Origin of the sequence: Variovorax sp. EBFNA2, assembly GCF_033802765.1 — a bacterium.
Taxonomy (GTDB): Bacteria; Pseudomonadota; Gammaproteobacteria; order Burkholderiales; family Burkholderiaceae_C; genus Variovorax; species Variovorax paradoxus_H.
This window is the reverse complement of record NZ_CP138496.1, coordinates 422,264-537,606: the sequence shown is the minus strand read 5'-3', so window position 1 is coordinate 537,606 and position 115,343 is coordinate 422,264. Positions and strand designations below refer to the sequence as shown.

The window sequence follows — 115,343 nt, the reverse complement described above, 5'->3', positions numbered from 1 at the left end:
CGGGTCGGCGTGTCGGCTCACCACCGGCAGGCCGAGCGCAAGCAGCTGCGAGATGAGCCGGCGCTTGGCCATCTCGAGCTTGCACCACAGCTCGCCGTTGGCCGCCACCGACAGGTCGGGAATGGTGCGCGTGACGCTGCACGACAGGCAGTAGCCCGGCGCATGGCCCTGCGTGTCGGGCGGAATGGTTTCGCCTTCGCGCGGCGTTGCCACCATCCAGTTGCAGGCGGCCGGCGTCATGAGGTTGGCGCAGCGGCGGTAGGTGGGGCCGTGCGGGTCGCCGAAGACGGTGAAGGTGTCGGGCAAGACGCCCTCGCCTTCGGCCGGCGCCAGCGGCACCACGCCGAGCCGGTCGATCACGTAGCCCAGCGGCGTGAGGCAGGCCAGGCATTTGCTGTTGCGCAGGAACACCGGGCGCCCGCACTGGCAGCGGTAGGCGCGGCTGACGGTGGGTGCGGCGAGTTCGGCACCGAGCGCGGGAGCGGCATCGGGCGTGGCGGGGTCGGCCGGTTCATGGGCGGGTTCTTGGATCGACGGATTCATGGCTTGTTTGTTCTTTTGATGACGGCTTGACGCACGGGGGACAGCCGCCGCATTGTGCGACCCGCGCATGTGGCGTCGGCCGCGCAAACACCGATATGCTTGTAGGACGACGGACCCGCGACCGTCCCTGCGCCGCCCCATGACCTCCCCCCACACACCCGACACGCCGCCCTCCATGGGCGTTCTTCGCGCCCGCTACGGCGAGCGCTACCGCTGGTACCTGCTGCTGTCGGTCATGGTCGGCACGATGGCGTCGATCATGTCCTCGACCATCGTCAACGTGGCGATCCCCGACATGAGCCACCACTTCGCGCTGGGCCAGGAGCGCGCGCAGTGGGTGAGCTCGGGCTTCATGGTGGCGATGACGGTGTCGATGCTCACCACGCCGTGGCTGCTGTCGCGCTACGGCTACCGGCGCACCTACGTCGGCACGATGCTGTTGCTGCTGGCCGGCGGCATCGTCGGCGGGCTGGCCAACCACTACCCGCTGGTGCTGATGGCGCGTGTGGCCGAGGGGCTGGCGGCGGGCGTGGTGCAGCCCATTCCGGCCATCATCATCCTGCGCGCCTTCGAGCCGCACGAGCAGGGGCGCGCCAGCGGCATCTTCGGCATGGGCGTGGTGCTGGCGCCGGCCATCGGGCCGAGCATCGGCGGCGTGCTGGTCGACCTGTTCGGCTGGCGCTCGATCTTCTTCATGGTGGTGCCCTTTTGCCTGGCCTCGATCTGGCTGGCCTACAAGTTCGTGCCCAAGACCGCGCCCGGCGGCGTGGCCGCGGCGCGCGGCAGCGGGCTCGATGCGCGGGGGCTGGCGCTGGGCACCGTGGGCACGCTGTGCCTGCTGAACGGGCTGGTCGAACTGCGCGGCGATTCGCCGCTGCAGGCCGCGCTGCTGCTGGCCGGTGCGCTCATCGCCTTTGCCGCCTTCGTCTGGTGGCAGCGCCGGCTCATGGCCTCGGGCGGCGAGCCGCTCATGAACCTCGCGCTGTTTCGCTACCGCCAGTTCGCCATGGGCAGCCTGGTCGCCTTCATCTACGGCACCGCGCTGTTCGGTTCGACCTACCTGCTGCCGGTGTACATGCAGGTGGGGCTGCACCTGTCGGCCTCGCACGTGGGCACGACCCTGCTGCCGGCCGGCATCGTGCTGGCCTTCACCATCGCGGGCGTGGGCCGGCTGGCCGACAAGCAACCGACCTGGCTGCTGGTGAGCATCGGCCTGGCGCTGCTGGCGGTGTCGTTCGCGCTCATGGCCGTGCTGCGGCTGGACAGCCCGCTGTGGTTGCTGGTGGTGTTCGCGATCGTCGGGCGCATCGGGCTGGGCTTCATCCTGCCCTCGCTCAACCTCGGGTCGATGCGCCCGCTGGCCAAGCCGCTCATTCCGCAGGGCGCCAGCGCGATCAGCTTCGTGCGCATGCTCGGCGGCGCGGTCGGCGTGAGCCTGTGCGCCATCATTCTCGAATGGCGCCTGGCCGCGCACGGCGACTCGCTCGCCAACCCGGTGAGCACCCCGGCCCGGCTGGCCGCCTTCGACGAGGTGTTCCTGATGCTGGCCGGCCTGTGCGCGCTGGCCGTCTGCGCGGCCTGGCAGCTGCGCGAGAAACCCGACGAGGACGCGGCGCAACACACGGGGTAAACCCCGGCGGCGCAAGAAGCCGCTTTCGCTTTCAATTGTTATCAGTTGTATCTAAAAGCGGAATCGGTTCCATGCATCGCAGACGTTTTCTCGCCGCCTCGGCCGCGGCGACGGCCGGCCTCGGCCCCCTCTTCTCCCTGTCTTCCAGCGCCTTGGCCGCCGAGAACGGCGTCAGCGACGGCGAGATCGTGCTCGGCCACACCGGCATCCTGAGCGGGCCGCTGGGCGCGCCGATCAAGGTCGTGATGGCCGGCGCCGGGCTGGCCTTCGACGCGGTCAATGCGCAGGGCGGGCTCGCGGGCCGCAAGCTCAAGCTGGTCTCGCTCGACGACGAACTCAAGCCCGAGAAGGCCGTTGCCAACTACGAGAAGCTGCTCGCCGAGCACCGCGCCTTCGCCTTCTTCGGCTGCGTGGGCTCGGGCACCACGGCCGCCGCGGCCAAGGTGCTGGGCCAGAGCGGCGCGCCGATGGTCGGCGGCTACGCGGTGTCGGACTCGGCGCGCGAGAAGGTCGCGGGCGCGGGCTACTTCGTGCGCGCCACCTTCGCGCGCGAAGCGCAGGCGCTGGTGCAGCACCTGACGACCATCGGCGTCTCGCGCATCGCCGTCGCCTACCTGGACAACCCCGGCGGCGCCGAAGTGGCGCGGCTGGTCGAGGCGGCGCTCGACACACTCAAGCTCAAGCCCGTGGCCGCGGTGCCGGTGAAGGGCGATGGCACGACCAACGAGGCCGCGGGCAAGGCGCTGGCCGACAGCCAGGCGCAGGCCGTGCTCATGTACCTGGGCGGCGGCATCGGCGGCGAGGTCATGAAGAGCGCCTGGAGCGCCGGCGGTCGCCAGATGTTCTACGGCATGTCGATCGTGCCGGGCGACGTCACCGCCAGGCTCGTCGGCGACAAGACCAGCGGCCTGGCCATCTCGCAGATCGTGCCCTACCCCTGGAGCGAGGTCGACGCCACCGCGCGCGAGTACCGCCAGCTGGCCGAGCGCGCCAAGGTCGACATCGGCTACCTCAGCTACGAAGGCTATGTGAACGCGCTCGTGATGATCGAAGCCCTGCGCCGCACCGGCCGCGACCTCACACGCGCGAAGCTGCACGCCACGCTGAAGGCGATGAAGCTGCGCATCGGCAACATGGAGATCGACTTCACCGGCGCAAGCAACACGGGCTCGCGCTTCATCGAGATGGTGCGGGTGACGAAGGAAGGGCGGTTCTTGCGATAGGCGGCAGCTCGAACAGGTTGGCGTACCGGGAACTGCTTGCGCAAACCGGCGAGCCTTGCGGCTCCCTGCCCGAGCCGCCAAAAAAATGGAGGCATGAACGACAAACCCGGGTCTGCTCACAACCCCAGCTGCGTGAGCGCCCAGGCCACCGTGCCCAGCTGCATCACGTTGAGCACCATCCCCGCGATGTGCAGCTTGCGGAACTGCACGATCGACGTGCCCGTTGTCGGGATCGTGTGGCGCAGCAGGTCCAGGAGCGCAACGACGATGGGAAGCATCTGGGAACCCTCCGCGGCGCGCAAGCATACGCCCGGGCGGGCGTCGTGGCATGTACATCGCGCACCGCCGTCGACAGCCAGCAGCTCAGGTTCAGGCCGTGACTCGCCAGGCACTGCCAATGTCGATGTGGTCCGGTGCCAGGTTCGCACGGCACCGCTCCCAGGCTGCGGTGAATCCTTGTTCAAGATGGCGGGTGTACTGCCCCGTGTCGAACAGCCTGCAGGTGTCGCGCGCCGCAGCCAACTCGGCCCGCAACGCGGCGAGGCGCGATGGGTCCGTGGCAAGGGCCAGGGCCAGCGCCTCATAGGCGGACGGCGAATGCGTGATCAGCTGCGGAAATCCCGCTGCAGTGAGCAGGCTGCCCGCCACCCGGCCCGCGAAGGTGGAGCCTGCACACGTCACCAGCGGCACACCTGCCCAGAGTGCGTCGCTGGCCGTCGTGTGCGCGTTGTAGGGCAGGTTGTCCAGGCAAAGATCGGCCAGTTGCAACCGCCGCAGGTGTGTCTCTTGTTCAACCCAAGGCGCAAAAACCAGCCGCCCTGGATCGACGCCGTGTTCACGGGCCCATGAGCGCAGGTTGTCGTTGCAGGGATCCGAGCCACTCCTGAGCCAGAAAACGCTGTTGTCGACCTGATTCAACAGACGGGCCCAGATGCCAAAGAACTGGGCGTTGAGCTTCTGGCTGCCATTGAAGTTGCAGAAGACAAAGGCACCTTCCGGCAGGCCAACGGCGGTGCGCGACATGGGCCCGGAAATCATCGTGCGACGCGAGTCGTTGGGCTGGTAGCTGTGGGGCATGCAGATGATCTTCTCGCTGAAGTCTTCGCGCGCTGCCTCGGAAACCAGGAACGCGTCGGCCACCAGATAGTCGATGAACGGCGCACCGAGCGTGCCTGGAAAGCACAGGTAGCTGATCTGAACTGGCGCGGGCCGCAAGGCCAGCACCGCTGGTCGTGCACCGTAGGTATAGCCACCAAGGTCCACCAGGATGTCGATCTCCAGATCGACGATGGCCTGCGCCACTTCCATGTCCGACAGCTCATGCGCATCGATGAAACGGTCGAACGCACGCTCGAGACGCTGGCGCATGGCGCTGCCGTCGCTCTTTCGCAGGGAGATCGCAGTGATCTCGAAGCGCTCGCGGTCATGTCGCTCGAACACTTCGGCAACGAGGTAAGAGGTCGCATGCTTTCCGAAATCGGCAGACATGTAAGCCAAGCGTATACGTCCCTCCCTTTTTCGCTCACGGGCATGCAGCGGCTTGGGCGCCATTGGATAGAGGCTTGCCGCATGGCGCCTCCCTGCCTGCAATTGCTCTTTCGGCGTCGAGGGGAGATTCAGAAGCGCAAAGGGCTCGACGCACGCCCATCCCTGGCGAATTTCATCGCGCACCAGCGCCACCTGTTCATCGAGACCCTGCCAGTCGGCGATGGCCGCCTTGGCGTAGCAAAGCCCACCGCGGGCGAATGCGAAGTTCGCTTCGCCGGGATGGTCTCGCAAGGTGCGCTCGTACAGGTCGATCGCGTCGGAGAAACGGCGTGCCTGGCACAGCGCCGTACCGTAATTCATGATCAACGCAGGGTGCGACTTTCGCAGTGCCATGGCGCGCTCGTAGCACGCCAACTCCTGCTCGTACAGCCGCAGTTTTCCACAGGCCGCACCGCGATTCAGATGGGCTTCGAACGCATCCGGCCGCAAGTGCACCGCGCGTTCGAAATGCGTGAGGGCCTCCGTGGTTCTCCCGGTAGCGAGCAGTGCGAGCCCCAAATCATGTGCGGCCTCGAAGACCTCGGGATTGCGCAAGAGAACCTGGCCAAAGGCCTCTGCCGCGGCCCTGTGCTGATCGGAGCGAAGCAAGGCGACACCAAGGTAGTACCAGGTCTCCAGGCATCCCGGCTCGTACTGCAACGAGTTCCGCAACTGCTCCACGGCCTTTCCGAAATCCTGTTGATTGCCCGCGATGAAGCCAAGCAGCCGATGCGCGGCCCCCATGCTTCGACCGGCCTGCACCAGTCCCTCCAGGACCTTTCGTGCATTGCAATACTGTCCCCTCTGGAAGAGCAACTCTGCTGACCGAACGCTCATGTCATGGCCTCGTCTTCTCCTTCGTTCCTCGCAAGGATCGGGAGACTAGGGCACAACTTCGAATTCGGCAATCGCCCCTCGTGGGCAAGCCGCGCATGGCCGAGCCTGAAGCCGTTCGGCCGCGCAAGCCAGCGGGAACTGCGCCTGCTGGCGCGACGCGTCGCAGCACTGAAACGGCTGCCGGCCAAGGGGAATCCCTCAGTCCCCAGCGCGCTGTTTTTGCCGTTTTTTGATAACCGCTTGCGGACGCGGTCGCTATCGTCGATCGCCATATGTCCACCACCCTGCCGCCCTTGCCGCCCTTGCCGAGCGCCCGCGCGCTCGCCGCCGCCCTGCAACGCCGCGAGCTCTCGTGCCGCGAACTGATGCAGACCTGCCTCGCGCGCATCGACCGCCTCAACCCGCGGGTCAATGCGCTGGTCTCGCTGCAAGCGCCCGAGGAGATGCTGCGCCAGGCCGATGCCTGCGATGCACAGCTGGCGCGCGGCGACGCGGTGGGCCGGCTGCACGGCTTCCCGATGGCGCCGAAGGATTTCGCCGCCACTGCCGGGCTGCCCACCACCATGGGCAGCCCGGTGTTCGCGAAGCAGGTGACGCCGCACGACGCGATCATGGTCGAGCGGCTGCGCCGCGCCGGCGCGCTCTTCGTGGGGCGCAGCAACACGCCCGAGTTCGGCCTGGGCTCGCACACCTACAACACGGTGTTCGGCACCACGCGCAACGCATGGAACCTCGACCACGCGGCCGGCGGCAGCAGCGGCGGCGCCGCGGTGGCGCTCGCGCTGCACATGCTGCCGGTGGCCGACGGCAGCGACATGATGGGCTCGCTGCGCAATCCCGCGGCCTGGAACCACGTCTACGGCCTGCGCCCGTCGCTGGGGCGCGTGCCCTTCGGGCCCGGGCCGGAGCTGTTCTTCCAGCAGCTGGGCTGCGAAGGGCCGATGGGCCGCACGCCCGAGGACGTGGCCTGGCTGCTGTCGGTGCAGGCCGGCTACGACGCGCGCTCGCCGCTGAGCCTGGCGGGTGACGGCGAGGCCTTCGCGCAGCCGCTCGATGCGGAACTGCGCGGCCAGCGCATCGCGTGGCTCGGCGACCTCGGCGGCCACCTGCCGATGGACCCGGGCGTGATGGCGCTGTGCGAATCGGCGCTGCGGCATTTCGACACGCTGGGCTGCAGCGTGGCGCCTGCCGTGCCCAGCTTCGACTTCGATGCGCTGTGGACCGCGTGGCTGCGCCTGCGCGGCTTCATCGTGGCCGGCGCGCTGCGCGGGCTGCATGCCGACCCGGCCACGCGCGCGCAGCTCAAGCCCGAGGCCTGCTGGGAGATCGAGCAGGGCGAGCGCCTGAGCGCCGCCGCGCTGCACGAAGCCGCTGTCACGCGCACGCAGTGGCATGCCGCGCTGCTGCAGCTCTTCGAACGCTTCGACTTCCTGGTGCTGCCGGCCGCGCAGGTGTTCCCGTTGCCGGTCGACGTGCACTGGCCGCGCGAGGTCGGCGGCCGCGCCATGGACACCTACCACCGCTGGATGGAAGTGACGATCGGCCCTTCGCTCGCCGGCCTGCCCGCGATGGCGATCCCGGCCGGCTTCTCGCAAGCCGACGGCACGCGCGGCCTGCCGGGCCTGCCTATGGGCCTGCAGCTCATCGGCCGCCCCGGCGCCGACCTCGACGTGCTGCGCATGGCGCACGGCTGGCACCAGGCCGTGCCGTTCGCGAACGCGCAATCACCACTGTTGCTGCAGCCGTAGCAACAACAAGCCCCCCTGTTTCCGTACTCCCACACATCACACACAACCCGAGGAGAGAACCCATGCGCAGACGTTCGTTGATGGCTGCCGGCCTGGCCGCCTTCGCCCTGCCCGCCCTGGCCCAAGGCCTGGCGGGCAAGACCCTGAACCTCATCGTGCCCTACCCCGCGGGCGGCGGCTCCGACATCAACGCGCGCCTGGCCGCGCCTGAGCTGTCGCGGCTGCTGGGCCAACCGGCCATCGTCGACAACGTGCCCGGCGCGAGCGGCTCGCTCGGCGTGATGAAGGCGGCCAACGCCCCGGCCGACGGCTCGGCGCTGCTGCTGGGGTCGCCGATGGAGCTGATGCTCACGCCGCTCACGCTCAGCAGCGCGCGCTACAAGGCCGAAGACTTCCGGCCCATCGGCGTGATGGCCGTCACGTCGATGGTGCTGCTGGCGCGCAAGGACCTGGGCGCGGGCAGCGTCGACGAACTCATCGCGCTGCTGCGCCGCCCGGGCACCAAGGAGTTGAGCTACGGCAGCATCGGCCCCGGCTCGCTCTACCACCTGCTGGGCGAACGCTTCATGCAGCAGACGGGCACCAAGATGCTGCACGTGCCCTACAAGGGCTTCGCGCCGCTGGTGAACGACCTGCTGGGCGGGCAAATCGATCTGGTGTTTGCGCCGCTGGCCGGCAACGTGCCCGACCTGCTGGACGCCGGCAAGATCAAGGCGCTGGGCATCGCGACCTCGGCGCCGCACGAGCGCTTCACGGCCATTGCGCTCATCCGCAACAGCAAGGGCCTGGACGACTTCGTCTACAGCCTGTGGGCGGGAATCCAGGTGTCGCACCGCGTGCCCGAGGAGGCGCAGCAGCGGCTGCACACGGCTTTCAACCAGATGATGCGCAAGCCCGAGTTGCGCCGCGCGCTGGAACTCGGCGGCGCCAAGGTGGCGCCCGAACAGTCGCTGGCCGAACTGCGCCGCGACTACCAGGCCGACATGGAGCGCTACCGCGCCATCGCCAAGTCCGTCCAACTTCGTCCGGAGTAAAGAGAGATGAACGACATGAAGACCACGGCCTTCTTTCACGACGAGCGCACCTTCTGGCACGTGCCCGGCGGGCTGCATGCCCTGTTCCTGCCGGTGGGCGGCTGGGTGCAGCCCATGGCCGGCAGCGGCATGGCCGAGTCGCCCGATTCCAAGCGCCGCATCAAGTCGCTGATGGACGTGTCGGGCCTGACCGCGCAACTCGATGTGTCGAGCGCGCCGATGGCCAGCGAAGAAGATTTGCAGCGCGTGCATCCCGCCAGCTACCTGCAGCAGTTCAAGGCCGCGAGCGACGCCGGCGGCGGCGACCTCGGCGAGTTCGCGCCCTTCGGCCCGGGCAGTTACGAGATCGCGAAGCTCTCCACCGGCCTGGCCATTGCCGCGATGGACAGCGTGCTGCAGGGCCGTCACCGCAACGCGTTCGCGCTCACGCGCCCGCCGGGCCACCACTGCCTGCGCGAGCACAGCATGGGCTTCTGCCTGTTCAACAACATCGCGGTCGCCATCGAGACCATGAAGGCGCGCCACGGCGTGGGCCGCGTGGCCGTGATCGACTGGGACGTGCACCACGGCAACGGCACGCAGCAGATCTTCTACGACCGCCCCGACGTGCTCACGCTCTCGCTGCACCAGGAGCACTGCTTCCCGCCCGGCTACAGCGGCGCCGAAGACCGCGGCGAGGGCGCGGGGCTGGGCTTCAACGTCAACATCCCGCTGCAGCCCGGCGGCGGGCACGCGGCGTACATGCACGCCTTCGAGCGCATCGTGACGCCGGTGATCGACCGCTACCGGCCCGAGCTGATCGTGGTGGCGAGCGGGCTGGACGCCAACGGCGTCGATCCGCTGGCGCGCATGCAGCTGCACTCCGAATCGTTCCGCCAGATGATGCGGCAGGTCAACGCGCTGGCCGCGAAGCACTGCGACGGGCGCGTGGTGGTGGTGCACGAAGGCGGCTACGCGGAAGCCTGCGTGCCCTTCTGCGGACTCGCGGTGGTCGAAGAACTGTCGGGTCACCGCACCGAGGTGGAAGACCCGTTCGGCGAGCTCCTCGGGCTGCAGCAGCCGTCGGCGCGCTTCGATGCGTTCCAGCGTGAACTGATCGACGAGATGGCGGCGTTGCACGGACTCTGAGCCGACCGGCGCATGGACTAAGCTCGCCGGCGACGGCCCCTGCAGGGCCGCGCTTGCTGCTTCACCGTCCATGCCCCGTTTCATCACCCGCCGCGCCGTCGTCGTTCTCGCTGCCCTTGTCCTCGTCGCCCTGCTCGGCCTGTGGGGCGCGAGCCGCTTCAATGTCAACCCGACGCACGCACCCGGCGAGGTGATCGACCAGTTCGAGGGTGTGCCGGTGTACTTCAACGGCGCCATCAACCACGTCGACGGCCGCAGCCTCGCGCCCGACGGCTACAACATCGGCCTGCGCTGGCAGTGCGTGGAGTTCGTCAAGCGCTACTACTACGAGCGGCACCAGCACCGCATGCCCGAGGCGCGCGGCCATGCCAAGGCTTTCTTCGATGCGGCCGTGCCAGACGGCGCGCTGAACACGGCGCGCAACCTGGTCCAGCACCGCAACGGCGGCGCGAGTGCGCCGGCCGTGGGCGACATCGTGGTGTTCGCGCCGTGGCTCTTCAATCCCTACGGCCACGTGGCGATCGTGTCGCGCCTGGACGCCGATGCGGTTGAGATCGTGCAGCAGAACCCCGGACCCTTCGGCACCTCGCGCGAGCGCCTGCCGCTGGCGCTCACCCCCGACGGGCGCACGCAGCTGGGCACCGAACGCGTACTGGGCTGGCTGCGGCTGCCCGCCGCCGTCTCCTCCTCATCCTGAATCGCGGTCTAATCACAGCCATGTGCCAATTGCTAGGGATGAACTGCAACACGCCGACCGACGTGACCTTCAGCTTCACGGGGTTCGCGCAGCGCGGTGGCCGCACCGACCACCATGCCGACGGCTGGGGCATCGCGTTCTTCGAGGACCGCGGGCTGCGCCACTTCGTCGATCACCAGCCGGCCTGCGAATCGCCGGTGGCCGAGCTGATCCGGCGCTACCCGATTCAAAGCCGCAACGTCATCGCGCACATCCGCAAGGCGACGCAGGGCGAAGTGAATCTGCAGAACTGCCACCCGTTCGTGCGCGAGCTGTGGGGCCGCTACTGGGTGTTCGCCCACAACGGCGACCTGAAGGACTTTCGCCCGCGCCTGCACGGCAATTTCCATCCGGTGGGCAACACCGACAGCGAACACGCCTTCTGCTGGATCATGCAGGAGCTGGCCAAGTCGCACGCGGGCGTGCCCAGCGTCGAGGAGCTCACGCTCACGCTGCGCGAACTGGCGCCGCAGCTCGCGGCCCACGGCACCTTCAACTTCATGCTGTCGAACGGACAGGCGCTGTGGGCGCATGCCTCCACGAACCTCTGGTACGTGGAACGCCGCCACCCCTTCGTGACGGCGCAGCTCTCGGACGAAGACCTGGAGATCGACTTCGCCGAGCACACCACGCCCACAGACCGCGTGGCCGTGGTGGTGACGGCGCCGCTCACCACCAACGAGACCTGGACGCCCTTCACCTCGGGCGAGTTGCATGTGTTCGTGGACGGCCAGCGGATGCCGCGCTGAGGCGAAAAACTCAGTCTTTTGACTGACACTTTTTTGCAACAGTGCAAGAAAGTACCGGCCAGTAAGTGCAAACTATGAACAATAACTGTTCTCATTTGCTAACGGCCGCTCTTTCATGCCCGCCTCTCCTTTCTTCCTCCGCCCGACCGTGGCCGCCTCGCTGCTGGCCCTTCACGCCTTGACGGCCCTGGCGCAAACGCCCCCGGCCGAAACTGCAGCCCCTGCCAGCGGCACGCTGAGCACCGTCACCGTCGAAGCCAGCGCCGACGCCTCGGCCGAAGGCCTGACCAAGCCCTTCGCGGGCAGGCAGGTGGCGCGCGGCGGGCGCGTGGGCATCCTGGGCAACCAGGACATGATGAGCACGCCGTTCTCGAGCACCAACTACACCAACGAGCTGATCCAGGACCAGCAGGCCAAGAGCGTGGCCGACGTGCTGCTCAACGACCCATCGGTGCGCCAGGCGCGCGGCTTCGGCAACTTCCAGGAGCTGTACGTGGTGCGCGGCTTTCCCGTGTACTCGGACGACGTGGCCTACAACGGCCTGTACGGCATGCTGCCGCGCCAGTACATCGCCTCTGAATTCTTCGAGCGCGTGGAAGTGTTCCGCGGCGCCAACTCCTTCCTGAACGGCGCCGCGCCCGGCGGCAGCGGCATCGGCGGCGCGATCAACCTGCTGCCCAAGCGCGCGCCCAACGAGCCGCTCACGCGCGTCGGATTCGGCGTGCAGACCGGCGGCCAGGGCTACGTGAACCTCGACCTCGCGCGCCGCTTCGGCCCCGACGACAGCCTGGGCGTGCGCGTGAATGCGGCGCGCCGGGAAGGCGGCACCGGCGTGCACAAGGAAAGCCAGCAGCTCAGCGCCTTCGCCGTCGGCCTCGACTGGCGCAACCGCAACGTGCGCCTGTCGGCCGACTTCGGCTATCAGGACTACGACCTGAAGGACGGCCGCCCGAGCCTCACGCCCTCGTCGGCGCTGCCGATTCCGCGCGCGCCCGACGCCAGCACCAACTTTGCGCAGCCCTGGAGCTACTCGACGGAAAAGGACAAGTTCGCCACCTTCCGCGGCGAAGTCGACATCACCGACAACATCACAGCCTGGGCCGCCGGCGGCGTGCGCCGCAGCGACGAAGACAACGTGCTGGCGAACCCGACCCTGAACGACGTGTTCGGCAACACCAGCGGCACGCGTTTCAGCAACACGCGCAAGGACCGCATCGGCACCGCCGAACTCGGCGTGCGCGGCACCTTTGCCACCGGCCCCGTGAAGCACACGGTGGTGGCCTCGGCCGCCACGTACAGCAACGACCGCGACAACGCCTACACGATCTCGCGCGGCAGCCTGCGCAACAACATCTACGCGCCGTACGCGTCGCCCTACCCGGTCGCCAACAACTTCACCGGCAACACGCTGGAAGACCCGCGCCTGACCGACAAGATCGACACCTCGAGCGTCGCCATTGCCGACACCATGTCGTTCATGGACGACCGCCTGCTGGTCACGCTCGGCGTGCGCCGCCAGACCATCGAGCAGACCAGCTTCGCCTACACCACGCTCAAGCAGTCGAGCACCTACGACAAGAGCAAGACCACGCCGGTGGCCGGCGTCGTGTTCAAGATCACGCCGACCGTGTCGGCCTACGCCAACTACATCGAAGCGCTCGTCAAGGGCAACGTGGCGCCCGGCACGGTGAACAACCGCCCGGTCACCAATGCCGGCGAGGTGTTTGCGCCGTACCAGGCCAAGCAGAAGGAAGTGGGCGTCAAGTACGACGGCGGCTCGCTGGGCGCGAGCGCCGCGTTCTTCACCACCGACCAGCCGGTCTACCAGTACGCGGGCCAGACCTACGGCCTGTACGGCAAGCAGCGCAACCAGGGCCTGGAGTTCTCGGTGTTCGGCCAGCCGGCCAAGGGCCTGCGCCTGCTCGGCGGCCTGACGCTGCTCGACGCCAAGCAGAAGAACACGCAAGGCGGCGCCACCGATGGCCGCACGGCCATCGGCGTGGCCAAGCAGCAGGCCAACCTCGGCGCCGAGTGGGACGTGCCGGGCGTGCGCAACCTGTCGCTGAACGCGCGCCTGCTGTACACGTCCAAGCAGTACGCCAACGCCGCCAACACGCAGCAGATCCCGGGCTGGACGCGCTTCGACATCGGCGCGCGCTACCTGGTCGACCTGGGCAACGGCCGCGCGCTCACGCTGCGCGCGCGCATCGACAACCTGTTCAACAAGTCGTACTGGGCGTCGGTGGGTGGCACGCAGGGCTCCAACTACCTGACGCTCGGCGCGCCGCGCACTTTCTCCGTGAGCGGCACCATCGACTTCTGACGCGATGCGCGCCATTGCGACCGCCATCCACCGCTGGGCGGGCCTGGCGGTTGCGCTGTTTCTTGTCGTCTCGGGCCTGACCGGCGCCGTCATCTCGTGGGACCACGAGATCGACGGCTGGCTCAACCGCAAGCTGTACGACACCACGGCGCGCGGCCCGTTCAAGGACCCGTTCGACCTGGCCGCCGCGGTCGAGGCGCACGACCCGCGCGCGCGGGTCGCGTACATGCCGCTGGGTTTCGAGGAAGGCCACGCGGCCGGCTACTTCGTGCAGCCGCGCACCGACCCGGCCACCGGCAAGCCCTTCAAGCTGGGCTACAACCAGGTGTTCGTCGATCCGGTCACGGCCGAGGTGCGCGGCCGGCGCGACTCCACGGCGATCTCGCTCAAGCCCGAGACGCTGATGCCGTTTTTGCGCAAGCTGCACTACATGCTGCACGTGCCGGCGATGTGGGGCACCGACCGCATCGGCTGGTGGATCATGGGCACGGTGGCGCTCGTGTGGCTGCTCGACAGCTTCGTCGCGCTCTACCTCACGATGCCGCGGCGCCTGCGCAAGGCGGTGCACCCGACGCATCGTCCTGCGGGTGCCTGGTGGCAACGCTGGAAGCCTTCGTGGACCGTGCGCTGGGCGGCCGGCGGCTACAAGCTCAACTTCGACCTGCACCGCGCGGGCGGGCTGTGGATCTGGGGGCTGATCATCGTCGTGGCCTTCACCTCGTTCTCGCTGAACCTCTACAAGGAGGTGTTCCACCCGATGCTCTCGCTGGTCTCGAAGACCACGCCGGGCCCGTCGGCGCTGGTGCCGCTCGCGCCGCTGGGCACGCGCATCGAACCCACCATCGGCTTCCGCGACATCGTGGCGCAGGCCGATGCCGAAGCGCGGCGCCTCGGCTGGACGACGCCGCTGGGCGGCGCGTTCTACAACGCACGCGGCGGCTTCTACAACGTCTCGTTCTTCGACCACGCCACGCACGACGACAGCGACGGCATGGGCCTGTCGAACCTCTATCTGGACGGGCGCGACGGCCACGTCATCGGGAGCAACCGCCCGTGGCACGGCACGGCGGCCGATGTGTTCGCCCAGTTGCAATTGCCGCTGCACGGCGGGCGCATCCTGGGTTTGCCGGGCCGCATCCTGATGTCGGCGCTGGGGCTGGTGGTGGCGATGCTGTCGATCACCGGCATCGTCATCTGGGCGCGCAAGCTGCGCTCACGTCGCCTGCAGGCGCGGCGCGAGCGCGAGGCGCGCACCGCGGCCGCGGGGCTCAGGCAGGACGCAGCGCTTTCTCCAGCGCGTCGATGAACATCTTCGGCACGTCGAAGCCGGTCTGCTCGGTGATCTCCTGAAAGCAGGTCGGGCTGGTCACGTTGATCTCGGTGACCGAGTCGCCGATGACGTCGAGCCCGATCAGCAGCAGCCCGCGCGGCGCGAGCACCTTGCCGATGGCCTCGGCGATCTCGCGGTTGCGCGCCGTGAGCGGCTGGGCCACGCCCTTGCCGCCGGCCGCGAGGTTGCCGCGCACCTCGGTGCCCTGCGGAATGCGCGCCAGCACGAAGGGCGCCGGCTCGCCCGCGATGATCAGGATGCGCTTGTCGCCCTGCGTCACCTCGGGCACGAAGCGCTGCACCATGATGGTTTCGGCGCCGTCCTTGTTGAGCGTCTCGACGATGGAGCCGAGGTTCAGCGCATCCTGCTTGACGCGGAAGATGCCCATGCCGCCCATGCCGTCGAGTGGCTTCAGGATGATGTCGCCGTGCTCCGCATGGAAGTCGCGCACGGCCTGCGCGCTGCGCGTGACCAGCGTGGGCGTGACGAACTGCGGAAACTCCATGATCGCGAGCTTCTCGGGATGGTCGCGCAGCGCACGCGGCGAGTTGACCACCTGCGCGCCTTCGCGCTCGGCCTGCTGCAGCAGGTGCGTCGAGTAGATGTACTCGGCGTCGAAGGGCGGATCCTTGCGCATGAGCACGGCGTCAAAGTCTTTCAGCGCCTTCGACTCGATGATGTCAACGTGGTACCAGTCTTTTGCGTCGCCCGTGAGCGTGATCTGCTGCACCACGGCCGAGACGAGGCCGCCCGAGGTCCACTGGATGTCCTGCGGCAGGCAGGCCGCGATGCGGTGGCCGCGGCGCTGGGCCTCGCGCATCATCGAGAAGGTCGTGTCCTTGTAGATCTTGAACTGATCGAGCGGATCGGCGACGAAGAGGATGTTTTTCATCAGGCGTTCTTTCCGGCGCCGGGAACGGCGGCTGTGGAGGGGGTTTCTGGCGGCATGTTGCCGGAAGCGGCGATGTCCTTGTCGGCCGGGGCCTTTTCAGCGGGCACCTGCGCGCGTGCGCGGCCGAGCTGCTGCACCGCCAGCGCCACCGCACCGGCCACCACGCCCCAGAAGGCGGAGCCGATGCCGGCGAGCGTCACGCCCGAGAGCGTGACCAGGAAGGTGATGAGCGCGGCCTCTCGGTGCGCCTCGTCGCGCACCGCCGCGGCCAGCCCGCCGCCGATGGTGCCCAGCAGCGCCAGCCCGGCGATGGCCGCGACCAACTCTTTCGGAAAGGCCGTCAGCAGGCCCGTGACGGCCGCACCGAACAGGCCGATCACCACGTAGAGGGCACCGCAGCTCACGGCCGCCGTGTAGCGCCGCGCCGGGTCTTCGTGCGCCTCGCGGCCCATGCACATGGCGGCCGTGATCGCGCTGAGGTTGAGCGCAAAGGCACCGAAGGGCGCGAGCACCAGCGTCGCGAGGCCGCTGATCGTGATGAGCTTGCTGACCGGCAGATCGCTGAAGCCGCTGGCGCGGATCGCCGCCACGCCGGGCAGGTTCTGCGAGGCCATCGTCACGACGAACAGCGGCAGCGCCAGGCTCACGATCGCCTGCCAGGTGAACACCGGCGCCGTGAACACCGGCCAGGTGAGCGAGAACTGCACAGCCGACCATGCCAGCTCGCCGCGCGCGGCCGTGAAGGCGATGGCCACCAGGAGCGTGAGCGGCACCGCGTAGCGCGGCAGCAGTCGCTTGCCGACAAGGTAGGTGGCGAGCATCAGCAGCACCAGCGGCAGCGCGGTCTGCGCCGCCGTGAAAGCCGACATGCCGAAGCGCGCAAGCACGCCGGCCAGCAGTGCCGAGGCGATGGCCATCGGGATCTTGTTCATCACGCGTTCGAACCAGCCGGTGGCGCCCGCGAGCACGATCAGCACCGCGCTCACGATGAAGGCGCCCACCGCCTCGCCCATGCCGTAGCCCGTGCCGGCCACGGCCAGCACGGCCGCACCGGGGGTGCTCCAGGCAATCATGACGGGCTTGCGCCACCACAGCGAAGGCAGCGCCGAAGCGAGCCCCATGCCGATGCCCAGCGCCCACATCCACGAGGCCGTCATCTCCGGCGTGGCGCCGAAGGCCTGGGCGGCCTGGAACACGATGGCCACCGAACTCGTGAAACCCACGAGCACGGCGACGAAGCCCGCGGTGAAGGCCGAAAGGCTCAGGTCCTTGAAGAATCGCATGGCGCGATTTTGCCGGGGCACGCGGTGTGGCGCCGCGTGCCTCAGATCTCGATCTTCGAACCCAGTTCGACCACCGCGTTATTGGGCAGCCCCAGGAAGGCCGCCGCACCGCTCGCGTTGTGGTGCATCTGCGCGAACAGCTTCTCGCGCCACGGCGCCATGCCGCTGCCCAGCGTGGGAATCACGACGTCGCGCGAGAGGAAGTAGCTGGTCGTCATCGGCTCGAGCTGGCAGCCGCGCATGCGCGCGTTGTCGAGCGCGCGCGGCAGGTCGATGTCGTTCTTGAAGCCGTAGTGCACGATCACCTGCCAGCAGTGGTTGCCCAGCGCATCGATCTCGATGCGCTTGTCCATCGGAATCCAGGGCACCTCGTGGTTGCGCACGGTGACGAACATGTTCTGCTCGTGCAGCACCTTGTTGTGCTTGAGGTTGTGCAGCAATGCGTTGGGCACCACGCCCGGTTCGGCCGTGAGGAACACGGCCGTGCCGTCGACGCGCGCGGGCGGGCTCATGAACACCGAACCGAGGAACGACTTCAGGTCGATCGCGTCGGCGTGCTGCGCCTCGCCCATGAGGCGGCGGCCTTCCTTCCAGGTGATCATCAGCGTGAACACCGCGCCGCCGATCAGCAGCGGGAACCAGCCGCCTTCGAACAGCTTGAGCAGGTTCGAGGCGAAGAACAGGAAGTCGACCACGAAGAAGATCGCGGTCGCGCCGATGCACAGCGCCAGCGGCAGCTTCCACGCGTAGCGGATCACGAAGAAGGTGAGGATCGTGGTGATCAGCATGTCGGTGGTCACGGCAATGCCGTAGGCCGCGGCCAGGCTGCTCGAGGTGCGGAACATCACGACCGCCAGCACGATGGCGACGAACAGGCCCCAGTTGACCAGCGGAATGTAGATCTGACCGGCCGTGCGCACGCTGGTGTGCTCGATGTTCAGGCGCGGCAGGTAGCCCAGCTGGATCACCTGGCGCGTGACGCTGAAGGCGCCGGTGATGAGCGCCTGCGAGGCGATCACCGTGGACAGCGTGGCCAGCAGCACCAGCGGAATGAGCGCCCATTCAGGCGCCATCATGAAGAACGGGTTCTTCACGGCCTCGGGGTTCTCCAGCAGCAGCGCGCCCTGGCCCAGGTAGTTGAGCGTAAGCGCCGGCATGACGACCGAGAACCACGCGATGCGGATCGGCTTCTTGCCGAAGTGGCCCAGGTCGGCGTACAGCGCTTCGGCGCCGGTCACGCACAGCACCATGGCGCCCAGCAGGATGAAGCTGGTGCCCGGGTTGTCCCAGATGAACTTCAGCGCGAACCAGGGGTTCAGCGCCTTGATGATTTCGGGGTGGTGCGCGATCTGCCACACGCCCAGCACGGCGATGGCCGCAAACCACGCCAGCGTGATCGGGCCGAAGAACTTGCCGATGCCCGCGGTGCCGCGCTTTTGCACCGCGAACAGGCAGAACAGCACGACCAGCGTGATCGGGATCACGTAGTGCTTGAAGTGCGGCGACACCACCTCCAGGCCCTCGACCGCCGACAGCACCGAGATGGCCGGCGTGATGACGCCGTCGCCGTAGAAGAGCGAAGTGCCGAAGATGCCGACGATCAGCAGCAGCTGGCGCAGCCTCGGCTTGTCGGTCACGGCCTGGGAGGCCAGCGCGAGCATCGCGACCAGGCCGCCCTCGCCTTCGTTGTCGGCGCGCAGCACGAGCACGACGTACTTGATCGACACGATGACCGTGAGGGTCCAGAAGAACATCGACAGGATGCCGTAGACGTTCTCGACGGTGAACGGCACATGGCCGTGACCGAAGACTTCCTTGACCGCATAGAGAACGCTGGTGCCGATGTCGCCGTAGACGACGCCGATGGCGCCGACGATGAGGCCGGCAGAGATGTTTTTGGGGGCTGACACGAGGTCGATGGGAAAAGGGCGGCTCGCAGTGATCGACGCGTCAGTCACGCCGGGATGCCGCGGCCGCGCCGCGCATCCCTCCGCCCTTTGGGTTCCTTTGCTGTGGGGCTGCTATTTTGCCGCTGCCCGCCCGCGCCGCAACCCGCCTTGGCCGCTCATTCGTAGATTTCGGCGTCCGGATCGGTCGCTTCCATCTCGTAGCTGGCCGCGACCATGGCCAGACGGCCCACCACGCCATACATGTAAAAACGATTGGGGGCGCTGGCACCGGGCTTGGCGCCCGGCTGCGGCAGCTGCGCACTTTCCGAGAAGGCCAGCGGCACGTAGCTGGCGCCCGGCTGCTTGAGGTTCTCGTCGGCGGCGCGCTCGGCGTGCACGCGGTAGAAGCCGCCCACCACGTAGCGGTCCATCATGTAGACCACCGGCTCGGCCACGCCGTTGTGCACGCGCTCGTTGGTGAGCACGCCTTCCTGCACGATCAGCTCGGTGGGCTCGCGCAGGTCGCGCCCGGCGCTGGTCTTCGCGGGCGACGAGGTGGCGGTGCGCGACTTGCCGATGAGCGCCTCGACCTCTTTCGCGTCGCGCACGGTCACGACGCCGGGGCTGCCGCTGCCGCTGTGGCCGCCCTTGACGACCACGAACGGCTTCTCGTTGATGCCGTATTCCTTGTACTTGCGGCGCACCTTGGTGAGCACCGCGTCGACATGGCTGGTGAGCACGTCGATGCCGCGACCCTCGGCCACGTCGACGCCTTCGGCGCGCGCGTAGATCGGGTTGATGAGCCACGGATCGATGCCCAGCAGCTTGCCGAAGCGCTTGCACAGCTCTTCATAGCTGTGCAAATGGTTGCTCTTGCGGCGCACCGACCAGCCCGCGTGCAGCGGCGGCAGCAGGTATTGCTCGTGCAGGTCTTCGAGGATGCCGGGCGTTCCTGCCGAAAGCTCGTTGTTCAGGAGAATTGTGCAGGGATCGAAGTTCTTCAGGCCCAGGCGGCGCTTGGAACGCACCACCGGCTCGAGCGTCACGGTCTCGCCGTTGGGCAACTCGATCTTCTTGGGCGACTTGATGGCCGGATCGACGGAGCCGATGCGCACATTGAGGCCCGCCATGTGGAAGATGCGCACCAGTTGCGCGATGTTGGCGAGATAAAAGGTGTTTTTCGAGTGATTTTCAGGAATGACGAGCAGGTTGCGCGCCTCCGGGCAGATCTTCTCGATGGCCGCCTGCGCGGCCTGCACCGCCAGCGGCAGCATTTCCTTGGTGAGGTTGTTCCAGCCGCCGGGGAACAGGTTGGTGTCGACCGGGGCGAGCTTGAAGCCCGCGTTGCGGATGTCGACGGCGCTGTAGAACGGCGGCGTGTGCTCCATCCACTCGAGGCGAAACCAGCGCTCGATGGCGGGCGTCGAGTCGAGCACCCGCTGCTCCAGTTCGTTGATCGGGCCGGTCAGGGCAGTGACGAGATGCGGAACCATGCAGCGGCCTTGTTGGTTTTGTGCTTAAAGGTGGAGTGGAATTGTAGGATTTGGGGATGGCCGCCCCGATGACAAGCAGCCAACGAGAACAAAGCACCCCAATCCACAACACACGTTGCAAGAACACCGCGGCACGGACCTCGCCGCGCCGCCGGCCCGATGGCCCCAGCCTTTTCGGACCCGACTAGCTGCGAACTTCGCCCTGCCCCAGCACCACGTACTTGAGCGAGGTCAGGCCTTCGATGCCGACCGGACCGCGCGCGTGGAACTTGTCGGTGCTGATGCCGATTTCGGCGCCCAGCCCGTACTCGAATCCGTCTGCGAAGCGCGTGCTCGCATTCACCATCACGCTGGCCGAATCGACCTCGCGCAAGAAGCGCTGGGCGTTGATATGGTCGCGCGTGACGATGGCGTCGGTGTGGTGGCTCGAGTAGCGATTGATGTGCGCAATGGCCTCGTCGACCCCCGACACCACCTTCACGCTGATGACGGCGGCCAGGTATTCCTCGGACCAGTCGGACTCGACGGCATCAAGGATCTTCGCCTGCGGATGGTGCGCCTCGCTGGCGCGCAAGATGGCGGCGGCGGCCGGGTCGCAGCGCATTTCGACGCCCTTGGCGGCGAAGACGGCGGCAATCTCGGGCAGGAAGTGGTCGGCCACCGCGGCCGACACCAGCAGGCCTTCGGCGGCGTTGCAGGGGCTGTACTTCTGGGTCTTGGCGTTGTCGACGATGCGCAGCGCCATGTCGAACTCGGCGGTGTCGTCCACGTACACGTGGCAGTTGCCGTCCAGGTGCTTGATGACGGGCACCTTGGCGTCGCGGCTGATGCGCTCGATGAGGCCCTTGCCGCCGCGCGGAATGATCACGTCGACGAATTCGGGCATGGCGATGAGCTGGCCCACGGCTTCGCGGTCGGTGGTCTGCACCAGCTGCACCGCCTCGACCGGCAGGCCGGCTTCGGCCAGCGCCTCGGACACCAGCAGCGCCAGCGCCTTGTTCGACTCGATGGCCTCGGAGCCGCCGCGCAGGATGGCGGCGTTGCCCGACTTGATCGCGAGGCTTGCGGCCTCGATCGTCACGTTGGGGCGGCTCTCGTAGATCATGCCGAAGACGCCGATCGGCACGCGCATCTGGCCCACGCGGATGCCGCTGGGCTGCTGCTTCATGCCGATGATTTCGCCGATCACGTCGGCCATGCCGGCCAGCTGCTCGCAGCCTTCGGCCACGGTGTCGAGGACCTTGGGCGTGAGCTTGAGCCGGTCGACCATCGGGGCCGACAGGCCGGCGGCCGTGGCGCGCTCCAGGTCCTTCTGGTTGGCAGCAGCCAGCTCGGGGCCGACTTCGCGCAGGCGCCGGGCCAGCGCCTTCAGTGCTCTGTTTTTGGTAGCTGCATCCGCACGGGCCATGAGGAATGCAGCGGCTTTGGCTTGCAGACCGAGGGTCTGCATGTGCTCGCTGACGTTGAACGCGTTCATAGCCCGCATTTTCCAGCATTTGGAATCTCCCCCAGGCTTCGCGCACTTCGTGTCGCTTCTCCAACCCCCTCGCCGGGGGCAACACCAGCGGCCCGGCAAAGCCGGTTCCGCGGTGTTCGCTGGAAAAAGCCCGGGTCAGGCGCGACGTGGCGCCGAGGCCGTGCTGCAGGCGCGGCACAGCATCAGCGCCAGCCGCTGCAGCGCCTGCCAGCCGCTGGCGGGCCAGTCGGGCTGCTTCAGGCCCTTGCAGATGCCGTCGACCAGGTGGGCCGCGCGCAGCAGGCGGGTCAGCATGCGGTCGTCCAGGCGCGGCAGCACGCGTTCGAAGGCGCGCTCGCGCGGGCCCCAGATGCGGTTCTCGCGCAGCGCCATCGGCAGCGGGCGGCCGGCGGCCATGGCGTCCTTCACGCGCTTGAGGGCGCGGATGTCCTCGGCGATCGTGTAGTGCACCAGCACCTCGGCCTCGCCCTCGGCCTGCAGGCCGTCGAGCATGCGCGCCACGCGCTGCGGGTTGCCGGCCAGCACGGCCTCGGAGAGCTTGAACACGTCGTAGCGCGCCACGTTGTTGACGGCGCCCTCGACCTGCTCCCAGCTCAGCTCGCCGGCCGGGTGCAGCAGCGCAAGCTTCTGGATTTCCTGGTGCGCGGCGAGCAGGTTGCCTTCGACGCGGTCGGCAAAGAACTGCAGCGTGCGCTGGCCTTCGTCGCCGGGCATCACGCGCTGGTTCTGCAACCCGAGGCGCTGCGCGATCCATTGCGGCAGCGCGGCGCGTTCGATCGGGTCGACCTGGAGGCTCACGCCGTTGTTCTCGAGCGCCGAGAACCACGCGCCCGTGCGCGTGGCCTTGTCCAGGCGCGGCAGCATCACCAGCGTGAGCGTGCTGTCGTTGCCCGGCGCCGCTTCGGCCAGCTGCTGCAGCGCGACGCTGCCGTCCTTGCCGGGCTTGCCCGACGGAATGCGGATCTCGACGATCTGCTTGTCGGCGAACAGCGAGAGCGAGCCCCCGGCCGCGAGCACCGCGCTCCAGTCGAAGTGCGCGCCGGCCACGGTGTACGAGCTGCGCTCGGTGTGGCCCTGGGCGCGCGCGGCGGCGCGGATGGCGTCGGCCGCCTCCTGCGCGAGCAACGGCTCGTCGCCGTGGATCGTATAAAGCGGCTTCAGGCCCTTTTGCAGGTGGGCGCCGAGCTGGGCACTGGCAAGTTGCATTGAAAGAACGGAAGCGAGGCTTACAGGGACTGCACCGCCGCCAGCCGGCGCATCAACTGCTGCGCGATGTCGGCCTGCATGTCGCGGTACAGCAGATCGGCCTCGCTCTCCTTGGCCAGCGCATTGGTTTCGTTGAAGCTCAGGTCGCGCGTCTGCGAGACCTCGGAGGCGGCCAGCAATTCCTTGCCGCCCGGTGTTCGCAGGCTGAAGCGGGCGCGCAGGCGCAACTGCACCTCGCGCACCAGACCGGCGGAATTGGTCGAGATGACGAACCGGTCGCGGTCCTCGCCCAGCACGACGAGCACGGCGTCGGCGGTACCCGCCTCTTCCTTGGGCACCAGCCGCACGTTGCCGGCCGCGCGCAGCTCGCGCCGCAGCTGGTTGATGAGCGCCGTATTGCCTTCGAGCGACAGCGTCTTGAACGCGAAGGTCGGCGCCTGGCGCAGTGCGAAGCCGCAGCCGGACAGCACCAGCGAAGCGCCTGCGACGCCGAGGCCCAGGAGAAAGCCGCGGCGCGGCTGCGAGGCATTGCGAATGTTCATGCGTCTGTCGTTTCCGTCGTTCTGCAGAGTCTGTGTCAGATGACCACGTTGACCAGGCGCCCGGGCACCACGATCACGCGCTTGGGCGGCGCGCCTTCGGCGAAGTTGACGAAGTCGTCGCAGGCCAGCGCCAGCCGCTCGATCTCGTCCTTCGAGGCACCGGCGGGCACCAGCAGCTTGCCGCGCAGCTTGCCGTTGACCTGCAGCATGAGTTCGACCTCGTCCTGCGCCAGCGCGGCCACGTCGACCACGGGCCAGGGCGCGTCGAGCAGGTCGCCCGATGCCTTGTCGTAGCCGAGCTGCTGCCACAGCTGGTGCGCGATGTGCGGCGTGGCCGGGTACAGGCAGCGCAGCAGGATGCCGAAGCCCTCGCGCGCGGCGGCCGCGTCGCCCGCGCTGCCATCGGGCTTGAAGCCTTCGAGCGCATTGAGCAGCTTCATCGTGCCCGACACCACCGTGTTGTATTGCATGCGCTGGTAGTCGTAGTCGATCTGGCGCAGCACGGTGTGCACCTCGCGGCGCAACGCCTGGGCGGGCTTGCCGAAGCTCTGGCCGGCGAGCGCCACGGGCGCCACGTCGGCCTGGGCCACGCCGTAGTTCCACACGCGGCGCAGGAAGCGGTAGCTGCCTTCGACGGCCGCGTCGTTCCACTCGAGCGTGGCTTCGGGCGGCGCGGTGAACATGGTGTACAGGCGCGCGGTGTCGGCGCCGTACTTCTCGATGAGGTCCTGCGGGTCGACGCCGTTGCGCTCGCTCTTGCCCATCTTGCCCACGCCGCCGTACTCGACCTTCGTGCCGTCGGCCAGCGTGCCGCCGGTGATGCGGCCCTGTGCGTCGAGCACCGCCGTGACTTCGAGCGGCGGGAAGTAGTCCTTGCCGCCCTTCTCGTTACGCGAGTAGAAGATGTGGTTGAGCACCATGCCCTGCGTGAGCAGCTTGGCGAAGGGCTCGTCGGCCTTCACGAGGCCCAGGTCGCGCATGACCTTGGTCCAGAAGCGCGCGTACAGCAGGTGCAGGATCGCGTGCTCGATGCCGCCGATGTACTGGTCCATCGGCATCCAGTAGTCGGCGCCCTCGGCGACCATGGCCTGGTCGTTCTTGGGGTCGCAGTAGCGCATGAAGTACCACGACGAATCGACGAAGGTGTCCATCGTGTCGGTCTCGCGCCGCGCGGCCTTGCCGCACACCGGGCACACCACGCCGGCGTGGAAGCCTTCGTGCTTGGCCAGCGGGTTGCCCGAGCCGTCGGGCACGCAGTCGGTCGGCAGCACCACGGGCAGGTCCTTCTCGGGGACCGGCACCGCGCCGTGTTCGTCGCAATGGATGATCGGGATCGGCGTGCCCCAGTAGCGCTGGCGGCTCACGCCCCAGTCGCGCAGGCGCCAGGTGGTCTGCAGCTCGCCCAGGCCCTTCTGGCCCAGCGCATGCGCCACGGCGGCCACGGCCTCCTTGTAGGTCATGCCGCTGAAGTTGTCGGAGTTGATGGTCACGCCGCGCTGCTTGTCGCCGTACCAGTCCTGCCACTTGTGATAGTCGAAGTGCGGTTCGTCGTCGACCAGCACGACCTGGATGATCTCGATGCCGTACTTGTTGGCGAAGGCAAAGTCGCGTTCGTCGTGCGCGGGCACGCCCATCACAGCGCCGTCGCCGTAGTTGATGAGCACGTAGTTGCCGACCCACACCGGCACCTGTTCGTCGGTGATCGGGTGCGTCACGGTCAGGCCCGTGGGCACGCCCTTCTTCTCCTGCGTGGCCAGCTCGGCTTCGGTGGTGCCGCCGCCCTTGCATTCTTCGATGAAGGCCGCGACCTTCGGATCGAGCGTGGCGGCATGCGCCGCCAGCGGATGCTCGGGCGCGACGGCGCAGAAGGTGACGCCCATGATGGTGTCGGCACGCGTGGTGAACACGTACATGCGGCCATCTTGAATGAGCTTGCCGCTCGCATCCTTGATGTCATGCGTGAAGGCGAAGCGCAGGCCCTCGCTCTTGCCGATCCAGTTTTCCTGCATCAGCTTGACGCGCTCGGGCCAGCCCGGCAGCTTGTGCTGGGTGTGCTCGAGCAGTTCTTCGGCGTAGTCGCTGATCTTCAGGTAGTAGCCGGGGATCTCGCGACGCTCGACGGTGGCGCCGGTGCGCCAGCCCTTGCCGTCGATCACCTGCTCGTTGGCCAGCACGGTCTGGTCGACCGGGTCCCAGTTGACGACCTGGGTCTTGCGGTAGGCAATGCCCTTTTCGAGCATCTTCAGGAACAGCCACTGGTTCCACTTGTAGTAGCTCGGATCGCAGGTGGCGATCTCGCGGCTCCAGTCGATCGCCAGGCCCATGGCCTGGAGCTGGCCCTTCATGTAGGCGATGTTCTCGTAGGTCCACTTGGCCGGCGGCACGCCGTTCTTGAGCGCCGCGTTCTCGGCCGGCAGGCCGAAGGCGTCCCAGCCCATGGGCATCAGCACGTTGTAGCCGCTCATGCGCAGGTAGCGCGTGAGCATGTCGTTGATCGTGTAGTTGCGCACGTGGCCCATGTGCAGCTTGCCGCTGGGGTACGGCAGCATCGAACAGGCGTAGTACTTCTTGCGACCCGCGTCCTCGGTGACACGGTAGACATCGGCGGCGCGCCATTGCGCCTGGGCAGCGGACTCGACGTCGCTGGGTTTGTAGCTGGGGTTCATGACATCTCGGCAGGGCCCGGCTCGACGGCGGCCGGGAAGGCGGATTATCGCGCCGCGCGTGATCGCCCCCGGCCCCGTGCCGGAATCAGGCCCTTTCCTGCGGCGGCGGGGCGGGCGTCCACTCGTCGCCGAACAGTTCCGGCTCGCTGTAGGCCTCCAGATTCGCCCAGTGGTGGGCCGCATCTTCCCGGTAGAACAGGCTGGCGAGCCCCGACGCCAAGCGCCGCGCGCCGTCGCTGATGGCCGGAATGTCGCCCGACACCGTGCCGTGCGACAGCGCCGCCGGGTAGCAGAAGCAGTGGATGCGATCCAGCCCCGGGCAGGCGCCGGGCGCGTTTTCCTGGAATTCGAAGGCCGGCCCGAGGTCGGGCGAATCGGTCAGTTCGCGGTCTTCGTCACCGGGCGCGGGCGTGAAACGGTCTTTCCAGGTGCGAATGTGGGCGGCAATGCCCGCGAATTCAGGGCGGGCGGCCCAGTCGACCTGGAAACCGGTCGACACAATTAAAAAGTCGAATTCAAAGTCGCCCTTGGGCGTGGTCACGCGCAGCGCCTCGCCCTGCGGCGCCACGGCCAGGATCGGGCAGCCGAAGTTGAAAAAGGCATTGGCGTGCCGCGACACTCGCAGCGTGCTGCCATGCGGCGGCGGCACGTTCAGCACGTTGATGTAGTGGCGAATGCGCCATTTGAGCTCGTCGGGCAGGTCGTAATGCCCCTGCGTGAGCCCCGGCACGCCGGCGCCCTTGCCCTTGTTGACGCGCGGCAGGTCGGGCCGGCGGATCAGCAGTTCGACGCTGTGCGCGCCGGCTTCGAGCGCCGTGGCGGCGCTGTCCATGGCCGAGGAGCCCGCGCCGACCACGCCCACGCGCAGGCCCTTGAGGCGGCCGTAGTCCATCTCGTCGGAGGAATGCGCCCACCTGGCGCGCGGCAGGCCGTCCACGAACGCGGGCACGGCCGGGCCGCCGAGGCCGTCGCGGCCGGTGGCCAGCACGACGCGGCGCGCCAGCACGCGGCGTTCGCCGTCGGGCGTGCGCAGGTCCAGGCGCACGGCGCTGGTGTCGGGCAGCGGCTGCAGGCCGGTGACGGCGGTGTCGTTGCGCACGTCCACGCCCATCACGCGGCGGTACCAGACCAGGTAGTCCATCCACTGCAGGCGCGGGATCTTGTCCATCGCGGCCCAGGCCTCGGTGCCGAACTGGGCCTCGAACCAGGCACGGAAGGTCAGCGAGGGCAGCCCCAGCGCAGGGCCCGTGAGTTCCTTGGGCGAGCGCAGGGTTTCCATGCGCGCCGTGGTGGCCCAGGGGCCTTCGCGGCCGGCCGGCGCGCGATCGAAGATCACGGCACGGATGCCCTGCTGCGCCAGCGCGCCCGCCGCGGCCAGCCCGGCCTGGCCGCCACCGATGATGGCCACGTCGAGCACGGGCTCGCCGTCGATCTGGCGCGGCGGCACCCAGGCGCGGGCGGGCCAGCCGAGGTAGTCGAGGTCCTGGGCGAGCCGGCGTTCGAGCGCAGCGAGGCCGATGGGTCGGGCGGAAGGAGCGGAGGGGGAGAAAGCGGTGTCGTCGGTGGTCATCGGTCGGGGGCGGGACGGCAGCGTCCCGCCCTCCTGAATTTACCCACTTCTTGCGCGGCGGCTGTCCGCATCAGCGTACTGCTGGCCCGGATTTCGCGTGCCACAATGAATTTCGACCACAGGGGCAGGCATGAGCGGCAGCAACAGCGAATGGTGGCGGGGCGCAGTGATCTACCAGATCTACCCGCGCAGCTTCATGGACAGCAACGGCGACGGCGTCGGCGACCTGCCCGGCATCACGTCGAAGCTCGACCACGTCGCCAGCCTCGGCGTCGACGCGGTCTGGGTCTCGCCCTTCTTCCGCTCCCCCATGAAAGACTTCGGCTACGACGTGGCCGACTACCGCGCGGTCGATCCGCTGTTCGGCACGCTGACCGACTTCGACGCCATGCGCGCACGCATGCACGCGCTGGGGCTGAAGCTCATCATCGACCAGGTGCTTTCGCACACGTCCGACCAGCACGCCTGGTTCGTCGAAAGCCGCAGCTCGCGCGACAACCCCAAGGCCGATTGGTACGTCTGGGCCGACCCCAAGCCCGACGGCACGCCGCCCACCAACTGGCTCTCGGTCTTCGGCGGCTCGGCCTGGCAGTGGGACTCGCGTCGGCGGCAGTACTACCTGCACAGCTTTCTCACCGAGCAGCCCGATCTCAACTTCCATTGCGCCGAGGTGCAGGACGCCCTGCTCGGTGAGGTGCGCTTCTGGTGCGAGCGCGGCGTGGACGGCTTCCGCTTCGACGCCTGCAACCACCAGTTCCACGACGCGCTGCTGCGCGACAACCCGCCGGCCACGAGCGCGTCGATCGACGAGGTCAGCACCGTGCGCGCCGACAACCCGTATGCGATGCAGCAGCACCTGTACGACAAGAGCCAGCAGGAGAACCTCGTGTTCCTCGAGCGCCTGCGCCAGCTGCTCGACGGCTACGGCGCGGTCGCGCTGGGCGAGGTCGGCGACGAGAACGCGCCGCCCGTCATGGCGCAGTACACCGAGCTCGGCAAGCGCCTGCACCTGGCCTACAGCTTCAGCCTGCTCACGGCCGACCACAGCCCGAAGCATTTGCGCCATCAGGTCGAGACGCTCGACGCCGCGCTCGCGCCCACGGGCGGCTGGGGCTGCTGGGCGGTGTCGAACCACGACGTGCCGCGCGTCGCCACGCGCTGGAGCGACGGCGCCGCGCCCGACACGCGCCGCAACCGGCTCTGGCTGGCGCTGCTGCTCGCGCTGCGCGGCAGCGCCAGCCTCTACCAAGGCGAAGAACTGGGCCTGCCCGAGGCCGACGTGCCCTTCGAGCTGCTGCAAGACCCCTACGGCCGCGCCTTCTGGCCCGAGTTCAAGGGCCGCGACGGTTGCCGCACGCCGATGCCCTGGACCGCCGACGCACCGAACGCAGGCTTCAGCACCGGCACGCCCTGGCTGCCGGTGGACAGCGCGCACCTGCCGCTGGCGGTCGCGCAACAGGAGAACGCCCCCGACTCGATGCTGGCCTTCAGCCGCGCGCTGCTGCACTGGCGCCGCACGCAGCCGCTGCTGCGCACGGGTGCGCTGGCGTTTGTCGATGCACCCGAGCCGCTGCTGCACCTCGTGCGAAGCGAGGGCGATGCGGTGCTGCATGCGATCTTCAACACGGGGAGCGAACCGGTGTCGATCCCGTTGCCCGGCCTGTGGGTGCCGCTGACCGGGCACCCGCTCGCATCGACCGCGACCGTCACCACCGATCCCCCCTCATCAAAGCCCCTGCTGACACTGGCGCCATATGGCGTGTGCTTCGGCATGCCCGCCGCAGCAGGAGGACGCTGAACCCCATGCCCCCTTCTTCTCCTTCTTTCCTCAAGCCGGCCGACATCCACGCGCTGATGCGCGCCGAACACGGCGACCCATTCGCCGTGCTCGGCCCCCACGAGGCGGCCGAAGGGCTCGAGGTGCGCGCGCTGATGCCCGGCGCGCGGCAGGTGGCCGTGGTGCATTCACGCACCGGCTGGCCGCTGTCGATCCTCGCGCGGCATGAAGGCACCGACCTGTTCAGCGGCCTCGTGCCGGCGGCCGAGGCGCGCATGGGCTATTCGTTCCAGGTCGACTGGGACGCGGGCCATGCCACGCGGCTCGAAGACCCCTATCGCTTTCCTTTCGTGCTCGGCGAGACCGACGTGTGGCTGCTGGCCGAGGGCACGCACCTGCGGCCGTGGGAGCGGCTGGGCGCGCACCTGCGCGAGATCGACGGCGTGAAGGGCGTGGCCTTTGCCGTGTGGGCGCCGAATGCGCGGCGCGTGTCGGTGGTGGGCGACTTCAACAACTGGGACGGCCGTCGCCACATGATGCGGCTGCGTCGCGAATGCGGCGTGTGGGAAATCTTCGCGCCGCACGTCGCCGTGGGCGACAGCTACGAATTCGAGATTCTGTCGGCGCAGGGCGAGGTGCTGCGCAAGGCCGACCCCTTCGCGTTCTCGTCGCAGCTGCGGCCCGGCACCGCCTGCGTCGTGGCACCGCTGCCCGCGCCGGTGCCGATGCCCGCCGGTCGCGCCGAGGCCAATGCGCACGGGGCACCGATCAGCATCTACGAAGTGCACCTGGGTTCATGGCGCCGCAAGCACCACGGCCAGGAATGGCTGGACTACCGCGAGCTGGCCGACACGCTCGTGCCCTATGTGCGCGACCTGGGCTTCACGCACATCGAACTGCTGCCCATCACCGAGCACCCCTTCGACGGCTCGTGGGGCTACCAGCCGATCGGCCTCTATGCGCCGACCTCGCGTTTCGGCACACCCGGCGACTTCCGCCGTTTCGTCGAAGCCGCGCATGCCGCGGGGCTGGGCGTGATCCTCGACTGGGTGCCCGCGCACTTTCCGACCGATGCGCACGGCTTGGGCAACTTCGACGGCACCGCGCTGTACGAGTACGCCGATCCGCGCGAGGGTTTTCACAACGACTGGCAGACGCTGATCTTCAACTACGCCCGCACGGAGGTGCGCAACTACCTCGTCGGCAACGCGCTGTACTGGCTGGAGCGCTACGGCGTGGACGGCCTGCGCGTGGATGCGGTGGCGTCGATGCTGTACCGCGACTACAGCCGCAAGGCCGGCGAGTGGGTGCCGAATGCGCAGGGCGGACGCGAGAACCTGGAGGCCATCGATTTCCTGCGCCGCATGAACCGCGTGGTGGGCGTGGAGCGTCCGGGCGCGGTGACGATCGCCGAGGAGTCGACGAGCTTTCCTGGTGTGACGCGACCGCCGGAAGACGGCGGGCTGGGGTTTCACTACAAGTGGAACATGGGGTGGATGAACGACACGCTGGCGTATGCCGGGACCGATCCGGTCTATCGCAAGCACCATCACCAGCAGGTCACGTTCGGGCTGATGTACGCGCACAGCGAGAACTTCGTGTTGCCGCTGTCGCATGACGAAGTGGTGCATGGGAAGGGGTCGATGATCGGGCGCATGCCGGGGGATGAATGGCAGAAGTTCGCGGGGTTGCGCAACCTGTATGGGTACCTCTGGGGTTATCCGGGGAAGAAGTTGCTGTTCATGGGGGGGGAGTTTGCGCAGTACGCAGAGTGGAATGCGGATCGCGGGTTGGACTGGCATTTGCTGGAGCATGCGGCGCATCAAGGGGTGCGGCGGTTGGTGCGCGATCTGAATAACGTGTATCGGCACTTTCCTGCTTTGCATGAACTGGATCACGAGGGTTCTGGGTTCGAGTGGCTCGTGCATGACGATGTGGCGCAGTCGGTGTTTGCGTTTGTTCGTCGGGCGCGGGACGGGGCGTTTGTTTTAGTGGCTTGCAACTTCACGCCTGTGGTTCGGGAGGGGTATCGGCTTGGCGTTCCTGTCGCGGGGGCTTATCGCGAAATCATCAATACCGATGGTTCGGTGTATGGCGGTAGCGGCGTGGGGAACGGGGTGGTTGAGAGTTCTTCTGTGGCTTGGCATGGGAAGGGCGACTCGATCGTGATCCGCGTGCCGCCACTCGCTACTTTGATGTGGGTGTTGGCTTGAAACGCTCTGGGCTTTTTTGCTTTCCGAGGCCGGGTCTCGCCCCGGCGGGCGACCTACTTTTCTTTGCTTCGCCAAAGAAAAGTAGGCAAAAGAAAGGCGACCCTGCTGTCTGCGTCCCTCCGCTTCGCTGCGGGCAACCTGCGGTGCTCGCATTTCGCGGGGTCTCGCCCAAACTCGCTTCGCTCAAACAAGGGCGAGCCCTGATCCGCGAAACGCTGCGCTCCTCGGCGCATACAGAAGGGCTTGGGGATCCAGCAGGCCTTCGCTTTGCTCGGCCAGTCCACGGGCCTTCGCTTCGCTCGGCGGGGATGGGCGCCGGGGGGCTTGAAGACATGCCGGGCTTCGCTTCGCCGTTTGACTGGCTCCCTCTCCCTCTGGGAGAGGGTGGGGGTGAGGGCCGACGGCACGGAAACATCGCCTGGCCCGCACAAAGGCCGATGCCCTCCCCCGCTCCCTCTCCCCAAGGGGAGAGGGAGCCAGTCCGGCCGCCGAACAAAGCAGCGGCCCAAAAACCACAACAAAGCCGAGCGAAGCAAAGGCCCGATTGCAAGCCGAGCAAAGCGATGGCCCGTTCGGTGCCCACCCCCTCTGTATGCGCCGAGGAGCGCAGCGTTTCGCGGATCAGGGCTCGCAGCTGTTTGAGCGCAGCGAGTTCTGCGAGACCCCGCGAAACGCGAGCACCGCAGGTTGCCCGCAGCGAAGCGGAGGGACGCAGACAGTGGGGTCGCCTTTTCTTTGCTTACTTTCTTTTGGCGAAGCAAAAGAAAGTAAGTCGCCCGCCGGGGCGAGTCCCGGCCTCGGGAAACAAACGCTCAGGAGCACAAGCAACATGCTGAGCCCAGGCCATCCCCTCCCCTTAGGCGCAACGCCATCACCACAAGGCGTCAACTTCGCAATCGCAGCCCCATCAGCAAGCAAAGTAGAACTCTGCCTCTTCGACAACACAGGCCAGAGCGAACAGCAACGTTTAGCGCTCCCAGAATGCACAGACGGCATCTGGCACGGCCTGCTCCCCAACGCAAGACCCGGCCTGATCTACGGCTACCGAGTCCACGGCCCCTGGGCCCCCGCAGAAGGACAGCGCTTCAACCCCGCCAAGCTCCTCCTGGACCCCTACGCCCGAGAAATCCTCGGCCACTACAACGGCAGCGACCTCTTCCTGGGCCACGCCCCCACAAACCCAACCCAACGCGACATCCGAGACAACGCCCCCATCGCACTCAAAGCCCGCGTCACAGCCCCCAACAACACCCCCCAAACAACAGGCCGCCCCCACATCCCCCCCACCGACCGCGTCCTCTACGAGTTGCACATCCGCAGCCTCACCCACCAACACCCAGGCGTACCAGAACCCTTGCGCGGCACCTACGCAGGGCTAGCCGAACCCGCCGTCCTCGACCACCTGCAACGCCTGGGCGTCACCACCCTCAGCCTCATGCCCGTGCAGCACCGCGCCGACGAACCGCGCCTGCTCGCCCAAGGCCTGACCAACCACTGGGGCTACAACACCATCGGCTGGTTCGCCCCCGAGGCGCGCTTCTGGAGCGGCCGCCCCGGCACCACGCCCGCGAGCGAGTTCCGCGCGATGGCCGATGCGGTGCATGCGCGCGGCATGGAACTGGTGATCGACGTGGTCTACAACCACAGCGCCGAGAGCGACGAGCTCGGCCCGACGCTCTCGCTGCGCGGCATCGACAACGCCCTGTACTACCACCTGCGCGCCGACGACCGCGCGCTGTACGAGAACTGGGCCGGCACCGGCAACTGCCTCAACCTCGGCGAACCGCGCGTGCTGCAACTCGTGATGGACAGCCTGCGCTTCTGGGCCTGCGAGATGGGCGTCGACGGCTTCCGCTTCGACCTTGCGCCCGTGCTGGGCCGCGACGCACAGCGCGGCTTCGATGCACGCGCGCCCTTCTTCGCGGCCATCGCGCAAGACCCGGTGCTGTCGCGCACGCTGCGCATCGCCGAGCCCTGGGACATCGGCCCCGGCGGCTACCGGCTCGGCGAGTTCCCGCCGGGCTGGCTCGAATGGAACGACCGCTTCCGCGACACGCAACGCGGCTTCTGGCTGCGCCAGGGGCGCGAGGGCGCCACGGGTTTGGGCGACTTCGCGCACCGCTTCACCGCCTCCAGCGCGAGCTTCGCGCACGATGGCCGCGCACCGACCGCGAGTGTCAACTTCATCACCGCACACGACGGCTTCACGCTGCGCGATCTCGTGAGCTACGAGGCGCGCCACAACCTCGCCAACGGCGAAGACAACCGCGACGGCCACGCGCACAACCTGAGCACCAACTGCGGCGTCGAAGGCCCGAGCGACGACCCCGCCGTGCGCGCGATGCGTGCCCGCCTGCAACGCACGCTGCTCGCCTCGCTGCTGCTGTCGCAGGGCACGCCGATGCTGCTGGCCGGCGACGAACTCGGCCACAGCCAGAACGGCAACAACAACGCCTACTGCCAGGACAACGAGACCACCTGGCTCGGCTGGATCGGCTGGATCGGCCTGTCGGACCCGGCCAGCGAACGCGCGCGCCTCACGGCTTTCGTCGCGCGGCTCACCGCCCTGCGGCGCGAGGCGCCGGTGCTGCGCAGCGCGCGCTGGTGGCCGGCCGAGCCACCGGCCGGCGCCCCACCGGGCCTGCGCTGGCTGCGTCCCGACGGCCAGCCGATGGCACCGGCCGACTGGCACGCGGGCACGGCCCTTGCGATCCTGTTCGGGCATGCCGAGAACGCCTGGCTGGTGCTGGTGAATGCGGGCCCGAGCCCCGCCACCTTCACGCTGCCGGACGGCGACTGGCACTGCTGCCTTGCGACCGACGCCGAAGACGCCGACGATCTGCGCACCGCCCCCCGCCCGCTGGAACGCGTGGTGGAGGTTCCGGTTTCGAGCCTCTGGCTTGCAAGAACGTAGGAGCCAAGCTCACAGCACAGTGCCAGACTCGCTGCGGACACTCTGACGACGAACGAACAACGAACGACTGAACGAACGGAGACACAGATGGACAAGCTCAACACCCAGGGCACCCCGGCCACGCAGCCGCCCCTGCAGGCCCATCAACTGGTCCGCCGCACCATCGCACTGGTGCTGGCCGGCGGCCGGGGCTCCCGCCTCAAGCAGCTCACCGACCGCCGCGCCAAGCCGGCCGTGTACTTCGGCGGCAAGTTCCGCATCATCGACTTCGCACTGTCCAACTGCCTGAACTCCGGCATCCGGCGCATGGCGGTGGTCACGCAGTACAAGTCGCACTCGCTCATGCGCCACCTGCAGCGCGGCTGGAGTTTCTTGCGTGCCGAACTCAACGAGATGGTCGACGTGCTGCCCGCGCAGCAGCGCATGGGCGACGAGCACTGGTACCGCGGCACGGCCGACGCAGTGTTCCAGAACCTGGACATCATCAGCACCCGCTCCACGCCGCACGACTACGTGGTGGTGCTGGCCGGCGACCACATCTACAAGATGGACTACTCCGTCATGCTCAAGGACCACGCCGAGCGCGGACTGGGCTGCACCGTCGGCTGCATCGAGGTGCCGCGCATGGAGGCCACGGCCTTCGGCGTGATGGCGGTGGACGACGGCCGGCAGATCACCAGCTTCCTCGAGAAGCCGGCCGATCCGCCCGCCATGCCGGGCCACCCCGACATGGCACTGGCCAGCATGGGCATCTACATCTTCGACTCGGCCTACCTGTACCGGCTGCTCGAGGAAGACAACGCCAACCCCGATTCGAGCCACGACTTCGGCAAGGACATCATCCCGCGCGCCGTGGCCGAGGGGCGCGCGCTGGCGCATCCGTTCAGCATGTCGTGCGTCACGCGCGCCTCGCGCGGGCCCGACGCCAAGGCCTACTGGCGCGACGTGGGCACGATTGATGCATTCTGGGCAGCCAACCTCGACCTGGCCTCGATCACCCCGGAGCTCGACATCTATGACACGGACTGGCCCATCTGGACCTACCAGCGGCAGCTGCCGCCGGCCAAGTTCGTGCTCGACCGCGAGGGCAAGCACGGCATGACGGTCAACACCATCGTCTCGGGCGGCTGCATCGTCTCGGGCTCGAAGATCAGCAGCGCGGTGCTGTTCTCGGGCGTGCGCATCCACTCCTTCTGCGAGATCAACGAAGCCGTGCTGCTGCCCGACGTCGAAGTGGGCCGCGGCTGCCGGCTCAACCGCGTGGTGATCGACCGCGGCTGCGTGATCCCCGACGAAACGGTGATCGGCGAAGACGCCGAAGCCGATGCCGCGCGCTTCGAGCGCACGGAAACAGGCGTGGTGCTGGTCACGCGCGAAATGCTGCACCGGCTGGCGCCCGACCCCGTGCCCGCCGCCGTTCAATAACCGAAGCACCATGCGCATCCTCCAGGTCAGCGCCGAGCTGTTTCCCCTCCTCAAGACCGGCGGCCTGGCGGACATCGCCGGCGCCCTGCCCCTGGCGCTCATGGCCGCAGGGCAGGACGCGCGCGCGCTGCTGCCGGGCTTTCCCGCCATCGTGGCCGGCGTGCGCGACCTGGCGCCTGTGGCCGAATTCACCGCGCCCTGGGGCGAGCGCTTCGGCCTGCGCGCCGGGCATGTCGCCATTGCCGGCGCACCGCCGCTTCTCACCTACGTGATCGACGCGCCCGCGCTCTACGACCGGCCCGGCAATCCGTACGAAGACACCACGCGCCAGCCCTACAGCGACAACCACCGGCGCTTCGCGCTGCTGGGCTGGGCGGCGGCGCAGCTCGCGCAGGGGGTCGACCCCGGCTGGCGGCCCGACGTCGTGCATGCGCACGACTGGCACGCAGCGCTCGCGCCCGCCTACCTGGCCTTCGCGCGGCGCGCGGGCGACCCGCGCACGGGCACCGTGTTCACCGTGCACAACCTTGCCTACCAGGGCCTGTTCGCGCCGAAGCACTTCGCCGAACTCGGCCTGCCTCCGTCGGCCTTCCACATGAACGGGCTGGAGTACCACGGCCAGGTCTCCTTCATGAAGGGCGGCCTGTGCTTCGCCGACCAGCTCACGACCGTGAGCCCGACCTACGCGCTCGAGATCCAGACGCCCGAGCAGGGCTGCGGCCTCGACGGCCTGCTGCGCCAGCGCAGCAACGTGCTCAGCGGCATCCTCAACGCAGTGGACGACCAGGTCTGGAACCCATCGACCGACGCCGCGCTGGTGCAGGGCTACCAGACACCCGAAGGCCGCCACATGGCGGGCAAGGCGCGTTGCAAGTCGGTGCTGCAGCGCCAGCTGGGGCTGGCCGAACGCCCCGACGCGCCGCTGTTCATCGTGGTCAGCCGGCTCACCGAGCAGAAGGGCCTGCACCTCGTGCTCGGCGGTCTCGACACGCTGCTCGCCCAAGGCGGCCAGCTCGCGCTGCTGGGCAGCGGCGAAGGCTGGCTCGAAGATGCGTTCCGCCAGCGCGCGGCAGCATCGCCCGAATCGGTGAGCGTCACCATCGGCTACGACGAGGCGCTCGCGCACCAGCTCTTCGGCGCGGGCGACGTGACGCTCGTGCCCTCGCTGTTCGAGCCCTGCGGCCTCACGCAGATGTACGGCCTGAAGTACGGCAGCCTGCCGCTGGTGCGCCGCGTGGGCGGGCTGGCCGACACGGTGATCGACTGCACGCTGGAAGACATGGCCAGCGGCGCGGCCACCGGCTTCGTGTTCGACCGCTTCGACGACGCCGACTACGACCGCGCCCTGCGCCGCGCCTTCGCACTCTACGAACGCACTGCCGACTGGCGCCGCGTGCGCGGCAACGCCATGCGGCGCCCGGCCGACTGGGGCACGGCGGCCGCGCAGTACATCGATGTCTATCAACGGGCGTTGGCCTGAACGGTCGCGCCACACCCCACAACCCACCCGAGAACGCCCCCCATGACGATCAAGGACTTCGCCTACGACCACCCCGACCGCGACGTTGCCGCCTTCAAGCGCGCAGTGGCCAACAAGCTGATCTACGCCGTCGGCAAGGACCCCGTGGCCGCCAGCCCCGACGACTGGCTGCACGCCACCGCACTGGCGGTGCGCGACCAGCTCGTCGAACGCTGGATGACGACCACGCGCGCCAACTACGCGCAGGACCTCAAGCGCGTGTACTACCTGTCAATGGAGTTCCTCATCGGGCGCACCTTCACCAACGCGCTGCTCGCCGTCGACCTGTACGGCATCGTGCGCGAGGCGCTGGCCGACTTCGGCGTCGACATGGCCGCGCTGGCCGAGCGCGAGCCCGATGCGGCGCTCGGCAACGGCGGCCTGGGGCGGCTCGCGGCCTGCTTTCTCGATTCGATGGCCACGCTCGGCGTGCCCGGCATGGGCTACGGCATCCGCTACGAATACGGCATGTTCCGCCAGCAGATCGTCGACGGCCAGCAGGTCGAAACGCCCGACTACTGGCTCACGCGCGGCAACCCGTGGGAGTTCCAGCGGCCCGAGGTGAACTACCGCGTGCGCTTCGGCGGCCGCGTGCAAAAACGCGAAGGCACCAATGCTCCCTACGGCGCGGCCGACTGGGTCGACACGCACGACGTGCGCGCCGTGGCCTACGACACGATCATTCCCGGCTACGGCACGCAGGCCACCAACACCTTGCGGCTGTGGTCGGCGCGCGCCACCGAAGAGATCGACCTGTCGGCCTTCAACCGCGGCAACTACATGCAGGCGGTGGAGAGCAAGAACCACTCCGAGAACGTGTCGCGCGTGCTCTACCCCGACGACTCCACGCCCTCGGGCCGCGAGCTGCGGTTGCACCAGGAATACTTTTTCTGCAGCGCCAGCGTGCAAGACTTGTTGCGCCGCTACCTGCGCAACCACACGAGCTTCGACCAGCTGTCGGACAAGGTCAGCATCCACCTGAATGACACGCACCCGGTGCTCGCCGTGCCCGAGCTCATGCGCCTGCTGCTCGACGAACACGGCCTCGCGTGGGACGTGGCCTGGGCCCACACGCAGAAGGTGTTCAGCTACACCAACCACACGCTGATGCACGAGGCATTGGAGACCTGGCCGGTCGAGATGCTGGGCCGCATCCTGCCGCGGCACCTGCAGATCATCTACGACATCAACGCGAAATTTCTCGCCACGGTGACGCAGAAGGTCGGCAACGACGTCGAACTGATGCGCCGGCTGTCGCTGGTCGACGAAGCGGGCGAGCGGCGCGTGCGCATGGCGTATGTGGCGGTGCTGGCGAGCCACTCGATCAACGGCGTGTCGGGGCTGCACTCGGAGCTGATGAAGCAGTCGATCTTTTCCGACTTTGCCAAGATCTTTCCCGAGCGCTTCAACAACAAGACCAACGGCGTCACGCCGCGCCGCTGGCTCGCGCAGGCCAACCCGCCGCTGGCCGGCCTGCTCGACCAGCGCATCGGCAAGGGCTGGCGGCGCGACCTGTCGCAGCTCGAAGCGTTGCGGCCCATGGTCGCGCAGCCCGCCTTCGTGCGCGCCTTTCGCCATGCCAAACGCGAGAACAAGCTGCGGCTGGCCAACTGGGTCGAGCAGCACCTGAAGCTCGACCTGGACACCGACGCGATGTTCGACGTGCAGGTCAAGCGCATCCACGAATACAAGCGGCAGCTGCTCAACGTGCTGCACGTGATTGCGCGGTATCACCGCATCCTCGATGCGCAGGCCAGCGGTGCGCCGGTCGACATCGTGCCCCGCGTGGTCGTGTTCGCGGGCAAGGCAGCCTCGGCCTATGCAATGGCCAAGCAGGTGATCCGCCTCATCAACGACGTGGCGGCCACCGTGAACGCCGACGCGCGCGTGGGCAAGCTGCTGAAGGTAGTGTTCCTGCCGAACTACAGCGTGAGCCTGGCCGAGATCATCATGCCGGCAGCCGACCTGTCGGAGCAGATTTCCACTGCGGGCACGGAAGCTTCAGGCACCGGCAACATGAAGTTCGCGCTCAACGGCGCGCTCACCATCGGCACGCTCGACGGCGCCAACGTCGAGATGCGCGAGAACGTCGGCCCCGAGAACATCTTCATCTTCGGCCACACCACGCCCGAGGTGGCCGACATCCGCGCCCGCGGCTACCAGCCGCGCGAGATCTACGAAGAAAATGCCGAACTCAAGCGCGTGCTCGACGCCATCCGCGACGGCGCGTTCTCCCCGGGCGAGCCCGCGCGCTACCAGGGCATCTACGACGCGCTCGTGAACTGGGGCGACCACTACCTGCTGCTGGCCGACTACGCGAGCTACGTGGCCAAGCAGGCCGAGGTCGATGCGCTGTACCGCGACGCGGAGGCGTGGACGCGCATGGCGATCCTCAATGTGGCGGGCATGGGCGCGTTCTCGTCGGACCGGACGATCGCGGAGTACGCGCATGAGATCTGGCATACGAAGCCGGTCGTGCTGAGCTGAACTGACTCGAGCCTTCGGTATTTCTCCCTCCCCCGCTGGGGGAGGGTTGGGGTGGGGGCACGACGGCAGTCAATGAAGCACTGCGCCGAATCGGATGCCGCTGTGCCCCCATCCCAACCTTCCCCCAAAGGGGGAAGGAGCAAAACCGGACTCAGCGCGGTTTTGCTGGCTCAGCCTCGGTCACGAACCCGATCCGGCTCAACCCCGCCTTGTTCGCAATCCCCATCAGCGCCACCACCTTGCCATATGGCACGGTCTGGTCGGCGCGCAATTGCACTTCGGTGTCCTTGCTGTCGGCGGCAGCTTTTTCGAGCTGAGCCGTCAGCTCTTCGTCGGTCACGGGCTTGTCGTTGAAGAAAGTCTTGCCCGACGCATCGACCGACAGGCTCACGAACTTGGGCGTGTCGTTGGGCTGGCCCGCGTCGGTCTGCGGCAGGTCGAGCTTGATCGAGCTGGCCATCAGCGGCGCGGTGATGATGAAGATCACCAGCAGCACCAGCATCACGTCGACCAGCGGCGTGACGTTGATGTCGGACAGCGGCCGCTGCCCGCCCGCGCCCACGGCCCGCCCGCCGCCTGCGGCGCTGCTGCCTAGCGATGTGCGTCCGAAGGCCATGGTGTGTGTGCAGCTCTCTAAACCGGCATCGGCCGCGCAGGCGGCGGTGCGGCGGGCTTCGGCGCTTCGCCGAAGCTGCCGAGCAGGTCGTGCGCAAAGCCTTCGAGCTCGGCCTCGACGCGGCCCACGACGCGGCCGAACACGTTGTAGGCCAGCACGGCCGGAATGGCGACGGCGAGGCCGAAGGCCGTCATCACGAGCGCCTCGCCGACCGGGCCGGCCACCTTGTCGATGGTGAAGCCGCCGGTCTGGCCCGCGATGCCCGCGAGCGCGCCGTAGATGCCCCAGACGGTGCCGAGCAGGCCGACGAAGGGCGCGGTGGCGCCCACGGTGGCCAGCAGGATCTGCCCGGCCTGCAGGCGCCGCAGCGCGCCGTGCAGCGCGCCACGCAGCACGCGCGTGAGGCGCTGGTTGCGATCGACCGTGGCGCCCAGCGTGCCGCCGGGGGCTTCGGCGGCGGCCTGGCGCAGCGCGGCCACGGCGGGCCGCACGAGTTCGGCGCGGTCGAAGGCCTGGAGCTTCTGCTCGGCCTCGGCCAGGGTGGCCGATTGCCAGAACGCCGCGATGCTGCGCAGCACGTCGCGCGTGCCGCCGCGCAGCAACCAGGCTTTCCAGAGGATCACAACCCAGCTGGCGATCGACATCGCGAGCAGCAGCGCGGCCACCGAACGGCTGACGCCGTCACCGTGGGTCAGCAGTTCGAGCACGCTCATTCGCGTCGTCCTTTGTGGTTCGCGACGTTTAGCGCAGGCCGAGTACGTCGAACATGTCGAACAGGCCGTTGCGCTGGCCGCCCAGGAAGCGCACCGCACGCAGCGCGCCCTGCGCGTAGGTCACGCGGCTGGACGACTTGTGGGAAATTTCGATGCGCTCGCCGATGCCGGCGAACAGCACGGTGTGGTCGCCCACGATGTCGCCGCCGCGGATGGTGGCAAAGCCGATGGTCGACGGGTCGCGTTCGCCCGTGATGCCTTCGCGGCCGTACACGGCGCAGTCCTTGAGGTCGCGGCCCAGCGCGTCGGCGATCACTTCGCCCATCTTGAGCGCGGTGCCCGAGGGGGCGTCGACCTTGAAGCGGTGGTGGGCCTCGACGATCTCGATGTCGTAGCCGGTGGCCATCGCGCGGGCGGCCATGTCGAGCAGCTTGAGCGTGACGTTGACGCCCACGCTCATGTTGGGCGCCAACATGATGGCGATGTCTTTCGCGATCTCGGCGATCTCGGCCTTCTGCGCGTCGCTGAAGCCGGTGGTGCCGATCACGGCCTGCACGCCCAGCTCGCGGCACACGGCCAGGTGCGCCATGGTGCCTTCGGGGCGGGTGAAGTCGATGAGCACCTGCGCATCTTGCAGCCCGGTGCGCAGGTCGGCCACGATGGGCACGCCGCTGGTGAAGCCCAGGAAGGCCGCGGCATCGGCGCCGAGGGCGGCGCTGCCTGCGATGTCGAGCGCGCCGGCCAGGCGGCAGTCGGGCGCGTTGCGCACGGCTTCGATCAGCATGTGGCCCATGCGGCCCGAGGCGCCGGCAATCGCGACCCGGCGCAGCGCGGGAGCGGAGGAAGAAGAAACGGAAGTGGGGGTGGTGGTCGGTTCAGTCACGGCGATTCAGTCTTTGAAAAGTCCCTACGGGAGCCATGGACACCGACGCAAGCCAACCACCGGTCCGGCGGGCACCGCCCGCAGGAGGGGTGGCCGCCGCCGGAGCCCTGCCGCGCACGCTCAGCGCGCGGCTTCGAGCGGGGGGTAGGCGGCCGGCAGCGCAGGCACGGGGGCCGCCGGGGTGCCGGTGGTGTCGGCTTTCTTTTCGCCCTTGGGCGCGTATTTCTTGAGCTCGTCTTCGGTGGCCTCGAGCTGCGGCACCTTGCCGGTCTTGCGGCGGGTGTCGAGCGTGGCAACGAACTCTTCTTCGCTGGGCATCTCGTCGCCCTGGAAGCGGTCCATGAGTTCACCGTTGAAGAACACGGTCAGGCGGCGCTCCTGCGGATCGACGCCCTGGCGGCGGATCGTGAAGACGTAGTCCCAGCGGTTGGCGTGGAAGACGTCGTTCAGCAGCGAGGTGCCGAGGATCTCGCGCACCTGTTGGCGCGACATGCCGGGCTTGAGCGCCGCGACCTGTTCCTTCGACACGAAATTGCCCTGCACCACTTCGACTTTGTAGGGAGTGACGGCAGACAGCGCGCCACGCGTGCGTTCGCTGAAACCGCTGCAGGCACCGAGGGCGAGCGTCGCCGCAATGGCAGCAACCAGCAACCAGGGCCGGCGTTGGAGGATGGCAGGCATGGGAGAAGAGGGGGTAGCGATATGATCGAACATTGTAGCGGCCGAGCCTGAAGGCCCGGCCTCAGCCCAGGGCGCAGGAACCATCATGGCCAACATCGACGAACTCAAGAACACCGGCCTCAAGGCCACCTTGCCGCGGTTGAAGATCCTCGAGATCTTCCAGACCGGCAGCCAGCGGCACATGACAGCGGAAGACGTCTTTCGCGTGCTGCTCAACGAACACTCCGACATCGGACTGGCCACCGTGTACCGCGTGCTGACGCAGTTCGAGCAGGCCGGCATCCTGGAGCGCAGCCACTTCGAAAGCGGCAAGGCGGTCTACGAGCTGAACGAAGGCACCCACCACGACCACCTGATCTGCACCTCGTGCGGCAAGGTCGAGGAGTTCTACGACGCCGAGATCGAGCGCCGTCAGCAGATGATCGCCAAGGACAAGGGCTGGATCCTGCAGGACCACGCCATGTCGCTGTACGGCCTGTGCGGCGATTGCGTCAAGAAGCGCTGACGCTGAAGACCTGCTGAAGCAGACAGCGGCCCTTCCAGCCCTTCAGCTGGAAGGGCTTTTTTCTTTGCTCAGTCCGGATCGCGCCCGCTCTCCATCGCCTTGTGGTGACGCGCCACGAAGTCGGCGTAGGTGTCGATGCCGCGCAGCTGCAGGATCGAATTGCGCACCGCGGCTTCCACCAGCACGGCGATGTTGCGCCCTGCCACCACCTGGATGATGACCTTGCGCACCGGAATGCCCAGCACGTCCTGCGTGAGCGGCGCCGAGGGCATGCGCTCGTAGTCGCGCTCGAAGCTGTCGCGCCGCACGAGGTGCACGATGAGCTTCAGGCGCATCTTCCGGCGCACCGCCGTCTCGCCGAAGATCGCGCGGATGTCCAAGAGGCCGATGCCGCGCACTTCCAGCAGGTTCAGCAGCAGGTCGGGGCAGCGCCCCTCGATGGTGTTCTGGTTGATGCGGTACAGGTCGACCGCGTCGTCGGCCACGAGGCCGTTGCCGCGCGAGATCAGCTCCAGGCCGAGCTCGCTCTTTCCGAGCCCCGACTCGCCCGTGATCATCACGCCCATGCCCAGGATGTCCATGAACACGCCGTGCATCGAGGTGCGCTCGGCGAAGTGCTTGGACAGGTAGGCGCGCAGCAGGTCGATCACGAAGGCCGACGATTCGCGCGTGGCAAAGAGCGGCAGCTGCGCGCGCTCGCAGATCGACAGCAACTCGTCGGGCGCGGCCTGGCCGTCGGCCAGCACCAGCATCGGCGGCTCCAGCGTGACGATGCGCCCGATGCGGCGCACGCAGTCTTCCTTGCTGCCGCGTGTGAGGTAGGCCACCTCGCGCGCACCCAGGATCTGCACGCGGTACGGGTGGATGTAGTTCAGATAGCCGACCAGGTCGGCCGCCGACTGCGCGCGGCTGATGACGTCGGGGTCGAACTGGCGCTCCGAGGCGCCGAGCCCCGCGAGCCATTCCCAGCGGAGCGATCCGCGGAACTCCTCGAACATGGCATCGGCGCTGATGACGGTCGGCTTCATGCGTGCGGCGGCCGGCGCGGGACGCCGGCATTCTGGTCAGGATGGAGGGAGAGAAAGCGTCGCCGCAGCTTATCAGCAGCGGCCCGCCCGGCGCGTGCGCTCAGGCGACCTGGGTCGATTGCCAGCCGGCAATGAGGCCGTGCAGCGCGGCGGCGTCGGTGCTGGACTTGATCTGCTCGCGCAGGCCTGCGTCGCTCAGCAGCTCGGCAATTTCAGACAGGATTTCGAGGTGCTTCTGCGTGGCCGCTTCGGGCACCAGCAGGAAGATCAGCAGCGCCACGGGCTGCTCGTCGGGGGCGTCGAAGCCGATGGGATTCGCCAGCTGGAACACCGCGGCCATCGGCGCCTTGAGGCCCTTGATGCGGCCATGCGGAATGGCAACGCCATGGCCCAGACCGGTGGAGCCGAGACGCTCGCGCGCAAACAGGCTGTCGGTGATCAGGGCGCGTCCCAGGCCATGAAGGCTTTCGAACAGAAGGCCAGCTTCTTCGAAAGCACGTTTCTTGCTGGTGGCGTCAACGCTCACGAGCACTTGAGCGGGCGGCAGGATGGACGCGAGGCGATTCATGGTGGGGTCAGAGCGGGGGCGATTATGCACCTCCTTGGTAAAAACCCCCAGTCCCCCTAATTACTTTCGTCTACATGTGTTGCCGTGAGGCGTCGCTTCCCCTGTAAGCCTTTGCAAAGCCCCACCAATGTGCTCGGACAAACAAAAGGCCGCCCGAAGGCGGCCTGCGATGCGGGGCGCGGGGCCCGGACTTACATCACGCGCTTGGGCGCCACGTGATGGTGGTCCTGCAGGCGATCCTTGTGGCGGACCACCTGGCGGTCGAGCTTGTCGACCAGTTCATCGACCGCGGCGTACAGATCAGCGTGGCTCGATTCCGCGAACATGTCATTGCCCTTGACGTGAATGTTGCACTCCGCCCTTTGGCGGCGTTCCTTTTCCTTCTGCTTTTCCACCGTGAGGATCACCTTGACATCGACCACCTGGTCGAAATGTCGCGTGATCCGGTCCAGCTTGCTCGTGACGTAGGTGCGCAAGGCAGGTGTGACGTCGAGGTGATGACCGCTGATCGTCAAATTCATGAATGACCTCCTGAGAATTGACGGTTGGGGAAATGACCGCGCTCCAGGATGAAGCGTGGCCGGCGAAACAGGTGAGGTTGGGAGAGAGGGAGAAGAAGAGAGAGAGAGAGATCGAGAAAGGGGGCGGTCGGATTCACTATGCCCAAGCTGTCACGGTATTGCAATACCGGGGCTTGCCCGAGTGACGGGCCGGTGTATTGCATGCGCTGATCTGCTATTGATTCCATAGCTACCCACGCGCAGGGGCATGCAGTTGCGGCACATTGGAAGCAAGTGTTTCCACGCACCACATGCAGTGACCCTCCCGGCCAAAGGGCCGGCCCGTTCAGCGCCAGGCGGCGCGCATGCGGTTGCGCAGGTCGATCACCGCGGCCGGCGGCGGCACGGCGGGCGGCAGCACCGGCGGCGGCGGCCAGGTCTGCAGATCGAAGCCCGCGAGGTCGGACTCGCTGATGAAGCGGGTGCGGTTGGCGTACAGGTGCCGGTCGCCGCGCGCCGCCTGCTGCGTGATGTGGAAGCGCTGCGGCATCACCAGGTGCAGGTGGTCGCGGGCCCGCGTCATCGCCACGTAGAGCAGGCGCCGCTCTTCTTCCAGCTCGTGCGCGCCCTGCGCCACGTCGGCCGGCATGCAGCCGTCGACCACGTTGATCACATGCACCGAGTTCCACTCCTGGCCCTTGGCCGAATGGATGGTCGACAGGATCAGGTAGTCCTCGTCGAGCAGCGGCGGGCCGGGCCGGTCGCTCGTGGCTTCGGGCGGATCGAGCGTGAGCTCGGTGAGGAAGCGTTCGCGCGAGCCATAGCCGCCCGCCAGCCGCGCCAGCTGCTCGACGTCGGCGCGCCGCACGCCCGAGGTGTCTTCGTACAGCCGCTCCAGGTGCGGCTGGTACCACTGCATCGCGACCTCCACGTCGGCCGGCCACTTCAGCGACGGTTCGCGCAAGGCGGCATAGGCCTGGGCGAAGTCGGCCCACTGTTCACGCGCGGCGGACGGCGGCACGAAGTCGCGCACGGCCGCGGCCGGGTCGGCCGCCTGGTCCATCGCGTCGAGCAGGCGCGTGCCCGTGGCCGGGCCCACGCCGGGAATGAGCTGCGTGACGCGAAAGCCCGCCATGCGTCCGCGCGGGTTCTGTGCGAAACGCAGCACGGCGAGCAGGTCCTTCACGTGCGAGGCCTCGAGGAACTTGAGCCCGCCGAACTTCACGAACGGGATGTTGCGCCGCGCCAGCTCCAGTTCGAGCGCCGCGCTGTGCGACGAGGTGCGAAACAGCACCGCCTGCGACTTCAGCGCGAGCCCGCCCTCGCGGTGCGCCAGGACCTTGTCGGCCACCCAGCGCGCCTGCCCGGCCTCGTCGGGCACGAGCACCAGCACCGGCTTGCCGGCCGAGGGCTTGTCGGTCCACAGCGTCTTGGCGTGTCGCTCGGCGGCCTGCGCGATGACGCGGTTCGACACGTCGAGGATCGGCTGCGTCGAGCGGTAGTTGCGCTCCAGCGTGACGATGCGCGCCTCTTGCGAGAACTGCGAGGGAAAGTCGAGGATGTTGCGCACCGTGGCGCCGCGGAACGAGTAGATCGACTGCGCGTCGTCGCCCACCACCGTCACGCCGCGCCCGTCGGGCTTCATGGCCCGCAGGATCGCGGCCTGCAGCAGGTTGGTGTCCTGGTACTCGTCGACCAGCACATGGTCGAAGCGCGCGCCGACGTGCGCAGCCAGCGCGGGCTCGGCGACCATTTCGGCCCAGTAGAGCAGCAGGTCGTCGTAGTCGAGCACGTTCTGCTGCTGCTTGGCCTCGACGTAGGCGCCGAAGAGCGTCTTGAGCTGGGACTCCCACTCGGCGCACCAGGGAAAGCTGTCTTTCAGCACCTCGGCCAGCGGCGCGCGCGTGTTCACGCAACGCGAGTAGATCGACAGGCAGGTGCCCTTGCGCGGAAAACGGTTGACCGTGGACGACAGGCCCAACTCGTGCCGCACCAGCCCCATGAGGTCTTCGGCGTCGCCGCGGTCGTGGATGGTGAAGTTTTCGTCGAGCCCGATCTGCGCGGCGTACTCGCGCAGCAGCCGCGCGCCGATGCCGTGGAAGGTGCCGGCCCACGGCAGCGCGGGCGGGCGCTCCGACTTCAGGCCCAGCACGCGCGCCAGCACCTGGCCCGCGCGGCGCTCCATTTCCTGCGCGGCGCGGCGCGAGAAGGTGAGCAGCAGCAGCCGCTGCGGATCGACCCCGCCCGCGATCAGGTGCGCCACCCGGTGCGCCAGCGTGCTGGTCTTGCCCGAGCCCGCGCCGGCGATCACGAGCAGCGGCCGGTGGTCTTCGCCGAGCGCGGCGCCCACGCCGTGCTCGACCGCCGCGCGCTGGTCGTCGTTGAGCGCGGCGAGCGCCGCGGCCAGGCGCTCGGCTTGCGTCTTGGGTGCTGTGGAAACAATGGGGGGCGCAGCGGTCTGCATGGGCACGACTTTACTGTATGTCCGTCCAGTCCGAGTGCCTTGCCGCCCAATGGCCAATGACATAATCGCGCCTCGCTGCAACCGGAGACTCCCCATGGAAACCGCCCCGTCTCGGCAGCTTTCAACTCCCTTGCGACGCCGCGCATGATGTACTGACGCCGGGTCCGCGGGAATTGAAAGCGCCCCTCCCTCGCCCATCGTTCAGTCATTCCCGGGAGTGAGCCCATGCTCAATATCTTTACGCTCGCCAACGGCCGCCTCGTCCAGGAAGAGATCGAGTCGCTCGAAGAGCTCTCCAAGTTCCAGCCGATCTGGGTCGACCTCGAGTCGCCCACGCTCGAAGAAAAGCGCTGGATCAAGCAGTACTACGGCCTCTCCATTCCCGAAGACGCGATGGACGAGGACATCGAGGAATCCGCCCGCTTCTACGAGGAAGACAACGGCGAGCTGCACATCCGCTCCGACTTCCTGATCGACGACGACGAAGACCCGCGCACCGTGCGCGTCGCCTTCATCCTCAACCAGCACAACACCGACCTGCGCAGCCGCGGCGTGCTGTTCTCGATCCACGACGAAGACGTGCCCGTGTTCCGCCTGCTGCGCATGCGCGCACGCCGCGCACCGGGGCTGATCGAAGACGCGAAGGAAGTGATGCTCAAGCTCTTCGACGCCGACGCCGAATACTCGGCCGACACGCTGGAGAACATCTACGACGAGCTCGAAGTCGCCGGCAAGAAGGTGCTCTCGGGCAACGTCAGCGACGAGCTGGCCGGCGAGGTGCTGGGCGCCATCGCGCGGCAGGAAGACTTGAACGGCCGCATCCGCCGCAACGTGATGGACACACGCCGCGCCGTGAGCTTCATGATGCGCAGCAAGATGCTCAACGCCGAGCAATTTGAAGAAGCGCGCCAGATCCTGCGCGACATCGAATCGCTGGACAACCACACGGCCTTCCTCTTCGACAAGATCAACTTCCTGATGGATGCGACCGTCGGTTTCATCAACATCAACCAGAACAAGACCATCAAGATCTTCTCGGTGGCCAGCGTCGCGCTGCTGCCACCCACGTTGATCGCGAGCATCTACGGCATGAACTTCAAGTACATGCCCGAGCTCGACTGGCAGGTCGGCTACCCGTACGCGCTGGCGCTGATGGCAGCGAGCGCGCTGGTGCCGATGTGGTACTTCCGCCGGCGCGGCTGGCTCAAGTAACGCCGCGCATCGGGTGCTAGAGTGACTGCCGGCAGGCAGCTGCTTTGGAGAGCCCCGTGCGCAGACTTCGTTTCCTCACCAACCGCCACCGCGCGCCGTCGACGAACACCGCGCTCGGCCTGTTGCTGGCCTTCAATGCCGGCGCCGTCAATGCGGGCGGCTTCCTCGTGCTGCACATGTACACCTCGCACATGACCGGCTTCGCCTCGCAGCTGGCGGACGGCATGGTGCTGGGCAACCTCACGCTGCTGTTGAACGCGATGGGCGCGATCCTGGCGTTCGTGAGCGGCGCCGCGGTCTGCGCGGTGCTGGTGAACTGGGCACGCCAGCACCGGCTGCATGGCGTGTATGCGCTGCCGCTGCTGCTGGAGGCCGCGCTGATGTTCCCGTTCGGGCTCGCCGGCGCCATCACGCTGACCTGGGCCACGCCGTTCGCCGTGCCGCTCACGGTGCTGCTGCTGTCGTTCATCATGGGGCTGCAGAACGCCGTGGCATCGAAGACCTCGGGCGGCAGCACGCGCACCACCCACATGACCGGCAACATCACCGACGTGGGGATCGAGCTGGGCAAGATGCTCTACTGGAACCGGCGCGCGCCGTCCACGCCGCTGCCGGTGCGCCACGACCGCAGCAGGCTGCGCCGCTGCGGCGGCTTGGTCGGCATGTTCGTGCTCGGGGGCGCGGTGGGTGCGCTGGGCTTCAAGCACGTGGGCTTCATCTGCGTCGTGCCCCTGGCCGCGCTGCTGCTGGCGCTGTCGATCCCGCCGCTGCTGCGCGACCTGCCGGCGCTGCGCCGGCTCGCGCCGTAGGTGCTTCAGGCCGCGTCGCGCGGCAAGGAGGCGAGCCAGGCGTCGACGAGCGCGAGGCTGTAGCGGCTCGCCACCTCGGCCACGAAACGCGTGAAGTCGCCGTGCGCGGCATCGTCGGCGCGGTCTGAAATGGTCCGCAGTGCCGCAAAGGGCACGCCGTAGTCGTGGCAGGCCTGCGCCATCGCCGCGCCTTCCATCTCGACCGCGAGCGCATCGGGCAACGAGCGCTGCAGGGCCCCGCTCTCCGCGGTGGTCGAGACGAAGCGGTCACCGCTGATCAGCAGGCCGCGATGCACCTTCGGCGATTGCAGGCGAAATTCATCGACAGCCTTCTGCCCCACCAGGCTCACCGGATCGCGCAGCGCAGCTTCCGCCACCGCCGCCAGTGCATCGCCGATGGCCGCATCGGCCGCGAAGCGCGAGCGTCCCATCAGCGGCACCTCGTACTTCGGAAAGATCGGCGAGGCGTCCATGTCGTGCTGCAGCAGCTCGGTCGCCACGACCACGTCGCCGACATTCACGCCCGGCGCCAATCCGCCCGCCACGCCCGTGAACACGATCGCCCGCACGCCGAAGCGCTCGAGCAGCACCGTGGCCGTGACCGTCGCGGCGACCTTGCCGATGCGCGACAGCACCGCAACCACGAGCTGGCCCTGCAGGTGGCCGACCCAGAAGTCGCGGTCGGCGACGCGCACGCGCTGCTCGTCGGGCATTCGTGCGAGGAGCGCGCTCAGCTCCTCGTGCATGGCCGCCACGATGGCGATGGGCGCAACCACCACGGCTTACTTGATGTCCACGCCGTAGAAGGTGTGGCGGCCAAACGGGCTCAATTTGAAGTCGACGACTTCCTTGCGCACCGGCTTCAGCTGCACCGCGTGCGCGATGGTGAACCACGGCGCCTGCTCCTTGAAGATGACCTGCGCCTTCTTGTAGAGCGCGTCGCGATCGGCCTGCTTGACCGTGCTCTTGGCCTTCACCACGAGGTCTTCGTACGGCTGGTAGCAGAACTTCGAGATGTTGCTGCCGCTGGCCGACTTGGCCGAGGCGCAGCCCAGCAGCGTGTAGAGGAAGTTGTCCGGGTCGCCGTTGTCGCCGGTCCAGCCCAGCATGCCCATCTGGTGCTCGCCGGCCTGCAGGCGCTTGCGGTACTCGCCCCACTCGAAGCTCTTGATCTCGGCCTTGACGTTGATCTTGGCGAGGTCGGCCTGCATCAGCTCGGCGATGCGCTTGGCGTTCGGGTTGTACGGGCGCTGCACCGGCATGGCCCACAGGTCGGTGCTGAAACCATCGGGGAAGCCGGCCGTCGCCAGCAGCTTCTTCGCCGCTTCGGGGTCGTACGGATCGTCCTTGGTCGCGTCGTTGTAGGACCACAGGGTCGGCGGAATCGGGTTCTTCGCGGCCACGCCGGTCGTGAGGTACACGCCGTCGATAATGGCCTTCTTGTTGATCGCCATGTTGATGGCCTTGCGCACGCGCACGTCGTCGAAAGGCTTCTTCGTCGTGTTGTACGAGAGGTAGCCGACGTTCAGGCCCGGCTGCTCCAGCACCTGCACGTTCGGGTCCTTGCGGATCGCATCGAGGTCGGCCGGGTTCGGGTACGGCATGACGTGGCACTCGCCCTTCTGCAGCTTGGCCCAGCGCACCGACGCGTCGGGCGTGATCGCGAACACGAGGTCGTCGATCTTGGCCTTGCCGCCCCAGTACTGCGGGAAGGCCTTGAAGCGGATGATCGCGTCCTTCTGGTACTGCACGAGGTAGAACGGCCCGGTGCCGACCGGGTCCTGGTCGACCTTCTCGGGCGTGCCGGCTTTCAGCATCGCGATGGCGTATTCCTTGGACTGGATGCCCGCGTACTGCATCGCCAGGTTGGCCAGGAACGGCGCCTCGGCCTGGTTGAGCGTGATCTTCACCGTGTGGTCGTCGATGCGGTCCACCGACTTCAGCAGCTTGGGCATGCCCATGTCGTTGAAGTACGAGTGGTTCTGGCTCGTGACCTTGAAGAAGGGGTCGCTCTCCTTCCACTGGCGCTCGAGCATGAAGATGAAGTCGTCGGCGTTGAAGTCGCGCGTGGGCTTGAAGCTCTTGCTCGTGGTGTGCCACTTCACGCCCTTGCGCAGGTGGAAGGTGTACACGGTGCCGTCGGCCGAGATGTCCCATTTTTCAGCGAGTCCCGGCATGACCTTGGTGCCGCCGCGCTCGAACTCGACGATCGTGTTGTAGACCTGCGTGGTCACATCGAACGACGTGCCGGTGGTGTTCATGCCCGGATAGAAATTTTCCGGGCTTCCTTCGGAGCAGTACACCAACGTCTTGGCTGACACGGCGCCGCAGGCCAGGGTAAGGGCCGTGAGCGCTGCCGGTGCCAGGAGCGCCAGCTTTTGTGAGCGGCGCGAAACGGAGGACTGGGTCGTCATGGGGACTCCTCGAGACAGGGTTGAAAAATCGCCACTCCACTCTTCTTCAGGAAGCGGCGAGCACGGGACCATCGGCGCGCACGGCAGGCGCGCCATCGAGAAACTGTTCGGCGTAGTGGCAGGCCACCCGCCGTTCGTCGAGCGCGCGCAGCGCGGGGCGCTCCTCGCGGCAGCGCGGCTGCACGTGCGGGCAGCGCGTGCTGAAGACGCAGCCCGAGGGCGGATTCAGCGGCGACGGCAGCTCGCCCTTGAGCACGATGCGCTGGCTGCTCAGGCCCGGCGTCGAGGCCAGCAGCGCCTGCGTGTACGGATGCAACGGCCGCGCGAAGATGCGCGACTTGGGCCCGTGCTCCACCGCATGGCCCAGGTACATCACGAGCACGTCGTGCGCGATGTGGCGCACCACACCCAGGTCGTGCGAGATGAAGAGGTACGCCAGCCCCAGCTCGGCCTGCAGGTCGGCCAGCAGGTTCAGCACCTGCGCCTGGATCGACACGTCGAGCGCCGACACCGGCTCGTCGGCCACCAAGAGGCGCGGCGACAGCATGAGCGCGCGCGCAATGGCGATGCGCTGGCGCTGGCCGCCCGAGAACATGTGCGGGTAGCGGTTGGCGTACTCGGGGCGCAGGCCGACGCGGGCGAGCATCTCGCGCGCCTTGTCGGCGCGCTCCGGCTTGCTCAGCGTGGTGTTGATGGCCAGCGGATCTTCGAGCACCGCAGAAATTTTCTTGCGCGGGTTGAGCGAACCGTATGGGTTCTGGAACACCAGCTGCACGGCCTGGCGCAGCTCGCGCTTGCGCTCATGCGGCGGACTCACCGCGTCGGCGCCGATCAGCGTCAGCTGACCCGCTGTGGGCTTCTCGATCAGCGCGACCATGCGCGCGAGCGTCGACTTGCCGCAGCCCGATTCGCCCACCACCGCGAGCGTGCGCCCGCGTTCGAGGCGAAACGAGATGTCGCCCACGGCACGCAGCTGCGCCGGCGCACGGAACAGCCCGCGCCGCACGTCGTAGGTGCGCTGCAGGTTGCGCGCTTCGACCACGATCTCCGACGGTGCGTCGCTCATGGCAGCACCTCCGCGATGGCGACGCGCGGCGGATCTTGCGCGATGGCGTCTGCGCGCCCCGGCTCGCCGAGCGGAAAGTGGCAGCGCACCTCGGCGCCCTGCCACGCACGCAGCGCCGGTCGCACCTGGCAGGCGCGCTCGGTGACGTAGCCGCAGCGCGGTGCGAACAGGCAGCCCGCGGGCCGGTCGTGCACGCCGGGCACCACGCCGCTGATGGTCGCAAGCCGCCCCTCGGGCGCGGCACGCTCTGGCAGCGCCGCGAGCAAGGCCTCGGTGTAGGGGTGCTGCGGCGACGCGAACAAACGATCGACGCGCTGGTGCTCCATCACCTGCCCCGCGTACATCACGGCGATGCGCTGCGCCATCTCGCTGACCACGCCCATGTTGTGCGTGATGAGCACGAGCGCCATGCCGCGCTCCTTCTGCAGGTCGCGCAGCAGGTCGAGGATCTGCGCCTGGATGGTCACGTCGAGCGCGGTGGTCGGCTCGTCGGCGATCAGGAGGCGCGGGTTGCAGGCGATGGCCATCGCGATCATCACGCGCTGGTTCATGCCGCCCGAGAGCTGGTGCGGGAAGCTGCCCAGGCGCGACGATGCGGCGGAAATGCCCACCTGTTCGAGCAGCTCGGTGGCGCGCTTCTTCGCTTCGCGCTTGTCGAGCTTCAGGTGCAGCCGCAGCGTTTCCATGAGCTGGAAACCGATGGTGAAGCAGGGGTTGAGGCTGGTGGTCGGCTCCTGGAAGATCATCGCGACCTCCTTGCCGACCAGCGTGCGGCGCGCCTTGTCGGAGATGCCGAGCAGCTCCTTGCCCGCGAAGCGCATGTGCTCGGCGCGCACGCGGCCCGGAAAGCCGACGAGGCCCATGAGCGCCATCATCGTGACGCTCTTGCCCGAGCCGGATTCGCCGACGATGCCGAGCACCTCGCCCTCTTCGAGCGTGAGGCTCACGCCGTCGACGGCGTGCATCACGCCACCTTGCGTGGGGAACTCGACGTGCAGGTCCTTGATGTCCAGCAAAGGCATCTGTGCTTTCCTTTGCTTCAGCGCTTGAGCTTCGGGTCGAGCGCATCGCGCAAGCCGTCGCCCAACAGGTTGAAGGCCAGCACCGCCGCAAGAATCGCAAGGCCCGGGAAGGTGACGACCCACCACGCGCGCAATACGAACTCGCGCGCGTCGGCCAGCATCGTTCCCCACTCGGGCGACGGCGGCTGCGCACCGAGTCCGATGAAGCCGAGCGCCGCCGCGTCGAGGATGGCGGTCGAGACGCCGAGCGAGGCCTGCACGATCAGCGGTGCCGAACAGTTGGGCAGCACCTCGCGGAACATCAGGCGCAGCGTGCCGGCACCGCTCACGCGCGCCGCGGTCACGTAGTCGCGCGAGACCTCGGCGATGACGGTGGCGCGCGTGATGCGCACGTAGTGCGGCAGCACGACGATGGCCACGGCGAGCATCGCGTTGACGAGCCCCGGCCCGAGGATCGCGACGATCACGATGGCCATCAGCAGGCTGGGCATCGTGAGGATGATGTCCATCATCCGCATGATCGTGATCTCGAGCACGCCGCGAAAGAAGCCGGCGACGAGCCCGAGCACCACGCCCACCACCACCGACAGCGCCACCACCGCGACACCGATCGACAGCGACAGCCGCGCGCCATGCATGAGCCGCGACAGGATGTCGCGCCCGATGGCGTCGGTGCCGAGCAGGTAACTCCATGACCCGCCCTCCTGCCAGGCCGGCGGCTTGAGAAAGGCGGCGGCGTTGGTTTCGTTCGGCGCATGCGGCGCGATCCATGGAGCGAACAGCGCGACGAGCAGCAGCACCACGATGGTGACGAGGCCGATGACCGCGCCGCGGTTCGCCGAGAAGGCGGTCCAGAACTCGCGCCACGGGCCGGGAGGCGCCGCGGCCTGCGAGCCGGGGGTGACGGCGTGGGTGTTGCTCGTCATCGACTCAGTGCCTGATCCGCGGGTTGATGACGCCGTACGCGATGTCCACCAGCAGGTTGAGCAGCATCACGATGCCGCCCAGCAGCAGCATGCCGCCTTGCAGCACGGGGTAGTCGCGCCGGCCGATGGCCTCGATGAGCCACTTGCCGACACCGGGCCAGGAGAAGATGGTTTCGGTGAGGATCGCGCCGGTGAAGAGCACGCCGATCTGCAGGCCGATCACGGTCACGACGGGGATCAGCGCGTTGCGCAGCGCGTGCAGGCCCACCACGCGAAAGCGCGACAGGCCCTTGGCGCGCGCGGTGCGGATGTAGTCCTCGCCCAGCACCTCGAGCATGGCCGAGCGCGTCATGCGCGCAATCACGGCCAGCGGCACGGTGCCCAGCACGATGGCCGGAAGAATGAGGTGGTGCAGCGCCGACCAGAAAGCCTCGGTCTCGCCGGCGCGCAGTGCGTCGATCAGCAGGAAGCCGGTCTGCGGCTCGACGAAGTACTGCACCGAGATGCGGCCCGACACAGGTGTCCAGCCCAGCTGCACCGAGAAGAACAGGATGAGCAGCAGGCCCCACCAGAAGATCGGCATCGAGTAGCCGGTGAGCGATGTGGCCATCACACCGTGGTCGAAGATGGAGTTGCGCCGCACCGCCGCAACGATGCCGGCCGGCAGGCCGAGCAGCAGCGCGAAAAGAATCGCGCACACGCCGAGTTCGACCGTGGCCGGAAAGAGCGCAAGAAACTCGCTCATCACCGTGTCCTGCGTGATGAGCGACTTGCCCAGGTCGCCCTGCAGCACACGGCCGATGTAGATGCCGTATTGCACGAGCAAGGGCTTGTCCAGGCCCATGGCGGTGCGCAGCTCGGCATGGCGCGCGGGGTCGATCCCGCGCTCGCCAGCCATGGTCTCGATGGGGTCACCCGGCACCAGCCGGATGAGAAAGAAGGCCAGCAGCGTCATGCCGATGAAGGTCGGCACGAGCAAGCCTAGGCGGACATAGATGAATCTGAGCATCGACCCGCGAATATGCAAGATCGATGCCCCGGGCCCACCCGGGCGGAACCCTTACTACTTCTTGCTATCCCGCAGCTCGCGCCGCAGGATCTTGCCCACCGGGGTCTTGGGCATGTCGGTGCGGAATTCGATCACGCGCGGCTGCTTGTAGCCCGTGAGGTTGGCGCGGCAGTACTCGCGCACCTGAGCTTCGGTGAGTGCCGGGTCCTTCTTGACGATGACGAGCTTCACGGCCTCGCCGGTCTTGTCGTCGGGCACGCCGACCGCCGCGCATTCGAGCACGCCGGGCAGCATCGACACCACGTCTTCGATCTCGTTCGGGTACACGTTGAAGCCCGACACCAGAATCATGTCCTTCTTGCGGTCGACCACCTTGAAGTAGCCGCGCTCGTCGACCACGCCGATGTCGCCGCTCTTGAAGTAGCCGTCGGGCGTCATGACCTTGGCGGTCTCGTCGGGGCGCTGCCAGTAGCCGGCCATGACCTGCGGGCCCTTGATGGCGATTTCGCCGCGCTCGCCGGTCGGCACTTCGTTGCCCTCGTCGTCGAGCAGCTTGAGCCAGGTGCTCGGCAGCGGCAGGCCGATGGTGCCGGTGTAGGCGGTGCTGTTGGTCGGGTTGCAGGTGGTCGAGGGCGAGGTTTCCGAGAGGCCGTAGCCTTCGCAGATCGGGCAGCCGGTTTTCTCGAGCCAGAGCTTGGCCACCGCGGCCTGCACGGCCATGCCGCCGCCGACCGAAACCTTCAGGTTCTTCCAGTTGACGGTGTTGAAGTCGGGGTGGTTCGCCAGCCCGTTGAACAGCGTGTTGACGGCCGGGAAGCTGTGGATGGTGTGCTTCGACAGTTCTTTCAGCACGCCGGGGATGTCGCGCGGATTCGGAATGAGGATCAGCTTGCCGCCCGTGCGCATGTTCAGCATCATGCCGACCGTGAACGCGAAGATGTGATACAGCGGCAGCGCGCACACGCTGGTGGGCTGCTCGTTGGCCGGCACCTTGGCCATGACGGGCTCGTTCCAGGCTTCGGACTGCAGCACGTTGGCGATCACGTTGCGATGCAGCAGCACCGCACCCTTGGACACGCCGGTGGTGCCGCCGGTGTACTGCAGCACGGCCACGTCGTCGGGGCCGATGGCCACGGGCTTGAGCTTGCCGCTTGCGCCCTTGTCGAGCGCGTCGTTGAAGCGCACCGCGCCCGGCAGGCTGAAATGCGGTACCAGCTTCTTCACGTTGCGCACCACGTAGTTGACCAGCGCGCCCTTCAGGAAGCCGAGCCGGTCGCCCATGGAGGCCAGCACGATGTGCTTGATCGGCGTGGCCGCGATGCATTGCTGCAGCGTGGTGCCGAAGTTCTCCATGATGACGATCGCCTTGGCGCCTGAGTCCTTCAACTGGTGCTCGAGTTCGCGCGGCGTGTACAGCGGGTTCACGTTCACCAGGATCAGGCCCGCGCGCAGGATGCCGGCCACCGCAATCGGGTACTGCGGGCAGTTGGGCATCATCGCGGCGACGCGGTCGCCCTTGGCCAGGCCCAGGCCCTGCAGGTACGCGGCGAAGGCCTTGCTCTGCTTGTCGGTCTCCGCGTAGCTGACGTCCTTGCCCATGAAGCTGTAGGCCGTGCGGTCGGCGTACCTGGTGAAGCTCTCCTCCATGAGCGCCACCAGCGACGGGTACTGCGAAGCGTCGATGTCGGCGGGTACGCCTTGCGGGTAGCTGCTGAGCCAGGGGCGTTCGGTCATGGATGTGTCTCCTCGGAGTCGGATGAGTTTTTTAAAACGAAAACGGCGCACGTGAGGCGCCGCGACGATCGGGCCCGCATCGCGGGCGCGGACCTTCGGCCTATTCGATGGCCTTGCCCATATCTTCCACTACTTTTTTCGCATCGCCAAAGACCATCATGGTCTTGTCCATGTAGAAGAGTTCGTTGTCCAGGCCGGCATAACCCGCCGCCATGGAGCGCTTGTTCACGATGACGGTCTTGGCCTTGTAGGCCTCCAGGATGGGCATGCCATAGATCGGGCTGCCCTTGGTGTGCGCCGCGGGGTTCACCACGTCGTTGGCACCCAGGATGATCGCCACGTCGGCCTGGCCGAACTCGCCGTTGATGTCTTCCATCTCGAACACCTGGTCGTAGGGCACCTCGGCCTCGGCCAGCAGCACGTTCATGTGGCCGGGCATCCGCCCTGCCACCGGGTGGATGGCGTACTTGACGGTGATGCCCTTCTCGGTGAGCTTGGCCGCCAGTTCCTTCACGGCGTGCTGGGCGCGCGCCACGGCCAGGCCGTAGCCCGGCACGATGACCACGGTCTCGGCGTTGCCGAGCACGAAGGCCGCGTCGTCGGCACTGCCGGTCTTCACGGGGCGCTGCTCCTTCGCGCCGCCGGTGGCCGCGGCCGCCTCGCCGCCGAAGCCACCCAGGATCACGTTGAAGAACGAGCGGTTCATGGCCTTGCACATGATGTAGCTCAGGATCGCGCCCGACGAGCCCACCAGCGAACCGGCCACGATCAGCATCGCGTTGTTCAGGCTGAAGCCGATGCCGGCCGCCGCCCAGCCCGAGTAGCTGTTGAGCATCGACACCACCACCGGCATGTCGGCGCCGCCGATCGGGATGATGATGAGCACGCCCATCACGAAGGCCAGTGCCAGCATGGCGAAGAACGCCGGCCAGCTTTCGGTGGCCACGAACACCAGACCCAGTGCGATGGTCGCCAGGCCCAGCACCAGGTTCAGCATGTGCTGGCCCTTGAACTGCACCGGCGCGCCCTGGAACAGGCGGAACTTGTACTTGCCCGAGAGCTTGCCGAAGGCGATGACCGAGCCGCTGAAGGTGATGGCGCCGATGGCCGCCCCCAGGAACAGCTCGAGCCGGTTGCCGTAAGGAATGCCGTGGCGTACGAAGCCCTCGAAGAGCACCGCGCCGTCGGGCGTGCGCGAACCGATGACGGCCGCCACGGGCGCGGCGGTGATGCCGAAGGCCCAGGGCTCGGCCACCGCGGCCACGCCGATGAACACCGCGGCCAGGCCGATCATGCTGTGCATGAAGGCGACCAGCTCGGGCATCTTGGTCATCTCGACCTTGTTGGCCATGAAGGCGCCCAGCCCACCGCCCACCACGACGGCGGCCAGCACCCAGGCGATGCCGGTGGTGAAGTCGACGTTGAGGGCGCGCGCCTGTGCATGCACCAGCGCGATGGTGGTCAGCACGGCGATCGCCATGCCGGTCATGCCGAAGACGTTGCCGCGGATCGAGGTGGTGGGATGCGACAGGCCCTTCAGGGCCTGGATGAAGCAGACGCTGGCAACGAGGTACAGCAGCGTGACGAGGTTCATGCTCACTTGGCGGCTCCCTCAACAGCCTTGGGGGCGGCCTTCTTGTCTTTCTTCTTGAACATCTCGAGCATCCGGCGCGTGACCAGGAAGCCGCCGAAGACGTTCACCGCGGCCAGCGCCACGGCGAGCACGCCCATGGTCTTGCCCAGCGGCGTGGTGGTGAGCGCGGCGGCCAACATGGCGCCCACGATCACGATGGCCGAGATGGCATTGGTCACGGCCATGAGCGGCGTGTGCAGCGCGGGCGTGACGGTCCAGACCACGTGGTAGCCGACATAGATGGCCAGCACGAAGATGGTCAGGTTGATGACGGTGTGCGAAACGATTTCCATGGTGTTTTCTTCTCCTCGTTCGGTCTCTGTCTCTTGGTCTTGGGCTCTGTCAGAGCTTCTTGACTTCGTTGATGCGGTTGGCATCGCCAAGCAGCACCACCTTGGGCTTGTGGTCCGCGGCTTCGGCCTCGGTCATGGGGGCGTAGGTGCAGATGATGAGCAGGTCGCCCACATGCGCCTTGCGCGCCGCCGCGCCGTTGAGCGAGATGGCGCCCGATCCGCGCGCCGCCTTGATGATGTAGGTCGAGAAGCGCTCGCCGTTGTTGACGTTGTACAGCTCGATCTTTTCGTACTCGCGCATGTCGGCCGCGTCGAGCAGGTCTTCGTCGATGCCGCACGAGCCTTCGTAGTGCAGGTCGGCTTCGGTCACGGTGGCGCGATGCAGCTTCGCGCGAAGCATGGTGCGATTCATGAAAGGCAGCCTGCTCTTCTTACTTGCGCGTGACCTGGCCGTCCTGCGTGACGCGGCAGGCGGCGACGATGTCGTCCTCGAGGTCGATCTTGAGCGCGCCTTCCTTCGTGACGACGAGCTTGAGAAAGTCGAGCACGTTGCGCGCATAGAGCGCCGACGCGTCGGCCGCCACCAGCGCCGCGAGGTTGGTTTCGCCGACGATGGTCACGCCATGCTTGACCACGGTCTTGTCGGCCTCCGACAGCGGGCAGTTGCCGCCAACGCCGTCCGCGCCCTTGCCGGCCGCGATGTCGACGATGACCGAGCCCGGCTTCATGGACTTGACCATCTCCTCGGTGATGAGGGTGGGCGCGGCACGGCCGGGAATGAGCGCGGTGCTGATGACCACGTCGGCCAGCGCCACGCGCTTGGCGACCTCGATCTGTTGGCGCGCGAGCCAGCTCGGGGGCATCGGCTTGGCGTAGCCGCCGACACCGACCGCGGCCTCTTTCTCTTCGTCGGTGTCGTAGGACACCTCGATGAACTTGCCGCCCAGCGACTCGATCTGCTCCTTGACGCTCGGACGCACGTCCGACGCCTCGATCACGGCGCCCAGGCGCTTGGCCGTGGCAATCGCCTGCAGCCCGGCCACGCCGACGCCCAGGATGACGACGCGCGCGGCCTTCACGGTGCCGGCCGCGGTCATGAGCATCGGGAAGAAGCGCTGGTACTTGTCGGCCGCGATCATCACGGCCTTGTAGCCGGCGATGTTGGCCTGCGAGCTGAGCACGTCCATGCTCTGGGCGCGCGTGGTGCGCGGCGCGGCTTCGAGGGCGAAGGCCGTGACGCCCGCGGCAGCCAGGCGTTGCAGGCCGGCCGCGTCGAAGGGATTGAGCATGCCGATGACGACGGCGCCGGCCTTCAGCTGCGCCGCTTCGGCGTCGCTGGGCGTGCGCACCTTGAGCACCATGTCGGCGGAGAGCGCGCCCGCCTGGTCTGTGATTTCCGCGCCAGCGGTCTGGTAAGCCGCATCGGTGACGCTGGCTGCAACGCCGGCTCCCGACTGAACACGAACGATGTGCCCGGAAGCGACCAGTTTCTTCACCGTTTCGGGTGTCACGGCCACTCGGGTTTCGCCAGCCGCTGTCTCGGCAGGCACGCCTATCAACATAGAGTTCTCCTCAGGGGAAGGGGGCAGCACGGAATGCGGGCAGAGCTTACAGCAAGATTACAAGCGTTCACTGTCGCCAAGATACCGCATGCATATCGCCGTCCAACGCCCATGTGTGTTGATTTTTCAGCTACTTAATTGATAGCAAATTGAGCGCCGATGCGATGCCGGAAACAGGCGGCCCGCCATGGGTTGAAACCCGTATGCCGCTGAATCCATTCGCGCCACTGGATTGAAATCAATTGAGCCCAATTGCCATCAATTAGCGATTGAATCACAGACATAAAATCAATTTGAGTGAATTAATGGCAATTCGCATTCCAAATCCCTGAAGCAGATAGATACACTTCGATTCATATTGCGGACACATAGAGGCCCGCACAGGGCGGAACAAGGGAATGGAATGCGAATCGCAGTACTCGACACCGAGCCGGAGCAACTCCGGCTGATCAACCAATCCATGGCGAGCCTCGGTCACGAGTGCCACACCTACGCTGCCGGCAAGGCCTTGCTTCACGCCATGCGCCGCGAAACCTTCGACCTGCTGGTTCTCGACTGGCGCCTCCCCGACATGAACGGCCCCGACGTCGTCAAGACGATCCGGCAGGACTACAAGAGCCGCATGCCGATCCTGTTCGTGACCGAGCACCATGGCGACACCGACATGGTCGAAGGCCTCAACGTCGGTGCCGACGACTTCATGGCCAAGCCGCTGCGCCCGATCGAGTTCGAGGCCCGCGTCAACGCCCTGCTGCGCCGCTCCTATCCTTCGCGCAACGAGCCCGAACTGGTGTTCGGCCCGTACCACTTCTTTCCGCCCTCACGCGCCATCAAGGTCCATGGCGTCACGGTCGAGCTGAAAAACCGCGAATACGAACTCGCGCTCTTCCTGTTCCAGAACCTGGGGCGCCTGCTCTCGCGCGAGCACCTGCACGAGGCCGTCTGGGGACTCGGCATCGAAGCCCTGTCGCGCTCGCTCGACACCCATGTGTCGCGGTTGCGCACCAAGCTCGAACTGCGCCCCTCGAACGGTTTTCTATTGCTGGCCGTCTACGGTCTCGGCTACCGGCTGGAAACCATCGAGGTGGACACGCGGACCGCCACCGGCCGGCGCTGAAGCGCTCCCGACCGCGGCGCCTGGGGTGCAGCGATCGGCCGATAGCCGATAGACTCGCGCCCACGATGCCCACACGCTGGAAACCCAATGTCACCGTGGCCGCGGTGATCGAGCAAGACGGCCGCTTCCTGCTCGTCGAAGAGCAGACCGACGACGGCCTGAAGCTCAACAACCCCGCCGGCCACCTCGACCCCGGCGAGTCGCCCGAGGACGGCTGCATCCGCGAGACGCTCGAGGAAACGGCCCACGCCTTCACGCCGACCGCGCTGCTGGGCGTCTACATGGCGCGCTCGGCCGAGCAGCCCGACGTGACCTACATGCGCTTTGCCTTCACCGGCGAACTCGGTGCACGCGAAGAGGGCCGCGCGCTCGACGAAGGCATCGTGCGCACGCTCTGGATGACCGTGGACGAGATTCGCGCCAGCGTGGCGCGCCATCGCAGCCCGCTGCTGCTGCGCTGCATCGAGGACTACCTCGCCGGCAAGCGCCACCCGCTGTCGCTGATCCACACCGACGACGGCGTGCGCCAGCCGCGCTGAGCGGCCAGCCAGCCGCCCGGTTCAGACGATGACGCCGCCCCCGAGGCAGCGCTCGCCGTCATAGAGCACGGCCGACTGCCCCGGCGTGACCGCCCATTGCGGCGCACCGAAGCGCAGGCTGAAGGCGCCGTTGGCGCCGTCGCCCAACTCACAGGCCGCATCGGCTTGCCGGTAGCGAGCCTTCGAACCGTAGGTGCCCGCAGCGGGTGCTTCACCGGCGACCCAGCTCGCGTCGTCTGCCTTCAGTTCGGTCGACAGCAGCCACGGATGGTCGTGCCCCTGCACCACCCACAGCGTGTTCTTCTCGACGTCCTTGCGCGCGACGAACCAGGGCGAATGGTCGCCCGCGCCGCGTTGTGCGCCCTTCTCCTTCACGCCGCCAATGCCCAGCCCCTGGCGCTGGCCCAGCGTGTAGAAGCTCAGGCCCTGGTGCTCGCCGAGCTTGCGGCCGCGGTCGTCCTTGATCGGGCCCGGTTCTTTCGAGATGTAGCGGTTCAGGAAGTCGCGGAACGGCCGCTCGCCGATGAAGCAAATGCCGGTCGAGTCTTTCTTCTTCGCGTTGGGCAGGCCGATTTCTTCGGCGATGCGGCGCACCTCGGTCTTGTGCAGCTCGCCGACCGGGAACAGCGTCTTCGACAGCTGCGCCTGGTTCAAGCGGTGCAGGAAGTAGCTCTGGTCCTTCGAGTTGTCGAGCCCCTTGAGCAGCTCGTGCCGGCCCGTGGCCTCGTTCAGGCGCACGCGGGCGTAGTGGCCCGTGGCGATCTTCTCGGCGCCCAGCCGCATGGCGTGGTCGAGAAAAGCCTTGAACTTGATCTCGGCGTTGCACAGCACGTCGGGGTTCGGCGTGCGGCCGGCCTTGTACTCGCGCAGGAACTCGGCGAACACGCGGTCCTTGTAGTCGGCGGCAAAGTTGACGTGCTCGATCTCGATGCCCAGCACGTCGGCCACGCTGGCGGCGTCGATGAAGTCGATGTTCGACGAGCAGTACTCGCTGTCGTCGTCGTCTTCCCAGTTCTTCATGAAGATGCCGACCACCTCGTGCCCCTGCTGCTTGAGCAGGTGCGCGGTGACCGCGGAGTCCACCCCGCCGCTCAGCCCGACCACGATCCGTTGTTTTGCCATAAGCCCGCCATTGTCCCAGCCCGGCGACAGGGGCATCCAGCGTGTGGGAAATCGGGAAAACCCGTGTCGCCGGCTTGTCAGCCGCCACTCCACGATGCGAAAGGCCGGCGCTATAGTGACCCGAACACAGCGGAGACACAACGCATGGCGACCCTTTCCTCGGACGACCCCACCCCCTGGACGCGCAACTACCCGCCCGGCATGCGCTGGGACGCCGAGCTGCCCGTCAAGCCGGTGCAGCAGATGCTCGATGAGGCGGTCGCGCGCTGGCCCGACCATTCGGCCGTCGAGTTCATGGGCCAGTCGCTCAGCTACCGCCAGCTTGGCGAGGCGGTCGACCGTGCCGCCAAGGGCCTGCAGGACCTGGGCGTGAAGCCGGGCGTGCATGTCGGCCTCTACCTGCCGAACACGCCGCACTACCCCATCGCCTTCTTCGCCGTGCTGAAAGCCGGCGGCACGGTGGTGAACTACTCGCCGCTCGACGCCGAGCGCGTGCTGGCCCACAAGATCGAGGACAGCCGCACCGACATCCTCGTCACGCTCGACCTCGTGAACCTCTACCCGCTGATGGCGCGCCTGCTCGACAGCTCGCGCCTGAAGACGCTGGTGGTCGGCAGCCTCGGCGACTACGGCGCGGCGGGCGACAAGGTGCAGGCCCAGCTGCAGGCCGCAGGCCAGATCGCGCCCGTGCCGGTGGACGCGCGCCACGTGCGCTTCACCGACCTGCTCCAGAGCGAAGGCACGCACCAGACCTACCCGCTCGGCGACCTGACCGAAGAGATCGTGGTGCTGCAGTACACCGGCGGCACCACCGGCCTGCCCAAGGGCGCGATGCTCACGCACGCCAACCTCACGTCGGCCTCGGCGCAGTACTACGAATCGACGCGCGGCGAGCCGCCGATCCTGGTCGAGGGCGGCGAGCGCTTCCTGGTCGTGCTGCCGCTGTTCCACATCTTCGCGCTCAGCGCCGCGATGCTGCTGGGCGTGCGCCTGGGTGCGGCGCTGGTGCTGCACACGCGCTTCGATGTCGACGCGGTGATGAACGAACTCGCGGCCAGCAAGATCAGCGTCTTCCCCGGCGTGCCGACCATGTACACCGCCATCCTTTCGCACCCCAAGGCCAAAGAGATGGACCTGCGCTCGCTGAAGTTCTGCGGCTCGGGCGGCGCGCCGCTGCCGGTGGAGGTGGAGCAGCGCTTCTTCGAACTCACCGGCTGCCACCTCAACGAAGGCTGGGGCATGACCGAGACCTCGCCCGTGGGCACCTTCACGCCCGCGCGCGGCGTGCGCAAGGCCGGCTCGTGCGGCATGCCGCTGCCGCGCGTGCGCATCAAGCTCGTGAGCCTGGACGATCCGACCAAAGACGTGACCGCGTTCGGCGAACCCGGCGAGCTGTGCGTGCAGGGCCCGAACGTCATGAAGGGCTACTGGAACAACCCGAAGGCCACCGCCGAGTCGATGACGGCCGACGGCTACTTCCGCAGCGGCGACGTCGCGAAGATGGACGCCGACGGCTACCTGTACATCGTCGACCGCACCAAGGACATGCTGCTGTGCGGCGGCTACAACGTGTACCCGCGCGTGCTCGAGGAGGCGGTGTACGAACACCCGTCGGTGGCCGAGGTCTGCGTGATCGGCGTGCCCGACGAATACCGCGGGCAGTCGCCGAAAGCCTTCGTGAAACTGAAAGACGGCGCGGAAGAACTCACGCTCGACACGCTCAAGTCTTTCCTCAAGAACCGCCTGGGCAAGCACAGATGATCGGCGCGCTCGAGATTCGCGCCGAGCTGCCCAAGACCGCCGTGGGCAAGCTCTCGAAGAAAGACCTCGTGGACGAGGAAGCCCGCAAGCGGGCCTGACCTTTACTTCTTCTGGCCGAACGCACCGGCGAGCAGCTCGTACGAGCGCAGCCGGGCCGCATGGTCGAACACCTGCGAGGTGATCATGAGTTCGTCGGCGCCGGTGCGCGCCACGAAGGCTTCCACGCCCTGCTTCACGGTCTCGACCGAGCCCACCGCCGAGCACGACAGCACCGAGTCGAGCAGCGCGTTCTCGGCCGGGCCGACCTTCTGGCGGTAGTTTTCGACCGGCGGCGGCAGCCGGCCGGGTCGGCCGCTGCGCAGGTTCACGAAGGCCTGCTGCCACGAGGTGGCGCGGAACTCGGCTTCGGCGTCGGTGTCGGCCGCGAACACGTTGAAGCCCAGCATCACGTACGGCTTGCTCAGCTGTGCCGAGGGCTTGAAGGTCTCGCGGTAGATCTGGATGGCCTGCATGATCTGCTGCGGCGCGAAGTGCGAAGCAAAGGCGTACGGCAGGCCCAGGTGCGCCGCAAGCTGCGCACCGAAAGTGCTCGAGCCGAGGATCCACACCGGCACTTCGAGCCCCGCGCCGGGCACGGCGCGCACGGCCTGCTGCGGGTTTTTCGACATGAAGTCCATGAGCTCCATCACGTCCTGCGGGAACTGGTCGGCGTCCGACTCCAGGTTGCGCCGCAGCGCGCGCGCGGTGCGCTGGTCGGAGCCGGGCGCGCGGCCCAGGCCCAGGTCGACGCGCCCCGGGTACAGCGACTCCAGCGTGCCGAACTGCTCGGCGATCACCAGCGGCGAGTGGTTGGGCAGCATCACGCCGCCGGCGCCGATGCGGATGGTGGAGGTGCCCGCGCCCACATACGACAGCAGCACGGCCGTGGCCGCGCTCGCGATGCCCGGCATGCCGTGGTGCTCGGCCAGCCAGTAGCGCGTGTAGCCCAGCGCCTCGCCGTGCTGCGCCAGCGACAGCGAGTTGCGGAACGACTGCGCGGCATCGCTGCCTTCGGTGATCGGGGAAAGGTCGAGGATCGAGAGCGGAATCATGGCGCGATCATGGCGCGAACCGCCCCATGCCGTCACGCACGGGGCTATTCGGTTTGGTATAGCGTCGCGACGCTCGCGAAATCGCGGCCGTGCTGCGTCACGTGGACCTGAAAGGGCACGCTCTCGCCCGGCGCAATGGCCGGTAGGTTCTCGATCAGCTTGAAGCCGGTCAGCTGGTCGTTGCGGTCGCGCAGGCTGACCCACAGGCGCACCTTGGCCGCAATGGCCGTGCCGGGGTTCTTCACCGTGCCCGTCACCTCGACGCTCTTGTAGGTGAAGCGCTGGCTGAAGTTGAGCAGCACGCTGCCGGTGCCGGCCTTGGTGCCCGTCACCTGCACCTCCAGCGGCTTGCGCGGGCCCGGCAATGCGGCGCGGCGCATCGGCTTCCACTCGACGCGGGTCTGGGTGATGCGGTCCACGGCCCTCGGCTCGAACAGGATCGGAAAGCGCTCTCCCGGGTACAGGGTGGCCAGCTCGTCCAGGCGCGTGGTGCCGTCGGCGGTGCTGCCGCCGAAGCGTGAGATCACCGCGCCGGGCGTGATGGCGATGGCATCGGTGCTGCGGTTCACCAGCTCGGTCATGAAGAGCGGCCGCTGGATCGTGCTGCGCCCCGCCACCAGCGGCAGCAGTTCGAGTTGCCGCGGGTCGAAGCGCTCGCTGTCCTCAGCCAGCAGGTCTTCGGTGCTCAGCCGCAGGTCGGGGTGGAAGACCTCCGGCGCGCCGGTCGTGCGGATCACGCGGTCGACGCTCAGCACCGTGTTGCGCGCGCCCGAGGGCGTGACCGTGCGGTAGCCGATGCGGTAGTCCCACGCCGCAATGGCAGTGCCGCGGCCGAGGCGGCTGATGTCGACATCGATCGCCGCGCGCCCGCCGGGCTCCAGCGTGGACCCGGGCGCGTGGCCGCGGCCGACGCCGATCACCTGGCCCGCGTCGTCGTACAGCGTGACCAGCGCCTCGATGCTGCCGAACGCCGGTGCACCGGGCGCGCCCGCATGCACGAGGCGGCCGGCCAGGCGCACGCGCTCGCCCTGCTGCACCAGCCGCAGGCGCGAGAACGCCAGGCGCGGTCCGTCAGCGGCGCTGCGGGGTTCGGACAGCTTCTCGACCGTCACGTCCTGCCGCGTGACGTTCTTGCCCGACGGCAGATCGACCAGCACGGGTGCGGACTCGCCGGGCATCAGCACGTCGATCGGCAGCGATTCGCTGCGCTCGCTCAGCCGCGTGTCGCCGTCGTGGAACACGAGCTTCAGGCTGGGCCGTTCGAGCGGTCGGCCGGTTTCGTTGCGCGCCAGCACCAGCAGCTTCGGCCGCTCGCCGACCAGCACCTGGCGCGGCTCGGAGAGCTTCAGTCCATCGGTCGCGATGGTGCGGTCGACGATCGCGCGCGCCACCGAAGGCGCCTCGCTGCGCTTGCCCGAACCGAACAGCAGCATCGCGACCTGGACGGCCAGCGCCACGCCGACAAAGCCGATGACGACGAAGCCGACCGTGCGCAGCATCTGCTTCTGGCGCAGCGCCTGTTCGGCCGCGATCTGCTGGCCGGCGTGGTGCTTGACCTGCTGGAGCACGCGCTCGAGGCGGTCGGACACATCGTCTTCCACCAACGACATCGAGCCGCAGTGCGAACAGGTGTATTCGTTCAGGCCGGTGCGGCGCAGCGTGCTGCTGCCGCACTCGCCGCATTTGAGGGTCTGCAGATCGATGCTCATGGATGTCTTTTCTTTTGTCCCTTACCAGCCGAACACGTCGACGATGTCTTCGGCCGCCGCAGCGCTGCCCAGCAATGGCACGAGGCGTTCGACCAGCCGCGCGCGATGCACGGGGTCGACCTCGCAGTCGTCCTCGTCGGTGAAGATGGCGTCGCCCGCTTCGTCCCACACCTGGCCGATGGTGCCCAGGCAGGCGGCCATCTGGAAGATGTCGGCGAAGAGCGGTTCGTCTTCCTGCCATGCGCCCGTGCCGTGCATCGCGAACTGGATCGCACCGGTGCGCAGGTCGAAGATGAACGGATCGGCGCCCTGGTCGGCCACCACCAGCCAATGCTCGGGCCAGTCGGCAATGCGCTCGCCGGTGATGCCGTGCCAGCGGTAGCCCGCCTGCAGCTGCCACAGGCGCGAGAGCGCGGGAATGCTGAACGGGTTGCCAGTGGTCGGCACCGTGAGCCCTGCATAACCCACGCGGTCGTTGACCCAGTCGCCGAGCGGGCCGACCTGCTCGTAGAAGGTGGCGATGGCGGCGGGCAACGCCAGCTCGCCGTGCCAGTGCTCGGCGGCGGATTGCGGCGCGAGCGCGCCATGAGAAGCCAGGGCCGCGCGGGCCTGTTCGATCGATGCCACGTGTGTTGTTCTCCGTTCAGGCCAGGCAGGCGGTCTGCAATGCGGTGCGCAGTGCGTCGATGTCGCCGGGTGCGACCTCGTGCACGCCCGGCACACCGGCCAGGCCGCAGGCGGTCGACGCCACCACGGGCACGCCGCCCGCCACGGCGCGCAGCAGCGCGCGCGGTGCGTGTTCGACGTGCGCGGGCAGCACGACGACGCTCGCGTCAGCCAGCCAGTCGCCTTGCCAGTTCATGTGTTGAATGTGTTCGATGCCCTGCCAGAGCCGCGCATCGTCTGACGGCGATCCCAGCACGCGCAGGCGGCACGGCCAGCCTTGCAGTGCGGCAGCAAATTCACGCGCGCCCTTGCGTGCCAGCGCGCTCGCGGCGAACACGACGAGCGGTGGTTCCTGGCGCACGCTGTGCATAGTCTTCACCAGCGGCAGTGCCCAATCGAGCTGCTGCAGGGTGGCCTGCGGTGCGTACTGCGCCATGGCCTGCGCCACTGCGGCATGCGGCGTGACGATGCTCGCCGCGCGTGCGAGCGCCAGCGCTTCGTCGCGCACCAGCGACGCCTCGGCGCGGAAGTCGCGCAAGGTCGCATCGCCGGGCCAGCGCTGCGACGCGGCATCGAGCCGCTGTTCGATGGCAGCCATCGGCAAGGCACTGGCCAGCACGGTGATGCGGCGCCCGTCGAGCGCGCCGAGGCGCTGCAGTTGCGGCAGCAGCGACTGCTCGACCACCAGGTGCGTGTGCGCAGGCACCAGCCGCGCGGCAAAGGCTTGCGCGAGCCAGCGCTGGCCGTCGATCAGGCTGGCTTGGCGCCGGCCCGCTTGCCGCGCCCGGAGCCGCTGCCAGACGGCGCGGCGCAGGCTCGCGACCCAAGGTGTGATCACCACGCCCTTCGTCGCGGGCTCGCGATGCCACCCGGCAGCAGGCACGCGCCAGAACGCGAGCCGCAGCGGCACCGGCTGCATGCGCTGCGCCTGTGGATGCGTCTCGCGCAGGTGGCGTGCGAACTCCGGCGTCCAGCCATCGACGAGCACTGCCGTGCGCCCCTCAGGGCCGACGTCGATGGGCGGGCGATGCCGAAAGCACGCGGTCTGGTCGCAACTCAGGCAGCCGCGCGCCAACGGCAATGCGGTGGGTGCGTCGTCGCTCATGCGCCGCAGCGTGACGGGCTCGGTCGGCACCGCCAGCGGCGTGCGCGCACGGATGCGCACCACGAGCTCGGTGTCGGTCAGCGCCACTTCGAGCCGCCACGCCTGCTTGGCGCGCAGCTTGAGGTCGACGTAGTTCCAGAACACCGTCGCATCGACGGCATCGCTGCCCGGCGTGTCGGCGTGCTCAATGCGCGCCGTGTGCCCGTGGCGCTCCACCAGCTCGAAGCCCGCGCGCACGGCCACGGTGGCGAGCGCGTTCGACAGTTGGCACAGCCCACCGGCCAGCGTCGGCACGACGCACCCACCGCGCACTTCGCGCCCGATCACGAAATCGCGCCCCGCGCCCGGTCGCCCGAGCTGGCGCCAGAAGCTCAGCACTTCGCCGGCCGGCACCTCGATGGCGTCGAACGCAGATCGCGCCACGCGCAAGTTCTGCACCTTGCCGGCGACCAGCGGAAATTCGTCGGCACGGCCGTCGGTCCACAAGGGGGTTCGGTACTGCGCGAGCACCGGCGCATCGGCCAGTGCGTGCGCGCCGCGGGGCCAGCGCCGGGCCGAAGGCCGCAGGGTTTCGCGCAGGGCGTGGGCCGTGGCGAGCAGCCGCGAACGCAGCCAGAAGTCGATCGCATCGATGCGGCGCGGCGGCTGCCAGGCCTGCACGCTCACGCGGCAGGGCCTCGCTTGCGCCATTGGCCGAGGTCGGCTTCGATGCGCTCGTTGATGTTGCCGCTCCATTGCGCGCCGAAGCCGGCGTCGCGCAGCAGCTCGACGATGCGATGGCCGATCACGACGGTGTTGGCTTCGCGCTGCGCGATCTCGGGGATCATGCCGCCGCTGAAGGCGAGGTACAGGCGGCCGTTGCGCACGGCGCCGTCGAGATCCTGTGCGTGATAGAAGCAGCAGCCCCGGATGCCGGACTCGAGCCTTCCTGCCGCGCGCCATTGCTCGCGCACGTCGTCGTGCCCGTCGGACAGCGTGTTGCCGGCGCGGTGCAGGGCGATGATGTTTTCACTGCGCAGTTGGGCGAACACGGCGTCGAGCCGGTCGTACTCGGTCTGCGCGGGCCACTGCGCCTCGGCGGCGCGCTTGGCGGCGCAGGCGCGCGTGGTCTCGGCCTTGATCCAGGCGCGGTCCTCGGCGGTGAGCTCATCGGGATCGAGGTACTCGTCGGTGATCATCCAGCCGATGTCGGCATCGGCGTGGAAGCCGCTCCACACCAGGCTGTGGATGCGTCCGCGCGTGTCTTCGGGGTCGAGAGTGAGGGCCATGCGTAGTGGGTCGTCGCGGGGTCGGCGACGGATCATGCTTTCATTTTTCGCGGTCGGAACGACGCTCGATTCTCGCGTGTCCGCGCCACGGCGTTGCGTTAATGCGAAAGCATGCGCTCTGGCGGCCGTCCCTTCCGCGCCCAAATCATGAAGGATGCGCAAGGCCAAGGCAATGTGACTTTCGGCCAAGATTTCACGGTCATGGCCCATGAAAAAAGCCGACCCTGCGTGGGCAGGGCCGGCTTTTCATGAAGACCTGAAGCGTTCGCCGATCCCATCGGCGAGGCGTTCGGAGCGCTTACAGCGGCAGTGCGTCGCCGTGGGCGGCAGCACGGGCTGCGGCGCGAACCGCAGCGCGGTCGACGGTGCTGGCGACGATCGGGGCCACGCCCGACGAAGCGCCTTCGGCGTACGGGTCTGCGCTGTGTGCAGCGGCGACGGCGTCGGCACGCACAGCGGCGCGGCTGGTCGACGAGACGATCACTTGCGCGGGGCCGGCATTGGCGCCGGTGGCGTACGGATTGGCGCTGTGTGCGGCCACGACGGCTTGTGCGGCAACGTCGGCACGGCTGGCGGCCGAGGTCAGTTGATGCACGCCTTCATAGCTTTCGGCATGGGCGGCGCCGGCAACGGCCATCAGGGCAACAGCAACGGCGGAGAGGATCTTCGAGGCGGTCATTTGGATTTCTTCCTTCTTCAATTCAGTTCAAGTTCTTGCTTCGGATGTGGAACCGGTCTTGGGTGGGTCACCGCCCCTCTGTTCTTTTTCGGAGGGCGGCCACCTCGCTCGGGGCCCTGTTCACCCAGATCAGCTTTGAGGGCTGGTCCGTGAGATGAATTGTGCGCCGCGATCTAGGTAAAAACCCGTAGCAAAACGAACCGCGGTGTTCACACCTTGGAAACAATTGAAGGGAAGCAGGACACGCAGGGCCCCGTCCACCCAGAGAAAACAAAAACGCGCGTCCCCGGATCGGGAACGCGCGTTTCTGTGGAATCGCACGGATCGCAGCGCATCCGCCCACGAAGGACGGCGGCTGCGGCTCGCGGGATCAGAACGGAATGTCGTCGTCCATGTCGTCGAAGCCCGACGACGACTTGGCCGGCGCCTGGCGCGGCGCCGGTGCCGGTGCGCGCGGTGCGGCTGCTGCGGGGGCACGCGGGGCGTAACCGCCGCCGCCACCACCACCACCGCCGCCACCTTGCGAATAACCGCCGCCGCCACCGCCTTGCGAGTAGCCGCCGTCGTCGTCGCTCGGACCCGACGGGCCGCCCTGGCCCTGGCGGCTGCCCAGCATCTGCATCTGGTCGGCGCGGATTTCGGTGGTGTACTTTTCGATGCCGTCCTTGTCGGTCCACTTGCGCGTGCGCAGCGAGCCTTCGACGTACACCTGCGAGCCCTTGCGCAGGTACTGGCCGGCGATTTCGGCCAGGCGGCCGTTGAACACGATGCGGTGCCATTCGGTGGCTTCGCGCATCTCGCCGCTTTGCTTGTCTTTCCAGCGATCGGTGGTGGCCACGGTGACGTTTGCGACCTGATCGCCGCTCGGGAAGGTCCGCATTTCGGGGTCGCGCCCCAGGTTGCCGACGACGATGACTTTATTGACCGATGCCATATGCACTGCCCCTGATAAGTAGATGAAGGAGGAGGTTGAGAGGAACCCTCCATTCTGCCTGAACGGACGCTGGCGCCCGCCCGGGCGTCCGGTGTCCCCGGCCTACAGCCCCGCGCCCCGGCCGATGCCAGAATGAACGCCTCCTCCGCCCGCCCGATGAACCACGAGCCCGACTTCCTTGAACACCTGCGCGCCGAGCTGTCCAGCGGGCGCATCTGGCTCGACCGGGCCATCGTGCTGGGTTACGCCATTGCGGCCGGGCTGTTCGTGGTGGGCTTCACGCTCGCCAGCGACTGGGTCTTCGGCGCCTTCCACCGCTTCTACGCCGCCTGGCCCTGGGCGGTGCTACTGACCACGCCGGCAATCACCGCCGGTATCGTCTGGTGCACGCTGCGCTTCTTCCCCGGCGCGGGCGGCTCGGGCATTCCGCAGATCAAGGCGGCGCTGCATCCGGCGCTGCCCGAGGAGCGCCGCTTCCTGTTCGCCTCGCTGCGTCTCACCGTCGCCAAGATCGGCCTGGGCGTGGCGGGCTTTGCCGCCGGGCTGTCGATCGGGCGCGAAGGCCCGTCGGTGCAGGTGGCGGCCGGGGTCATGCAGCACGCCCGGCGCTGGCTGTCGCCCCAGACGCCGATCGACGGGCGGGCACTGCTGGTGGCCGGCGGCGCGGCCGGCATCGCGGCGGCCTTCAACGCACCGCTGGCGGGCGTGGTGTTCGCCATCGAGGAGCTGTCGGGCCGGCTCGAGGCGCGCTCCAGCGGCCTGATCATCACAGCCATCGTGCTGGCGGGGCTGGTGGCGGTCTCGGTGTTCGGCAATGCCAGCTACTTCGGCGTGATCCGCGTGCCCCGGCTGGGCTGGGACGCGCTCGGCCCCGGCCTGCTGGTGGCGCTGCTCAGCGGCGCCGCGGGCGGGCTGTTCGCGCGACTGCTGAGCGCCTCGCTGACCGGCGCGCCCGGGCGGCTCAACCGCTGGCGCGCGCGCTTCCCGGTGCGCTTCGCGGCGGCCGGCGGGCTGGCCATCGCGGTCATCGGGCTGGTCACGGGCGGCGCGACCTTTGGCGCAGGCTCCGAGGCGGTCAAGCAGATGCTGCAGGGCCACGACGAGCTCACGCCGCTGTACACCGTGCTGAAGTTCGTCGCCACCTGGCTCACGGCCTGGTGCGGCGTGCCGGGCGGCATCTTCGCGCCCTCGCTGTCGATCGGCGCGGGCATCGGCGACGCCGTGGCCCGGCTGGCCAGCAGCGACCTCGGTCCGGCGCTGATCGCCATGGGCATGGCCGGCTTCCTGGCCGCCGTGACGCAGGCGCCGCTCACGGCCTTCATCATCGTGATGGAGATGGTTGACGGCCACGCCATGGTGCTGAGCCTGATGGCGGCCGCGCTGCTGGCCAGCCTGGTCTCGCGCATGATCAGCCGGCCGTTGTACGAAACCCTGGCCGAATTCATGGTGGGACGCGCCATCGCCGCCTCCGAGCCGGTGCGGCCGCCCGCACCGGACGCCCCTGCAGCTTCTGCGCCGTCCAGCCCTTCGCCATGACAGACGGGGCCAGCCCCTCTATCATGTCCGGTTGCCCTCGGACGACCGCACCCCTTGAATTCACCCACCCCTGAAGACGCCCCGGAACGCGACGCCTACCTTGGCGCCCTGCTCGCCCAGCAGCGCATCAGCATCCGCGGCGCGCGCACCCACAACCTGAAGAACGTCGACCTCGACATTCCGCGCAACAAGCTGGTGGTCATCACCGGCCTGTCGGGCTCGGGCAAGTCGAGCCTGGCGTTCGACACGCTGTATGCCGAAGGGCAGCGGCGCTACGTGGAAAGCCTCTCGGCCTATGCGCGGCAGTTCCTGCAGCTCATGGACAAGCCCGATGTCGACGTGATCGAGGGCCTGTCGCCCGCCATCAGCATCGAGCAGAAGGCCACCAGCCACAACCCGCGCTCCACCGTGGGCACGGTGACCGAGATCCACGACTACCTGCGCCTGCTGTATGCGCGCGCCGGCACGCCCTTCTGCCCCGACCACCACCTGCCGCTGCAGGCGCAGACGGTCTCGCAGATGGTCGACGCGACGCTGGCGCTGCCCGACGAGCCCCGCCTCATGATCCTGGCGCCCGTGGCGCGCGAGAAAAAGGGTGAGTTTCTCGAGCTCTTCACCGAGATGCAGGCGGCCGGCTACGTGCGCTTTCGCGTCGACGGGCAAACCTACGAATACAACGACCTGCCCAAGCTCAAGAAAACCGAGAAGCACGACATCGACGTCGTCATCGACCGCCTGCGCGCGCGCCCCGACATGCAGCAGCGCCTGGCCGAGAGCTTCGAGGCCGCGCTGCGCCTGGCCGAAGGCCGCGCCATTGCGCTGGAGCTGGGCGCCGAGGGTGCGGCCGACAAGGAGCACCTGTTCAACGCCAAGTTCGCCTGCCCGATCTGCCACTACTCGCTGTCCGAGCTCGAACCGCGCCTGTTCTCGTTCAACTCGCCCGTGGGCGCCTGCCCCAGCTGCGACGGCCTGGGCCACCGCGAGGTGTTCGACCCGGTGCGCGTGGTGGCGTTTCCGTCGCTGTCGATCGCCAGCGGCGCCATCAAGGGCTGGGACCGCCGCAACGGCTACTACTTCAGCATGGTCGAGAGCGTCGCCAAGCACTACAAGTTCGACGTCGATGCACCCTTCGAATCGCTGCCGGCCTCGGTGCAGCAGGTGCTGCTGCATGGCTCGGCCGCTGAAGAGATCAAGTTCAACTACACCATGGAGTCGGGCAACTTCGCGGGCAAGAAGCTCACGAAGAAGCACCCCTTCGAGGGGATCATCCCGAACATGACGCGGCGCTACCGCGAGACCGATTCGGTGATGGTGCGCGAAGACCTCGCGCGCTTTCGCAACCAGCAGCCCTGCCCCGACTGCGGCGGCTCGCGGCTGCGGCGCGAGGCACGCAATGTGTTCTTGGTGGACGACACCGGCCACGTGGCCGCGAACGGCGGCGAGCCCCCGCGCATGGCGATCTTCGAACTGAGCCACCTCACGCTGCGCGACGCCTACGCCTGGTTCAGCACGCTCAAGCTGCGCGGCGCCAAGGCCGACATCGCCGACAAGGTGGTGCGCGAGATCGGCCTGCGCCTCAAATTCCTCAACGACGTGGGCCTCAACTACCTGAGCCTGGACCGCAGCGCCGAAACGCTCTCGGGCGGCGAGGCGCAGCGCATTCGCCTCGCGTCGCAGATCGGCTCGGGCCTCACGGGCGTGATGTACGTGCTCGACGAGCCCAGCATCGGCCTGCACCAGCGCGACAACGACCGGCTCATCGGCACGCTGAAGCATCTGCGCGACATCGGCAACAGCGTGATCGTGGTCGAGCACGACGAGGACATGATCCACGCCGCCGACCACGTCATCGACATGGGCCCCGGCGCCGGCGTGCACGGCGGGCGCGTGATGGCGCAGGGCACGTACGCCGAGGTGTCGGCCAACCCCGACTCGCTCACCGGCCAGTACCTCTCGGGCACGAAGAAGATCGAGGTGCCCAAGCACCGCACCGCGTGGCTGCCGGCCGTGAAGAAGCCGGCCTTCAACGAAGGCAAGAAACCCTCCCGCTTTCCGCAGAGCCCCGCGGCCGAACGCCGTGCGGCGCGCGAAGCGGCGCACCTGGCCTCGCAGACCGACCTGCAGGAGATCCGCGTCGTCGGTGCCACCGGCAACAACCTGAAGAACGTGAGCGTCGCCTTCCCCGTCGGCCTGCTGACCTGCGTGACGGGCGTCTCGGGCTCGGGCAAGTCGACACTGGTGAACGACACGCTCTACGCCGCCGTGGCACGCACGCTGTACCGCGCCCACGAAGAGCCCGCCGAGCACGAGTCGGTCGAGGGCATCGAGTATTTCGACAAGGTCATCAACGTCGACCAGTCGCCCATCGGCCGCACGCCGCGCAGCAACCCGGCCACCTACACGGGCCTGTTCACGCCCATCCGCGAACTGATGGCCGAGACCAACACCGCGCGCGAGCGCGGCTACGGCCCGGGCCGCTTCAGCTTCAACGTGGCAGGCGGGCGCTGCGAGGCCTGCCAGGGCGACGGTGTGGTGAAGGTCGAGATGCACTTCCTGCCCGACGTCTACGTGCCCTGCGAGGTCTGCCACGGCCAGCGCTACAACCGCGAGACGCTCGAGGTCCAGTACAAGGGAAAGAACATCGCGCAGATCCTCGAGATGACGGTCGAGACCGCGCACGAGTTCCTGAAGGCCGTGCCGACCATCGAGCGCAAGCTGCGTACGCTGCTCGACGTGGGCCTCAGCTACATCAAGCTCGGCCAGTCGGCCACCACGCTGTCGGGCGGCGAGGCGCAGCGCGTGAAGCTCGCACTCGAACTGAGCAAGCGCGACACGGGCCGCACGCTGTACATCCTCGACGAACCGACGACCGGCCTGCACTTCGCCGACATCGAACTGCTGCTGAAGGTGCTGCACCAGCTGCGCGACGCGGGCAACACCATCGTCGTCATCGAGCACAACCTGGACGTCATCAAGACGGCCGATTGGCTCATCGACATGGGCCCCGAAGGCGGCGCCGGCGGCGGCACGGTGGTGGGCGAGGGAACGCCGGAAGACATCGCGGCGAACGAGGCGAGCCACACGGGGCGGTACCTCAAGCGCCTGCTGTAGCAGCACCGCCAGCACGAATGCGCGGGCCGCGCCACAATCGCGGCCCATGCCTTCCTTCACGCCGCGCCAGTTCGTTCTTCTTGTCCTCCTCACCCTCGCGTGGGGCTTCAACTGGCCGGTGATGAAACTCGGCGTGGCCGACTACCCGCCGCTGGCCTTTCGCGCGATTTCGATCTGGCTGGGCGTGCCCGTGCTGGCGATGGCGCTGGTGGTGATGAAGGTGCCGTTCCGCGTGCCGCGCAGCGCGTGGCCCGAGCTGGTGTGGCTGGGCGCGACCAACATGTTCGTCTGGCACGCCTGCATCATCCTCGCGGTGAAGGCGCTGTCGGGCGGGCGCGCCGCGATCCTGGGCTACACGATGCCGGTGTTCTCCGCGGTCATCGGCGCGCTGCTGTTCTCGGCCGTGCTCACGCGCCGCGCATGGACCGGCGTGGGCGCCTGCGCCATCGGCGTCGGGCTGCTGCTGTGGCACGAGCTCACCGACTTCGCGGGCCGTCCCGGCTACGTGGCGCTGGCGCTGGTGGCCGCCGCCACCTGGGCACTGGGCACGCAGCTGCTGCGCCACACGCGCATCGGCCTGCCGACGCTCACGCTCTCGTTCTGGATGACGGCCATGACGGCCGTGGTGATGACGGTGCTGTCATTGCTGTTCGAGCGCGACCAGTGGCGCTCGCCCGGCGCGGTGACCTGGGGATCGATCGCCTACAACGCGGTGCTGATCTTCGGCTTCGCGCACGCGGCCTGGTTTTACCTGGCGCGCGGCCTGCCGCCCGTGGCCTCGACTTTGAGCGTGATGTTCATTCCCGTGCTCGGCGTGTTCAGCGGCGCCGTGTGGCTCGGCGAGGTCGTGCACTGGCAGGACTGGGTGGCGGTGGCGCTGATGATGGTCGCCATCGCCTCGGTGCTGCTGCCTGCGCGCGCTGCCAAAAGCTGAGCGCGAACCGCGCCGCGGGGCGCAGAAATAGCCGCGTCACCAGCACGCCAAAAGCATTACAGACGCGGTCTGAAAATTGACCCTTTGCTGGGCAAAAGTCTCGTTTCGGGCGCTTTCGATTCCTAGAATTCGGCTGCTTTTTATTGCAACTGAATCTCATTAAGGATCGAAATGGCATTTGGAATTTCCTGGAAAACGACGTGCGGCGTGGCCGCTGCTGCCAGCTTCTTCGCGCCTCTGGCCTACGGCCACGGCGCGCCGGAGTACCCGATCTCGCGCCAGTACAGCTGCTACCAGAACCGGGCCCAACCGGCGTGCCAGGCGGCCATCGCCTACGGCGGTGAGCAGGCGATCTACGACTGGAACGGCGTGAACCAGGGAGCGGCCGGCGGCAACCACCAGGCCGTGGTGCCGAGTGGCCAGATGTGCGCCGGCGGCCAGAGCAAGTTCAAGGGCTTCGACCTGGCGCATCCCGATTGGCAGGCCACGACCTGGTCGCCGTCCACCGACGGCAGCTACGAGTTCCGTTACCACGCGACCGCGCCGCATCGCACGCTCGACTGGAAGTTCTATCTCACCCGCGAAGGCTGGAAGCCCGGCACTGCGCCGCTGCAATGGTCGGATGTCGAGTTGGTCAGCACGATCGGCGGGGACCAGGTGGCGACCCCCACGCCGAACCGCTACCTGATGAAGCTGCGCCTGCCCCACCGCACCGGCCCGCACGTGCTCTACGCAGCCTGGCAGCGCTCGGACAGCCAGGAGGCCTTCTACAGCTGTTCCGACGTGAACTTCGGTGGCGGCGGCATCACGCCGCCCGTGGCACCGACCCCGCTGCACCACATCGGCCAGGTGAATGCCACCCAGAACCTGCCGGCCGATGCGAGCGCGAAGCTGCGCGTGTTCGGCCGCGACGGTTCGGACCCGGAAGGCCACACCCTGGCGATCACCGCCGCCAATGGCGCGCGTGACACCTGGCTCGGCCAGCTCGCCACGCTGGTCAACGGCCGCTCGGCGTATGTGCGCGTCGGCAACCTGCAAGGCGGCAGCGTGACGGTGCCGCCCCAGGCGACCGTGCTGCAGGTCTATGCGCTCACCGAGACGTCGGGCGTGAGCCACGTCGTCGACATCGCGCTGCCGCCCACGCCACCGGTCACGCCGCCCGGCGGCCCCGAATGGACCGAGGGTGCGCACTACAAGACCGGCCAGGTGGTCTCGTACAAGGGCGGCAACTACGTGTGCCTGCAAGGGCACCAGGCGCTGGTCGGCGCGGGCTGGTACCCGGACGCGCCCTCGGTGATCAACGTGCTGTGGAAGCGCCAGTAGCCCTGTGACTCGCGCGCTGCCGCGCGCTCAGGTCGTCGTCTGCACGTGCAGGCGGCTGGTCTTGCAGCGGTGCAGCGCGCGGTAGTGTTCCAGCGGCCGGCCGTTCGCGCCGTAGGCGATCGATTCGATGCGCAGCAGCGGCTCGGGCTGCGGCAGGTCGAGCAGGCGGCAGGTTTCGGCGTCGGGCAGCACGGCGTCGATCCAGCGTTCGGCGCGCACCAGCCGCACGCCGTACTGGCGGCGCAGCACGTCGTACAGCGAGCGGTCGTCCAGCCGCGTGCGGTGCAGGCCCGGCGCGAGGTCGGCCGGCACCGCCGTCTCGACCAGCAACCGCAGCTCGCCGTCGACACTGCGCAGGCGCTTGAGGCCGACCACCTGCGCGTCTTCGGTGAGGCCCAACGCGGCGGCCTCTTGCGCGGTGGCGGCGCGCAGTTCCTGCACGAGGATCTGCGTGCGCACCGAGCGGCCCTTGCGTTCCATCTCGTCGGAAAAACCCAGCACGGTGGAGACGAAATCCTCGTCGCGCTCGCGGGCCGACACAAAGGCGCCGCGGCCCTTGATCTTGTAGATGAGGTTGTTGCGCACCAGGTCGGCCAGCGCCTCACGCACGACGATGCGCGAGATGCCGAACTGCTCGCCCAACTCGGCCTCGGACGGCAGCTTGGCGCCGATGGGCAGCACGCCCTGCAGGATCTGCAGCCGGATGGCGTCGCGGAACTGCGCCCACAGCGGCGATTCGGAGTTGCGGTCGAGTGAGGTGGTCGACACGGTGTTGTCGGAGGCGGTGGTGAGGGTCACGTTAGGTCGGGCCGAGGACGGGGCTGGCCATCAATGATGCATCGAAAGCGGAAGGCGCCGGCTCGTTGGCCGCCACCGGCTGCAGGCGCACGCCGTGCCGTTCGCGCAGCGCGGCGGCGCAGGCGCTGAGTTCATGGTGCGCGCGGGCCGCGTCCCAGCCGAGGGCTTCGGCGGCCACGCCGGCGATCTCGGCAAGCGCGTCGTCGGTGACCAGCCCGCGGATGGCCAGCAGCGTGCGGCGGATCACGAGGTCGTCCAGGTGCACGACGCCGGTCTCCATGCACAGGTACGAGAGTTCGGCCGCCGAGTACCCGGGCGCGTGGCGCAGCGGCGTGTCGCCCGAGGCCGCGAGGCGCTGCGCCAGCGGCAGCGCCTTCGAGCCGTAGCGGCGCAGCAGGCCCAGCGCGCGCGCGCGGTCCAGGCCCGAGCCCGCCGTCATCTTGTCGATGAAGCGCTCGGTGGCGGCTGCGTCGGCCGGCAGCTCGGCGCCGCCGCCGATCGGCAGCGACTCGGTCGAGGCGGTGCGCGAGCGGCCCAGGTGGCGCAGCACGTGGTCGGTGGCTTCTTCGGCCAATGCGCGGAAGGTGGTCCACTTGCCGCCCACGAGGCCGACGATGGGCACGTCGCGCGTGGCGCTCGGCGGATCGACCACCACCGAGTGGTCGCGCGAGATCTGGCCCGGCTTGTCGGCGTCGGAGCGCGCCAGCGGGCGCACGCCGACGTAGGTGTAGATCACATGGTTGCGATCGAAGGCCATGTTCGGGAACACCTCGCGCAGCACGTCGATGAGGTAGTCGATCTCGGCCGGCTCGGTGACGATCTGGTCGGGGTCTTCCACCGGGATGTCGGTGGAGCCCACCAGCACGCGGTCGAGAAAGGGATAGACGATGCACACGCGCCCGTCCACCGCCTCGAAGTAGGCCATGCGGCCGTCGAGCGCGTCGCGCAGCGCCGGGTGGTCGAGCACGAGGTGCGAGCCCTTGGTGCCCATCACGCGCGGGCCGGCACCGCCGAGCACGGCCGCGCTGCGGTCGAGCCAGGCGCCGGTGGCATTCACCACGGTGTCGGCCGTGACGCGCACCAGCGCGCCGGTGATCTCGTCGCGCAGCGTGAGGATGTTGCCCGCGCAGCCCGTCACGCGGCAGTAGTTGGACGCGACCGAGCGCGGCTGGTCGCGGCAGGCGTCACCGATCAGCTCGAGGATCAGCCATTCGGGATGGCTGATCCAGGCGTCGAAGAAGGTGGCGGTCCAGCGGATCGCGGCGCGGAACAGGCGGCGGTCGTTGGTGGGCACGCGGCTGATGCGGTGGCCCGGCATCACGCGCTGGCGGCGGCCCAGCAGGTCGTACAGGCGCAGGCCCGCGGCCACGGCCAGCAGGCCGCGCGTGCGCTGCGGCGGCGTGCGCCCGAAGAACTTGAGCGCGCTGCTCAGCAGCCCGCCGAAGAAGCTCGACAGCGGCACCACGGTCTTCAGCGGCTGCACCAGGTGCGGCGCGTTGCGCAGCAGCAGGTTGCGCTCGCGCGTGGCCTCGGCCACCAGCGAGAAGCTGCCGTTTTCGAGGTAGCGCAGGCCGCCGTGGATCATGCGCGAGGGCGCGCTGCTGGCGCCGGCGCCGAAGTCGCCCTTGTCGACGATGAGGCAATCGACGCGCTGCAGCGACAGGTCGCGGAACACGCCCACGCCGTTGATGCCCGCACCGACGATGACCGTCGAAAAATGGCGACCTTCGAGCGAGGCCGGACGGACGAAAGGCAGTTGCCAGGCGCTCATGACGCACCGCCCGAGAGGTGAGAAAAGACAGGAGACATGCGATCGATCAGTTCGTTGAATTCGGCGTTGAAATCGGCATGGGCCCGCGCGTCGCGCGCGTCGGGTTCGATGAGTTCGCAGGGCGCGCGCAGCGGGCTGGCAGGCCCCGCGTCGTCGAGGTCCTGCGACATCGCGGCATAGAGGGCGGCACCGCGCGCGCCGGTTTCGTCGTCGGCGCAGCGCTCGACCGGGTGGCCCAGCAGCGCCGCGAGCAGGCGCACCAGGCGCGCATCGCTGGCACCGCCGCCCAGCACGCTGGAGGCCGACACCGGCAGGCCCTGCGACGCGAGGCGCGCGGTGTGGCGCGCATGCAGCGCGGCCACGGCATCGACCACGGCGCGCGCCATGTCGGCGGGCGTGTGGTGGCTCTTGAGCCCGACGAAGCCGGCCGTGATGCCGCCTCCGCCGTTGATGAAAGGCAAAAAGCGCAGGCCGTTCGCACCGAGCGGCACGCCCATGGCCAGGTCGACCACGGCGCGCGCATCGGGCAGCCCGAGCGCGCCGGCCAGCCATGCGATGTTGGCCATCGACGAGGGGCTGTTCTCCATGTACAGGCGCTCGCGCGTGCGGCCGAAGTTGACGAGCGCGGCGACCTCGGGCTGCGGCGCAATCACCGGGCCGATGACGGCGTTGACGCACCACGTGCCCAACACCGACACGGCGCGGCCGCGGTCTTCGGCGCCGATGGCGGTCATCGAGGCGAGCAGGTCGATGGCGCCCATCGCCACCGGAATGCCGGCGGGCAGGCCGCACAGCGCCGCTTCTGCAGCCCGCAGCCGGCCCATCGTCTGGCCGCCGGGCACCAGCGGGCCGAAGGCGCGCGGCCCGAGGCCGTCGATGCCCGCGGCCTCGAAGGCCAGGGGCGACCAGTCGCCGGTGGCCAGCGTGAGCAGGCCGGCGGTGCTGGCGTCGCTCGCGTCGGTGGCGATCTCGCCGGTCAGCAGGAAGCCGAGGTAGTCCTTGGCGAACAGCAGGCGGTGCAGTTCGCCGCGCTGCACGGCGTCGGCGCCGAGCAGCTCGGCCGCGATCACGGTGGGCTGCCCGGGCCAGGGGCGGCAGCCCACGTCCGCGAACAGCCGGTCGCCGTGGCGCGCCGAGAGAGCGAGTGCGCGCGCATCGGCGCGCTGGTCGGTGGAGGCGACGGCGCGGCCGCCGACGAGTTCGAGTTGTGCATCGAGGGCGTACAGGCCCGCGCCGTGGCCGGTGCAGCCGATGGCGCACACGTCCGCCGCGCGCGCTCCGAGCTGGCGGGCCACGTCGCCGAGCACGTGGGTCAGCCCCGCGCGAATCGCCGCCTCGCCCACCTCGCAGCCGCCGCCGGGCAGCCGCGCATGCCGCAGGGGCAGGCGCGACACGGCCAGGCTGCGCCCGCTCCCCGCGTCCAAGGCCAGCGCCTTCAGGCTGCTCGAGCCCATGTCGATGCCGATCAGTATTTTGGTCTTCATGTCATAACAGCTTCGACGGAAAAAAAGACTGTCACCAGTAGCGTTTCCCCTAGTTATCGGGAGAAACGGCCCGCCATTACATTCTATCCTGTCATAACAACTGTCGTGACACCACGGTCCACAGGCTCGCCACCCAACGGCGGGCCGAAAGCTCTGCCAGTCAACGTGAGGAGACAAAGAATGAGGCGTAATTTCCTGAAGTCCGCGGCCGCTGCCGGTATCGGCCTGGCCGGTGCGAGCGCGTTCGCGCAGCAACAGTCCGCAGCCCCTGCGGCAGGTGCCGGCCTGCGCGGCAATGCCAGCGACGTCTACGTGATGAACGTGATGGTCTCGGGCGTCGAGTACTGGTTCCCGGTCTACGAAATGATGAAGCAGCTCGGCCGCACGCTGGGCGTTCGCACCCGCTACACCGGCACGCCGGAGTACGACGTGAACAAGCAGCTCGCTTCGTTCGAACAGGAACTGGCGCGCAAGCCCGCCGGCATCCTGCTGCACCCGATGAACCCCGATCCGTTCATCGAACCCATCAACCGCGCCGCCGCGATGGGCATCCCGGTCGTGACCTTCGCGGCCGACTCGCCGAACTCCAAGCGCACCTCGTTCATCACCTCCGACAACGACCGCGAAGGCAACCAGGCCGCCGACGCCATCGCCGCCTCGCTGAACGGCAAGGGCGAGTACGCCGTGCTCGAGAACCCGGGCCAGGACAACCACGACCGCCGCATCTCCGCGTTCGTGAACCGCATGAAGGCCAAGCACCCGGGCATGAAGCTGGTCGGCCGCGCCGCCAGCAACCAGGACCCGAACAAGGCCTACCAGGCCGTGCTGAGCCTGGCGCAGGCCAACCCGAACCTGGGCGCGCTGTTCATGCCCGAAGCCAACTCGGCGCTCGGCGCTGCGCAGGCCAAGGTCGAGACCAAGAAGAACATCAAGGTGATGTGCTGCGACGTCAACGCCAAGATCCTGGACATGATCAAGTCGGGCGACGTGTTCGGCGCCATCAACCCGAACCAGGGCATGCAGGGCTACATGGGCATGATGATGCTGTTCCTGGCCAAGAACCCGGGCCTCATCGATCCGATGAACGACGCCAAGCGCAACGGCACCAACCCGATGGCCGTGCCCTTCCTGGACAACGGCCTGGCCGTGGTCAGCAAGGCCAACGCCGACGACTTCTACTGGGACAAGTACCTCGCCCGCCGTGGCACCAAGGGAATCGGCGAGTGAGCACCCCTGCCGCATTGCTTGAACTGCGCGGCATCGCGAAGCGCTTCGGCGCTTCGCGCGCCCTCTCGGGCGTGGACTTCTCGCTGCAGGCCGGCGAGATCCACGCCCTGTGCGGCGAGAACGGCGCGGGGAAGTCGACGCTGATGAACATCATCGACGGCATCCACCAGCCCGACGAAGGCACCATCGCGCTGCAAGGGAACACCGTGGTCATCGACGGCCCCGCGCACGCGATGCGCCTGGGCATCGGCCTGGTGCACCAGGAGATCGCCCTGTGCGCCGACGCCACCGTGGCCGAGAACATCTTCATGCCGGAAATCAACGCCGGCCACCAGGCGTGGATGAACTTCTCCGCCTTGAACACGCGCGCCGCCAAGGTGCTGGCGCGCCTGGGCCAGGACATCGACCCGGCCGCGCTCGTGCGCGACCTGAGCATTTCGAACCAGCAGCTGGTGGAGATCGCCAAGGCGCTCACGCTCGACTGCAAGGTGCTCATCCTCGATGAGCCCACCGCCGCCCTCACCGACAACGAATCGGCCGCGCTCTTCCGTGTGCTGCACGACCTCAAGGCGCAGGGCATCGGCATCATCTACATCAGCCATCGCATGGCCGAGATCTTCACGCACTGCGACCGCGCCACCGTGCTGCGCGACGGGCGCAACGTGCACAGCGGCCCGCTCGAAGGCATGACGCCCGACGAGCTGGTGCGCCGCATGGTCGGGCGCGACCTGGGCAACTACTACCCGCCCAAGCAATCCGCCGCGGCTGACGACGCGAACGCCGGCCCCGTGCTCGAAGTCGACAACATCGCCGACGACGACCGCGTGCACGGCATCTCCTTCACGCTGAAGCGTGGCGAGATCCTCGGCATTGCGGGCCTGATGGGCGCCGGGCGCAGCGAGCTGGCCGAGACCGTGTGCGGCCTGCGCCCCGCGCGGCGCGGCGCCGTGCGGCTCAACGGCAAGACGCTCAGCATCCGCAAGTACAGCGACGCACTGCGCGAAGGCATCGCCTACCTCAGCGAAGACCGCAAGGAGGCCGGCGTGTTCCTCGATCTGCCGATCGCGCAGAACATCTCGTCGATGGCGCTGCGCCGCGTCAGCTCGGCCTGGGGCCTGTTGCAGCGTGCGACCGAGCACCGGCTCGCGGTGCAGCTGGGCGCCAAGCTCAACCTGAAGTCGGACGGCGTGGCGATCGAGGTGTCGAGCCTGTCGGGCGGCAACCAGCAGAAGGTGGCGATCGCCAAGCTGTTGGCCACGCAACCCGCGGTGCTGCTGATGGACGAGCCCACGCGCGGCGTGGACGTGGGCGCGAAATCCGAGATTCACCACATCCTGCGCGACCTGGCCGACCAGGGCGTGGGCGTGGTGGTGATCTCTTCCGAACTGCCCGAGATCATCGGCCTGTGCGACCGCGCACTGGTGATCCGCGAAGGGCGATTGGCGGGCGAACTGGCCCATGACGAGATGACGGAGGAAGCCCTGCTGCGGCTGGCCTCCGGACTTTGCGAACCCGAAGAGGCAATGGCATGAACTTTCCGACCAGAATCGATGCAGGCGCTGCGGCCACGGCCACAGCCGGCTCCCTGCAACCCCGCCGAACAGGAGACCCCGTGAAGCAGAGCAACAAGCTCACGAGCATGCGCGAGGCCGGGCTGGTGCTGATCATCCTGGCGCTGTGCGTCGCGATGAGCTTCGCATCGCCCTACTTCCTGACCTGGGACAACGTGCGCGCGATGCTGCTGTCCTTCTCCATCGAAGGCATCGTGGTGGTGGGCATGACCATTTTGCTCATCGTCGGCGGCATCGACCTGTCGGTGGGCTCGGTGGTGTGCTTTGCGATGGTGGTGACCGGCAAGCTCTTTCTCATGGGCATGGACCCGTGGCTCGCGAGCCTGGTGGCCATTGGCGCCAGCGGCCTCATCGGCGCCATGATCGGCGGCTGCGTCACGCGCATCGGGCTGAACCACTTCATCGCCTCGCTGGCCTTCATGGTGATCGTGCGCGGCCTGTGCCTGGCGCTCACGCAGGGCACGCCGCAGTCGCTGTTCTCGCTGCCGGCCGAGTTCAAGTTCATCGGCCAGGGCACGCTGTTCGGCGTGCCGGCTGTCATCCTGATCTTCCTGGCCATCGTGATCGTGAGCGACTTCGTGCTGCGCCGCTCGACCCTGCTGCGCCGCGTGTTCTACACCGGCAGCAACGAGAAGGCCGCGCTGTACGCCGGCATCCGCGTGGGCCGCGTGAAGTTCTGGGTCACGGTGCTGTGCTCCGCATCGGCGGGCCTGGCCGGCGTGATCTACACGGCGCGCTTCGGCGCCGCCACGCCGACCTTCGGCATGGGCATGGAACTCAACGTGATTGCCGCGGCCGTGATCGGCGGCGCCAGCCTCAAGGGCGGCTCGGGCACCGTGCTCGGCGCCGTGCTCGGCCTGGCCCTGCTGTCGGTGGTGACCAGCTCGCTGATCCTGCTCGACGTATCGCCTTACTGGCAGGACGTGATCAAGGGCTTGATCCTGCTCGCGGCCGTGACCATCGACCACATCCTGAACACCCGAAAGACCAAGCGATGAGCAGCGCAACACAAATGAAGAAGACCACCCTGGGGCCCTCGGGCATCGAAAGCTCGGCCATCGGCCTGGGCACCTGGGCCATGGGCGGATGGATGTGGGGCGGCGGCGACAACGCAGCCGCCGTGATCGCCATCCAGGCCTCGCTCGATGCGGGCGTGAACCTGATCGACACCGCACCGGCCTACGGCCTGGGCCGTTCCGAGAGCATCGTCGGCACCGCGCTCAAGGGCCGCCGCCACGAGGCCGTGATCGCCACCAAGTGCGGCCTGGTGTGGCACACGCAGCAGGGCACGCACTTCTTCGAGGAAGACGGCCACCCGGTGTACCGCTACCTCGGTCGCGACTCGATCTTCCACGAATGCGAAGAGAGCCTGAAGCGCCTGCAGACCGACTACATCGACCTGTACATCACGCACTGGCAGGACCACACGACGCCCGTGGCCGAGACCATGGACGCACTGCTCTCGCTCAAGAAGCAGGGAAAGATCCGTGCCATCGGCGTGAGCAACGCGACGCCCGAGATTCTTTCGGAGTACCTGACGCACGGCCCGGTCGATGCGGCGCAGGAGCTCTACAGCCTCATCGACCGCGGGATCGAGACCACGCTGGCGCCGCTGTGCGCCGAGCACAACGTGGCGGTGCTGGGCTACTCGTCGCTGGCGCTGGGCCTCTTGGCCGGGCCCATCGACCCTGCGCGCGAGTTCAAGGGCGACGACCAGCGCGCCACCAACCCGCGCTTCAGCGAAGCCAACCGCGCCAAGCTCAAGGCCTTCTTCGACGCGCTGGAGCCGCTGCGCACGCACCTGGGCTGCTCGTTCGGCCAGATGATGATCGCCTGGACCATCGCACGCGGCACCGTCTCGGTGGCGCTGTGCGGCGCGCGCGTGCGCCAGCAGGCGATTGAAAACGCCGGCGCCGGTGCGGTCGTGCTCGACGGCGAAGCGCTGCAGCTCATCGACGCCGCAGCCAAGCGCCACCTGGACGCGCTCGCCTGAGCGACGCGCCATTTCCCTTCCTTCCTTTTTCCTCACCACGGAGTTCTTCCTTCATGTCGAAAGACAAGACCGCGCGGCTCAACCGCCTGCTGCACAACGGCCGCTGCCTGGACATCGCCCTCGACCACGGCGTGTGCAACGAGCCCACCTTCCTCGACGGCCTGGAGGACATGCCCGGCGTGATCGACAAGCTCGTGGCCGCCCGGCCCGATGCGATCCAGCTCAACTACGGGCAGTCCGACCTGCTGCAGAACCGCCCCGGCCGCGAGCGCCCCGCGCTGGTGATGCGCCTGGACATGGGCAACCCCTACAACGCCGTGCACCACCGCGTGATGTGGGCCGTGCTGCAGAACCAGGACGACCCGGTGCTGCCCGCCGTGCAGATGGACGCCGCCTGCGTGGTCGTCAACCTGTTCATGCTGCCCGACGAGCCCGACCTGTTCCGCCAGTGCGTTCAGAACATCGCCCGCGTGCGCGCCGACTGCGACCGCTACGGCATGCCGCTGATGATCGAGCCTCTCGTGATGCAGGCGCCCACCGCTACCAGCCGCTACATGGTGGACGGCGACGCCGAAAAGATCGTCACGCTCACGCGCCTGGCGCGCGAGATGGGCGCCGATATCGTCAAGGCCGACCCCACCACCGACGCCACCGATTTCCACCGCGTGGTGCAGGCCGCGCGCTGCCCCGTGCTCGTGCGCGGCGGCGGACGCGAAGACCTGCAGCAGGTGTTCGCGCGTTCGCGCGTGCTCATGGACCAGGGCGCGGTCGGCATGGTGTACGGCCGCAACGTCTACCAGCACGCCAACCCCTCGGCGGTGGTGAGCGCACTGATGGCCATGATCCACAACGATGCCGGCGCCGAAGCGGCCTGGAACATCTACGAATCGGGCGGCGTGAAATAAGAGCGCCCCGGCGCTGACGCCTTCCACCCGGAAGGCGCCGGCGCCAACCAGCGGGAGAGCAAGACAGAAGAAGAAGCTGGACGGCGGACAACGCATGCGTTGCCCGCCGGGGGCGCGCCTGCGCGTGCGCTTTCCTGCAAGAGAGCCGAGTGACTCGAGAGAACCAAGGACAAGAGGGTTCCCTGCGAACTTCAAACAACCTGGAGGCGACGATGAAGATCCGGTATTTCCTGATGGCGTTCCTGGTGCCGTGCGTCACATTGCTGACGCATGCGGCAATCACCGGGGTCAGTCCGATGACGACCCTCAACAACATGGCCACGGCGGCTGCCGCTGCGGTCGCCGACCCGCTCCCGCTGCAGGGGCCGGGCCTGGGCAACCTCACCTACACCTCGGCGGAACTGTTCAAGCCGGTGTCGATGATCACCAGCCCCAACCACCCGCTCGATCCGGCGCACAGCGACGCCTACGAGTCGCGCGAGGTGCCCGCCACGTTCCCGGGCCGCAAGGACTACGGCATGAACGCCGGCATCATGGTCAACGGCTACTTCCTCACCTCCTTCGCGCCGGACAGCGGCCTCGGCCCCGGCGGCTTCCTGCTGTACGACGTGTCGAACCCGCGCCAGATCCAGCTCGTGAAGAAGATCTACGAGCCCGATGACGCGTCAGGCGGCCGCACCAAGGAGTTCCGCGAAACGCACTCCTTCGGCACCGCGAAGATCGGCGGCAAGACCTACGTGGTGCTGCCCAGCATCAACGGCGTCGAGTTCTGGGACTTCACCGACATCAACGACATCAAGCAGGTGAAGAAGCTGGCACTGCCCGGCGTCAACGCCGGCGACTACGAGAACGTGGCCTGGCAGCTCTGGTGGCAGGCGCCCTACCTGTACGTGGCCTCGGCCGGACGGGGCATGTTCATCGTCGACGCGACCGACCCCGCGAACGCGGTGGTCGCCAACCGCGGCGCGGGCAAACCCAACCCGGTGCCCACCGGCGAACTCGGCGGCTTCCGCCTCGGCCCGATCTTCACGATGGGCAACCACATGGTGCTGACCGCGATGGAAAGCAACGGCGGTTTCGCGAGCCTGGACATCTCCGACCCGCTCAACCCCAAGGTGCTCGATTCGATCGCCGGCGCCACGCCGTTCTATTACGCGACCTGCTTCGACGGCAAGACCGTGCACACCTCCGCGCGCGGCAGCGGCGCCAAGATGTACAGCTACGACCTGAGCGACCGCTCGCGCTTCGTGGCCGAGGACAACCGGCTCGTCATCGACGAACAGCTGTACTGCGCCACGCAGGACCACTACGTCATTCAAGGCGCGCAGACCCGCATCCACAAGGTCGACGTGAGCAACCCGCTCAACCACGTGGAGGTGGGCCGCGGCGGCATCCTGCGCGAGGACGACCCGAACTTCTCGCACTCGGACAACGGCCAGGTCGCGATGTTCGGCAACCTCGTCTTCGTGGGCAACGACCACGGCTCGGGCAGCGGCTTCGTCGTGCACTCGGTCGAGCCCGACACCACCAAGCCGGAAGTGAAGCAGGTCTCGCCTGCCAACGGAGCGAAGCAGCAGGCCCTCACCTCGCGCATCGGCCTGGGCATGACCGACAGCATCCGGCCGGAGAGCGTGAACAGCAACACCTTCATCGTGCGCCCGGTGGGCGGCAACACGCTGGCGGGCACCTACAGCGTGCAGTTGGGCATCGTCAACTTCCATCCCGCGCAGCCGCTGCTGCCGGGCACGAGCTATGAGGTGTTCCTGCCGGCCAACGGCGTGAAGGACTATGCGGGCAACGCCATCGGCGCCGACTACCGCTCCACTTTCAACACCGGCAACGCCAGCGACATCAACCTGATGCACCACTGGCCGCTGACGGGCAACCTGGGCGACCAGATCGGCGCCAACAACGGCACGCCCGCCACCGGCGACGCGTTCGAGAGCATCGGCCTGAACTTCGCGAACCGCACCGCGGGTGTGCCGCTGAAGAACGACACCGTGGCCAGCGCGCTGGGCGGCACCGCGACGCTGAGCTTCTACATGAAGACCACGCAAGCCGGCAGTGCCAACTCGTGGACCGCGCCCGGCATCTTCGGTCGCGACCAGTCGGGCGGCACCGACGACGTGTTCTGGGGCTGGCTGGACAGCGGCGGGCGCATCAAGCTCTCGGTGGGCAATGACGGCGGCACCACCTCCACGGCGGTCGTGAACGACGGCAACTGGCATCACGTCGTGCTCACGCGCGACGCGGCTTCGGGCGCGCAGGCGGTGTACGTCGACGGCGTGAAGACCACCTCGACCGGGCCGACCGGCACCAAGGGCCTGTCGACCAAGTTCCAGGTCATGGGGCAGATCCAGGGCAACACCGCGCTCTTCAAGGGCACGCTGGCCGAGGTGCGCGTGTACGGCCGCGTGCTCGGCCAGACCGAGGTGGACACGCTGCGCGGCCAGGCCATCATCGGCGACCCGGGCCTGGGCGGCGGGCCCAAGCTGGTCAACGGCCAGTTGACCTTCAACCCCGCGACGCTCGGCGCCAGCGGCGTGCAGTTCCGCTGGAACTTCGGCAACGGCACGCAGACGGCCTTCTCGTCGGTACCGAACACCAGCTACACCTACACCACCCCGGGCCACTACACGGTGACCCTGACGGTGAAGGACAGCAGCGGCCGCGAGACCTACTACACCTACAACGTGACCATCATCGCGCCGGTCACCGCGACCGCGCCCACGCACACGACCAACATCGCGGGCGATGCGAGCCGGGTGTACTCGGTGAACCCCGACAGCGGCACGGTGGCCGCCATCGACGCGCAGACACTCGCCAAGCTCTGGGAAGTGCGTGTCGGCGACGAGGCCAAGACGCTGGCTGTCGGCCCCGACGGCCGCATCTGGGTCGCGGTGCAGGGCGAGGACAAGCTGGTGGCACTCAACGCCGCCGACGGCTCGCAGTCGGTGTCGATCCCGCTGGCCTACGGCAGCGGCCCCTACGGCGTGGCCTTCACGCCCAACGGCGCCAAGGGCCTGCTCACGCTGGAAAGCAAGTCGGTGCTCATGAGCTTCGACCCGAGCAACGGCACCACCACCGGCGCGCTGGCACTCGAAGGCGGCGTGCGCGGCATCGCCGTGAGCGCCGACTCGCAGGTGGCCTACGTCACGCGCTTCAAGTCGAAGATGACGGGTGGCCAGCTGCACAAGGTGAACCTGCAGACGCTGACCGCGCTGCAGACCATCCCGCTGCCGGTGGACACCACGACCGTCGACACCGAGAGCCGTGCGCGTGGCGTGGCCAACTACCTGAGCCAGGTGGTGATCTCGCCCGACGGCTCGCGTGCCGTGCTGCCGTCGAAGAAGGACAACATCGTGCGCGGCCGCTTCCGCGATGGCACCGACCTGCCGCACGACCAGACGGTGCGTTCCATCCTGTCGCAGGTGAACCTGCAGGGCGCCGCCGAGGTGTTCTCCGAGCAGATCGACTTCGACGACCGCGCCCCCGCGCGCGCCGCGCTGTACTCGCCCGCCGGCGACTACCTGTTCGTGGCGCAGATGGAAGGCAACCGGGTCGCCATCGTCGACAGCTACACCCGCGCGGTGCGCGGCGAGATCAACGCCAGCAGCGCCCCGCACGGCCTGTACCTCGATGCGGCGCGCAAGCGGTTGTTCGTGAACAACTTCCTGGCGCGCTCGGTGTCGGTGCATGACGTGGCGCAGGTGCTGTCGGCCGAGACCAACGCGGCGATCTTCCTGCAGAACGTGCCCACCGTGGCGCAGGAGCCGATGGCGGCCGCGGCGCTGCGCGGCAAGCAGGTGTTCTACAACGCGGCCGACCGGCGCATGAGCAAGGACAACTACATGTCTTGCGCCAGCTGCCACGCGGACGGCGGCGACGACGGCATGGTGTGGGACTTCACCCAGCGCGGCGAAGGCCTGCGCCGCACCATCAGCCTGCAAGGGCGGCGCGGCACCAGCCACGGCAAGTTGCACTGGACGGCCAACTTCGACGAAGTGCAGGACTTCGAGAACGACATCCGCAACGAGTTCGGCGGCACCGGTTTCCTGAGCAACGCCGACTGGACCGCCACGCAGGCCCCGCTGGGTGCGCCCAAGGCCGGCAGGAACGCGCAGCTGGACGACCTGGCCGTGTACCTGGGTTCGCTCAACAAGTACATGCGCAGCCCGGCCCGCGCCGCGGACGGCAGCCTGAGCGTGGACGCGGTGCGCGGACAGACCGTGTTCACCACGGCCCAGTGCGCCACCTGCCACACGGGTGCCACCTCTCGCGACGGCCTGCGGCACGACGTGGGCACGATCCAGGCCTCGTCGGGCAAGGGCAGCAACCAGCCGCTGGCGGGCGTGGGCTTCGACACGCCGACCCTGTCGGGCACCTGGAACACCACCGCGTTCTTCCACAACGGCCAGGCGGCCACGCTGCAGGACCTGCTCGCAGGCGGCCACGGCAATGCCTCCAGCCTGCCGGCGAACGACGTGGTGGCGCTGCGCGAGTACGTGCGCTCGCAGGACACCGCCCCGGCGGTGGTCACGCGGCTGCGCTCCGACCTCAACCCGACGATGTGCGTGAACATCAAGGCCGCCTCGACCACCAGCGGCGCGACGGCGGTGCAGTGGCCGTGCGGCAACGCGGGCAACGAGAAGTTCACGATGACGCCCGTCACCGGCGGCTACGTGCAGTTCATCGCCGAGCACAGCGGCCTGTGCCTGGCACAGAACGGCACGGCGACCACGAACGCAGCGGTGGTGCAGGTGGCCTGCTCGACGGGCAACACGGCGCAGTGGAGCCTCGTGGGCGGCACGCTGCGCAACCGGGCCTCGGGCTCGTGCCTGGACGTGCCGAACGGCTCGACCACGCAGGACACGGCGCTGATCACCTGGACCTGCAACGGCGGCAACAACCAGAACTGGACGCAGCTGCCGTAAGCCCTCCGCTTCGCGCCTGACGCAAAGCCGGCCGTTTCGACGGCCGGCTTTTTTTCGTCTGGCGCATGACCTCCCGCGTCATGGATTCGATGCACCCGTTCTGGAACAGTGGGTCCATCGATTCATCAACCAGGAGAAAAAACCATGACCGGCTTCAACATCCTCCCGCTCGCCGTTGCCCTGCTGATCGGCGTCGCCGCCCTGGGTTCGTGCCTCGGCATCGCGCTGGTGGGCCAGAAGTTTCTCGAAGGCACGACGCGCCAACCCGAGCTGGTCGACACGCTGCAGACCAAGTTCTTCCTGGTCGCCGGCGTGACCGACGGGGCCTTCATCATCGCGACCGGCATCGGCCTCTGGTTCGCCACGGCCAGCCCGTTTGGTTGACGTTGGCGGAACCCTCCGGCGAGGGCACGGCGCGGCGGAAGCGACACGTTTCACTGGCACCATTCGTGCTAGTACCGTTGACACCGAATTGTTTACGGCTAAAGTATTTAACTATCAACAGTTCAGTTGTCTCAACCCTTCCCTTGCCGGAGAACCCGATGCGCCCCACGTTCCTGAAATCGCCCGCGCTGCCGCGCACCCTGCTCTCGCTGCTGCTGTGCGGCGCTGCCCTCGGCGCCTCGGTGTCGGCCATCGCCGCGCCGGTCAAGGTCGGTTTGGCCCTTGATATTTCGGGGCCTTTCGCGGCTTTGGGTGCCGAGGCGCGCGACGGCTTTTCGCTCGGCATCAAGCAACTGAACGGCAAGCTCGGCGGGCAGGACGTGGAGTTCGTGCAGGCCGACATGGCCGGCAGCCCCGACCAGGCCAAGCAGCTGGTCGACCGCATGATCCAGCGCGACAAGATCGACATCTTCAGCGGCCCCATCGGCTCCAACGTGGCGCTGGCCGTGGGCCCGACGCTGTTCAACGCCAAGGTGCCCTACCTGTCGGCCAACGCCGGCCCGAGCCAGTTTGCCGGCGCGCAGTGCAGCCCCTACTTCTTCGGCACGGCCTACCAGAACGACCAGTTCCACGAAGCGGCCGGCAAGTTCGCACAAGACCGCGCGTTCAAGAAGATCGTGCTCATCGCCCCCAACTACCCGGCCGGCAAGGATGCGCTCGGCGGCTTCAAGCGCCAGTTCAAGGGCCAGGTGGCCGACGAGCTGTACACCAAGCTGGGCCAGATCGACTACGCCGCCGAGCTCGCGCAGCTGCGCGCGGCCAAGCCCGACTCCATTTACTTCTTCCTGCCCGGCGCGATGGGCATCAACTTCATCAAGCAGTTCGTCGGCGCGGGCCTGTCGAAGGACATCACGCTCGTCACCAGCGGCTTCTCGGCCGACGAAGACGTGATCGGCGCCGTGGGCGAGCCCATGCTCGGACTGTTCAACACCTCGCACTGGGCGCACGACCTGGGCAACGCCGCCAACAAGGCCTTCGTGGCTGCGTTCCGCAAGGAATACAACGGCCGCTACCCGTCGGTGTACGCCGCGCAGGCCTATGACGCGATCCTCGCGATGGACGCCGCCGTGAAGCAATCGGGCGGCAACGCGCAGAACCGCGACGCCGTGGTCGCTGCCCTGAAGAAGGCCAACTACGCCTCGACGCGCGGCACCTTCAAGTACGCGAACAACCACTTCCCCATCGAGAACTTCTACCTGCGCGTGATCGGCAAGGACGCGCAAGGCAAGGTGACGAACAAGCTGATCAACACGGTTCTCACCAACTATGGCGACAGCTACGCCGCCAAGTGCAGCATGAAGTGATGCGGCTCGTTTTTCCATGAGCGGCATCCTCGTCCTCGAGCAATTGCTCAACGGCATCGGCTACGGCCTGATGCTCTTTCTTCTGGCGGCGGGCCTCACGCTGGTGTTCGGCATCATGGACGTGCTGAACCTCGCGCACGGCTCGCTGTTCATGGCCGGCGCCTACGTGGCGGCCGAGGCGCACACGCGCACCGGCTCGTTCGCCGCGGCCATCGTGGTCGCGGTGCTCGTCACCGTGGTGGTGGCGCTGCTCATCGAGGTGCTGCTGATGCGCCGCCTCTACAAGCGCGACCACCTGGCGCAGGTGCTCGCCACCTTCGGCGTGATTTTGGTGGCCGACGACATCGTCAAGATGATCTGGGGCCCCTCGCCCATCATGGCGCCCACGCCGGCCGCGCTCTCGGGCCCGGTCGAGCTGATGGACGGCCTGCCCTACCCCTCGTACCGCCTCGTGATCCTCGCGGGCGGCGTGCTGATGGCGCTGGCGCTGTACGTGCTCGTGAACCACACGCGCATCGGCATGCGGGTGCGCGCAGGCGCATCTGACAGGCCGATGGCCGAGCTGATGGGCGTGCGCGTGGGCCGCATCTTCAACGGCGTGTTCCTGCTCGGCGCGGCACTCGCTGCACTGGCCGGTGCGCTCATGGGCCCGATCGTCGCGGTGCAGGTGGGCATGGGCGAAGCCATCCTGATCCCGGCGCTGGTGGTGCTGGTGATCGGCGGCATCGGCTCGGTGCGCGGCGCCTTCGTGGCCGCGCTGCTGGTCGGCGTGGTCGACACCATCGGCCGCGCCTTCGTGCCGATGCTGCTGCGCGCCACGCTGCCGCCCGCCACGGCGGCCGACCTGGGGCCGCTGTTCGCCGAGGTCGCGATGTACGCGCTCATGGTCGTCGTTCTGATCTTCCGGCCCTCCGGCCTTTTCTCGGCCCGCGCATGAAATTCTCGTCACGCACCTTCGGCCTCGGGCTGCTCCTCGTGGCGCTCGCGGCCTTTCCGCTGGTCGCGCCGCTGTTCGGGCTCGACTTCTACATCGGCTTCGTGCGGCGCGTGCTCATCGTCGCGCTGGCTGCCGCGAGCCTGAACTTCATCCTCGGCTTCGGCGGCATGGTGGCGCTCGGGCACGCGGGCTTCATCGGCATGGGCGCCTACACGGTGGTGGCGCTCAGCGACGCCGGCGTGATGTCGGCCTGGCTCCTGTGGCCCATGGCTGCACTGGTGGCCGGCCTCGTCGCTGCGCTGATCGGCACGGTGGCGCTGCGCACGCGCGGCGTGTACTTCATCATGACCACGCTGGCTTTTGCGCAGATGCTGTACTTCGTCGTCGTGTCGCTGCGCAAGTACGGCGGCGACGACGGCTACACGCTCATGTCGCGCCCCACGCTGCTGCCGGGCCTCGACCTGGGCAACGAGTCGACCTTCTACTGGGTGGTGCTCGCGGTGGTCGCGCTCGCGCTGTGGTGGCTGCACCGCGCCACGCAGGCGCGCTTCGGCCATGCGCTGATGGGCATCCGCGACAACGAGACGCGCATGCGCGCGCTGGGCTACCCGGTGTTTCGTCTGCAGCTCGTCGGCTTCGCCATCGCGGGCGCGATCGCCGGTCTGGCCGGCGCGCTGCTGGCCGGCGGCAACGGCTTCGTGAGCCCCGCGACCATGCACTGGACGCAGTCGGCCACGCTGGTGGTGATGGTCGTCATCGGCGGCCTCGGCCGCAGCTGGGGCGGACCGGTGGGCGCCGTGGTCTGGCTGGTGCTCGAGGAAGTGCTCAAGCAACACACCGAACACTGGCACATGCCGCTGGGCCTGCTGCTGATCGCCGTCGCCCTCTGGGCGCCGCGCGGCCTCGCCGCGTTGTCGACGAAACGCCGCACGGTCGCAGCAGCAGCGGCTTCCGCTGCAACTGCCGCAGGGAGCGCCAAGCCATGAGCCTTTTCAGAATCGAAGGGTTGGTCAAGCGCTTCGGCGGCCTGCTGGCGACCGACCATGTGAACCTCACGGTGGAGCGCGGCGAAGTGCACGCGCTCATCGGTCCCAACGGCGCGGGCAAGACCACGCTGGTGAACCTCATCACCGGCCTGCTGGAGGCCGACGCGGGCCGGCTGATGCTCGACGGGCAGGACATCACGGCCTACAAGGACCACCAGCGCGTGGCCGCCGGCATGTCGCGCTGCTTCCAGGTGACGCGCGTGTTCGCCAAAGAAACGGTGCACGACAACCTGATGCTCGCGGCGCAGGCCCATGCGGGCAGCAGCCTGCGTTTTCTCGCGCCGCGTGCCAACGAACGTGCGCTGGTCGACCGTGCCCACGCACTGGCCGACCGCGTGGGCCTGGGCAGCGAGCGCCACCGCATCGCGGGCACGCTGCCGCACGGCGCGCAGCGCGCGCTCGACGTGGCACTGGCGCTGGCCGCCGAACCCAAGCTGCTGCTGCTCGACGAGCCGATGGCCGGCATGGGGCCCGACGAGTCGGCGCGCATGGTCGACCTGATCGAATCGCTGCGTGAATCGATGGCCATCCTGCTCATCGAGCACGACATGGACGCCGTGTTCCGCCTCGCCAACCGCCTCACGGTGCTGGTACAGGGCAAGGTGCTCATGAGCGGCACGGCCGACGAAGTGCGGGGCCATCCCGACGTACAGGCCGTGTACCTCGGAACCGAAGCGGAAGGACACGCATGAGCACGACGACCACGACCACCGCCCTGCTCGAGGCCACCGCCATCGAAGCCGGCTACGGCGCCAGCCAGGTGCTGTTCGGCATCGACGTGCGCGTCGGTGCCGGCGAAGTGATGGCGCTGCTGGGCCGCAACGGCATGGGCAAGAGCACGCTGCTGAAGGTGCTGACCGGCACGATCGCGCCGATGCGCGGCGGCGTGAATTTCTGCGGTGCGGCCATCGGCGGCCACCGGCCCGACGCCATCGCGCGGCGCGGCATGGCCATCGTGCCCGAGGGGCGCCACGTGTTCCCCAACCTCAGCGTGGACGAGCACCTGCGCGCCTTCGCACGGCCCCGGCCCGGCAGCGCGCCGCGCTGGACCGTCGAGGCGCTGTACAAGCTCTTTCCGCGCCTGTCGGAACGCAAGGCCAACGCGGGCAACCAGCTCTCGGGCGGCGAGCAGCAGATGCTGGCCATTGCGCGCGCGCTGTCGACGCACCCGCGCCTGCTGATCCTCGACGAAGCCACCGAAGGCCTGGCCCCGGTGATCCGCGAGGAGATCTGGCACTGCATTGCCACGCTCAAGTCCGAAGGCGAAGCGATCCTGGTGGTCGACAAGTACGTGCAGCGCCTGCTGCCGCTGGCCGACCGCCACATGATCCTCGAGCGCGGGCGCGTGGTGTGGCAGGGCGACTCGGCGGCGCTCGACGCCGACCGGTCGCTGTGGACGCGCTACCTGGGCGTCTGAACGCGGGCCGCGTTCGTTTTATTCGGGCGCGGCGTCGAGTTTCAGGATGAGGTCGCGGCTCGCCTGATTGAGGCCGACGACCTCCACCACGCTGCCGTGCTTGCGCAGCCGCTCGACCACCTTGGTCAGTGCGGCCACGGAGGTGACGTCCCAGAAGTGCGCCTGCGTCACGTCGATGCGCACCGGTGCACTGTCGATCTCGCGCACGTCGAAGGCATCGACCAGCATGTCGGCCGAGGCGAAGAACACCTGGCCCGTCACGCGGTAGACGCGTGTGCCGCCTTCTTCCACTTCGGCCTGCACCTGCAGCAGCCGCGCGACCTTGAAGGTGAAGAACACGCCGCTGAGCATCACGCCGACGGCCACGCCCGCGGCGAGGTTGTCGGTGGCGACGGTGACAGCCACCGTGGCGAGCATCACGGCGCTCGACATGCGCGGGTGCCGCACCAGCGTGCGCAGCGAGCCCCAGTCGAAGGTCGAGGCCGACACCATCACCATGATCGCGACCAGCGCCGCCACCGGCACCTGCGACACCCAGGGCTTGAGCAGCACCATGAGGATCAGCAGGAAGACACCGGCGAACAGCGTCGACAGCCGCCCGCGTCCGCCGTAGCGCACGTTGCTCACGGTCTGGCCGATCATTCCGCAGCCCGCGATGCCGCCGAAGCAGCTGGCCGCGACGTTGGCGATGCCCAGGCCGCTGCACTCGCGGTTCTTCGAGCTCGGCGTGTCGGTGAGTTCGTCGACCACGCTCGCGGTCATCATCGATTCGAGCAGGCCGACCATCGCGATCGCGAAGGCCGGCAGCGCGATGATGCGCAGCGTCTCCAGCGTGAGCGGCACCGAGGGGAACGCGAATGTGGGCAGCGCATCGGGCAGATGGCCGAGGTCGGCCACGGTCTTGAGCGGCAGGCCGAGCCACTGGCCCACCAGCGTCACGACCACGATACACACCAGCGGCGACGGCACTGCGGTCGTCAGGCGCGGCAGCAGGTAGATGATGGCCAGCCCGAGCCCGACCATGGCCCAGGTCGCGGTGTTGGCGCCGATGAAGTGCGGCATCTGCGCCGCGAAGATCAGGATGGCGAGTGCATTGACGAAGCCGGTGCGCACCGACGACGACACGAAGCGCATCAGCACGCCGAGCCGCAGCAGGCCGAACACGATCTGCATCGCGCCCGCGAGCACGCCCGCGGCCAGCAGGTACGTCAGGCCATGCGCATGCACCAGCGGCGCGGCCACCAGCGCCACCGAGCCGGCCGCGGCCGACACCATGGCCGGCCGGCCGCCGGTGAAGGCGATCACGAGGCCGATGACAAAAGAAGCAAAGAGGCCGACCGCCGGGTCCACGCCAGCGACGAAGGAAAAGGCGATGACCTCGGGAATGAGCGCGAAGGTGGCGACGGCGCCCGCCATCAGCTCGCGGGGAATGCTCGGGCACCACTCGGTGCGCAGGCGACTGTGGGTAGAAGACATGGGAAGCGGCAACAGTCCGCAGGCGCCGCGGGGCGCCGCGATGCGGAACAGGAAAAGAAAAGGAGGCCGGCGTGCGGCCTCCGTGCGGATGGCAACGGCCGTGAGCCGCCGCGCTTCACGCCGCCCGCGTCAGGGAGGCGTCGGCCGCGAGCAGCCCGACTGCCGGCGGCGGATGGGGAAGCGGGGCATCCGGGAACACATGGGCGCCGATTGTAGGGAGCGCCGTCAGACGGACCGCGTGATGCCGCCGTCCACGCGCAGGTTCTGCCCCGTGATGTAGCCCGCGCCCTCGGAGGCGAGGAAGCCGATGGTGGCGGCGATCTCGGCGCTGCGGCCGTAGCGGCCCATGGGGATGCGTTCGCGGAACACGTCCTTCTCGGGCAGGCTGTCGATGAAGCCCGGCAGCACGTTGTTCATGCGCACGTTGTGCTTGGCGTACTGGTCGGCGAAGAGCTTGGTGAAGGCCGCGAGGCCGGCGCGGAACACGCCCGAAGTCGGGAACACCGGGTCGGGCTCGAAGGCCGCGAAGGTCGAGATGTTGATGATCGCGCCGCCGCCCTGCTTCACCATGTGCGGCGCCACGAGGCGCGCGGGGCGCACGGCGCTCAGGAAGTAGACGTCCATGCCGCGGTGCCAGTCGTCGTCGCTGATCTCCAGGATCGGCGCGCGCGGGCCGTGGCCGGCGCTGTTCACGAGCACGTCGATGCGGCCCCATTCGGCGATGACCTTGTCGACGAGGCGCTGGATGTCGTCGTTCGACTGGTTGGAGCCCGTGACGCCGATGCCGCCGAGTTCCTGCGCCAGCGCTTCGCCCTTGCCCGACGAGGACAGGATGGCCACGCGAAAGCCGTCGTCCGCGAGCTTGCGGGCCGCGGCGGCGCCCATGCCGCTGCCGCCGGCGGTGACGATGGCTACTTTTTGGGGGGTGTCTGAAGGCATGCGGGCTCCTTGGGTTCGTGTATTCGAAGCACGCATTGTGGCGAGGGCGCTGTGGGTTGGGGCGCGCTCGGGGAAGTGCTTTGTGGGGGTTGCTTTCGGGGCGCGATTGTTCAGGGCGCGGGCACAGGCCACCGGGTACTTCCCTCCGCGAATGTCCCCCGGGCTTCGCCCTCCTCCTTGATTTCGCTGCGGGAAGCACCCAGTGTCCTGCGCCCGCTGGACGCTGTCGTTGTGCGGGTCGATCAATCACCGCACTGCCCAACGCTCACGGCGATGGGGTGCCTTGCGCAGCGAAATCAAGGGGGAGCCCGAAGGGCGGAGGACATTCGCGGAGCAAGGTACCGCGTCGGCGGGGGCGTCGCCCTGAACTGCAGCAGCGGATCAGACCGTCGGCAACGTGGCCTGCATCGACGGCCGCTGGTTGAACGCCGCGAACCACTTCGCGCTGTTCGGCGCCTGGGCGCGCCAGTCCACCGAGGGAAAGCGGAAGTCCATGTAGCCCAGCGCGCAGCCGAAGGCGATGGTGCCGATGTCGACGCGCTCGCCGAACGACGGCGCCGCCGCTTCGAGCCATTCGAGGCCGGTGCGCACCTTGTCGAGCTGGCCGTCGGTCCAGTCGGTCCAGCGCAGCGCCTCGGGGCGCAGCATGGTCTCGTAGCGCGCGAGCAGCGCGGCGCCGGTCATGCCGTCGGCCAATGACAGCTCGGTCAGGCGCTCCCAGCGCGCAGGCCCGGTGGCCGGGAACAGGCTGCCAGCGTGTGTCGTATCGAGGTACTCGCAGATCACGCGGCTGTCGAACAGCACCTGGCCGTCGTCGGTGAGGAAGGTCGGCACCTGGCCCAGCGGGTTGTTCGGCAGGATGCTGGCGTCGCGCTTCACCGGGCCGGCGGCGCTGGGCAGCTTCTCGATGCGATCGGCCACGCCCAGCTCGTGGGCCACGACCATGCACTTGCGCACGAAGGGAGACGCGGGAGAGAAGAAGATCTTCATGGTCGGAGCGATCGAGCGAGTGAGTGAAGGAAAGCGGAGGACGTTCAGCCCGTGATCGGCGTGCGCGGCGATCCCGGCTTGCGGATGCGCAGCATCCCCTCTTGCGCCGCCGACGCCACGAGCCGGCCGTCCCGCGTGTAGATGCTGCCGCGGCACAGGCCGCGCGCGCCGCCCGCGCTGGGCGAGTCGACCACGTAGAGCAGCCAGTCGTCCAGACGGAAATCGCGGTGGAACCACATCGCGTGGTCCAGGCTGGCGGGGCGCACCTGGCCGCTCATGAAGCTCAGGCCGTGCGGCAGCATCGCGGCGCGCAGCAGGCCGTGGTCGGAGGCGTAGGCCAGCAGCGCGCGGTGCACCGTCAGGTCGTCGGGCAGCGGCGCGATGGCACGCATCCAGATGGCGCTCTGGTTCTCGGTGGGGCGCACTTCGGGCCGCAGCAGGTCTTCGGGGTCGACGCGCCGGTACTCGATGCCGTGCGGCTGGATGGCCTTGGAGCGCCAGGGTTCGGGCAGGCGGTCGCCGAGCGCGATGCGCTGGTCGAGCTCGCTGCTCAGGTCGTCGGGGCCTTCGACCGCGGGCATGGCGAACTGGTGCTCGACGCCCTCGTCCACGGTCTGGAACGAGGCCGACATCTCGAAAATGATGCGGTCCTGCTGGCGCGCCACGACGTGGCGCGTGGTGAAACTGCGGCCGTCGCGCACGCGGTCGACGCTGTATTCGATGGGCGCGTGCTCGCCGGGCAGCAGGAAGTAGGCGTGCATCGAATGCACGGGGCGCTCGGCGCCCACCGTGAGGCTGGCGGCCATGAGCGACTGGCCGAGCACCTGGCCGCCGAAGACGGCGGGCGTGCCGATGTCCTCGCTCTGGGCCAGGAAGCGGTCGCCGCCCAGCGGTTCGAGCTGCATGAGGGCGACGAGGTCGGCAACGAGGCGGGCGGCAAGGGCGGGTTCGGGGGTCATCGGGGGGAGATTTCCGGGCAAAAAAAGCAGCCCTCGACGATAGCAAAGGCCGGGCCCGCGCGCTGTCGCGGCCCGGTCAGCAGCGCCCGGCGGGCCTACTTGAAGAAGCAGAGGTCCAGCATCAGGCGCAGGCTGCAGCCGTAATCCGTGCCCCCATCGACCATGCGCACCGGCACGCCGCCCAGCAGCATCGCGCCGTCGGCGCCGTACACCAGCGGCGAACGCTCGGCCTGGCTGAACGCGCCGCTGAGCGTTTCCTGCTCGACGTACTTCAAGTACTGGCGCCGCGAAAAATCGACCGTGTCGGCCGACTTCAGCGCCACCGCCGCATAACGCTTGCCGTAGACGGTGCCGAAGTAGCGCAGCACCGGGCCGGTGCGGTCGCCGTACTTCACCTCGGCCTTGGCAAAGCCGGTCTGCACGAGAAAGTTGCGGTCTTCGGGCGTCAGGTCGGCGTCGAAGGCCATCAGCACGTACTGGCCTTCGAAGCTCTGGTTGCGCGCCACTTTCAGTTCGCCGATGAGCGCGGGCGTGACCTTGGTGCGGCCGTCCCAGCGCAGCAACGCGGCCACGGACGGGTCGCCGTCGAACACGTAGTGGTACTTGTCGCCGGCGATGGCGACCTTGCGGCCGTCCTTGGCTGCGACGAAGCTCAGCACGCGGTCCTTGCCGTGGACGGGGTCGCCCTCGGGGGGGCTGGCGCAGCCCACCTGCAGCAGGCCGAAGGCGGCGCAGGCCAGCGCCAGGAAGAGCCGACGCGCAGGGGTCGACAGCGAAGAAGAAAGAGGCACGGTGTGTCCGGGGTTCGAGTTCATCCAGCCCCGGACTCTAGCGCCGCGCCGCCCTCAGAAGGTGTGAATGAATCCGGCGTGGCCGAGCAGCCTGCCCAGGCGCGCCCCCTCAAGGCGCAAAGCGCAGCCATAGCCGAGCTATGGCGAGCATTTGCAACGCCGAGGGGGCGTGTCTGGGCGGGATGAGCGGGCATGGCGGATTCGTTCACACCTTCTTAACGGTCGAGGTCGACGCCATCGGCCGCCAGCTTTTTCTGCAGCGCCGCCACGTCGATCGCCGCAAAGCGTCCGCTGCCCAGCGAGGCCGCCGCGGTGCCGGCCGCCTGCCCCATCACGAAGCAGCCGCCGCTGGCGCGCGCGGCCGACTGGCCTTCGTGCGTCATCGAGGCGCAGCGTCCGGCCACCAGCAGGTTGTCGACCGTCTGCGGCACCAGCATGCGCCACGGCAGGTGGTTGTAGGCGTTGGCTTCGTCGCGCGGGAAGGCCCACTCGATGCGGCCGTCGGCGTGCATTTCCATCGGCCAGGCGTTCAGGCCGATGGTGTCGTCGAAGGTGGCCGAGCCGAGGATGTCTTCGCGGCCCAGCGCGTACAGGCCCTGGATGCGCCGCGTCTCGCGGATGCCGACCTGCGGCGCGATCTCCACGATGGCCGACGGCGCAAAGCCCGGCACTTCGGCCTGCAAAAACTTGAAGTACGCGGCAATCTGGCGCCGGCCTTCGAGTTCGCCGTCGCTGAGCTCGCGCGCATCGATGCCGTTCATCGCGCCGCCGGCGGCGTTGCGGATCTGCGTGACGTTGGCGCGCCATTCGCGCGGGTCCTTGTTGGGCCGCAGGATCGCGCCTTCGCGCGGAAAGCTGTACTTGCCCGGATGCTGCTGCTCGGCGCGCGCCATGAAGTCGTTGATGGCCGAGAACTCGCCCACCGCTTCCAGCGCGGCCGGCGCGTCGACCTGGCCGATGCGGAACATGGTGGTCGGGAACAGCCCGCTGCCGTGGCCGTCGCCCACTTCGAAGGGCACGCCCGCGAAGGCCGCCACGTCGGCGTCGCCGCTGGCGTCGATGAAGGCATTGGCGCGGATCGCCTGGCGGCCCGACTTGGTCTCGACCACCAGCGCGCTGATGCGCGCGCCGTCGTGCAGCACGGCCGCGGCGTACGCGTGGAACAGCATCTGCACGCCGGCCGATTCCAGCAACTGGTCGGCGGCCAGCTTGTAGGCCGAGGTGTCGTACGAGCGCACGCAGATGCGCCCGCCCATGCCGTTCTGCGGCGCGTTCATGCCGTTGAAGCCGGCGATGCGGTCGATGAGGTCGTCGACCACGCCGCGCACCAGCTGCGTCATCTCGCCGCGGCGCTTGCCGTACAGGCCCGCGAAGTTGGTCACGCCGCCCGCGGTGCCCATGCCGCCGAGAAAACCGTAGCGCTCCACCAGCAGCGTGCGCGCACCGTGGCGCGCGGCGCTCACGGCGGCGGCAATGCCGGCGGGGCCGCCGCCGACCACGACCACGTCGAAGTCGCCGAACACCGGCAGCGCGCGCGCCGGTTCGTTCAGGGTGTGTGGTTGCTGCGCGGTGGTCGTCGTCATCACTGGATCTTGATGCCGCGGGTGGAAATGATCTTGCTCATGATGGCCGCCTCTTCCTTCACGCGCGTGCGCATGCCGTCCGGCGAGGTGCCCACGGCCTGCCAGCCTTGCTCGAAGAGCTTGCGGCGCACGTCGGGGTCTTTCATGACGATCTCGATCTCGCGGCTGATGCGGGCCTGCGCGGTCTTCGACAGGTTGGCCGGGCCGAGCAGCGCGACCCACACCTCGAGGCTGAAGTCTTTCACGCCGGCTTCGGCCAGCGGGGCGATCTCGGGCACCAGCGCGCTGCGCCCGCCCGTGAGGCCCACGGCCTTGAGCTTGCCGGCGCGGATCTGCGGCATGGCCACGCCCGGCGGGATCAGGCCCATCTGCACCTGGTCGCCCAGCATGGCGGTGACGACCTGCGGGTTGCCCTGGTAGGGCACGTGCTCCGGCTTGAAGCCGTTCACGCGGCTCTTGAGCAGTTCCATGCCCAGGTGGCCGACCGAGCCCACGCCCACCGAGCCGTAGTTCCACTTGTCGCCGGCCTGGCGCGCAGCGTCGAAGAAGGCGGTGCCCGAGGGCAGGCTGTTCTGTGCCACGAGCACCAGCGGCGCGGTGGCGATCAGCGACAGGTACGTGAAGTCTTTCGCCGGGTCGTACGGCAGCTTGGGGTACAGCATCTTCGACGACGTGAGGTTGCCGTTGATGACGATGCCCAGCGTGTGGTCGTCGGTGGCCTTGGCCACCTGGTCGGCCGCGATGTTGCCCGAGGCGCCGGCCTTGTTGTCCACCACGACCGGCTGGCCCAGCGCGCGGGACAGCGGCTCGGCGATGGTGCGCGCCGCGATGTCGGGCGTCGATCCGCCCGGGAAACCCACCAGCAGGCGGATCGGCTTGGTCGGCCACGCGGGGGTGTCGGCGCTGGCGGACAGCGGCAACGCCGCGGTGGCGGCCAGGCCGCAGGCGATCAGGAGGGCTCTCTTGGTGGCGTGCATGGGAAAAAAACAGTCAAAAAGGTGAACAAATATGCAAAGAGAGGCAGCTTAACTGGCGCGCCGAGCCCAGGGCAAGGCGCGCGCTCGTCAGTCGAGGCTGATGTTGCCCCGGCGCACCAGCTCGCCGTACACCTTCGACTTGGCCTCGGCGTTGCGCTCGATTTCCTCGGGCGACCAGGCCAGCGGCTCGAAGGCGAAGGTGTCGAAGCGGGCGCGGATGTCGGGGTCGGCGATGACCTTGGCCACGTCGGTGTTGATCTTGGCCTTCACGGCCGCCGACACGCCCTTGGGCGCCAGCAGCGACACGAAGGAGTTGACCTCCAGCGAGGCCGGGCCGCCGGCCTCGGCCATGGTCGGCACGTCGGGCATCTGCGGGATGCGCTTGGGCGCGGCCACGGCGATGTAGCGCAGCTTGCCGGCCTTGTAGATGCCCTGGCTCGACGGAATGCTCGCGAAAGCCCACGGCACCTCGCCGGTGCCGACGTTGGAGTACAGCTGCGACACCTCGCGGTACGGCGCGTGCCGCATGCGGATGCCCGTGAGCGCCTCGAGCTGCTGCGCGCCCAGGTGGCCCGGGCTGCCGACGCCCCACGAGCCGTAGACGATGCCTTCGGGGTTGGCCTTGGCGGCGGCGATCAGGTCGCCCATGGTCTTCCACTTCGACTCGGTGCCCACGGCCACGAAGAAGGGCGTGCGAAACAGCGAGGCGACCGGGTCGAAGTGCTGCAAGGTCACGAAGTTGCGCGACTTGTACAGGTGCGGCAGCGCGGCGATGTGCTCGCTGTCCAGCTGCAGCAGCGTGTAGCCGTCGGGCGCGACGCGGCGCGCCTGGTCGATGGCGATGAAGCCGCCGCCACCGGGCCGGTTGTCGACCACCACGCGCTGGTTCCACAGGCGCGAGAGCTTGTCGGACACGAGCCGCAGCACCGCGTCAGGGCCGCTGCCGGCCGCGAACGGGGTGATCAGCGTCACCGGCTTGCTCGGGTAGTCGCTGCCCTGCGCCCATGCGCCGGAGGCGGCGGTCAGGGCGAGGACGGCGGTCGTCAGCAATGCGCGCGGAAAGTTCATGGGTTGTCTCCTGGGCCTTCGGCCTCGTGGGTGGGGATATCGCAGAAAAACCGTGTCAGCGCGGCGCAGATGCGTCGCCCAGGCAGTGCTCGGGCCGCCAGGCGTACAGCCATTCGACCGCATCGTAGAAGCGTTCGGGCGTGCGCCCGGTCCACAGGCTGTTGCGCACGAGGCGCTCGACGCCCTGGGCGTGGTACAGGCGCCCCATCTCGCGCACCGACAGCACGACGCGCGCGCAGCGTGCGATGCGGGCCTGCTCGTAGCGCTGGAAGGCGGCGGTCATGTCGAAGTCGCAGGCCTTCACGGCCTCGCCGAGCGTCACGGCGTCTTCGAGCGCCATGCAGGCGCCCTGAGCGAGGTACTGCATCATGGGATGCGCCGCATCGCCGAGCAGCGTGGCGGGGCCGTCGCTCCAGCGCTCGACGGGGTCGCGGTCGGCGGTGCTCCAGCGGCGCCACGAGGTCGGGCGGTCGAGCAGCTGGCGCGGGCGCGCATGCACGCCTTCGAAGTACGACAGCACCTCTTCCTTGCTGCCATCGGTGACACCCCACTCTTCTTCTTCACGGCTGTGGAAGGTGACCACCAGGTTGTACTGCTCGCCATGGCGCAGCGGGTAGTGCACGAGGTGGCAATTGGGGCCGGCCCAGACCACGGGTGCGTTCCATTGCAGGTCGGCGGGCATGTCGGCCGCGGGCACCACGGCACGGTAGACCACGTGGCCCGACACGCGCGGCGCGTCGCCGATGAGCTTCGCGCGCACCACCGACTTCACGCCGTCGCAGCCGACGATGGCATCGGCCTGGAAACGGCGGCCATCGCGCGTGACGGCGGTGACGCCGTGCGCGCCGGTGTCGATCGCCTCGACCTGCGCCGAGGTGTGGAAGCGGATCAGCGGATGCTGCTTCACGGCCTCGTGGATCGCGCCGTGCAGGTCGGCGCGGTGGCTCACCGCATACGGATTGCCGAAGCGCGCGCGGAAGGCCTCGCCGACAGGCACCGAGGCCACCTCCGTGCAGTCGACCGCGTCCATCATCACGAGCCGGTCGGTGAACACCGAGCTGCGGCGCACGGCCTCGCCCACGCCGAGCGCGTCGAGTGCCGCAAAGGCGTTGGGGCCGAGCTGCAGGCCGGCACCGATCTCGCCGATGACGGCGCTCTGTTCGAGCAGGTCGATGGCCACGCCCAGGCGTGCGAGCGCGAGCGCGGCGGCCATGCCGCCGATGCCGCCGCCGACGAGCAGCACGGAGGGAGGGTTCTTCGAGGGAGTCATGCGCAGGCCAGGAAACTCAGTCGATTCGAACCGTGAGCGACGGCAGGCGCTCGATGCTGACCTTGATCGTCTGGCCCGGCTTCACCGCGCCCACGCCTTCGGGCGTGCCCGTGAAGATCAGGTCACCGGGCTGCAGCGCGAACAGCGTCGAGAGGTTGGCGATAACTTCGTTCACCGACCAGATCAGGTGCGTGATGTCGCTGTTCTGGCGCACCTGGCCGTCGACCTCGAGCGTGATGGCGCCGGCGTTGATCTCGCCCACGTCGGCCAGCGTGCGCAGCGGCGCGATGGGGGCCGAGAAGTCGAAGGCCTTGCCGATCTCCCACGGGCGGCCGGCTTCGCGCATCTTCATCTGCAGGTCGCGGCGCGTCATGTCCAGGCCCACGGCGTAGCTGTGGATGTGGCTGGCGGCCTGGTCGACCGGGATGTCCTTGCCGCCCTTGCCGATGGCGACCACCAGCTCGGCTTCGTAGTGGTAGTTGCTCGTGAGCGAGGGGTACGGCACGGCGCCTGTGGCGCCTTCGGCCACGGGCACGACCGAGGCGTCGTCGTTGGGCTTGCAGAAGAAGAACGGCGGTTCGCGGTCGGGGTCGAAGCCCATCTCACGCGCATGCGCCGCGTAGTTGCGGCCGACACAGTAGACGCGGCGCACGGGGAACTGCTTGTCGGAGCCGACGATGGGCAGGCCGACGATGGAAGGGGGCGTGAAGACGAAGGACATGGAAGCTCCTGCCGCAGGGGACGGCACAGGGTCAGACAAAGACGAAAGAAGAAAAGGAAGGTCGCCGCGCCCTCAGGCGTCTTCGAGGAAGGCTTCGCGCAGGATGCCCATGGCCTGCTGCACAGGGCGATCGGAAAAACTGAAGAGCACGGTGTCTTCCTTCGGCGACGACAGGCGCAGCGGCGCCCACGAGGGCACGACGAAGGTGTCGCGCGGGCCGAAGTCGAAGCGCTGGCCGGCAATCTCGGCCGTGCCGTGCCCCTCGACCACGCTGTAGACGGTGCCGTCGGTGGCGCGGTGCGTCCGGCCCGCGAAGCCCTTCGGCAGCAGCTGCAGCTGGGTCGAGATGGTCGGCATCGGCGAACCGCCCGTCAGCGGGTTGATGTAGCGCAGCTTGTGGCCGAGCCACGCGTCGGGCGCTTCCTGCTTCTGCAGTTGCGCCAGCGCCTCGCGGCTGCGCAGGTAGGGGTAGTTGAAGATCGGCGAGGTGGCCGAGGTGTGGTCGTGCCGCACCGGCACCATGTTGTGGCCGAAGCGCGCGAGGCTGTGGCCTTCGGGCCGCGCCACGTGCTGCACCTTGGCGTCGTCGTTCTCGGCAAAGCCGGCGTCGAAGAAGCGCAGCATCGGGATGTCGAGGCCGTCGAGCCACACCACCGGCTCGGTCACGCCTTCGATGCCTTCGTTGCCATGGTCGTGCCAGGCCCACGAGGGCGTGATGATGAAGTCGCCCGGGTGCATGGTCGTGCGCTCGCCGCCCACGGTGGTGTAGGCGCCCTTGCCGTCCACGATGAAGCGCAGCGCCGACTGCACATGGCGGTGCGACGGCGCCACCTCGCCCGGCATGATGAGCTGCAGGCCGGCGTAGATCGACTGCGTGATCGACGCGTTGCCGGGCAGCGCCGGGTTCTCGAGCACCAGCACGCGGCGCACGGCCTCTTCGGCGGTGATGAGATCGGCCGACTCCATGAGCAGCGGCCGTATCTCGTCGTAGCGCCACAGCGCGGGCACGCAGGGGCTTCTGGGCTCGCGCGGCACGAGCACGTGCAGCGACTCCCACAGCGGCGAGAGGTTGAGCGGGCGGATGCGGGCGTAGTAGTCGCGGCGCTCGGCCAGGTTGGCCGGTGCACCAGCGGCACTGGAAGGGGCACTGGAAGAAGCGGGGTTCATGGGTCGGTGTCTCCGTTGGCGGCATTGTTGTCCCGGCCCACTATTTGCTCAAGACCGTGTGCCAATACACGGAATTCGAAATTTCGATAATGGTGTCTTTCGCCTTCAAGGCTCTGCCCAGCCTCACCCCATGTCCAAGCTCGATCTCGAATGGCTCGCCGTGTTCGACGAGGTCTACAAGACCGGCAACGTCACCAAGGCCGCCGAGCGGCTGGGCATGGCGCAGGCAGCGGCCAGCACGGCGCTGAACAAGCTGCGCGCGCACTTCGACGACCGCCTGTTCACCCGCACCGCGCAGGGCATGCAGCCCACGCCGCACGCCGAGCGCATCTACCCGAACCTGCGCGAGGCGCTGGCGCAGCTCGCGCAGGCCCAGGGCAACCGCAGCAGCTTCGAGCCGGCGCACGCGCAGCGGCGCTTTCGCATCTGCATGACCGACATCAGCGAGGTGGTGCTGCTGCCCGGCCTGCTGGACCACCTGCGGCATGCGGCGCCGGGCGTGCACATCGAGACCGAGATCATCTCCACCCACAGCGGCCGCCGGCTGCAGGACGGCGACGTCGACCTGGCCGTGGGCTTCATGCCGCAGCTGGACGCGGGCTTCTACCAGCAGGTGCTGTTCATGCAGAACTTCGTCTGCCTGGCGGCGCAGAACCATCCGCGCATCGGCGCCAAGCTCACGCGCAAGCGCTTCGAGGAAGAAGCGCACGCGGTCGTGTCCAGCTCGGGCACGGGGCACGCCATCGTCGACACCACCATCGCGCGCCTGGGCCTGAAGCGCAACGTGGTGGTGCGGCTGTCGAGCTTTCTGAGCGTGGCGCGCATCGTGGCCCACACCGAGCTGATCGTGGTGGTGCCGCGCATCCTGGGCAACGTGCTGGCCACGCAGGAGCCGGTGAAGGTGCTGGCGCCGCCTTTCACGCTGCCGGCCTACGCGGTCAAGCAGCACTGGCACGAGCGCTTTCATGCCGACCCGGGCAATGCCTGGCTGCGCCGCACGCTGGCGCAGCTGTTCAGCGGCAGCTGAGCGCCTGCGGCAAGGCGACGGGCGGATGTCTGGAGGCGTCCGGGCGCTCGCATAATCGCGGCTCCCCACCCACTGCCCACAGAGAAAAGGCGCCCCCCATGTCTTCCATCACCCTCCGGTTTCTGGCCGAACCCAGCACCGTCAACTTCGGCGGCAAGGTCCACGGCGGCACGGTCATGAAGTGGATCGACGAGGCCGGCTACGCCTGCGCCACCAGCTGGGCCAAGCGCTACTGCGTCACCGCCTTCATCGGCAGCATCCGCTTTCACCGGCCGATCATGATCGGCGACCTGGTCGAGGTCGAGGCTCGCCTGGCCTACACCGGCACCACCAGCATGAACATCTCGGTCGAGGTGCGCAGCGGCGACATGAAGGGCGGCGTGATGGAAAAGACCACCGAATGCCTGATCGTCTTCGTCTCGGTCGATTCGCACGGCCGGCCGCTGCCGGTGCAGCCCTTCATTCCCGGCACGCCCGGCGAAATGGCGCTGGCCGAGCGCGCCAAGTCGCACCTCGATGCCAGCCGCGCCGCCGGCGGCACGCCCTGATCCTTGGCGCAGGGATAGGCGGCGCGCCCTAACCACGGGGCGCGCGGGCGGCTAGAGTCATGCGATTCGATTGCATCCCAAGGAACACACCGCATGGCCACCTCCAGAGACGACAGCAGCAGCAGCGACGACAAGACCGACCGCATCAAGGACTCGGCCCAGCAGATCTGGCTCGCCGGCCTCGGCGCCTTCGCCAAGATGCAGCAAGAGGGCAGCAAGGCCTTCGAAGCGCTGGTCAAGGACGGCGCCGGCATGCAGAAGAAGACCCAGCAAGCCGCCGAGGAAACGCTGGCCCAGGCCCAGCAGCGCATGGCCGGCTTCGCCAGCGAGTTCGGCACCAAGGCCGCCGGCCAGTGGGGCAAGCTCGAGAACATCTTCGAAGAACGCGTGGCGCGCGCGCTCGAAAAACTCGGCGTGCCCTCGGCCGCCGACGTGGCCGCGCTGCAGGCCCGCATCGAGGCGCTCGAAGCCCAGCTCAAGCAGCGCGACGCCAAGACCTCGCCCGTGCGCGCCTCGCGCAAGGCCGCGCCCGCCCCGGCCGCCAAGAAGACCCTGCGCCGCACCAAGGCCGGCTGACATCGTTCCGTAATTGCGGCACTGCACAAAAATTAAGCGCCGCAAAACATGTCCCGCACCGTCCATGGTGCAGCGCACATGCGCTAGAGTGCCCCCAAGACCAAGAGAAACCACGGGGGCACCGACATGGCAAAGAAGGCGCCACGCCGCACTGCGCAACGCATCCTCGAAGCCGCATTGGATTTGTTCAACCGCTTCGGGGAACCGAACGTGTCGACCACGCTGGTGGCCGGCGAACTGAACATCAGCCCCGGCAATCTCTACTACCACTACCCCGCCAAGGAAGAGCTGATCAACAAGCTCTACGAAGGCTACGAAGCCGAGCTCAACGAGCTGCTGCACGCCAGCGAGGGCGTGCACGATGTGGAGGACGCCTGGTTCTTCATGCACAGCCTGTTCGAGCTGATCTGGCGTTACCGTTTTCTGTACCGCGACCTCAACGACCTGCTGAGCAAGAACCGGCACCTGGAGACCCAGTTCCAGCTCGTGCTCAAGAACAAGGCGCGCGCCATCCGCCAGCTGATCGCCGGCCTGAGCCGCGCCGGCCACCTGGACATCGACGCGCACGAGGTCGACACGCTGGCCCAGAGCATGGTCGTCGTGCTCACCTATTGGCTCAGCTACGAGTACGTGCGCAACCCGCGCCAGGCGCTGGAGCCTGCACACGCGCAGGGCGCGCTGATGCGCGGCGGCCACCACACGCTGCACCTGCTCGCGCCCTACCTC

94 protein-coding genes (2 of these 94 running past the window's edge) are annotated in these 115,343 nt (G+C 68.1%); 41 read left to right on the top strand and 53 right to left on the bottom strand.

Translation table 11 applies throughout. The annotated features are described in order from the left end of the window. A protein-coding gene (locus RZE79_RS02420; protein WP_319358874.1) for a putative zinc-binding metallopeptidase crosses the window boundary here: on the bottom strand, positions 1 to 543 show its start. It extends 855 nt beyond the left edge of the window; only the first 543 of its 1,398 coding nucleotides appear in the window; it begins with the start codon at positions 541 to 543; the stop codon falls past the left edge of the window. Positions 544 to 682: 139 nt separating this feature from the next. On the opposite strand from RZE79_RS02420, the gene RZE79_RS02415 reads away from it, so the two are divergent. After that, positions 683 to 2,173, top strand: coding sequence for a DHA2 family efflux MFS transporter permease subunit (locus RZE79_RS02415; RefSeq protein ID WP_319358873.1), 1,491 nt, complete (start codon positions 683 to 685; stop codon positions 2,171 to 2,173). 71 nt (positions 2,174 to 2,244) lie between these two features. Then, positions 2,245 to 3,396, top strand: coding sequence for an ABC transporter substrate-binding protein (locus RZE79_RS02410; protein ID WP_319358872.1), 1,152 nt, complete (start codon positions 2,245 to 2,247; stop codon positions 3,394 to 3,396). A 116-nt stretch (positions 3,397 to 3,512) separates the two neighbouring features. Here RZE79_RS02410 and RZE79_RS02405 read toward each other — a convergent pair whose 3' ends face one another. After that, positions 3,513 to 3,674, bottom strand: coding sequence for a hypothetical protein (locus RZE79_RS02405; protein WP_319358871.1), 162 nt, complete (start codon positions 3,672 to 3,674; stop codon positions 3,513 to 3,515). 91 nt (positions 3,675 to 3,765) lie between these two features. Then, positions 3,766 to 5,760 carry a tetratricopeptide repeat protein gene (locus RZE79_RS02400; protein ID WP_319358870.1) on the bottom strand — a complete coding sequence of 665 codons (1,995 nt, stop codon included), beginning with the start codon at positions 5,758 to 5,760 and terminating at the stop codon, positions 3,766 to 3,768. A gap of 272 nt (positions 5,761 to 6,032) precedes the next feature. Between RZE79_RS02400 and RZE79_RS02395 the strand changes: the two genes are divergently transcribed. The 7 genes from RZE79_RS02395 (at position 6,033) to RZE79_RS02365 (ending at position 14,784) form a co-directional block, all read left to right on the top strand. Beyond that, the gene (locus RZE79_RS02395; protein ID WP_319358869.1) at positions 6,033 to 7,508 is read left to right on the top strand and encodes an amidase; all 1,476 of its coding nucleotides are present in this window, start codon (positions 6,033 to 6,035) and stop codon (positions 7,506 to 7,508) included. Positions 7,509 to 7,570: 62 nt separating this feature from the next. After that, on the top strand, positions 7,571 to 8,542 hold the full coding sequence (locus tag RZE79_RS02390; protein ID WP_319358868.1) for a tripartite tricarboxylate transporter substrate binding protein: 972 nt from the start codon (positions 7,571 to 7,573) through the stop codon (positions 8,540 to 8,542). A gap of 15 nt (positions 8,543 to 8,557) precedes the next feature. Beyond that, complete coding sequence (locus RZE79_RS02385; protein WP_319361070.1) at positions 8,558 to 9,670, top strand: class II histone deacetylase; 1,113 nt, start codon at positions 8,558 to 8,560, stop codon at positions 9,668 to 9,670. A gap of 70 nt (positions 9,671 to 9,740) precedes the next feature. Further along, entirely contained in the window at positions 9,741 to 10,367 is a 627-nt protein-coding gene (locus RZE79_RS02380) for a CHAP domain-containing protein (RefSeq protein WP_319358867.1), read from the top strand. A gap of 20 nt (positions 10,368 to 10,387) precedes the next feature. Continuing rightward, positions 10,388 to 11,155, top strand: a complete 768-nt coding sequence (locus RZE79_RS02375) for a class II glutamine amidotransferase (RefSeq protein WP_319358866.1) — start codon at positions 10,388 to 10,390, stop codon at positions 11,153 to 11,155. A gap of 115 nt (positions 11,156 to 11,270) precedes the next feature. Further along, the gene (locus RZE79_RS02370; protein ID WP_319358865.1) at positions 11,271 to 13,478 is read left to right on the top strand and encodes a TonB-dependent receptor; all 2,208 of its coding nucleotides are present in this window, start codon (positions 11,271 to 11,273) and stop codon (positions 13,476 to 13,478) included. Between the two features lie 4 nt (positions 13,479 to 13,482). Continuing rightward, positions 13,483 to 14,784 (top strand): PepSY-associated TM helix domain-containing protein, encoded by a 1,302-nt coding sequence (locus RZE79_RS02365; RefSeq protein ID WP_319358864.1) that lies wholly within the window; start codon positions 13,483 to 13,485, stop codon positions 14,782 to 14,784. On the opposite strand, the gene gshB is transcribed toward RZE79_RS02365, so the two are convergent. From gshB to RZE79_RS02320, 9 genes are all read right to left on the bottom strand, one after another. Then, the gene (gene gshB / locus RZE79_RS02360) at positions 14,747 to 15,700 is read right to left on the bottom strand and encodes a glutathione synthase (RefSeq protein ID WP_319358863.1); all 954 of its coding nucleotides are present in this window, start codon (positions 15,698 to 15,700) and stop codon (positions 14,747 to 14,749) included. The genes RZE79_RS02365 and gshB overlap by 38 nt on opposite strands. Then, positions 15,700 to 16,983 carry a benzoate/H(+) symporter BenE family transporter gene (locus tag RZE79_RS02355; protein WP_319358862.1) on the bottom strand — a complete coding sequence of 428 codons (1,284 nt, stop codon included), beginning with the start codon at positions 16,981 to 16,983 and terminating at the stop codon, positions 15,700 to 15,702. Before RZE79_RS02355 ends, gshB begins: the two co-directional genes overlap by 1 nt. A gap of 41 nt (positions 16,984 to 17,024) precedes the next feature. Continuing rightward, positions 17,025 to 18,893, bottom strand: coding sequence for a potassium transporter Kup (locus RZE79_RS02350; RefSeq protein ID WP_153281007.1), 1,869 nt, complete (start codon positions 18,891 to 18,893; stop codon positions 17,025 to 17,027). Positions 18,894 to 19,048: 155 nt separating this feature from the next. Beyond that, positions 19,049 to 20,365 carry a glutamate--cysteine ligase gene (gshA, locus tag RZE79_RS02345; protein WP_153281008.1) on the bottom strand — a complete coding sequence of 439 codons (1,317 nt, stop codon included), beginning with the start codon at positions 20,363 to 20,365 and terminating at the stop codon, positions 19,049 to 19,051. A 184-nt stretch (positions 20,366 to 20,549) separates the two neighbouring features. Beyond that, positions 20,550 to 21,842: a glutamate-5-semialdehyde dehydrogenase gene (locus RZE79_RS02340; RefSeq protein WP_319358861.1), complete on the bottom strand. Its 1,293-nt coding sequence runs from the start codon at positions 21,840 to 21,842 to the stop codon at positions 20,550 to 20,552. A 135-nt stretch (positions 21,843 to 21,977) separates the two neighbouring features. Further along, complete coding sequence (holA, locus tag RZE79_RS02335) at positions 21,978 to 23,048, bottom strand: DNA polymerase III subunit delta (protein WP_101488324.1); 1,071 nt, start codon at positions 23,046 to 23,048, stop codon at positions 21,978 to 21,980. 20 nt (positions 23,049 to 23,068) lie between these two features. Further along, entirely contained in the window at positions 23,069 to 23,590 is a 522-nt protein-coding gene (gene lptE, locus RZE79_RS02330; RefSeq protein WP_153281010.1) for an LPS assembly lipoprotein LptE, read from the bottom strand. Positions 23,591 to 23,625: 35 nt separating this feature from the next. Further along, on the bottom strand, positions 23,626 to 26,256 hold the full coding sequence (gene leuS, locus RZE79_RS02325; protein ID WP_319358860.1) for a leucine--tRNA ligase: 2,631 nt from the start codon (positions 26,254 to 26,256) through the stop codon (positions 23,626 to 23,628). A gap of 85 nt (positions 26,257 to 26,341) precedes the next feature. Further along, positions 26,342 to 27,826, bottom strand: a complete 1,485-nt coding sequence (locus RZE79_RS02320; RefSeq protein ID WP_319358859.1) for an NAD(P)/FAD-dependent oxidoreductase — start codon at positions 27,824 to 27,826, stop codon at positions 26,342 to 26,344. A 130-nt stretch (positions 27,827 to 27,956) separates the two neighbouring features. Here RZE79_RS02320 and RZE79_RS02315 point away from each other — a divergent pair, with 130 nt between their 5' ends. The 6 genes from RZE79_RS02315 to RZE79_RS02290 all read left to right on the top strand — a co-directional run bounded on the left by RZE79_RS02315 (position 27,957) and on the right by RZE79_RS02290 (position 40,161). Continuing rightward, complete coding sequence (locus tag RZE79_RS02315; protein WP_319358858.1) at positions 27,957 to 29,624, top strand: alpha-amylase family glycosyl hydrolase; 1,668 nt, start codon at positions 27,957 to 27,959, stop codon at positions 29,622 to 29,624. Between the two features lie 5 nt (positions 29,625 to 29,629). Then, complete coding sequence (glgB, locus tag RZE79_RS02310; RefSeq protein ID WP_319358857.1) at positions 29,630 to 31,816, top strand: 1,4-alpha-glucan branching protein GlgB; 2,187 nt, start codon at positions 29,630 to 29,632, stop codon at positions 31,814 to 31,816. Positions 31,817 to 32,645: 829 nt separating this feature from the next. Next, positions 32,646 to 34,730 (top strand): glycogen debranching protein GlgX, encoded by a 2,085-nt coding sequence (gene glgX, locus RZE79_RS02305; RefSeq protein WP_319358856.1) that lies wholly within the window; start codon positions 32,646 to 32,648, stop codon positions 34,728 to 34,730. Between the two features lie 87 nt (positions 34,731 to 34,817). Continuing rightward, a complete protein-coding gene (gene glgC, locus RZE79_RS02300) occupies positions 34,818 to 36,155 on the top strand; it encodes a glucose-1-phosphate adenylyltransferase (RefSeq protein ID WP_153281016.1) in 1,338 nt (445 codons plus the stop codon). 10 nt (positions 36,156 to 36,165) lie between these two features. After that, the gene (glgA, locus tag RZE79_RS02295) at positions 36,166 to 37,635 is read left to right on the top strand and encodes a glycogen synthase GlgA (RefSeq protein ID WP_319358855.1); all 1,470 of its coding nucleotides are present in this window, start codon (positions 36,166 to 36,168) and stop codon (positions 37,633 to 37,635) included. 42 nt (positions 37,636 to 37,677) lie between these two features. Beyond that, positions 37,678 to 40,161, top strand: coding sequence for a glycogen/starch/alpha-glucan phosphorylase (locus tag RZE79_RS02290; RefSeq protein WP_319358854.1), 2,484 nt, complete (start codon positions 37,678 to 37,680; stop codon positions 40,159 to 40,161). A 151-nt stretch (positions 40,162 to 40,312) separates the two neighbouring features. On the opposite strand, the gene RZE79_RS02285 is transcribed toward RZE79_RS02290, so the two are convergent. The 4 genes from RZE79_RS02285 to RZE79_RS02270 all read right to left on the bottom strand — a co-directional run bounded on the left by RZE79_RS02285 (position 40,313) and on the right by RZE79_RS02270 (position 43,054). Continuing rightward, a complete protein-coding gene (locus RZE79_RS02285; RefSeq protein WP_153281019.1) occupies positions 40,313 to 40,777 on the bottom strand; it encodes a biopolymer transporter ExbD in 465 nt (154 codons plus the stop codon). A 17-nt stretch (positions 40,778 to 40,794) separates the two neighbouring features. Then, complete coding sequence (locus RZE79_RS02280; protein ID WP_153281020.1) at positions 40,795 to 41,490, bottom strand: MotA/TolQ/ExbB proton channel family protein; 696 nt, start codon at positions 41,488 to 41,490, stop codon at positions 40,795 to 40,797. A 28-nt stretch (positions 41,491 to 41,518) separates the two neighbouring features. Next, complete coding sequence (dapB, locus tag RZE79_RS02275; protein ID WP_319361068.1) at positions 41,519 to 42,283, bottom strand: 4-hydroxy-tetrahydrodipicolinate reductase; 765 nt, start codon at positions 42,281 to 42,283, stop codon at positions 41,519 to 41,521. 210 nt (positions 42,284 to 42,493) lie between these two features. Next, positions 42,494 to 43,054, bottom strand: a complete 561-nt coding sequence (locus tag RZE79_RS02270) for an outer membrane protein assembly factor BamE (RefSeq protein ID WP_153281021.1) — start codon at positions 43,052 to 43,054, stop codon at positions 42,494 to 42,496. 85 nt (positions 43,055 to 43,139) lie between these two features. Between RZE79_RS02270 and fur the strand changes: the two genes are divergently transcribed. Next, on the top strand, positions 43,140 to 43,559 hold the full coding sequence (fur, locus tag RZE79_RS02265; RefSeq protein ID WP_056584276.1) for a ferric iron uptake transcriptional regulator: 420 nt from the start codon (positions 43,140 to 43,142) through the stop codon (positions 43,557 to 43,559). Between the two features lie 68 nt (positions 43,560 to 43,627). Here the strand turns inward: fur and hprK are convergent, their stop codons facing one another. From hprK to RZE79_RS02245, 4 genes are all read right to left on the bottom strand, one after another. Further along, positions 43,628 to 44,587, bottom strand: coding sequence for an HPr(Ser) kinase/phosphatase (hprK, locus tag RZE79_RS02260; RefSeq protein WP_062481041.1), 960 nt, complete (start codon positions 44,585 to 44,587; stop codon positions 43,628 to 43,630). 100 nt (positions 44,588 to 44,687) lie between these two features. Continuing rightward, on the bottom strand, positions 44,688 to 45,155 hold the full coding sequence (locus tag RZE79_RS02255) for a PTS sugar transporter subunit IIA (RefSeq protein WP_042581318.1): 468 nt from the start codon (positions 45,153 to 45,155) through the stop codon (positions 44,688 to 44,690). Between the two features lie 191 nt (positions 45,156 to 45,346). Further along, positions 45,347 to 45,676 (bottom strand): ribosome hibernation-promoting factor, HPF/YfiA family, encoded by a 330-nt coding sequence (gene hpf, locus RZE79_RS02250; RefSeq protein WP_013538898.1) that lies wholly within the window; start codon positions 45,674 to 45,676, stop codon positions 45,347 to 45,349. Between the two features lie 325 nt (positions 45,677 to 46,001). Continuing rightward, positions 46,002 to 48,119: an ATP-dependent helicase gene (locus RZE79_RS02245; RefSeq protein WP_319358853.1), complete on the bottom strand. Its 2,118-nt coding sequence runs from the start codon at positions 48,117 to 48,119 to the stop codon at positions 46,002 to 46,004. Between the two features lie 225 nt (positions 48,120 to 48,344). Between RZE79_RS02245 and corA the strand changes: the two genes are divergently transcribed. After that, entirely contained in the window at positions 48,345 to 49,331 is a 987-nt protein-coding gene (gene corA / locus RZE79_RS02240) for a magnesium/cobalt transporter CorA (protein ID WP_153281023.1), read from the top strand. 56 nt (positions 49,332 to 49,387) lie between these two features. Then, the gene (locus tag RZE79_RS02235; RefSeq protein WP_319358852.1) at positions 49,388 to 50,140 is read left to right on the top strand and encodes a YoaK family protein; all 753 of its coding nucleotides are present in this window, start codon (positions 49,388 to 49,390) and stop codon (positions 50,138 to 50,140) included. Positions 50,141 to 50,145: 5 nt separating this feature from the next. On the opposite strand, the gene RZE79_RS02230 is transcribed toward RZE79_RS02235, so the two are convergent. From RZE79_RS02230 to RZE79_RS02180, 11 genes are all read right to left on the bottom strand, one after another. Beyond that, complete coding sequence (locus tag RZE79_RS02230) at positions 50,146 to 50,916, bottom strand: 5'-methylthioadenosine/adenosylhomocysteine nucleosidase (protein WP_319358851.1); 771 nt, start codon at positions 50,914 to 50,916, stop codon at positions 50,146 to 50,148. Positions 50,917 to 50,922: 6 nt separating this feature from the next. Continuing rightward, positions 50,923 to 52,554, bottom strand: a complete 1,632-nt coding sequence (locus RZE79_RS02225) for an ABC transporter substrate-binding protein (protein WP_319358850.1) — start codon at positions 52,552 to 52,554, stop codon at positions 50,923 to 50,925. A gap of 46 nt (positions 52,555 to 52,600) precedes the next feature. After that, a complete protein-coding gene (locus tag RZE79_RS02220) occupies positions 52,601 to 53,620 on the bottom strand; it encodes a peptide ABC transporter ATP-binding protein (protein ID WP_319358849.1) in 1,020 nt (339 codons plus the stop codon). Next, positions 53,617 to 54,642, bottom strand: coding sequence for an ABC transporter ATP-binding protein (locus tag RZE79_RS02215; RefSeq protein WP_319358848.1), 1,026 nt, complete (start codon positions 54,640 to 54,642; stop codon positions 53,617 to 53,619). Before RZE79_RS02215 ends, RZE79_RS02220 begins: the two co-directional genes overlap by 4 nt. Positions 54,643 to 54,659: 17 nt before the next feature. After that, positions 54,660 to 55,568 (bottom strand): ABC transporter permease subunit, encoded by a 909-nt coding sequence (locus RZE79_RS02210; protein ID WP_319358847.1) that lies wholly within the window; start codon positions 55,566 to 55,568, stop codon positions 54,660 to 54,662. A gap of 4 nt (positions 55,569 to 55,572) precedes the next feature. Continuing rightward, positions 55,573 to 56,577 carry an ABC transporter permease subunit gene (locus tag RZE79_RS02205; protein WP_070063398.1) on the bottom strand — a complete coding sequence of 335 codons (1,005 nt, stop codon included), beginning with the start codon at positions 56,575 to 56,577 and terminating at the stop codon, positions 55,573 to 55,575. Between the two features lie 54 nt (positions 56,578 to 56,631). Further along, positions 56,632 to 58,311 (bottom strand): long-chain-fatty-acid--CoA ligase, encoded by a 1,680-nt coding sequence (locus tag RZE79_RS02200; protein ID WP_319358846.1) that lies wholly within the window; start codon positions 58,309 to 58,311, stop codon positions 56,632 to 56,634. A 100-nt stretch (positions 58,312 to 58,411) separates the two neighbouring features. After that, positions 58,412 to 59,911: an NAD(P)(+) transhydrogenase (Re/Si-specific) subunit beta gene (locus RZE79_RS02195; RefSeq protein ID WP_319358845.1), complete on the bottom strand. Its 1,500-nt coding sequence runs from the start codon at positions 59,909 to 59,911 to the stop codon at positions 58,412 to 58,414. Continuing rightward, positions 59,908 to 60,237, bottom strand: coding sequence for an NAD(P) transhydrogenase subunit alpha (locus RZE79_RS02190; RefSeq protein ID WP_099794706.1), 330 nt, complete (start codon positions 60,235 to 60,237; stop codon positions 59,908 to 59,910). Before RZE79_RS02190 ends, RZE79_RS02195 begins: the two co-directional genes overlap by 4 nt. A 49-nt stretch (positions 60,238 to 60,286) precedes the next feature. After that, positions 60,287 to 60,649: an aspartate 1-decarboxylase gene (gene panD, locus RZE79_RS02185; RefSeq protein ID WP_319358844.1), complete on the bottom strand. Its 363-nt coding sequence runs from the start codon at positions 60,647 to 60,649 to the stop codon at positions 60,287 to 60,289. A 19-nt stretch (positions 60,650 to 60,668) separates the two neighbouring features. Further along, positions 60,669 to 61,799: a Re/Si-specific NAD(P)(+) transhydrogenase subunit alpha gene (locus RZE79_RS02180; protein ID WP_319358843.1), complete on the bottom strand. Its 1,131-nt coding sequence runs from the start codon at positions 61,797 to 61,799 to the stop codon at positions 60,669 to 60,671. Positions 61,800 to 62,202: 403 nt separating this feature from the next. Between RZE79_RS02180 and RZE79_RS02175 the strand changes: the two genes are divergently transcribed. Continuing rightward, complete coding sequence (locus RZE79_RS02175) at positions 62,203 to 62,916, top strand: response regulator transcription factor (RefSeq protein WP_319358842.1); 714 nt, start codon at positions 62,203 to 62,205, stop codon at positions 62,914 to 62,916. A gap of 65 nt (positions 62,917 to 62,981) precedes the next feature. Further along, positions 62,982 to 63,455, top strand: a complete 474-nt coding sequence (locus tag RZE79_RS02170; protein ID WP_153281035.1) for an NUDIX hydrolase — start codon at positions 62,982 to 62,984, stop codon at positions 63,453 to 63,455. Positions 63,456 to 63,476: 21 nt separating this feature from the next. Here RZE79_RS02170 and mnmA read toward each other — a convergent pair whose 3' ends face one another. Beyond that, positions 63,477 to 64,577 (bottom strand): tRNA 2-thiouridine(34) synthase MnmA, encoded by a 1,101-nt coding sequence (mnmA, locus tag RZE79_RS02165; protein ID WP_319358841.1) that lies wholly within the window; start codon positions 64,575 to 64,577, stop codon positions 63,477 to 63,479. 144 nt (positions 64,578 to 64,721) lie between these two features. Between mnmA and RZE79_RS02160 the strand changes: the two genes are divergently transcribed. After that, positions 64,722 to 66,338: a long-chain fatty acid--CoA ligase gene (locus RZE79_RS02160; protein ID WP_319358840.1), complete on the top strand. Its 1,617-nt coding sequence runs from the start codon at positions 64,722 to 64,724 to the stop codon at positions 66,336 to 66,338. A gap of 101 nt (positions 66,339 to 66,439) precedes the next feature. Here the strand turns inward: RZE79_RS02160 and RZE79_RS02155 are convergent, their stop codons facing one another. From RZE79_RS02155 to ssb, 7 genes are all read right to left on the bottom strand, one after another. After that, complete coding sequence (locus RZE79_RS02155; protein ID WP_319358839.1) at positions 66,440 to 67,429, bottom strand: LLM class flavin-dependent oxidoreductase; 990 nt, start codon at positions 67,427 to 67,429, stop codon at positions 66,440 to 66,442. 44 nt (positions 67,430 to 67,473) lie between these two features. Next, the gene (locus tag RZE79_RS02150) at positions 67,474 to 69,138 is read right to left on the bottom strand and encodes an FxLYD domain-containing protein (RefSeq protein WP_319358838.1); all 1,665 of its coding nucleotides are present in this window, start codon (positions 69,136 to 69,138) and stop codon (positions 67,474 to 67,476) included. 21 nt (positions 69,139 to 69,159) lie between these two features. Further along, a complete protein-coding gene (locus RZE79_RS02145; protein WP_319358837.1) occupies positions 69,160 to 69,765 on the bottom strand; it encodes a hypothetical protein in 606 nt (201 codons plus the stop codon). Positions 69,766 to 69,781: 16 nt separating this feature from the next. Then, positions 69,782 to 71,575, bottom strand: a complete 1,794-nt coding sequence (locus RZE79_RS02140) for a VanW family protein (RefSeq protein ID WP_319358836.1) — start codon at positions 71,573 to 71,575, stop codon at positions 69,782 to 69,784. Then, entirely contained in the window at positions 71,572 to 72,177 is a 606-nt protein-coding gene (locus tag RZE79_RS02135) for a hypothetical protein (protein ID WP_319358835.1), read from the bottom strand. The genes RZE79_RS02140 and RZE79_RS02135 overlap by 4 nt, the downstream gene beginning before the upstream one ends. A gap of 298 nt (positions 72,178 to 72,475) precedes the next feature. Beyond that, complete coding sequence (locus RZE79_RS02130) at positions 72,476 to 72,856, bottom strand: helicase SNF2 (protein ID WP_319358834.1); 381 nt, start codon at positions 72,854 to 72,856, stop codon at positions 72,476 to 72,478. 370 nt (positions 72,857 to 73,226) lie between these two features. Then, the gene (ssb, locus tag RZE79_RS02125) at positions 73,227 to 73,790 is read right to left on the bottom strand and encodes a single-stranded DNA-binding protein (RefSeq protein ID WP_319358833.1); all 564 of its coding nucleotides are present in this window, start codon (positions 73,788 to 73,790) and stop codon (positions 73,227 to 73,229) included. A gap of 156 nt (positions 73,791 to 73,946) precedes the next feature. Between ssb and RZE79_RS02120 the strand changes: the two genes are divergently transcribed. The 4 genes from RZE79_RS02120 (at position 73,947) to RZE79_RS02105 (ending at position 80,694) form a co-directional block, all read left to right on the top strand. Next, entirely contained in the window at positions 73,947 to 75,326 is a 1,380-nt protein-coding gene (locus RZE79_RS02120) for a chloride channel protein (protein WP_319361067.1), read from the top strand. A 54-nt stretch (positions 75,327 to 75,380) separates the two neighbouring features. Next, entirely contained in the window at positions 75,381 to 78,437 is a 3,057-nt protein-coding gene (gene uvrA / locus RZE79_RS02115; protein ID WP_373696527.1) for an excinuclease ABC subunit UvrA, read from the top strand. Positions 78,438 to 78,483: 46 nt separating this feature from the next. After that, positions 78,484 to 79,371, top strand: a complete 888-nt coding sequence (locus tag RZE79_RS02110; protein ID WP_101493376.1) for a DMT family transporter — start codon at positions 78,484 to 78,486, stop codon at positions 79,369 to 79,371. Positions 79,372 to 79,578: 207 nt separating this feature from the next. Continuing rightward, positions 79,579 to 80,694: a lytic polysaccharide monooxygenase gene (locus tag RZE79_RS02105; protein WP_319358832.1), complete on the top strand. Its 1,116-nt coding sequence runs from the start codon at positions 79,579 to 79,581 to the stop codon at positions 80,692 to 80,694. Between the two features lie 27 nt (positions 80,695 to 80,721). On the opposite strand, the gene RZE79_RS02100 is transcribed toward RZE79_RS02105, so the two are convergent. The 3 genes from RZE79_RS02100 to RZE79_RS02090 are packed head-to-tail and all read right to left on the bottom strand — an operon-like array spanning position 80,722 to position 84,747. Further along, positions 80,722 to 81,492, bottom strand: a complete 771-nt coding sequence (locus RZE79_RS02100; RefSeq protein ID WP_180288626.1) for a GntR family transcriptional regulator — start codon at positions 81,490 to 81,492, stop codon at positions 80,722 to 80,724. Position 81,493: 1 nt separating this feature from the next. Beyond that, entirely contained in the window at positions 81,494 to 83,263 is a 1,770-nt protein-coding gene (locus tag RZE79_RS02095) for a glycerol-3-phosphate dehydrogenase/oxidase (RefSeq protein ID WP_319358831.1), read from the bottom strand. Next, positions 83,260 to 84,747 (bottom strand): FGGY family carbohydrate kinase, encoded by a 1,488-nt coding sequence (locus RZE79_RS02090; protein ID WP_319358830.1) that lies wholly within the window; start codon positions 84,745 to 84,747, stop codon positions 83,260 to 83,262. Before RZE79_RS02090 ends, RZE79_RS02095 begins: the two co-directional genes overlap by 4 nt. 180 nt (positions 84,748 to 84,927) lie before the next feature. Between RZE79_RS02090 and RZE79_RS02085 the strand changes: the two genes are divergently transcribed. The 12 genes from RZE79_RS02085 (at position 84,928) to RZE79_RS02030 (ending at position 100,525) form a co-directional block, all read left to right on the top strand. Beyond that, the gene (locus tag RZE79_RS02085; protein ID WP_319358829.1) at positions 84,928 to 85,974 is read left to right on the top strand and encodes a substrate-binding domain-containing protein; all 1,047 of its coding nucleotides are present in this window, start codon (positions 84,928 to 84,930) and stop codon (positions 85,972 to 85,974) included. After that, positions 85,971 to 87,506 (top strand): sugar ABC transporter ATP-binding protein, encoded by a 1,536-nt coding sequence (locus RZE79_RS02080; RefSeq protein ID WP_319358828.1) that lies wholly within the window; start codon positions 85,971 to 85,973, stop codon positions 87,504 to 87,506. The genes RZE79_RS02085 and RZE79_RS02080 overlap by 4 nt, the downstream gene beginning before the upstream one ends. Next, on the top strand, positions 87,503 to 88,543 hold the full coding sequence (locus RZE79_RS02075) for an ABC transporter permease (protein WP_099794687.1): 1,041 nt from the start codon (positions 87,503 to 87,505) through the stop codon (positions 88,541 to 88,543). Before RZE79_RS02080 ends, RZE79_RS02075 begins: the two co-directional genes overlap by 4 nt. Positions 88,544 to 88,557: 14 nt before the next feature. After that, entirely contained in the window at positions 88,558 to 89,538 is a 981-nt protein-coding gene (locus RZE79_RS02070; RefSeq protein ID WP_319358827.1) for an aldo/keto reductase, read from the top strand. A gap of 53 nt (positions 89,539 to 89,591) precedes the next feature. Then, positions 89,592 to 90,443, top strand: coding sequence for an aldolase (locus RZE79_RS02065; RefSeq protein ID WP_319358826.1), 852 nt, complete (start codon positions 89,592 to 89,594; stop codon positions 90,441 to 90,443). Positions 90,444 to 90,655: 212 nt separating this feature from the next. Continuing rightward, positions 90,656 to 95,377, top strand: coding sequence for an Ig-like domain-containing protein (locus tag RZE79_RS02060; RefSeq protein ID WP_319358825.1), 4,722 nt, complete (start codon positions 90,656 to 90,658; stop codon positions 95,375 to 95,377). Between the two features lie 144 nt (positions 95,378 to 95,521). Further along, positions 95,522 to 95,761, top strand: coding sequence for a F0F1 ATP synthase subunit C (gene atpE / locus RZE79_RS02055; protein ID WP_319358824.1), 240 nt, complete (start codon positions 95,522 to 95,524; stop codon positions 95,759 to 95,761). 158 nt (positions 95,762 to 95,919) lie between these two features. Further along, positions 95,920 to 97,125: an ABC transporter substrate-binding protein gene (locus RZE79_RS02050; RefSeq protein ID WP_319358823.1), complete on the top strand. Its 1,206-nt coding sequence runs from the start codon at positions 95,920 to 95,922 to the stop codon at positions 97,123 to 97,125. Positions 97,126 to 97,141: 16 nt separating this feature from the next. Then, positions 97,142 to 98,062, top strand: coding sequence for a branched-chain amino acid ABC transporter permease (locus tag RZE79_RS02045; protein WP_056584164.1), 921 nt, complete (start codon positions 97,142 to 97,144; stop codon positions 98,060 to 98,062). Then, complete coding sequence (locus RZE79_RS02040; RefSeq protein ID WP_319358822.1) at positions 98,059 to 99,048, top strand: branched-chain amino acid ABC transporter permease; 990 nt, start codon at positions 98,059 to 98,061, stop codon at positions 99,046 to 99,048. Before RZE79_RS02045 ends, RZE79_RS02040 begins: the two co-directional genes overlap by 4 nt. Then, a complete protein-coding gene (locus tag RZE79_RS02035) occupies positions 99,045 to 99,800 on the top strand; it encodes an ABC transporter ATP-binding protein (RefSeq protein ID WP_101493386.1) in 756 nt (251 codons plus the stop codon). The genes RZE79_RS02040 and RZE79_RS02035 overlap by 4 nt, the downstream gene beginning before the upstream one ends. After that, positions 99,797 to 100,525: an ABC transporter ATP-binding protein gene (locus RZE79_RS02030; protein ID WP_319358821.1), complete on the top strand. Its 729-nt coding sequence runs from the start codon at positions 99,797 to 99,799 to the stop codon at positions 100,523 to 100,525. Before RZE79_RS02035 ends, RZE79_RS02030 begins: the two co-directional genes overlap by 4 nt. A gap of 18 nt (positions 100,526 to 100,543) precedes the next feature. On the opposite strand, the gene RZE79_RS02025 is transcribed toward RZE79_RS02030, so the two are convergent. The 11 genes from RZE79_RS02025 to gtdA form a co-directional block, all read right to left on the bottom strand. Further along, the gene (locus RZE79_RS02025; RefSeq protein WP_319358820.1) at positions 100,544 to 102,001 is read right to left on the bottom strand and encodes a SulP family inorganic anion transporter; all 1,458 of its coding nucleotides are present in this window, start codon (positions 101,999 to 102,001) and stop codon (positions 100,544 to 100,546) included. A 225-nt stretch (positions 102,002 to 102,226) separates the two neighbouring features. After that, a complete protein-coding gene (locus RZE79_RS02020) occupies positions 102,227 to 102,940 on the bottom strand; it encodes an SDR family oxidoreductase (RefSeq protein ID WP_319358819.1) in 714 nt (237 codons plus the stop codon). A 381-nt stretch (positions 102,941 to 103,321) separates the two neighbouring features. Further along, positions 103,322 to 103,930, bottom strand: coding sequence for a glutathione S-transferase (locus RZE79_RS02015; RefSeq protein ID WP_319358818.1), 609 nt, complete (start codon positions 103,928 to 103,930; stop codon positions 103,322 to 103,324). A 44-nt stretch (positions 103,931 to 103,974) separates the two neighbouring features. Next, positions 103,975 to 104,889: an acyl-CoA thioesterase II gene (locus tag RZE79_RS02010; RefSeq protein ID WP_319358817.1), complete on the bottom strand. Its 915-nt coding sequence runs from the start codon at positions 104,887 to 104,889 to the stop codon at positions 103,975 to 103,977. Between the two features lie 95 nt (positions 104,890 to 104,984). After that, positions 104,985 to 105,680: a hypothetical protein gene (locus RZE79_RS02005; protein WP_319358816.1), complete on the bottom strand. Its 696-nt coding sequence runs from the start codon at positions 105,678 to 105,680 to the stop codon at positions 104,985 to 104,987. Between the two features lie 215 nt (positions 105,681 to 105,895). Next, positions 105,896 to 107,263, bottom strand: coding sequence for an FAD-dependent oxidoreductase (locus RZE79_RS02000; RefSeq protein WP_319358815.1), 1,368 nt, complete (start codon positions 107,261 to 107,263; stop codon positions 105,896 to 105,898). After that, positions 107,263 to 108,240 (bottom strand): tripartite tricarboxylate transporter substrate binding protein, encoded by a 978-nt coding sequence (locus RZE79_RS01995; RefSeq protein WP_153281066.1) that lies wholly within the window; start codon positions 108,238 to 108,240, stop codon positions 107,263 to 107,265. The genes RZE79_RS02000 and RZE79_RS01995 overlap by 1 nt, the downstream gene beginning before the upstream one ends. 87 nt (positions 108,241 to 108,327) lie before the next feature. Beyond that, positions 108,328 to 109,308, bottom strand: coding sequence for a tripartite tricarboxylate transporter substrate binding protein (locus RZE79_RS01990; protein ID WP_319358814.1), 981 nt, complete (start codon positions 109,306 to 109,308; stop codon positions 108,328 to 108,330). A gap of 55 nt (positions 109,309 to 109,363) precedes the next feature. Continuing rightward, a complete protein-coding gene (locus RZE79_RS01985) occupies positions 109,364 to 110,578 on the bottom strand; it encodes a 3-hydroxybenzoate 6-monooxygenase (protein ID WP_319358813.1) in 1,215 nt (404 codons plus the stop codon). 16 nt (positions 110,579 to 110,594) lie between these two features. After that, positions 110,595 to 111,299, bottom strand: coding sequence for a fumarylacetoacetate hydrolase family protein (locus RZE79_RS01980; RefSeq protein ID WP_099794668.1), 705 nt, complete (start codon positions 111,297 to 111,299; stop codon positions 110,595 to 110,597). Between the two features lie 72 nt (positions 111,300 to 111,371). Then, entirely contained in the window at positions 111,372 to 112,466 is a 1,095-nt protein-coding gene (gene gtdA, locus RZE79_RS01975) for a gentisate 1,2-dioxygenase (RefSeq protein WP_319358812.1), read from the bottom strand. A gap of 130 nt (positions 112,467 to 112,596) precedes the next feature. Between gtdA and RZE79_RS01970 the strand changes: the two genes are divergently transcribed. The 4 genes from RZE79_RS01970 to RZE79_RS01955 all read left to right on the top strand — a co-directional run. Continuing rightward, positions 112,597 to 113,493, top strand: a complete 897-nt coding sequence (locus RZE79_RS01970) for a LysR family transcriptional regulator (RefSeq protein WP_099794666.1) — start codon at positions 112,597 to 112,599, stop codon at positions 113,491 to 113,493. A gap of 98 nt (positions 113,494 to 113,591) precedes the next feature. Then, positions 113,592 to 114,041 carry an acyl-CoA thioesterase gene (locus tag RZE79_RS01965; RefSeq protein ID WP_099794665.1) on the top strand — a complete coding sequence of 150 codons (450 nt, stop codon included), beginning with the start codon at positions 113,592 to 113,594 and terminating at the stop codon, positions 114,039 to 114,041. A gap of 93 nt (positions 114,042 to 114,134) precedes the next feature. After that, positions 114,135 to 114,617 (top strand): phasin family protein, encoded by a 483-nt coding sequence (locus RZE79_RS01960; protein WP_319358811.1) that lies wholly within the window; start codon positions 114,135 to 114,137, stop codon positions 114,615 to 114,617. A 126-nt stretch (positions 114,618 to 114,743) separates the two neighbouring features. Beyond that, on the top strand, positions 114,744 to 115,343 hold the 5' portion of the coding sequence (locus RZE79_RS01955) for a TetR/AcrR family transcriptional regulator (RefSeq protein ID WP_319358809.1). It continues 111 nt past the right edge of the window; the window shows 600 of its 711 coding nt (coding positions 1-600); its start codon is at positions 114,744 to 114,746; the stop codon falls past the right edge of the window.

What these genes read in the sequence shown, in the direction of transcription:
- fur (WP_056584276.1), top strand. Translation starts at nt 43,140, where the DNA reads ATGGCCAACATCGACGAACTCAAGAACACCGGCCTCAAGGCCACCTTG.
- RZE79_RS02155 (WP_319358839.1), bottom strand. Translation starts at nt 67,429, where the DNA reads ATGATTCCGCTCTCGATCCTCGACCTTTCCCCGATCACCGAAGGCAGC.
- RZE79_RS02365 (WP_319358864.1), top strand. Translation starts at nt 13,483, where the DNA reads ATGCGCGCCATTGCGACCGCCATCCACCGCTGGGCGGGCCTGGCGGTT.
- RZE79_RS02050 (WP_319358823.1), top strand. Translation starts at nt 95,920, where the DNA reads ATGCGCCCCACGTTCCTGAAATCGCCCGCGCTGCCGCGCACCCTGCTC.
- RZE79_RS02205 (WP_070063398.1), bottom strand. Translation starts at nt 56,577, where the DNA reads ATGCTCAGATTCATCTATGTCCGCCTAGGCTTGCTCGTGCCGACCTTC.
- RZE79_RS02280 (WP_153281020.1), bottom strand. Translation starts at nt 41,490, where the DNA reads ATGAGCGTGCTCGAACTGCTGACCCACGGTGACGGCGTCAGCCGTTCG.
- RZE79_RS02045 (WP_056584164.1), top strand. Translation starts at nt 97,142, where the DNA reads ATGAGCGGCATCCTCGTCCTCGAGCAATTGCTCAACGGCATCGGCTAC.
- RZE79_RS02390 (WP_319358868.1), top strand. Translation starts at nt 7,571, where the DNA reads ATGCGCAGACGTTCGTTGATGGCTGCCGGCCTGGCCGCCTTCGCCCTG.
- RZE79_RS02375 (WP_319358866.1), top strand. Translation starts at nt 10,388, where the DNA reads ATGTGCCAATTGCTAGGGATGAACTGCAACACGCCGACCGACGTGACC.
- RZE79_RS02355 (WP_319358862.1), bottom strand. Translation starts at nt 16,983, where the DNA reads ATGCGATTCTTCAAGGACCTGAGCCTTTCGGCCTTCACCGCGGGCTTC.
- RZE79_RS02255 (WP_042581318.1), bottom strand. Translation starts at nt 45,155, where the DNA reads ATGAATCGCCTCGCGTCCATCCTGCCGCCCGCTCAAGTGCTCGTGAGC.
- RZE79_RS01985 (WP_319358813.1), bottom strand. Translation starts at nt 110,578, where the DNA reads ATGACTCCCTCGAAGAACCCTCCCTCCGTGCTGCTCGTCGGCGGCGGC.
- RZE79_RS02210 (WP_319358847.1), bottom strand. Translation starts at nt 55,568, where the DNA reads ATGACGAGCAACACCCACGCCGTCACCCCCGGCTCGCAGGCCGCGGCG.
- RZE79_RS02410 (WP_319358872.1), top strand. Translation starts at nt 2,245, where the DNA reads ATGCATCGCAGACGTTTTCTCGCCGCCTCGGCCGCGGCGACGGCCGGC.
- RZE79_RS02395 (WP_319358869.1), top strand. Translation starts at nt 6,033, where the DNA reads ATGTCCACCACCCTGCCGCCCTTGCCGCCCTTGCCGAGCGCCCGCGCG.
- RZE79_RS02015 (WP_319358818.1), bottom strand. Translation starts at nt 103,930, where the DNA reads ATGAAGATCTTCTTCTCTCCCGCGTCTCCCTTCGTGCGCAAGTGCATG.
- RZE79_RS02320 (WP_319358859.1), bottom strand. Translation starts at nt 27,826, where the DNA reads ATGACCACCGACGACACCGCTTTCTCCCCCTCCGCTCCTTCCGCCCGA.
- RZE79_RS02075 (WP_099794687.1), top strand. Translation starts at nt 87,503, where the DNA reads ATGAACTTTCCGACCAGAATCGATGCAGGCGCTGCGGCCACGGCCACA.
- gshA (WP_153281008.1), bottom strand. Translation starts at nt 20,365, where the DNA reads ATGGTTCCGCATCTCGTCACTGCCCTGACCGGCCCGATCAACGAACTG.
- RZE79_RS02245 (WP_319358853.1), bottom strand. Translation starts at nt 48,119, where the DNA reads ATGCAGACCGCTGCGCCCCCCATTGTTTCCACAGCACCCAAGACGCAA.
- RZE79_RS01965 (WP_099794665.1), top strand. Translation starts at nt 113,592, where the DNA reads ATGTCTTCCATCACCCTCCGGTTTCTGGCCGAACCCAGCACCGTCAAC.
- RZE79_RS02405 (WP_319358871.1), bottom strand. Translation starts at nt 3,674, where the DNA reads ATGCTTCCCATCGTCGTTGCGCTCCTGGACCTGCTGCGCCACACGATC.
- RZE79_RS01980 (WP_099794668.1), bottom strand. Translation starts at nt 111,299, where the DNA reads ATGTCCTTCGTCTTCACGCCCCCTTCCATCGTCGGCCTGCCCATCGTC.
- RZE79_RS01970 (WP_099794666.1), top strand. Translation starts at nt 112,597, where the DNA reads ATGTCCAAGCTCGATCTCGAATGGCTCGCCGTGTTCGACGAGGTCTAC.
- gtdA (WP_319358812.1), bottom strand. Translation starts at nt 112,466, where the DNA reads ATGAACCCCGCTTCTTCCAGTGCCCCTTCCAGTGCCGCTGGTGCACCG.
- glgA (WP_319358855.1), top strand. Translation starts at nt 36,166, where the DNA reads ATGCGCATCCTCCAGGTCAGCGCCGAGCTGTTTCCCCTCCTCAAGACC.
- RZE79_RS01990 (WP_319358814.1), bottom strand. Translation starts at nt 109,308, where the DNA reads ATGAACTTTCCGCGCGCATTGCTGACGACCGCCGTCCTCGCCCTGACC.
- glgC (WP_153281016.1), top strand. Translation starts at nt 34,818, where the DNA reads ATGGACAAGCTCAACACCCAGGGCACCCCGGCCACGCAGCCGCCCCTG.
- RZE79_RS02040 (WP_319358822.1), top strand. Translation starts at nt 98,059, where the DNA reads ATGAAATTCTCGTCACGCACCTTCGGCCTCGGGCTGCTCCTCGTGGCG.
- glgB (WP_319358857.1), top strand. Translation starts at nt 29,630, where the DNA reads ATGCCCCCTTCTTCTCCTTCTTTCCTCAAGCCGGCCGACATCCACGCG.
- holA (WP_101488324.1), bottom strand. Translation starts at nt 23,048, where the DNA reads ATGCAACTTGCCAGTGCCCAGCTCGGCGCCCACCTGCAAAAGGGCCTG.
- RZE79_RS02340 (WP_319358861.1), bottom strand. Translation starts at nt 21,842, where the DNA reads ATGAACGCGTTCAACGTCAGCGAGCACATGCAGACCCTCGGTCTGCAA.
- RZE79_RS02000 (WP_319358815.1), bottom strand. Translation starts at nt 107,263, where the DNA reads ATGACGACGACCACCGCGCAGCAACCACACACCCTGAACGAACCGGCG.
- gshB (WP_319358863.1), bottom strand. Translation starts at nt 15,700, where the DNA reads ATGAAAAACATCCTCTTCGTCGCCGATCCGCTCGATCAGTTCAAGATC.
- hprK (WP_062481041.1), bottom strand. Translation starts at nt 44,587, where the DNA reads ATGAAGCCGACCGTCATCAGCGCCGATGCCATGTTCGAGGAGTTCCGC.
- RZE79_RS02380 (WP_319358867.1), top strand. Translation starts at nt 9,741, where the DNA reads ATGCCCCGTTTCATCACCCGCCGCGCCGTCGTCGTTCTCGCTGCCCTT.
- RZE79_RS02415 (WP_319358873.1), top strand. Translation starts at nt 683, where the DNA reads ATGACCTCCCCCCACACACCCGACACGCCGCCCTCCATGGGCGTTCTT.
- lptE (WP_153281010.1), bottom strand. Translation starts at nt 23,590, where the DNA reads ATGAACATTCGCAATGCCTCGCAGCCGCGCCGCGGCTTTCTCCTGGGC.
- RZE79_RS02110 (WP_101493376.1), top strand. Translation starts at nt 78,484, where the DNA reads ATGCCTTCCTTCACGCCGCGCCAGTTCGTTCTTCTTGTCCTCCTCACC.
- leuS (WP_319358860.1), bottom strand. Translation starts at nt 26,256, where the DNA reads ATGAACCCCAGCTACAAACCCAGCGACGTCGAGTCCGCTGCCCAGGCG.
- RZE79_RS02385 (WP_319361070.1), top strand. Translation starts at nt 8,558, where the DNA reads ATGAAGACCACGGCCTTCTTTCACGACGAGCGCACCTTCTGGCACGTG.
- RZE79_RS02285 (WP_153281019.1), bottom strand. Translation starts at nt 40,777, where the DNA reads ATGGCCTTCGGACGCACATCGCTAGGCAGCAGCGCCGCAGGCGGCGGG.
- RZE79_RS02315 (WP_319358858.1), top strand. Translation starts at nt 27,957, where the DNA reads ATGAGCGGCAGCAACAGCGAATGGTGGCGGGGCGCAGTGATCTACCAG.
- RZE79_RS02060 (WP_319358825.1), top strand. Translation starts at nt 90,656, where the DNA reads ATGAAGATCCGGTATTTCCTGATGGCGTTCCTGGTGCCGTGCGTCACA.
- RZE79_RS02215 (WP_319358848.1), bottom strand. Translation starts at nt 54,642, where the DNA reads ATGCCTTTGCTGGACATCAAGGACCTGCACGTCGAGTTCCCCACGCAA.
- mnmA (WP_319358841.1), bottom strand. Translation starts at nt 64,577, where the DNA reads ATGGCAAAACAACGGATCGTGGTCGGGCTGAGCGGCGGGGTGGACTCC.
- RZE79_RS02095 (WP_319358831.1), bottom strand. Translation starts at nt 83,263, where the DNA reads ATGAGCGCCTGGCAACTGCCTTTCGTCCGTCCGGCCTCGCTCGAAGGT.
- RZE79_RS02065 (WP_319358826.1), top strand. Translation starts at nt 89,592, where the DNA reads ATGTCGAAAGACAAGACCGCGCGGCTCAACCGCCTGCTGCACAACGGC.
- RZE79_RS02175 (WP_319358842.1), top strand. Translation starts at nt 62,203, where the DNA reads ATGCGAATCGCAGTACTCGACACCGAGCCGGAGCAACTCCGGCTGATC.
- RZE79_RS02120 (WP_319361067.1), top strand. Translation starts at nt 73,947, where the DNA reads ATGAACCACGAGCCCGACTTCCTTGAACACCTGCGCGCCGAGCTGTCC.
- atpE (WP_319358824.1), top strand. Translation starts at nt 95,522, where the DNA reads ATGACCGGCTTCAACATCCTCCCGCTCGCCGTTGCCCTGCTGATCGGC.
- ssb (WP_319358833.1), bottom strand. Translation starts at nt 73,790, where the DNA reads ATGGCATCGGTCAATAAAGTCATCGTCGTCGGCAACCTGGGGCGCGAC.
- RZE79_RS02180 (WP_319358843.1), bottom strand. Translation starts at nt 61,799, where the DNA reads ATGTTGATAGGCGTGCCTGCCGAGACAGCGGCTGGCGAAACCCGAGTG.
- RZE79_RS02190 (WP_099794706.1), bottom strand. Translation starts at nt 60,237, where the DNA reads ATGGAAATCGTTTCGCACACCGTCATCAACCTGACCATCTTCGTGCTG.
- RZE79_RS02130 (WP_319358834.1), bottom strand. Translation starts at nt 72,856, where the DNA reads ATGACCGCCTCGAAGATCCTCTCCGCCGTTGCTGTTGCCCTGATGGCC.
- corA (WP_153281023.1), top strand. Translation starts at nt 48,345, where the DNA reads ATGCTCAATATCTTTACGCTCGCCAACGGCCGCCTCGTCCAGGAAGAG.
- RZE79_RS02010 (WP_319358817.1), bottom strand. Translation starts at nt 104,889, where the DNA reads ATGACCCCCGAACCCGCCCTTGCCGCCCGCCTCGTTGCCGACCTCGTC.
- hpf (WP_013538898.1), bottom strand. Translation starts at nt 45,676, where the DNA reads ATGAATTTGACGATCAGCGGTCATCACCTCGACGTCACACCTGCCTTG.
- RZE79_RS02035 (WP_101493386.1), top strand. Translation starts at nt 99,045, where the DNA reads ATGAGCCTTTTCAGAATCGAAGGGTTGGTCAAGCGCTTCGGCGGCCTG.
- RZE79_RS02030 (WP_319358821.1), top strand. Translation starts at nt 99,797, where the DNA reads ATGAGCACGACGACCACGACCACCGCCCTGCTCGAGGCCACCGCCATC.
- RZE79_RS02225 (WP_319358850.1), bottom strand. Translation starts at nt 52,554, where the DNA reads ATGACGACCCAGTCCTCCGTTTCGCGCCGCTCACAAAAGCTGGCGCTC.
- RZE79_RS02085 (WP_319358829.1), top strand. Translation starts at nt 84,928, where the DNA reads ATGAGGCGTAATTTCCTGAAGTCCGCGGCCGCTGCCGGTATCGGCCTG.
- RZE79_RS02070 (WP_319358827.1), top strand. Translation starts at nt 88,558, where the DNA reads ATGAAGAAGACCACCCTGGGGCCCTCGGGCATCGAAAGCTCGGCCATC.
- RZE79_RS02400 (WP_319358870.1), bottom strand. Translation starts at nt 5,760, where the DNA reads ATGAGCGTTCGGTCAGCAGAGTTGCTCTTCCAGAGGGGACAGTATTGC.
- RZE79_RS02160 (WP_319358840.1), top strand. Translation starts at nt 64,722, where the DNA reads ATGGCGACCCTTTCCTCGGACGACCCCACCCCCTGGACGCGCAACTAC.
- RZE79_RS02150 (WP_319358838.1), bottom strand. Translation starts at nt 69,138, where the DNA reads ATGAGCATCGATCTGCAGACCCTCAAATGCGGCGAGTGCGGCAGCAGC.
- RZE79_RS02370 (WP_319358865.1), top strand. Translation starts at nt 11,271, where the DNA reads ATGCCCGCCTCTCCTTTCTTCCTCCGCCCGACCGTGGCCGCCTCGCTG.
- RZE79_RS01995 (WP_153281066.1), bottom strand. Translation starts at nt 108,240, where the DNA reads ATGCACGCCACCAAGAGAGCCCTCCTGATCGCCTGCGGCCTGGCCGCC.
- RZE79_RS02025 (WP_319358820.1), bottom strand. Translation starts at nt 102,001, where the DNA reads ATGTCTTCTACCCACAGTCGCCTGCGCACCGAGTGGTGCCCGAGCATT.
- panD (WP_319358844.1), bottom strand. Translation starts at nt 60,649, where the DNA reads ATGAATCGCACCATGCTTCGCGCGAAGCTGCATCGCGCCACCGTGACC.
- glgX (WP_319358856.1), top strand. Translation starts at nt 32,646, where the DNA reads ATGCTGAGCCCAGGCCATCCCCTCCCCTTAGGCGCAACGCCATCACCA.
- RZE79_RS02200 (WP_319358846.1), bottom strand. Translation starts at nt 58,311, where the DNA reads ATGACCGAACGCCCCTGGCTCAGCAGCTACCCGCAAGGCGTACCCGCC.
- RZE79_RS02290 (WP_319358854.1), top strand. Translation starts at nt 37,678, where the DNA reads ATGACGATCAAGGACTTCGCCTACGACCACCCCGACCGCGACGTTGCC.
- dapB (WP_319361068.1), bottom strand. Translation starts at nt 42,283, where the DNA reads ATGGGCCACATGCTGATCGAAGCCGTGCGCAACGCGCCCGACTGCCGC.
- RZE79_RS02020 (WP_319358819.1), bottom strand. Translation starts at nt 102,940, where the DNA reads ATGCCTTCAGACACCCCCCAAAAAGTAGCCATCGTCACCGCCGGCGGC.
- RZE79_RS02135 (WP_319358835.1), bottom strand. Translation starts at nt 72,177, where the DNA reads ATGGCCCTCACTCTCGACCCCGAAGACACGCGCGGACGCATCCACAGC.
- RZE79_RS02090 (WP_319358830.1), bottom strand. Translation starts at nt 84,747, where the DNA reads ATGAAGACCAAAATACTGATCGGCATCGACATGGGCTCGAGCAGCCTG.
- RZE79_RS02170 (WP_153281035.1), top strand. Translation starts at nt 62,982, where the DNA reads ATGCCCACACGCTGGAAACCCAATGTCACCGTGGCCGCGGTGATCGAG.
- RZE79_RS01960 (WP_319358811.1), top strand. Translation starts at nt 114,135, where the DNA reads ATGGCCACCTCCAGAGACGACAGCAGCAGCAGCGACGACAAGACCGAC.
- RZE79_RS02270 (WP_153281021.1), bottom strand. Translation starts at nt 43,054, where the DNA reads ATGCCTGCCATCCTCCAACGCCGGCCCTGGTTGCTGGTTGCTGCCATT.
- RZE79_RS02220 (WP_319358849.1), bottom strand. Translation starts at nt 53,620, where the DNA reads ATGAGCGACGCACCGTCGGAGATCGTGGTCGAAGCGCGCAACCTGCAG.